Source organism: Methylobacterium sp. NMS14P (assembly GCF_028583545.1).
Taxonomy (GTDB): Bacteria; Pseudomonadota; Alphaproteobacteria; order Rhizobiales; family Beijerinckiaceae; genus Methylobacterium.
The window spans coordinates 4,684,382-4,796,911 of record NZ_CP087106.1 but is presented as its reverse complement, the minus strand read 5'-3'; the positions used below and the strand labels follow the sequence as shown (position 1 = coordinate 4,796,911).

At 71.1% G+C, this 112,530-nt stretch carries 103 protein-coding genes, 1 tRNA gene and 1 pseudogene (2 of these 105 only partly in view); 58 read left to right on the top strand and 47 right to left on the bottom strand.

The features are described from left to right. Both LOK46_RS22800 and LOK46_RS22795 read left to right on the top strand, forming a co-directional pair. Positions 1-47, top strand: the 3' end of a protein-coding gene (locus tag LOK46_RS22800) for a helix-turn-helix domain-containing protein (protein WP_273560672.1). Its footprint begins 1,009 nt before the window's first position; the window shows 47 of its 1,056 coding nt (coding positions 1,010-1,056); its start codon lies off the left edge, out of view; it ends in the stop codon at positions 45-47. A 1-nt stretch (position 48) separates the two neighbouring features. Next, entirely contained in the window at positions 49-1,239 is a 1,191-nt protein-coding gene (locus LOK46_RS22795; RefSeq protein ID WP_273560671.1) for a transporter substrate-binding domain-containing protein, read from the top strand. On the opposite strand, the gene LOK46_RS22790 is transcribed toward LOK46_RS22795, so the two are convergent. From LOK46_RS22790 to LOK46_RS22765, 6 genes are all read right to left on the bottom strand, one after another. Then, entirely contained in the window at positions 1,227-2,600 is a 1,374-nt protein-coding gene (locus tag LOK46_RS22790) for an LLM class flavin-dependent oxidoreductase (protein ID WP_273560670.1), read from the bottom strand. The genes LOK46_RS22795 and LOK46_RS22790 overlap by 13 nt on opposite strands. After that, positions 2,600-3,838, bottom strand: a complete 1,239-nt coding sequence (locus LOK46_RS22785; protein WP_273560669.1) for an SfnB family sulfur acquisition oxidoreductase — start codon at positions 3,836-3,838, stop codon at positions 2,600-2,602. Before LOK46_RS22785 ends, LOK46_RS22790 begins: the two co-directional genes overlap by 1 nt. 10 nt (positions 3,839-3,848) lie before the next feature. Then, entirely contained in the window at positions 3,849-5,093 is a 1,245-nt protein-coding gene (locus LOK46_RS22780) for an SfnB family sulfur acquisition oxidoreductase (protein WP_273560668.1), read from the bottom strand. Between the two features lie 208 nt (positions 5,094-5,301). Continuing rightward, entirely contained in the window at positions 5,302-5,955 is a 654-nt protein-coding gene (locus tag LOK46_RS22775; protein WP_273560667.1) for a methionine ABC transporter permease, read from the bottom strand. A 102-nt stretch (positions 5,956-6,057) separates the two neighbouring features. Next, positions 6,058-7,224, bottom strand: a complete 1,167-nt coding sequence (locus tag LOK46_RS22770) for a methionine ABC transporter ATP-binding protein (RefSeq protein ID WP_273560666.1) — start codon at positions 7,222-7,224, stop codon at positions 6,058-6,060. Further along, positions 7,224-8,024 (bottom strand): MetQ/NlpA family ABC transporter substrate-binding protein, encoded by an 801-nt coding sequence (locus tag LOK46_RS22765; RefSeq protein WP_273560665.1) that lies wholly within the window; start codon positions 8,022-8,024, stop codon positions 7,224-7,226. The genes LOK46_RS22770 and LOK46_RS22765 overlap by 1 nt, the downstream gene beginning before the upstream one ends. Positions 8,025-8,584: 560 nt before the next feature. Between LOK46_RS22765 and LOK46_RS22760 the strand changes: the two genes are divergently transcribed. From LOK46_RS22760 to LOK46_RS22730, 7 genes are all read left to right on the top strand, one after another. Then, positions 8,585-8,791: a hypothetical protein gene (locus LOK46_RS22760; RefSeq protein WP_273560664.1), complete on the top strand. Its 207-nt coding sequence runs from the start codon at positions 8,585-8,587 to the stop codon at positions 8,789-8,791. 280 nt (positions 8,792-9,071) lie between these two features. Continuing rightward, the gene (locus LOK46_RS22755; protein ID WP_273560663.1) at positions 9,072-10,295 is read left to right on the top strand and encodes a metallophosphoesterase family protein; all 1,224 of its coding nucleotides are present in this window, start codon (positions 9,072-9,074) and stop codon (positions 10,293-10,295) included. 67 nt (positions 10,296-10,362) lie between these two features. Next, on the top strand, positions 10,363-11,631 hold the full coding sequence (locus LOK46_RS22750; RefSeq protein ID WP_273560662.1) for an arsenic transporter: 1,269 nt from the start codon (positions 10,363-10,365) through the stop codon (positions 11,629-11,631). A 31-nt stretch (positions 11,632-11,662) separates the two neighbouring features. Beyond that, a complete protein-coding gene (locus LOK46_RS22745) occupies positions 11,663-12,598 on the top strand; it encodes a DMT family transporter (RefSeq protein ID WP_273560661.1) in 936 nt (311 codons plus the stop codon). A 12-nt stretch (positions 12,599-12,610) separates the two neighbouring features. Continuing rightward, positions 12,611-14,008, top strand: a complete 1,398-nt coding sequence (locus tag LOK46_RS22740; RefSeq protein ID WP_273560660.1) for a TAXI family TRAP transporter solute-binding subunit — start codon at positions 12,611-12,613, stop codon at positions 14,006-14,008. Position 14,009: 1 nt separating this feature from the next. Continuing rightward, complete coding sequence (locus tag LOK46_RS22735; RefSeq protein WP_273560659.1) at positions 14,010-15,404, top strand: adenylate/guanylate cyclase domain-containing protein; 1,395 nt, start codon at positions 14,010-14,012, stop codon at positions 15,402-15,404. 112 nt (positions 15,405-15,516) lie between these two features. Beyond that, positions 15,517-15,756: a hypothetical protein gene (locus LOK46_RS22730; RefSeq protein WP_273560658.1), complete on the top strand. Its 240-nt coding sequence runs from the start codon at positions 15,517-15,519 to the stop codon at positions 15,754-15,756. 29 nt (positions 15,757-15,785) lie between these two features. Here the strand turns inward: LOK46_RS22730 and sorB are convergent, their stop codons facing one another. The 6 genes from sorB to LOK46_RS22700 form a co-directional block, all read right to left on the bottom strand. Further along, a complete protein-coding gene (sorB, locus tag LOK46_RS22725) occupies positions 15,786-16,103 on the bottom strand; it encodes a SorB family sulfite dehydrogenase c-type cytochrome subunit (protein ID WP_273560657.1) in 318 nt (105 codons plus the stop codon). Positions 16,104-16,126: 23 nt separating this feature from the next. Beyond that, positions 16,127-17,335: a SorA family sulfite dehydrogenase catalytic subunit gene (sorA, locus tag LOK46_RS22720; RefSeq protein WP_273560656.1), complete on the bottom strand. Its 1,209-nt coding sequence runs from the start codon at positions 17,333-17,335 to the stop codon at positions 16,127-16,129. A 101-nt stretch (positions 17,336-17,436) separates the two neighbouring features. Continuing rightward, positions 17,437-18,378, bottom strand: a complete 942-nt coding sequence (locus tag LOK46_RS22715; protein WP_273560655.1) for an NAD(P)-dependent oxidoreductase — start codon at positions 18,376-18,378, stop codon at positions 17,437-17,439. A gap of 89 nt (positions 18,379-18,467) precedes the next feature. Further along, the gene (locus tag LOK46_RS22710) at positions 18,468-20,957 is read right to left on the bottom strand and encodes a putative bifunctional diguanylate cyclase/phosphodiesterase (RefSeq protein ID WP_273560654.1); all 2,490 of its coding nucleotides are present in this window, start codon (positions 20,955-20,957) and stop codon (positions 18,468-18,470) included. Positions 20,958-20,970: 13 nt separating this feature from the next. After that, positions 20,971-22,392 carry a cytochrome P450 gene (locus LOK46_RS22705; RefSeq protein WP_273560653.1) on the bottom strand — a complete coding sequence of 474 codons (1,422 nt, stop codon included), beginning with the start codon at positions 22,390-22,392 and terminating at the stop codon, positions 20,971-20,973. 166 nt (positions 22,393-22,558) lie between these two features. Next, a complete protein-coding gene (locus tag LOK46_RS22700) occupies positions 22,559-23,359 on the bottom strand; it encodes a S1 family peptidase (RefSeq protein WP_443192907.1) in 801 nt (266 codons plus the stop codon). Positions 23,360-23,781: 422 nt separating this feature from the next. Here LOK46_RS22700 and LOK46_RS22695 point away from each other — a divergent pair, with 422 nt between their 5' ends. The 14 genes from LOK46_RS22695 to LOK46_RS22630 all read left to right on the top strand — a co-directional run bounded on the left by LOK46_RS22695 (position 23,782) and on the right by LOK46_RS22630 (position 36,270). Then, positions 23,782-25,665, top strand: coding sequence for a methanol/ethanol family PQQ-dependent dehydrogenase (locus tag LOK46_RS22695; protein WP_273560651.1), 1,884 nt, complete (start codon positions 23,782-23,784; stop codon positions 25,663-25,665). Positions 25,666-25,869: 204 nt separating this feature from the next. Continuing rightward, a complete protein-coding gene (moxJ, locus tag LOK46_RS22690) occupies positions 25,870-26,778 on the top strand; it encodes a methanol oxidation system protein MoxJ (RefSeq protein ID WP_273560650.1) in 909 nt (302 codons plus the stop codon). Positions 26,779-26,846: 68 nt separating this feature from the next. Continuing rightward, a complete protein-coding gene (gene moxG, locus LOK46_RS22685; RefSeq protein ID WP_273560649.1) occupies positions 26,847-27,434 on the top strand; it encodes a cytochrome c(L), periplasmic in 588 nt (195 codons plus the stop codon). 82 nt (positions 27,435-27,516) lie between these two features. After that, a complete protein-coding gene (locus LOK46_RS22680; RefSeq protein ID WP_273560648.1) occupies positions 27,517-27,807 on the top strand; it encodes a methanol dehydrogenase [cytochrome c] subunit in 291 nt (96 codons plus the stop codon). A gap of 136 nt (positions 27,808-27,943) precedes the next feature. Continuing rightward, positions 27,944-28,975, top strand: coding sequence for an AAA family ATPase (locus tag LOK46_RS22675; protein ID WP_273560647.1), 1,032 nt, complete (start codon positions 27,944-27,946; stop codon positions 28,973-28,975). Further along, a complete protein-coding gene (locus LOK46_RS22670; protein WP_273560646.1) occupies positions 28,972-29,826 on the top strand; it encodes a DUF58 domain-containing protein in 855 nt (284 codons plus the stop codon). The genes LOK46_RS22675 and LOK46_RS22670 overlap by 4 nt, the downstream gene beginning before the upstream one ends. Before the next feature lie 2 nt (positions 29,827-29,828). Beyond that, complete coding sequence (locus tag LOK46_RS22665; RefSeq protein ID WP_273560645.1) at positions 29,829-30,782, top strand: nonribosomal peptide synthetase MxaA; 954 nt, start codon at positions 29,829-29,831, stop codon at positions 30,780-30,782. Positions 30,783-30,786: 4 nt separating this feature from the next. Next, a complete protein-coding gene (locus tag LOK46_RS22660; RefSeq protein WP_273560644.1) occupies positions 30,787-31,839 on the top strand; it encodes a vWA domain-containing protein in 1,053 nt (350 codons plus the stop codon). Then, positions 31,836-32,468 carry an MxaK protein gene (locus LOK46_RS22655; protein ID WP_273560643.1) on the top strand — a complete coding sequence of 211 codons (633 nt, stop codon included), beginning with the start codon at positions 31,836-31,838 and terminating at the stop codon, positions 32,466-32,468. Before LOK46_RS22660 ends, LOK46_RS22655 begins: the two co-directional genes overlap by 4 nt. Next, positions 32,465-33,532, top strand: a complete 1,068-nt coding sequence (locus LOK46_RS22650) for a vWA domain-containing protein (protein WP_273560642.1) — start codon at positions 32,465-32,467, stop codon at positions 33,530-33,532. The genes LOK46_RS22655 and LOK46_RS22650 overlap by 4 nt, the downstream gene beginning before the upstream one ends. A 2-nt stretch (positions 33,533-33,534) precedes the next feature. Further along, positions 33,535-34,101: an SRPBCC family protein gene (locus LOK46_RS22645; protein ID WP_273560641.1), complete on the top strand. Its 567-nt coding sequence runs from the start codon at positions 33,535-33,537 to the stop codon at positions 34,099-34,101. Between the two features lie 8 nt (positions 34,102-34,109). Next, entirely contained in the window at positions 34,110-35,063 is a 954-nt protein-coding gene (locus LOK46_RS22640; RefSeq protein ID WP_273560640.1) for a YncE family protein, read from the top strand. Next, the gene (locus tag LOK46_RS22635) at positions 35,060-35,581 is read left to right on the top strand and encodes an MxaH protein (RefSeq protein ID WP_273560639.1); all 522 of its coding nucleotides are present in this window, start codon (positions 35,060-35,062) and stop codon (positions 35,579-35,581) included. Before LOK46_RS22640 ends, LOK46_RS22635 begins: the two co-directional genes overlap by 4 nt. Beyond that, on the top strand, positions 35,578-36,270 hold the full coding sequence (locus LOK46_RS22630) for a response regulator transcription factor (protein ID WP_273560638.1): 693 nt from the start codon (positions 35,578-35,580) through the stop codon (positions 36,268-36,270). Before LOK46_RS22635 ends, LOK46_RS22630 begins: the two co-directional genes overlap by 4 nt. 26 nt (positions 36,271-36,296) lie before the next feature. Here LOK46_RS22630 and LOK46_RS22625 read toward each other — a convergent pair whose 3' ends face one another. Then, entirely contained in the window at positions 36,297-36,731 is a 435-nt protein-coding gene (locus LOK46_RS22625; protein WP_273560637.1) for a hypothetical protein, read from the bottom strand. Positions 36,732-36,826: 95 nt separating this feature from the next. Between LOK46_RS22625 and LOK46_RS22620 the strand changes: the two genes are divergently transcribed. Beyond that, positions 36,827-37,123, top strand: coding sequence for a hypothetical protein (locus LOK46_RS22620; RefSeq protein WP_273560636.1), 297 nt, complete (start codon positions 36,827-36,829; stop codon positions 37,121-37,123). Positions 37,124-37,150: 27 nt separating this feature from the next. On the opposite strand, the gene LOK46_RS22615 is transcribed toward LOK46_RS22620, so the two are convergent. Continuing rightward, complete coding sequence (locus tag LOK46_RS22615) at positions 37,151-37,507, bottom strand: VOC family protein (protein ID WP_273560635.1); 357 nt, start codon at positions 37,505-37,507, stop codon at positions 37,151-37,153. 247 nt (positions 37,508-37,754) lie between these two features. On the opposite strand from LOK46_RS22615, the gene LOK46_RS22610 reads away from it, so the two are divergent. After that, on the top strand, positions 37,755-39,866 hold the full coding sequence (locus LOK46_RS22610) for a putative bifunctional diguanylate cyclase/phosphodiesterase (RefSeq protein ID WP_273560634.1): 2,112 nt from the start codon (positions 37,755-37,757) through the stop codon (positions 39,864-39,866). 535 nt (positions 39,867-40,401) lie between these two features. Here the strand turns inward: LOK46_RS22610 and LOK46_RS22605 are convergent. Beyond that, a complete protein-coding gene (locus tag LOK46_RS22605) occupies positions 40,402-41,235 on the bottom strand; it encodes an outer membrane protein (protein ID WP_273560633.1) in 834 nt (277 codons plus the stop codon). A 496-nt stretch (positions 41,236-41,731) separates the two neighbouring features. Here LOK46_RS22605 and LOK46_RS22600 point away from each other — a divergent pair, with 496 nt between their 5' ends. Both LOK46_RS22600 and LOK46_RS22595 read left to right on the top strand, forming a co-directional pair. After that, positions 41,732-43,252 (top strand): glucosamine inositolphosphorylceramide transferase family protein, encoded by a 1,521-nt coding sequence (locus LOK46_RS22600; protein ID WP_273560632.1) that lies wholly within the window; start codon positions 41,732-41,734, stop codon positions 43,250-43,252. 84 nt (positions 43,253-43,336) lie between these two features. After that, positions 43,337-43,498: a YqaE/Pmp3 family membrane protein gene (locus tag LOK46_RS22595; RefSeq protein ID WP_007567273.1), complete on the top strand. Its 162-nt coding sequence runs from the start codon at positions 43,337-43,339 to the stop codon at positions 43,496-43,498. A gap of 742 nt (positions 43,499-44,240) precedes the next feature. Here LOK46_RS22595 and LOK46_RS22590 read toward each other — a convergent pair. Beyond that, the gene (locus LOK46_RS22590; protein WP_273560631.1) at positions 44,241-44,849 is read right to left on the bottom strand and encodes a glutathione S-transferase family protein; all 609 of its coding nucleotides are present in this window, start codon (positions 44,847-44,849) and stop codon (positions 44,241-44,243) included. Positions 44,850-44,945: 96 nt separating this feature from the next. On the opposite strand from LOK46_RS22590, the gene LOK46_RS22585 reads away from it, so the two are divergent. Continuing rightward, entirely contained in the window at positions 44,946-45,665 is a 720-nt protein-coding gene (locus tag LOK46_RS22585) for a helix-turn-helix transcriptional regulator (RefSeq protein WP_273560630.1), read from the top strand. A gap of 36 nt (positions 45,666-45,701) precedes the next feature. Here LOK46_RS22585 and LOK46_RS22580 read toward each other — a convergent pair. Further along, positions 45,702-45,778, bottom strand: a tRNA-Arg gene (locus LOK46_RS22580). Positions 45,779-46,030: 252 nt separating this feature from the next. Here LOK46_RS22580 and LOK46_RS22575 point away from each other — a divergent pair. Further along, positions 46,031-50,350 (top strand): hypothetical protein, encoded by a 4,320-nt coding sequence (locus LOK46_RS22575; protein ID WP_273560629.1) that lies wholly within the window; start codon positions 46,031-46,033, stop codon positions 50,348-50,350. 243 nt (positions 50,351-50,593) lie between these two features. On the opposite strand, the gene LOK46_RS22570 is transcribed toward LOK46_RS22575, so the two are convergent. Next, positions 50,594-50,956: a hypothetical protein gene (locus LOK46_RS22570; protein WP_273560628.1), complete on the bottom strand. Its 363-nt coding sequence runs from the start codon at positions 50,954-50,956 to the stop codon at positions 50,594-50,596. An 863-nt stretch (positions 50,957-51,819) separates the two neighbouring features. Here LOK46_RS22570 and LOK46_RS22565 point away from each other — a divergent pair. Genes LOK46_RS22565 through LOK46_RS22555 form a run of 3 tightly spaced genes read left to right on the top strand, consistent with a single transcriptional unit; the run spans position 51,820 to position 53,803 of the window. Beyond that, positions 51,820-52,548, top strand: a complete 729-nt coding sequence (locus tag LOK46_RS22565; RefSeq protein WP_273560627.1) for a hypothetical protein — start codon at positions 51,820-51,822, stop codon at positions 52,546-52,548. Next, the gene (locus tag LOK46_RS22560; protein WP_273560626.1) at positions 52,545-53,033 is read left to right on the top strand and encodes a hypothetical protein; all 489 of its coding nucleotides are present in this window, start codon (positions 52,545-52,547) and stop codon (positions 53,031-53,033) included. The genes LOK46_RS22565 and LOK46_RS22560 overlap by 4 nt, the downstream gene beginning before the upstream one ends. Continuing rightward, positions 53,030-53,803, top strand: coding sequence for a metalloprotease (locus LOK46_RS22555; RefSeq protein ID WP_273560625.1), 774 nt, complete (start codon positions 53,030-53,032; stop codon positions 53,801-53,803). The genes LOK46_RS22560 and LOK46_RS22555 overlap by 4 nt, the downstream gene beginning before the upstream one ends. Before the next feature lie 162 nt (positions 53,804-53,965). On the opposite strand, the gene LOK46_RS22550 is transcribed toward LOK46_RS22555, so the two are convergent. The 8 genes from LOK46_RS22550 to LOK46_RS22520 form a co-directional block, all read right to left on the bottom strand. After that, positions 53,966-55,213, bottom strand: a complete 1,248-nt coding sequence (locus LOK46_RS22550; protein ID WP_273560624.1) for a tyrosine-type recombinase/integrase — start codon at positions 55,211-55,213, stop codon at positions 53,966-53,968. A 506-nt stretch (positions 55,214-55,719) separates the two neighbouring features. Continuing rightward, positions 55,720-57,918 (bottom strand): bifunctional DNA primase/polymerase, encoded by a 2,199-nt coding sequence (locus LOK46_RS22545; protein ID WP_273560623.1) that lies wholly within the window; start codon positions 57,916-57,918, stop codon positions 55,720-55,722. 358 nt (positions 57,919-58,276) lie between these two features. After that, positions 58,277-59,005: a hypothetical protein gene (locus LOK46_RS22540; protein ID WP_273560622.1), complete on the bottom strand. Its 729-nt coding sequence runs from the start codon at positions 59,003-59,005 to the stop codon at positions 58,277-58,279. A gap of 723 nt (positions 59,006-59,728) precedes the next feature. Then, positions 59,729-61,285 carry an IS66 family transposase gene (gene tnpC / locus LOK46_RS22535; protein WP_273560621.1) on the bottom strand — a complete coding sequence of 519 codons (1,557 nt, stop codon included), beginning with the start codon at positions 61,283-61,285 and terminating at the stop codon, positions 59,729-59,731. Positions 61,286-61,444: 159 nt separating this feature from the next. Continuing rightward, on the bottom strand, positions 61,445-61,624 hold the full coding sequence (gene tnpB / locus LOK46_RS32960) for an IS66 family insertion sequence element accessory protein TnpB (protein ID WP_443192836.1): 180 nt from the start codon (positions 61,622-61,624) through the stop codon (positions 61,445-61,447). A 50-nt stretch (positions 61,625-61,674) separates the two neighbouring features. Then, positions 61,675-62,061 (bottom strand): IS66-like element accessory protein TnpA, encoded by a 387-nt coding sequence (tnpA, locus tag LOK46_RS32955; RefSeq protein WP_443192835.1) that lies wholly within the window; start codon positions 62,059-62,061, stop codon positions 61,675-61,677. A gap of 231 nt (positions 62,062-62,292) precedes the next feature. Beyond that, positions 62,293-63,213 carry a hypothetical protein gene (locus LOK46_RS22525; RefSeq protein ID WP_273560620.1) on the bottom strand — a complete coding sequence of 307 codons (921 nt, stop codon included), beginning with the start codon at positions 63,211-63,213 and terminating at the stop codon, positions 62,293-62,295. Between the two features lie 9 nt (positions 63,214-63,222). Continuing rightward, positions 63,223-64,059 (bottom strand): zinc ribbon domain-containing protein, encoded by an 837-nt coding sequence (locus tag LOK46_RS22520; protein ID WP_273560619.1) that lies wholly within the window; start codon positions 64,057-64,059, stop codon positions 63,223-63,225. Positions 64,060-65,204: 1,145 nt separating this feature from the next. Between LOK46_RS22520 and LOK46_RS22515 the strand changes: the two genes are divergently transcribed. Then, a complete protein-coding gene (locus LOK46_RS22515) occupies positions 65,205-67,427 on the top strand; it encodes an FUSC family protein (RefSeq protein WP_443192834.1) in 2,223 nt (740 codons plus the stop codon). Between the two features lie 64 nt (positions 67,428-67,491). Here LOK46_RS22515 and LOK46_RS22510 read toward each other — a convergent pair whose 3' ends face one another. Further along, on the bottom strand, positions 67,492-67,722 hold the full coding sequence (locus LOK46_RS22510) for a hypothetical protein (RefSeq protein ID WP_273560617.1): 231 nt from the start codon (positions 67,720-67,722) through the stop codon (positions 67,492-67,494). 295 nt (positions 67,723-68,017) lie between these two features. Between LOK46_RS22510 and pth the strand changes: the two genes are divergently transcribed. From pth to LOK46_RS22495, 3 genes are all read left to right on the top strand, one after another. Further along, positions 68,018-68,626: an aminoacyl-tRNA hydrolase gene (gene pth / locus LOK46_RS22505; RefSeq protein WP_273560616.1), complete on the top strand. Its 609-nt coding sequence runs from the start codon at positions 68,018-68,020 to the stop codon at positions 68,624-68,626. A 230-nt stretch (positions 68,627-68,856) separates the two neighbouring features. Then, a complete protein-coding gene (gene ychF, locus LOK46_RS22500; RefSeq protein WP_273560615.1) occupies positions 68,857-69,954 on the top strand; it encodes a redox-regulated ATPase YchF in 1,098 nt (365 codons plus the stop codon). Positions 69,955-70,123: 169 nt separating this feature from the next. Then, the gene (locus LOK46_RS22495; RefSeq protein WP_273560614.1) at positions 70,124-71,113 is read left to right on the top strand and encodes a MaoC family dehydratase; all 990 of its coding nucleotides are present in this window, start codon (positions 70,124-70,126) and stop codon (positions 71,111-71,113) included. Between the two features lie 7 nt (positions 71,114-71,120). Here LOK46_RS22495 and LOK46_RS22490 read toward each other — a convergent pair whose 3' ends face one another. Both LOK46_RS22490 and mtnA read right to left on the bottom strand, forming a co-directional pair. After that, positions 71,121-71,816, bottom strand: coding sequence for a class I SAM-dependent methyltransferase (locus tag LOK46_RS22490; protein ID WP_273560613.1), 696 nt, complete (start codon positions 71,814-71,816; stop codon positions 71,121-71,123). 234 nt (positions 71,817-72,050) lie between these two features. Continuing rightward, positions 72,051-73,154: an S-methyl-5-thioribose-1-phosphate isomerase gene (gene mtnA, locus LOK46_RS22485; protein WP_273560612.1), complete on the bottom strand. Its 1,104-nt coding sequence runs from the start codon at positions 73,152-73,154 to the stop codon at positions 72,051-72,053. A gap of 168 nt (positions 73,155-73,322) precedes the next feature. On the opposite strand from mtnA, the gene LOK46_RS22480 reads away from it, so the two are divergent. From LOK46_RS22480 to LOK46_RS22455, 6 genes are all read left to right on the top strand, one after another. Next, the gene (locus tag LOK46_RS22480; RefSeq protein ID WP_273560611.1) at positions 73,323-75,974 is read left to right on the top strand and encodes a DNA translocase FtsK; all 2,652 of its coding nucleotides are present in this window, start codon (positions 73,323-73,325) and stop codon (positions 75,972-75,974) included. Between the two features lie 478 nt (positions 75,975-76,452). Continuing rightward, positions 76,453-76,935 carry an Hsp20 family protein gene (locus tag LOK46_RS22475; RefSeq protein ID WP_273560610.1) on the top strand — a complete coding sequence of 161 codons (483 nt, stop codon included), beginning with the start codon at positions 76,453-76,455 and terminating at the stop codon, positions 76,933-76,935. Between the two features lie 117 nt (positions 76,936-77,052). Further along, entirely contained in the window at positions 77,053-77,565 is a 513-nt protein-coding gene (locus LOK46_RS22470) for an Hsp20/alpha crystallin family protein (RefSeq protein WP_273560609.1), read from the top strand. 134 nt (positions 77,566-77,699) lie between these two features. Next, positions 77,700-78,119: a hypothetical protein gene (locus tag LOK46_RS22465; RefSeq protein ID WP_273560608.1), complete on the top strand. Its 420-nt coding sequence runs from the start codon at positions 77,700-77,702 to the stop codon at positions 78,117-78,119. A gap of 88 nt (positions 78,120-78,207) precedes the next feature. After that, on the top strand, positions 78,208-78,480 hold the full coding sequence (locus tag LOK46_RS22460) for a hypothetical protein (RefSeq protein WP_273560607.1): 273 nt from the start codon (positions 78,208-78,210) through the stop codon (positions 78,478-78,480). A 24-nt stretch (positions 78,481-78,504) separates the two neighbouring features. Beyond that, positions 78,505-79,170 carry an NADH dehydrogenase ubiquinone Fe-S protein 4 gene (locus LOK46_RS22455; protein WP_273560606.1) on the top strand — a complete coding sequence of 222 codons (666 nt, stop codon included), beginning with the start codon at positions 78,505-78,507 and terminating at the stop codon, positions 79,168-79,170. A 119-nt stretch (positions 79,171-79,289) separates the two neighbouring features. Here the strand turns inward: LOK46_RS22455 and LOK46_RS22450 are convergent, their stop codons facing one another. The 3 genes from LOK46_RS22450 to LOK46_RS22440 form a co-directional block, all read right to left on the bottom strand. After that, positions 79,290-80,330 (bottom strand): aldose epimerase family protein, encoded by a 1,041-nt coding sequence (locus tag LOK46_RS22450; protein WP_273560605.1) that lies wholly within the window; start codon positions 80,328-80,330, stop codon positions 79,290-79,292. Positions 80,331-80,334: 4 nt separating this feature from the next. Further along, positions 80,335-81,603 (bottom strand): nuclease, encoded by a 1,269-nt coding sequence (locus tag LOK46_RS22445; RefSeq protein WP_273560604.1) that lies wholly within the window; start codon positions 81,601-81,603, stop codon positions 80,335-80,337. A gap of 209 nt (positions 81,604-81,812) precedes the next feature. Then, a complete protein-coding gene (locus LOK46_RS22440) occupies positions 81,813-82,724 on the bottom strand; it encodes a hypothetical protein (RefSeq protein WP_273560603.1) in 912 nt (303 codons plus the stop codon). Positions 82,725-83,029: 305 nt separating this feature from the next. On the opposite strand from LOK46_RS22440, the gene LOK46_RS22435 reads away from it, so the two are divergent. The 3 genes from LOK46_RS22435 to LOK46_RS22425 are packed head-to-tail and all read left to right on the top strand — an operon-like array spanning position 83,030 to position 85,549. Further along, a complete protein-coding gene (locus LOK46_RS22435) occupies positions 83,030-83,983 on the top strand; it encodes a lipid kinase (protein ID WP_273560602.1) in 954 nt (317 codons plus the stop codon). Continuing rightward, the gene (locus tag LOK46_RS22430; RefSeq protein ID WP_273560601.1) at positions 83,980-84,747 is read left to right on the top strand and encodes a TerC family protein; all 768 of its coding nucleotides are present in this window, start codon (positions 83,980-83,982) and stop codon (positions 84,745-84,747) included. The genes LOK46_RS22435 and LOK46_RS22430 overlap by 4 nt, the downstream gene beginning before the upstream one ends. Before the next feature lie 16 nt (positions 84,748-84,763). Next, complete coding sequence (locus LOK46_RS22425) at positions 84,764-85,549, top strand: ABC transporter substrate-binding protein (RefSeq protein ID WP_273560600.1); 786 nt, start codon at positions 84,764-84,766, stop codon at positions 85,547-85,549. Between the two features lie 232 nt (positions 85,550-85,781). Here the strand turns inward: LOK46_RS22425 and leuS are convergent, their stop codons facing one another. Beyond that, complete coding sequence (gene leuS / locus LOK46_RS22420) at positions 85,782-88,367, bottom strand: leucine--tRNA ligase (protein WP_273560599.1); 2,586 nt, start codon at positions 88,365-88,367, stop codon at positions 85,782-85,784. Positions 88,368-88,590: 223 nt separating this feature from the next. Between leuS and LOK46_RS22415 the strand changes: the two genes are divergently transcribed. Further along, positions 88,591-89,343 carry a YggS family pyridoxal phosphate-dependent enzyme gene (locus LOK46_RS22415; RefSeq protein WP_443192833.1) on the top strand — a complete coding sequence of 251 codons (753 nt, stop codon included), beginning with the start codon at positions 88,591-88,593 and terminating at the stop codon, positions 89,341-89,343. Positions 89,344-89,364: 21 nt separating this feature from the next. Here the strand turns inward: LOK46_RS22415 and LOK46_RS22410 are convergent, their stop codons facing one another. Further along, positions 89,365-89,922: a L,D-transpeptidase family protein gene (locus tag LOK46_RS22410; protein ID WP_273560598.1), complete on the bottom strand. Its 558-nt coding sequence runs from the start codon at positions 89,920-89,922 to the stop codon at positions 89,365-89,367. 377 nt (positions 89,923-90,299) lie between these two features. Here LOK46_RS22410 and LOK46_RS22405 point away from each other — a divergent pair, with 377 nt between their 5' ends. From LOK46_RS22405 to holA, 9 genes and pseudogenes are all read left to right on the top strand, one after another. Continuing rightward, positions 90,300-90,986 carry a response regulator transcription factor gene (locus LOK46_RS22405; protein WP_273560597.1) on the top strand — a complete coding sequence of 229 codons (687 nt, stop codon included), beginning with the start codon at positions 90,300-90,302 and terminating at the stop codon, positions 90,984-90,986. 65 nt (positions 90,987-91,051) lie between these two features. Then, a complete protein-coding gene (locus LOK46_RS22400) occupies positions 91,052-91,543 on the top strand; it encodes a cyclic nucleotide-binding domain-containing protein (RefSeq protein WP_273560596.1) in 492 nt (163 codons plus the stop codon). 51 nt (positions 91,544-91,594) lie between these two features. Then, on the top strand, positions 91,595-92,440 hold the full coding sequence (gene dapD / locus LOK46_RS22395; protein ID WP_273564672.1) for a 2,3,4,5-tetrahydropyridine-2,6-dicarboxylate N-succinyltransferase: 846 nt from the start codon (positions 91,595-91,597) through the stop codon (positions 92,438-92,440). 26 nt (positions 92,441-92,466) lie between these two features. Beyond that, positions 92,467-93,321 (top strand): alpha/beta fold hydrolase, encoded by an 855-nt coding sequence (locus tag LOK46_RS22390; RefSeq protein WP_273560595.1) that lies wholly within the window; start codon positions 92,467-92,469, stop codon positions 93,319-93,321. Between the two features lie 160 nt (positions 93,322-93,481). After that, positions 93,482-94,369: an acid phosphatase gene (locus LOK46_RS22385; RefSeq protein WP_273560594.1), complete on the top strand. Its 888-nt coding sequence runs from the start codon at positions 93,482-93,484 to the stop codon at positions 94,367-94,369. A 130-nt stretch (positions 94,370-94,499) separates the two neighbouring features. Next, positions 94,500-94,964, top strand: a pseudogene (locus tag LOK46_RS22380) (TonB-dependent receptor plug domain-containing protein); the annotation flags it as partial. A gap of 128 nt (positions 94,965-95,092) precedes the next feature. Continuing rightward, positions 95,093-96,052 (top strand): AEC family transporter, encoded by a 960-nt coding sequence (locus LOK46_RS22375; RefSeq protein WP_273560593.1) that lies wholly within the window; start codon positions 95,093-95,095, stop codon positions 96,050-96,052. A gap of 169 nt (positions 96,053-96,221) precedes the next feature. Then, a complete protein-coding gene (lptE, locus tag LOK46_RS22370; RefSeq protein ID WP_273560592.1) occupies positions 96,222-96,767 on the top strand; it encodes an LPS assembly lipoprotein LptE in 546 nt (181 codons plus the stop codon). A gap of 6 nt (positions 96,768-96,773) precedes the next feature. Continuing rightward, the gene (holA, locus tag LOK46_RS22365) at positions 96,774-97,811 is read left to right on the top strand and encodes a DNA polymerase III subunit delta (RefSeq protein WP_273560591.1); all 1,038 of its coding nucleotides are present in this window, start codon (positions 96,774-96,776) and stop codon (positions 97,809-97,811) included. A gap of 286 nt (positions 97,812-98,097) precedes the next feature. Here holA and LOK46_RS22360 read toward each other — a convergent pair whose 3' ends face one another. From LOK46_RS22360 to mnmG, 4 genes are all read right to left on the bottom strand, one after another. After that, positions 98,098-98,991: a ParB/RepB/Spo0J family partition protein gene (locus tag LOK46_RS22360; protein WP_273564671.1), complete on the bottom strand. Its 894-nt coding sequence runs from the start codon at positions 98,989-98,991 to the stop codon at positions 98,098-98,100. 61 nt (positions 98,992-99,052) lie between these two features. Then, entirely contained in the window at positions 99,053-99,910 is an 858-nt protein-coding gene (locus LOK46_RS22355) for a ParA family protein (RefSeq protein WP_012321019.1), read from the bottom strand. Next, the gene (gene rsmG, locus LOK46_RS22350) at positions 99,907-100,542 is read right to left on the bottom strand and encodes a 16S rRNA (guanine(527)-N(7))-methyltransferase RsmG (protein ID WP_273560590.1); all 636 of its coding nucleotides are present in this window, start codon (positions 100,540-100,542) and stop codon (positions 99,907-99,909) included. The genes LOK46_RS22355 and rsmG overlap by 4 nt, the downstream gene beginning before the upstream one ends. After that, the gene (gene mnmG, locus LOK46_RS22345) at positions 100,539-102,440 is read right to left on the bottom strand and encodes a tRNA uridine-5-carboxymethylaminomethyl(34) synthesis enzyme MnmG (protein ID WP_273560589.1); all 1,902 of its coding nucleotides are present in this window, start codon (positions 102,438-102,440) and stop codon (positions 100,539-100,541) included. The genes rsmG and mnmG overlap by 4 nt, the downstream gene beginning before the upstream one ends. Positions 102,441-102,855: 415 nt before the next feature. On the opposite strand from mnmG, the gene LOK46_RS22340 reads away from it, so the two are divergent. Next, on the top strand, positions 102,856-103,005 hold the full coding sequence (locus LOK46_RS22340; protein WP_164706362.1) for a hypothetical protein: 150 nt from the start codon (positions 102,856-102,858) through the stop codon (positions 103,003-103,005). 49 nt (positions 103,006-103,054) lie between these two features. On the opposite strand, the gene LOK46_RS22335 is transcribed toward LOK46_RS22340, so the two are convergent. Continuing rightward, positions 103,055-103,276 carry a heavy-metal-associated domain-containing protein gene (locus LOK46_RS22335; protein ID WP_273560588.1) on the bottom strand — a complete coding sequence of 74 codons (222 nt, stop codon included), beginning with the start codon at positions 103,274-103,276 and terminating at the stop codon, positions 103,055-103,057. A gap of 68 nt (positions 103,277-103,344) precedes the next feature. After that, a complete protein-coding gene (locus tag LOK46_RS22330) occupies positions 103,345-104,217 on the bottom strand; it encodes a MipA/OmpV family protein (RefSeq protein WP_273560587.1) in 873 nt (290 codons plus the stop codon). Positions 104,218-104,457: 240 nt separating this feature from the next. On the opposite strand from LOK46_RS22330, the gene LOK46_RS22325 reads away from it, so the two are divergent. Then, complete coding sequence (locus tag LOK46_RS22325) at positions 104,458-105,984, top strand: EAL domain-containing protein (protein WP_273560586.1); 1,527 nt, start codon at positions 104,458-104,460, stop codon at positions 105,982-105,984. Between the two features lie 40 nt (positions 105,985-106,024). On the opposite strand, the gene LOK46_RS22320 is transcribed toward LOK46_RS22325, so the two are convergent. From LOK46_RS22320 to bla, 5 genes are all read right to left on the bottom strand, one after another. Then, positions 106,025-107,311 (bottom strand): OprO/OprP family phosphate-selective porin, encoded by a 1,287-nt coding sequence (locus tag LOK46_RS22320; protein ID WP_443192906.1) that lies wholly within the window; start codon positions 107,309-107,311, stop codon positions 106,025-106,027. A 141-nt stretch (positions 107,312-107,452) separates the two neighbouring features. Further along, positions 107,453-108,301, bottom strand: coding sequence for a pantoate--beta-alanine ligase (gene panC, locus LOK46_RS22315; protein ID WP_273560584.1), 849 nt, complete (start codon positions 108,299-108,301; stop codon positions 107,453-107,455). A 97-nt stretch (positions 108,302-108,398) separates the two neighbouring features. Further along, positions 108,399-108,755, bottom strand: coding sequence for a hypothetical protein (locus LOK46_RS22310; protein ID WP_273560583.1), 357 nt, complete (start codon positions 108,753-108,755; stop codon positions 108,399-108,401). Positions 108,756-108,822: 67 nt separating this feature from the next. Then, on the bottom strand, positions 108,823-109,308 hold the full coding sequence (locus LOK46_RS22305; RefSeq protein WP_273560582.1) for an aminoacyl-tRNA deacylase: 486 nt from the start codon (positions 109,306-109,308) through the stop codon (positions 108,823-108,825). 26 nt (positions 109,309-109,334) lie between these two features. Continuing rightward, on the bottom strand, positions 109,335-110,210 hold the full coding sequence (bla, locus tag LOK46_RS22300; protein WP_273560581.1) for a class A beta-lactamase: 876 nt from the start codon (positions 110,208-110,210) through the stop codon (positions 109,335-109,337). A 122-nt stretch (positions 110,211-110,332) separates the two neighbouring features. On the opposite strand from bla, the gene mnmE reads away from it, so the two are divergent. Beyond that, on the top strand, positions 110,333-111,658 hold the full coding sequence (gene mnmE, locus LOK46_RS22295; RefSeq protein ID WP_273560580.1) for a tRNA uridine-5-carboxymethylaminomethyl(34) synthesis GTPase MnmE: 1,326 nt from the start codon (positions 110,333-110,335) through the stop codon (positions 111,656-111,658). 49 nt (positions 111,659-111,707) lie between these two features. Here mnmE and LOK46_RS22290 read toward each other — a convergent pair whose 3' ends face one another. Together LOK46_RS22290 and LOK46_RS22285 are read right to left on the bottom strand one after the other, a co-directional pair. After that, positions 111,708-112,187, bottom strand: coding sequence for a hypothetical protein (locus tag LOK46_RS22290; protein ID WP_273560579.1), 480 nt, complete (start codon positions 112,185-112,187; stop codon positions 111,708-111,710). A 197-nt stretch (positions 112,188-112,384) separates the two neighbouring features. Then, positions 112,385-112,530: the 3' portion of an ABC-F family ATP-binding cassette domain-containing protein gene (locus LOK46_RS22285; RefSeq protein ID WP_273560578.1), read on the bottom strand. It continues 1,477 nt past the right edge of the window; 146 of the gene's 1,623 nt are visible here — the last part of the coding sequence; its start codon lies beyond the right edge, outside the window; its stop codon occupies positions 112,385-112,387.

The following is a 112,530-nucleotide window of genomic DNA, read 5'->3' as shown; positions in this document are numbered from 1 at the left end:
AACCCGCGCCCGGCGCCGTCCTGCGCAACTGGATCGAGAGCCTCTGACGTGCCGCGCCGGTCGGCCGGCCGGCGGCGTGCCGGCGCGCCCGCGGGGATCCTGTCCCTCGTCCTGTTCCTCTCCCTGTGTTTCGCGGCCGCCGCGCCGCTCGCCGCGGAGCCTGTCCGGGCCGAGACCCGGGAGGCGGCGCCCGCGCTCCGCACGACCGAGCCCGAGACGTGGCGGGTCGCGACGCACCCGGTGCCGCCCCTGGTCATGGACGAGGACGGCCGGCTGCGCGGGTTCAGCATCGATCTCTGGAACGCCGTCGCGCGGGAGCTCGGCGTCCGGACGGCCTACGTGCGCGTCGACGACCTGCCGGCGCTGTTCGCGGCGGTCTCGGACGGGCGCGCGGACCTCGCCGTCGCGGCGGTGTCGATCACCGCGGAGCGCGAGCGGCGTTTCGACTTCTCCGTCACGATGCTGGAGACCGGCCTGCGCATCGCCGTCCGGGCCGAGCCGGACGCGACCGGCTCCGCCACCGCGCGGGCCCTCCGGGCGCTCCTGAGCGACACCGCCTTCCTGCAGGTCCTCCTGGGACTCGCCGCCCTGATCCTGGCGGTGGCGGCCCTGGTCTGGTGGCTCGAGCGGCGCCACCCCGGCGGCATGGCGGCGCGCTCGGGACCGGCGCGCGGCTTCGCCCACGTCGTTTGGTGGGCCCTGAGCAGCCTCGCCGCCCAGGCGGAGGAGATGCCGCGCAGCCCGCTGGCGCGGGCCGTCACGGTGCTCTGGCTGTTCACCTGCATCGCCCTGGTGGCGTGGTTCACCGCGGGCCTGACCAGCACGGCGACCGTGGAGCGCCTGCGCGGCGCGATCAACGGCCCGCAGGACCTGCCGGGCAAGCGGGTGGGCACGGTCGCCAACACCACCTCGGTCGCCTACCTGGCGGACCATTTCGCCACGCCGGTGGGTTTCGCGACCCTGGAGGAGGCCTGCGCGGCGCTCCAGGCCGGCACGGTCGCGGCGGTGGTCTACGATGCCCCCGCGCTGGGCTACTACGCGACCCGGCCGGGCCACGAGGCCCTGCGGCTGGTCGGGACGGCCTTCAACCGGCAATCCTACGGCATCCTGTTCGCGGCCAACGATCCCCGGCGCAAGCGCGTCAACCAGGCCCTCCTCGGGCTGCGGGAGGACGGCCGCTACGACGAGATCTACGGCCGCTGGTTCGGCTCCGAGAGCGGCGAGGCTCAGGCTCGCTGAGCCGCGCCGCGGTAGGCCCCGGCCGGGTGGCGGGCGGGCAGCCGGTCGCCCGCGCCGAACAGCTTCGCCCGCAGCGCGCCCTCGGCGTAGGCGGTCTTGTAGAGGCCGCGGTCCTGCAGCTCCGGGATCACGATGTCGATGAAATCCGAGAAGCTCTCCGGCACGACGATCCGGCTGAGATTGAAGCCGTCGACCTCGCCCTCCGTGATCCAGGCCTGGAGTTCGTCGGCGATCGTCGCGGCGTCGCCGGTGAGCACCGCGTAGCGGCTGCCGAGCTGCAGCTCGGCCAGGAGGTCGCGCTTCGTCAGGCCGCGCTTGGCCGCCGCCGCGGTGGCCGACTGGATGGCGTTGCCCGGCGCGTAGGGGATCGGCTCGTCGAGGCCGTAGCGGGCGAAGTCGATCCCCGTGGAGGCGGAGAAATGCGCGAGCCCCGCCTCCGGGCTCGCGTAGGACAGGTACTCGTCCCGCTTCGCCTCGGCCTCCGCCCGGGTCCGTCCGGGGATGATCGCGAGGCCGACGAACACCTTCACGTCGTCGGGATGCCGGCCGGCCGCGACCGCCTCGGCCCGGATGGCGCGGACGGATTCGCGGGCGGTCGCCGGGTCGCGGGCGGAGATGAACACGCACTCGGCGTGGCGGCCCGCGAAGGCGCGGCCGCGGCCCGAGGCGCCCGCCTGATAGAGCACCGGCGTGCGCTGGCGCGACGGCTCCGACAGGTGGTAGCCCTCGACCGAGAAGAACTCGCCCCGGTGGGCGACCTTGCGGATGTGGGCGGGATCGCTGAACACCCGGGCCGCCCGGTCGCGGCGCACGGCCGCGTCGTCCCAGCTGCCCTCCCAGAGCCGGTAGAGCACCTCCAGGTACTCGTCGGCGTAGTCGTAGCGCCGGTCATGAGCCGGCAACGTGCCGCCGCTCTGGGCGCGGTGGGCGCTGTCGAGGTAGCCGGTGACGATGTTCCAGCCGATCCGGCCGCCCGTCAGGTGGTCGAGGGTCGAGAGGCGCCGGGCGAAGGTGTAGGGCGCCTCCTGGTGGACGTTGATCGTCACCCCGAAGCCGAGATGCTCGGTCACCGCCGCCATGGCGGAGATCATCACGGTCGGGTCGTTGACCGGGAGCTGCACTGCCTCCCGGGCGGTGACGTCGATGCCGCCGCCGTAGATGTCGTAGACGCCGATGATGTCGGCGATGAACAGGCCGTCGAACAGGCCGCGCTCCAGGAGCTTCGCCTGCTCGGTCCAGTAGGACAGCGTGTTGTACTCGGCCGAGCGGTCGCGCGGGTGGGTCCAGAGCCCGTGGTTGATGTGGCCCACGCAGGTCATGTTGAAGGCGTTCAGCAGGATCTGCTTCTTCCCGAGGGCCATCAGAGCGCTCCGTGCCGGGGCGGCTGCCGGCCGTCGAGGTGGTAGGCGCCGATCCAGTGGTACTTCCAGCGCACCGGATCGTGCAGGGTGTGGGTGCGGACGTCGCGCCAGTAGCGGTCCAGCGCCTCGGCCCGGTCGGTGGCGGAGGTGCCGCCGAGCTCGACGAGCTTGTTGGCCGCGAGCAGGCCGGCCCGGTGGCTCGCCGCCCGGGCCTCCGCCACCGCCACGGAGGCGGCCGCGACGCTGTCGGCGTCGGGGGCTTCCTGCGCGGCGTCCACGAAGCGGCCGGCCCGCGCCAGCAGGGCGTCGGCCGCCGCGAGGCGCACCTGGACGTCGCCCAGCGCGTGGAGGGTCAGGGGATCCTCGCTGGCCCGTGCGACCCCGGCATCGATCCACGGCCGGGCGCGGTCCCGCACGAAGGGCAAAGTCGCCGCGAAGGCGCCCGCGCCGATGCCGAGATCGATCCCGGCGTGCAGGATCTGCGCGAAGGGGCCGATCGCGGTGGGCCGCTCCAGCGAGGCCTGGAACGGCACCACCCAGTCGGGCTCGACGGCGACGCCCTCGAACAGGACCGAGCCCGAGCCGGTGACCCGCTGCCCGAACCCGTCCCAGTCGTCGACCAGGGTCACGCCCGGCGCGTCCCGGGGGATGAAGACGAGGTAGGCCACTTCCCGACCGTCCTCCTCGGCGTTGGCCAGGGTGGGGATGCGGTGCGCGTAGAGCGAGCCGGTGCAGTAGTATTTGCGGCCCTCGACATACCAGCCCGCCGGATCGCGCACGAGCCGCGTGCGGCGGGTGTGGTCCCGCGCGCCGATCTCGGCGAGCGCGTTGCCGAAGCGCTCGCCCGCCAGAACGCGGCCGTAGAGGGCGCGCTTCTGGGCCTCGGTGCCGCCGTTGCGGAGCACCTCCAGGGCGTAGAAATGGTTCTGCGGGATCTGGCCGAGCGACCCGTCCGCCGCGGAGATCCGGGCGATCACCTGGGCGACCGTGGCGCTGTCGAGGCCGGGGCCGCCGTATTCCTCCGGCACCGTGATCGCCCAGAGGCCGGATTCGGTGAAGCGCGCGATCTCGGCGACCGGCAGGCGCCGCGCGCGGTCGCGCTCGACGGCGGCCTCGGCGAAGGCGTCCGCCAGCCGGTCGGCGACGGCCAGCGCGGTGGCGGCGTCGGGCAGGACCGGCACCGGGCGCGGCGGCGCGGGCGCCTGTGTGAAGGCGGTCTCGTGCGGCTGGAGCGGCATCGCCCGATCCTCAGTTCCACTGGTGCCGGGCGGGCAGCACGCCGTTCAGGGCGTGGTTGCCGAGGAGGTGGTACTTCCACCGCACGGGGTCGTGCAGGGTGTGGACCCGGGCGTCGCGCCAGTACCGGCCGAGGTTGTACCCGTCGCGGGTCGCCGAGGCGCCGGCGAGCTCGAGCAGCCGCTCGGAGGCCTCCAGGGCGATCTCGGTGGTGAGGATCTTGGCCTGCGCCACCGCCACCGAGGCCTCGGCCGCGCTCTGGGCGGTGACGGGGGTCGCGGCGATCCGGTCCAGCGCCCGGCCGGCCCGGGCCAGGACCTCCTCGGCGGCGTGCAGGTCGACGGTGAGCCGCCCGACCTCGCCGAGGATGTGGGGATCCTCCGCGACGGTCTCGGCGGTGAAGGGATAGGGCCGGGTCCGGGTGCGCAGGAAGTCGAGGGCGGCGGCGACCGCGCCCCGGGCGAGCCCCGCGTCGATCGCCGCGTGGATCAGCTGCGAGACCGGTCCGAACAGGCCCGGGCGCCCGGCCAGGGGCGCGAGGTCGATCGTCAGCTCCGCCTCGACCGGGGCCTCCGCGAAGATCACGCTGCCGCTCGCCGTGGTGCGCTGGCCGAAGCCCTGCCAGTCGTCCACCACCCGCACGCCGGGGGCGTCCCGGCGCACGAAGACCAGGAGCGGCCCGCCGTCGGGGCCGACCGCGCGCGTCGGGATCCAGTGGGCGAAGAGCGCGCCCGTGGAGTAGAAGCGCGTGCCGCTGAGCCGCGGGCCGCCCGGCCCGACGGCCAGCCGCGTGTCCACGCCGGTGATGGCCTTGCCGTTGCGGGCGGGGCCGGCATTGCCGATCCGGTGGCCGGCGAGCACGTCGCGGTAGATCCGCGCCTGCTGGGCGGGGCTGGCGGCGGCCGCGACCAGCGCCAGGACGCCGAACTGGTTCTGGGGGATCTGCGCCGCCGAGCCGTCGGCGGCGGCGAGGATCGCGAAGACCTCCGCGAGCGTCGCGTGCGAGACCCCGGCGCCGCCGTGGGCGCGCGGCACCGTGATGCCGCCGAGCCCGCTCTCCGTGAAGGCCGCGATCTCCGCCCAGGGCAGGCGCCGGTCCCGGTCGCGCTCGGCCGCGCCCGCCGCGAAGATCCGGGCCACGGCCCGCGCGGCCGCGATCGCCTCGGCGTCCGAGCGGATCCGGTGCGCCGCCGCGGGCGGCGGCGGGAGCCGGTCCTCGGCCGGGTCGGTGACGGGATCGTCCAGGTGCAGGCTCATACGGTGTCCGGTTGACCGCTTCGGTTGGGACGTCCCACCGTCGTCGCGAGCGCTGCGAAGCGACCCGGGGCCCACGCGCGGCTGGAAGACGCGGCGCTGCCTGGATCGCTTCGCTCCGCGCGCGCGGACGGCGCTGTCGAGGTCGTCGACCGGGGACGATCCATGGCTGCAGGCTCCCGGTCGGATCGCCCAGATCGGACGGTTTCGCTCAGCGGGCCCGGAGCCGCCGCACCGCGGTGTCGCCCGCGAACTGGACCGCGCACACGAGGGCGATCAGGATCGCGATCACCACCACCATCACGGTGGTGTCGAAGCGCTGGTAGCCGTACCGGATGGCGACGTCCCCGAGCCCGCCCGCGCCCACCGCGCCGGCCATCGCGGAGGCGCCGATCATCGCCACCACCGTGATGGTGAAGCCGGCCACGATGCCCGGCAGCGCCTCGGGCAGGAGCACGTGGGCGAGGATGTGCCGGCGCCGGCAGCCGATGGACTGGGCGGCCTCGATCAGGCCCGCATCCACCTCCCGCAGCGAGACCTCGGCGATCCGGGCGAAGAACGGGGTCGCGCTCACCGAGAGCGGCACGATCGCCGCCCAGACGCCGATCGTGGTGCCGGCCACCAGCCGGGTGAACGGGATCAGCGCCACCAGCAGCACGATGAAGGGCACGGCCCGGAAGCCGTTGACCACGGTCCCGACCACCCGGTTGGCCGTCGGCGCCGCGAAGATGCCGCCGGGCCCGGAGGTGACGAGGAACAGCGCCAGGGGAATGCCGGCGAGCACGGCGATCCCGGCCGAGACCCCGACCATGAGCGCGGTGTCGAGGAGGGCCTGCCAGAGGCGTTCGATCATCTGCTGTGACATGGCGGGGCTCCAGGTTCGGTGGCTCGGGCGGTCGGAGTGTCGGGCGGAGTATCGGGCGGAGTATCGGGCGGGGTATCGGGCAGAGCGCGGTCCCGCATCGCCTCACCCCGCCGCCGCGTCGGCGGGGACGTAGCCGACCCGCTCCACGTCGCCGCCGAGCGCCCGCAGCCGCGCCTCCGCGCCCGGATCCTCGGCCGGGACGGCCACGAGCATCCGGCCGACCGCGTGGCCCTGGATCCGCTCGATGCCCGCCTGGAGCAGCCGCACCGGCGCCCCGGCACCCGCGAGGCCCGAGAGGTCGGGCGCGGCCCGGCCCGAGCAGGTGATCCGCAGGATCGCCCAGCCGCCCGGCGCGGGCAGCGGCTGCAGCCGGGCCGCCAGATCCGGCGGCAGGCCGCGGGTCAGGGGTTCGAGCAGCGCCCGGGTGGTCGGGTGCTCGGGCGCCCCGAAGACGCGCCAGACCGGCCCGGTCTCGACGACCCGGCCGCCCTCCAGCACCACCACGTCGCTGCAGATCTCGCGGATCACGCTCATCTCGTGGGTGATCAGGATGATGGTGATCCCGAGCCGCCGGTTGATGTCGCGCAGCAGGTCGAGGATCGCCAGCGTCGTCTCCGGGTCGAGGGCGGAGGTCGCCTCGTCGCAGAGCAGGATCTCCGGATCGCTCACGAGCGCCCGGGCGATGCCGACCCGCTGCTTCTGGCCGCCGGAGAGCCGCGACGGGTAGGTGTCGGCCTTGTCCTCCAGGCCGACGAGGCGCAGGGCCTCCGCGACCCGCGGGCCGATCTCGCGCCGGGGGACCCCCGCGACCGTCAGCGGCAGCGCCACGTTCTGCCGGACTGTCTTGGCCGCCAGCAGGTTGAAGTGCTGGAAGATCATGCCGATGCGCCGGCGCAGGGCCACGAGCCCGTCGGTGCCGAGGGCGTCGATCGGCGCGCCGTCGACCAGGACCCGGCCCGAACTCGGCGCCTCCAGCCGGTTGACCGTGCGCAGGAGGCTCGACTTGCCCGCCCCCGAGCGGCCGATGATGCCGAAGATCGCGCCGGCGGGGATCGCGAGGTCCACCCGGTCGAGCGCCTGCACCGACCCGGCGGCCGAGCGGTAGGTCTTCGAGACGGACTCGAACCGCACCGTTCCGGTCTCCCGGCCGGCCTCCCAGCCGGGCGCGGCGGCCGGGGTCCGGGCAGCGGTCGCGGCGCCCGGGCTCGTTCGCCCGGCCGCGGCCGGCGTGCCCGGATCGCGCAGGCTGTCGAAGATCAGGCCGACCATCAGTTCTGCCACGCCAGCAGGTACAGCTTGTCGCTGTTGGCGAAGGATTTGCGGATCTGCTGTTTCACGGCCTCCGAGTTCTGGAAGAGCGTCACGAATTTCCGGATCACGGGGTCCTCCTTGCGGGCGGCCTTGGTGACGAAGCTCACGGCGAAGCGCCGGTCCTCGATACCGGAATAGATCAATCCGCTGGTCGGGTCGAAACTGCCGGCCGCCACGATGAAGTGCGGGTAGCCCAGGGCGAGGTCGACGTCGCCGGTGATCCGCGCGAGCTGCGGCCCCTCGACCTCGGTGAAGCGCAGTTTCTTCGGGTTCTCGACGATGTCGTCGAGGGTGCCGAGGAAGCCGACACCGTCCTTCAGCTTGATCAGCCCGGCCTTCTGGAGGAGCAGCAGGCCGCGGCCCTGATTCACCGGGTCGTTGGCGATCGCCACCGTGCCGCCCGCCGGGATCTGGTCGAAGCTCTTATGCTTCAGGGAGTACAGGCCGATATTGGACAGGATCCCGAGCCCGACGATGTCGAACGCGTAGCCCTTCTGCTTGGCGGCGTTCTCCATGAAGGGGCGGTGCTGGAAGAAGTTCAGGTCGATGTCGCCGGCATCGAGGGCGACGTTGGGCGTCGTCCAGTCGCTGAACTCGACGACCTTCACGTCGAGGCCCTCGGCCTTGGCCTCCCGGGCCGCCACCGTGACGGCATCGCCGTAGGCGCCGGGCACGACGCCGACCCGGAGGGTCTCCGCCCCGGCCGGCAGGGCGCCGAGGCTGAGCGCCGCGACGGCGAGGAGACGCAGGAACTTCATCGGGCGGGACTCTGGCGGGGATGGGCGGGGGCACGTCCGGCGGTCTGGCCGCGATGGTTCGCTCCGCATCCGAGGGCATGCGGACACTATCCATCAGGTCGAGAGGCGCCGTCTCACGCGGAGGATTGTCTCGCGTCAGATTTAGATCAGCCCGGCCCGCCCCGAAATTCCAAAGATCGTCGTTCGGCGACACGATCGATCTCCCGATGCCCCCGAACCGGAGATGCGAATGCTGCGCGCTCCGCGCGGCGCCGGTCCGGCCCCGACCCGCGAGGCGTCCGGTCGCGGGGACGCGGCACCCGGCCGGGTCTCGGTCGGCCAAGCGCACAGCCGGGCGGACGGCCGAATACAGGTCGGTCCGGCGGGCGGGACGCCGGAACAAGCCTTGTCGGATCGGATTGAACCTGCGATTATCGAGTTATCGCAACGGCTTAGTGAAGATCATGCTCTTCCGCGAGCACTCCGCGAACGAAACCTTCTCCGCCGGCGTCGATCCGGGGGATGAGCCTTCCCGGGCCGAGGAAAGGCCCCGTCGCCCGGTCCCCGAGGCCTGGTCCGGCATGGCCGACCCGGCCATCGCGGCGGGCGACGAGGTGGTCTTCGACCGGCTCGACCTCGCCGAGATCCTCGGGATCTGGCGCCATGCCCGCGGCCGGGTCGTGGGGCTCCACCGCCCGTGGGGCGCCGCCGCCACCGTGGACGTGAAGTTCGAGGGGCACGAGACCCTGGAACGCTACCTGCCGGACCTGTTCCGGCGCGTACACTGAGCCGCGGACTTACCGGCTGACAGCGCCGGAAACTGTCGGCTGAGACGACAGCGAGTGTCTGCTTTCACGACACTTCGAATCGGCCGGCCGCGGATCGGGCCGGCGCTCACGAAAATGTAGGGTCCCGCCGGCGCGCGCCCGTCCCCCGGGCCGGAACCCCGCCGTCTCCGAAACGTCGGGCCGGTCGCGACCGCCGCGGCCGATTTCCCGGCCGGGGCGGACGGGCCTGTCCGGGGGGCACGATGGCTCAGGGGAACCACAGACCGCGCGCGGGCGCGCCGTGACGGCGAGCCACGGCGTGTTCGCCTTCGCGCATATCGGCGACCTCCACCTGGAGCGGGCCTCCGACCCCCACGCCGCCGACCTGCGGGCGATGCTCGCCGAGGTGGCGGGGCTGCACGGCCGCGGCCTCGTCGACTTCGTCTACATCCCCGGCGACCTCGCCGAGGACGGGCGGGCGGAGCAGTACGCGGTCCTGCGCGAGGCCCTGGACCGCCACCCGGACCTGCCGGTGCGCCTGATCGCCGGCGACCACGACCGGCAGCACGGCACGATGGCGGATTTCGACGCCCTGTTCGCCGCGGTGGCGGGCAGCCCGCGCGGCGGCGGCCACGCGGCGCGGTGCCACGACCTGCCGCGCCCGCGCGATCCGGCCTCCGTGACGCACTACTACTTCGCCGAGACCTGGGCGGGCGTGCGCTGCCTGTTCCTCGACATGGTCAGCCCCGGCTACGGCCAGAAGGGCTTCGGCCTCGATTTCCGCCTCGGCCCCTGCCAGCTCGCGTGGCTCGGCGAGGAGCTGGCCCGGGCCGGACGGGAGGGCCTGCCCTGCGCGGTCTTCGCCCACACCTACCCGGACGACCTCTGCGTGCCCGACGAGCGGGCGGCGCTCGCCGGCCTGATCCGCCATCACGGCGTGCGCCTCGTCGAGATGGGCCACACCCACTACAACGAGCTCGCCCCGGACGGGCGCACCCTCTACGCCGCGGCCCGCTCGGTCGGCCAGAACGAGGACGGCTCGGTCGGCTACGCGGTCGCGGCGATCGACGGTCCGGTCACGAGCTGGCGGTTCAAGCCCCTCGACCGCGCGCTGCCCTTCGTGATGATCACGAGCCCGGCCGACCGGCGCCTCGCCACGGCGCCCCTCGACGCCGCCGACGGCACGGTCTCGGTGCGCGCCCTGGTCCTCTCGGACCGGCCGCAGGCCGAGTGGTGCTGTCACCTGCGCGTCGATGGCGGCCCGGCCCAGCCGATGGGGCCGGACGGCCCCCGCACCGTCCATGCCCGGATCCCCTGGCGAGAGGACGCGCGCCGGCTCGCCGTCACGGTCACGGACGGCACGGGGCACACCGACACCGAGGTGATCGAGCCCGTGGGCCGGAGCTTCGTGCCGCCGCCCGCGCACGAGCGCCCCGGCAGCGACGCGTGCCGGCTGCCCGCCTGGCCCGAGAAGGGGCTCCGGGGCGACCAGCTCGGGCCGAACCGCAACGGCCGGCACTGGTAGCCGGTCCCGCCCGAATCGCGGCACACCGCACCGCACGATCCACCCCACCAGAGGACCACCGCAACCGATGGGCGCGCTGACGCTGACCCCCAACATCGCGACCTGGACGATCGCCGCCCTCGCGACCCTCGGCGTCATCCTGCGGCCGTTCTCGTGGCCGGAGGCGATCTGGGCCGTGCTCGGCGCCGGCGCCCTGGTGGCCCTCGGCCTGCTCGCCCCCGCCACCGCCTGGGACGGCGTGCTGAAGGGGACCGACGTCTACCTGTTCCTCGTCGGCATGATGCTGATGTCGGAGGTGGCCCGGAAGGAGGGCCTGTTCGACTGGCTGGCGTCGATCGCCGTGCGCGCCGCCAGGGGCTCGGCGACCCGGCTGTTCACCCTCGTGTACCTCGTCGGCACCGTCGTCACGGTGTTCCTGTCGAACGACGCCTGCGCGGTGGTGCTGACGCCCGCCGTCTACGCGGCCACGAAGGCCGCCAAGGTGGAGAACCCCCTCCCCTACCTGTTCATCTGCGCCTTCATCGCCAACGCGGCGAGCTTCGTGCTGCCGATCTCGAACCCGGCCAACCTCGTGGTCTTCGCCGAGCACATGCCGCCGCTGGTGCGCTGGCTCGGCCTGTTCGCCCTGCCCTCGCTGCTGGCCATCGCCACGACCTACGCGGTGCTGCGGCTGACCCAGGCCAGGGCCCTGCGCGGGCAGCAGGTCGCCACCGACGTCGAGGCCGTGTCGCTGTCCCGCACCGGCCTCGTGGCCGGCATCGGCATCGTGGCGACCGGCGGCGTCCTGATCGGCGCCTCGGCGCTCGGCCTCGACCTCGGCCTGCCCACCTTCGTGGCGGGCCTCGCCACCACGATCGTCGTGCTGCTGCTCAAGCGCGGCGGCCTCGTGGAGGTCGCCAAGGACGTGTCGTGGAGCGTGCTGCCGCTGGTGGCCGGGCTGTTCGTCCTGGTCGAGGCCCTGGAGAAGACCGGCGTGCTCGCCATGCTGGCGGACCTCCTCAAGGGCTACGCCCACGCCGCCCCGGAGGCCACCGCCTGGGGGGCGGGCGGCCTGGTCGCGGTGCTGTGCAACCTCGTCAACAACCTGCCGGCCGGGCTGATCGCGGGCGCCGCCGTGCAGACCGCCCACGTTCCCGAGAAGGTGGCGGGCGCGATCCTGATCGGCGTCGATCTCGGGCCGAACCTGTCGGTGACGGGCTCGCTCGCGACGATCCTCTGGCTCACCGCCATCCGCCGCGAGGGCCAGGATGTCGGCGCCTGGACCTTCCTCAAGCTCGGCCTGCTGGTGATGCCGCCGGCCCTCGCGCTGGCGCTCGCCGGCCTGCTCCTCGTCTGACCCTTCCCCGCAAACCCGAAGGTCCGCGCGCGTGACGGCTGCCCTCCTCTATCCCTTCATCCTGGTGGCGGGCGCGCTGCAGGCACTCGGCAACGCCATGAACGCGCAGCTGCGCGGCCGCATGGTCAATCCGTGGCTCGCCGCGACGGTGTCGTTCCTGCCGATCGTCTTCGTGTTCACGACCCTGTTCCTCACGATGCCGACGCCGCTGCCGAGCCTCGATTCCTTGAGCAGGATGCCCTGGTACGCGCCGCTGGGGGGCCTGGCCGGCGCGGTCGCGGTGTTCGGCGGGCTCGCCTTCATCGACAAGGTCGGCGCCGGGCCGTTCAACGGTCTGACGCTCACCGCCAACATCCTCACCTCCCTGGCGATGGACGCCCTCGGCCTGTTCGGCCTGCAGGCCGCGGGCTTCAAGCCGATGCCCTGGCTCGGCGGCCTCCTGATGGCGGTGGGCGTGACCTTCATCGCGCGCTCAGGGGGCAAGAGCGAGGGCGGCGAGGGGCACGGCGAGGGGCACGGGATGTCGGGCAAGCTGCTCTACCCGTTCATCCTCGTGGCCGGCGCCCTGATGGCGATCGGCGTGGTCTGGAACGCGCAGCTCCGCGGGGCCCTGGAGAATCCTTGGCTCGCCGCGACGGTGTCGTTCGTGCCGGTCGTGTTCGTGTTCGCGCTGATGTTCCTGCTGCGGCCGTCGCCGCTGCCGACCCGCGACGACGTCGCGGGCGTTCGCTGGTGGATGCCCCTCGCCGGCCTCACCGGGGCGGTGGCGGTCTTCGCCGGGCTGCTCTTCGTCGACAAGGTCGGGGCCGGCGCGTTCAACGGCCTGCTGATCACCGCCAACCTGCTGACCTCGGTGGCGCTCGACCATTTCGGCTGGTTCGGCATGAAGCGGGTCAAGGCCGGCCCGCCGCGCCTGATCGGCGCCGCCCTGATGGTCGGCGGCATCGTGCTGATCTCGCTGTTCTGAGGACCCGGGGCGATGGCGACCCTGCCTGCCTGGATCCTGCGCCGGGAGACCCTGCTCCTGGCCGGGGCCGCCCTCCTGGGCGCGGGCGGGGTCGCGGCCTGGGTCCTGCTCCAGGCGACGGTGCTGACCATCGCGGTCGCGCCCCGCGACGGGACCGAGCCCGGCCTGATCAAGGCCTACGCGGACGCGCTCGAGGCCGCGCACGAGAATGTCCGGCTGAAGATCCTGTCCTTCGACGACGTGCGCGAGAGCGCCGCCGCCCTGCAGGACGGGCGCGCCGACCTCGCGGTGGTCCGCCCCGACGTGCTGCTGCCGACCAACGGCCTGACCCTGGCGATCCTGCGCGACCAGGCGATGATCATCGCCTCGCCGGAGCAGGCCGGGATCACCAGCTTCCCGAGGCTCGCCGGCAAGCGGCTCGGCATCGCGGCGCACCGGGACGCCGATCTCTGGCTGCTCCGGAATCTCCTGGGCTATTACGGGCTCACCCTGGAGGAGGCCGCCGGCCCGGCCCGGGACTCGACGGTCCTGCTGGTCCCGGTCGACCAGGAGGCGGTGGCCGGCGCCTTCCGCGAGAGGCGGATCGACGCCTTCGTCAGCATCATCGCGCCCTCGGCGCCGAAGGCGCTGGCCCTGGTCTCGGCCGTGCAGGGCGTCGCCCGCGGCGGCAAGGTGGCGTTCGTCGCCGTGGAGGATGACGGCGCCGTGATCGAGCGCTTCCCGCGGCTCCAGGCGGTCACCGTCCCGGGCGGCCTGTTCGGCGGCCGCCCGAAGCTGCCGGCCGACGACGTGAAGACGGTGGGCGCCTCGTACCGGCTGATGGCCCGGGCTTCCCTGAGCCGGGTCGTGGCGGCCGACGTGACCCAGCAGCTGTTCGAGAAGCGCACCGCCGCCGCCCAGGCGACGGACGCCGCCGAGTACGTCCAGGCCCCGGCCTACGACACGACCGTGGCGGCCACGAGCGCGCGGATCCCGATCCATCCCGGCGCGATCGACTATTACGAGCGCGACCAGCACGGCCTCATCGAGCGCTACGGCGACACGCTCTACCTGCTCGGCGCGCTGGTGGGCGGCCTCGTCTCGGTGCTGGCCTGGATCCGGCAGCGCCTCGCCGGCCTGCGCCGCGAGCGCATCGACGAGCTCCTGGACCGGCTCCTGGAGATCGCCGGGCAGGCCCGGGCGCTGCGCGACCCGGCGGCGATCGAGGCGCTCAACACCGAGGTCGACGCGCTGGCCATGGACGTCGTCCGCTACGCCCGGGAGCGGGAGCCGGACACCCGCACCATGTCGGCGGCGTCCGTCGCCATCGACACGGCCCGAGCGACCATCGCGGATTGCCGGGCGCGGGCGGCCGAGGACGGCGGGCGGACCGGGCGGCCCGTCCGGCTGCACGGCGCCGGCGGGGCCTGACGTGTCCGTTCCAGCCAACGCGCCCGCATCGGACCGGAGCGAGGCCGCGGCGGACGTCGCCTCGGTCCGGAACCGCGTCGCGGCGCGGGTGCAGCGGTCCCTGCGCTCGCGCACCGTGGCGTGGATGACGGTGGGGTTCGCCACGATCCTGGTGATGACCGCCATCGCGCTGGGCGCCTTCGCGTACCAGCAGCGCGGCGTCGACGCCGTGCGCCACACCGTGGCGGTGGACGGGCGCCTCGCCCGGGTGCTGTCGGCGGTGCAGGACGCCGAGACGGGGCAGCGCGGCTACCTGCTCACCGGCGACGAGGCCTTCCTGCTGCCCTTCACCGAGGGGCGGCTGAACGTCGACCGCCAGCTCGACTGGCTGCGCGACCTCGTCCAGGACGATCCCGACCAGCAGGTCGACCTCGACGCCCTGGCCGGGCTGATCCGCCAGAAGCTCGACGAGCTCGGCGCCAGCGTCGCCCTCATGCGCGGCGGCGACGGCGCGGCGGCCCGCGCCTCCGTGGCGGGCGGGCGCGGCAAGCAGATGATGGACGCGATCCGCGACCGCGTGCGCCGCATGGAGGCGCACGAGGCCGACCGGATGGAGTGGCGGCAGGCGATCGTGTCCCGGATCGCCCTGGCCATCTGGGTCCTGGTCGGCGCCCTCGCGGTCCTGTTCGTGCTGTTCGCCGCCTCGGCCCTGCGGGAGGCGACCCGGCGCAACCGGCTGTCGCGGTTCCTGCCGCAGGAGCTGGTCCTGCGGCTCGCCGACGACGACGGCAGCCTGAAGGCCGGCCGCCGCCAGCAGGCCGCCATCGTGTTCGTCGACATGCGCGGCTCGACCACCCTGGCCGAGAGCCTGGATCCGCACCGGCTCTCCGAGTTCCTGTCCGCCTTCCGGCGGCGGGTGACGCGCCTCGCCCGCCTGCGGGGCGGGGTGGTCGACAAGTTCATCGGCGACGGCGCCCTGGTGGTGTTCGGCCTGCCCGAGCCCCGGCCCGACGACGCCGCCCGCGCCCTCGCCTTCGCGCAGGACCTCGTCGCGGTGATCGCCCGCTGGACCGACCGGGCCGGGCCGGCCCGGCCCGTGCGCATCGGCGTCGGCGTCCATTACGGCGAGGTGTTCTGCGGGATCATCGGCGAGGAGGCGCGCTACGAGTTCACCGTGCTGGGCGACGCCGTCAACGTCGCCGCCCGCCTGGAACAGGCGACAAAACTCCACGGCGTCCCGATCCTGGTCTCGGAGGCGGCGCGGCGCGCCGCCGGGGCGCCGGCCGCGGCGTGGCGCGAGGTCAGCCGCGAGCCCCTGCGGGGGCGCCGCGAGCGCATGGCCTACCACACACCCGCCGAACCCGGCTCCTATCGGGAAGAAGATATCGTGTTCGCGGCGGTCGAACCGGTCCTCTGAGAAGAACCTGTCTGCCGCTGAGACTGAAAGGAGAACAAGCATCTCCTCGCGTTGCGAAATACGGAAGACGTGTCCATTGCGAACGGGCCTGCCGAGCGCGACATTCCGCTTCATGCGCAGCGCCTCCGAGAACCAGTCGCCGGCCTTCGATCCGTTCGGCGAGCCCGTCGCCGACGGCGTCGCCCGCGCTTGCCCGGCCGCGGCAGTCGGCGACCGCACGGCGCGGCGCGTCGGCGGTGCGGTGTTCTGGACGCTCGCCCTGGCGATTTTGGCCGGACGCGTCTACGCCTACGATCTTCCGGCCGTGCAGGCCGTCGCCTCGCACGCGGCCCAGGCGCTCGCGCTGCGCTGACGCGGCGGGATCAGGCGTCTCTCCGATCCTCAGTAGGTTCCAGCCAAGTAGGCGGCGATCGCGCCGGCATCGGCCTGCTCGATCGGGGCGTGGTAGGCCTTGATCATCTTGGACACCTCGGCGTCCCAGAAGGCTTTCCCGCGTCCGGGCGGCTGCGTGGCGATGTAGTCCACCGAGTGGCAGGTCTGGCAGTTGGCCTGCGCCGCCTCGTAGCCCGCGGTCAGGCCGGCGTCCGCCGGGGGCCGCAGCTGCGCGGTCGGGTCTGGGAGCGTGTAGGTCCGCGGCGCCGCCCAGGCCGCGCCGGCCGTCAGGCCCGCGATCACCGCGCCGAGCGCGAGCGCCCGCATCCCGTCTGTCCTCCGGTTCGCCATCATGCCGCCCGCACCCGGGTGGTCTCGACGCCGTTGCGCATGTAGCCCGACGGGTTCCAGCGCGACATCGTCGGCTGGGTGCTGCCGTCGTTGGCGGTGGCCCGCACCCGGATCGCGTGGGCGCCGGGCGTGAGCGCGGTCGCGAGCGACCAGGTCCGGAACGCGTAGGGGCCGAGATCCTGGCCGAGCGCGGCCTGAGTCCAGGTGGCGCCGTCGTCGGTCGAGACCGCGACCTCTCCGATGCCCGAGCCGCCGTCGAACGCGATGCCGCGCAGGGCGACCGGACCCGCCTTCACCTGCGCGCCGTCGGTCAGGTTCGTCAGGAACGACCGGACGTTGAGGCGCCCGATCGGCACCGTGGCGGCGGCCGCCTGACCGGGCTCGGTGCAGGCGCAGGGATTGTCGGGGATGCGGTAGGCGGTCTTCATGAAGAAGCCCTCGAACGGCTTGTCCAGCACCGTGACCGTGTCGAGGTGCTTGACCCAGTAGGTCCCGTAATAGCCCGGCACCACGAGGCGCAGCGGGTAGCCGTTGAGCCAGGGCAGATCCGCGCCGTTCATGCCCCAGGCGAGCAGCACCTGCCCGTCGCCGGCCTGGTCGAGGGTCAGTGCCTTGGCGAAGTCCGGTGTCTCGGGCAGGACCGGGCGGTCGAGGCCGTTGAACGCGACCTGCACGGCCCCGGCCTTCACGCCGGCCCTGTCGAGCACGCTCTTCAGCGGCACGCCGGTCCAGCGGGCGCAGCCCATGGCGCCGTTGGCGAGCTGGCCGCCGGCCATGCGCGGCTCGAAGAAGCCGCGGGAATTGCCCGAGCACTGGTTGACCGCGACGATCTCGGTCCGGCCCGGCAGCGCCTTCAGCTCCGCGAGCGACAGCGCGACGGGCCGCTCGACGTGGCCGCCGACGCTCAGCCGGAACGCCTCGGGATCGATCTCCAGGGGGATGTCGGCGAGGTGGTAGCGGACGAAGAACGCGTCGTTCGGCGTGATCGCGCCCTCATCGAAGACCGCGAACGGCGTCTCCAGCTGGGGCGGCCGGGCGGTCGTCTGCAGCAGCGGCCGCTTGCCCGGATAGGCGACGAGCGGCCGCTCGCCGTTGCCGAAGGGCAGGTGCGCCGTCTCGTCGGCGCGGGCGGGCCGCAGGCCGCTTCCCGCCGCCAGGGCACCGAGTGCGGCGCTCTTCAGGAAGGCCCGCCGTGCCGGATCGGTCATCCTCTGCTCCCTCCCGGCCCGCACCGGACGTCCCGGTCCCCGCGAGGCCCGGCTCTCCGTTGGATAGCCCGCTCCGGCCGAAACGCCCAGAGCCCCCGCGTTCAGCCCTGCGTGAGATGCCGGCGCACGGCCGCCGCGGTGACGGCGGAGACGCGCGCGTTCGATTCCCGCGTCACGCCGGCGATGTGCGGCGTCAGGATCAGGTTCGGCACCCCCGCGAAGACGGCGCCGGCCGCCGCGTCGAGGGGCTCGCGGTCGAACACGTCCAGCGCCGCGCCGCCGAGATGGTCGGACCGCAGCGACGCGGCCACCGCCGCCTCGTCCACGACCCCGCCCCGGGCCGCGTTGATCAGGATCGCCCCGCGGGGCATCCGCGCCAGCGCGGCCGCGTCGATCAGGCCGCGGGTCTGATCGGTGAGCGGCACGTGCAGCGAGAGCACGTCGCTCTCGGCGATCAGCGCGTCGAGCGCCGTCCGCTCGACCGGCCCGGAGGCCGGGTTCCAGGCCGGGTCGTCCGCGGCGACGAAGGGGTCGTGGGCGGCGACCGCCATGCCGAGCGCCGCCGCCCGCCGGGCGGTCTCCCGGGCGATCGACCCGAAGCCCACGAGGCCGAGGCGCTTGCCGGCGATCTCGCGGCCCATCAGCGCGTTGCGCGGCCACGTGCCGGCGGCGACGTCGGCGCTCGCCGCGTAGGCGCCGCGCAGGAGCAGCAGCGCGGTGGCCACGACGTACTCGGCGACCGCGCCGTCGTTGGCGCCCGTGGCCGGGCAGACGGCGATGCCGCGCGCCCGGCAGGCCGGGACGTCGATGTTGTCGAGGCCGACGCCGAGGCGGCCGACGACCCTGAGGTCGCGGGCGGCATCGAGCAGGGCGCCGCGGACCTGCGTCCGGTTGCGCACGATCAGGGCGTCGGCCCGGGCGACGGCGGCGAGGAGCGCGTCAGGCCGGTCCACGAGGCCCGGATCGTACTGCACGTCGAGGCCGGCGAGCTCGCCCGCGATCGCGGCCTCGTCCATGAACTCGCTGATGACGACCTTGGGCATGGCGCGCCTGTGTCCCGGTTCCGCGTGGTCGTCCCCCCGCTAGAGCCGTTGCCACCCGCGTGGCAACCCGGATCCGGGGCCGTTCGCCCTCAGGCGACCGCGCGGACGGCCCGCTCCGCCGGGAGCGCCGTCCGGGGCAGGCGCTCGATCAGGCCGGGGATCTCCTCGGGCGGGCGGGCGGGGCTGTACAGGAAGCCCTGCGCGCTGTTGCAGCGCCGCAGCCGGAGGAGTTCGGCCTGCTGCTCGGTCTCGACACCCTCCACCGTGACGTCGATGCGCAGGTCGCGGGCGATGACCATGATCGCCTCGATCACCGTCAGGCACTCGGGGCGGCCGCTCAGGTCGCGCACGAAGGCGCGGTCGATCTTGATCTTGTCGACCGGGAACTGCGTCAGGTAGCTCAGCGAGGAGTAGCCCGTCCCGAAATCGTCGAGGGCGATCCGCACCCCGAGCGCCCGCAGGGCGCGGAGATTGTCCAGCACGTGCGGCGTGTTGGCCAGGAAGATCGACTCGGTGATCTCGATCTCGAGGCGGTCCGCCGCGAGGCCGGTCTCGGTCAGCACCGTCGCGACGTCGGCGAAGAAGTCGGGCCTGCGGAAATGGACCGACGAGATGTTGACGGCGACGCGCAGGCGCGCCGGCCAGGTCAGCGCCTCCGCGCAGGCCCGCCGCAGGGCCCAGCGCCCGATCGCGAGGATGAAGCCCGTTCCCTCGGCGATCGGGATCAGCTCGGCGGGCGAGACCGGCCCGAGGCCCGGCCGGGTCCAGCGCAGCAGCGCCTCGCAGCCCACCACCTGGCCGTCCTGCAGGCTGACCAGCGGCTGGTAGTGCAGCGCCATCTCGCCGTCGGCGAGGGCCTGCCGCATCGCCTCGTCGAGGTCGTGGCGGCGCTGGACGCGCACCTCCAGGTCGCGGTCGAAACCCCGCCAGCGCCCCTTGCCGCCCTGCTTGGCGCTGTAGAGCGCGAGGTCCGCCTTCCGGAGCAGGTCCTCGGGCTCGGTCGCGTCCGCGGGGGCGCAGGCGATCCCGACGCTGACGCCGATCTCCGCCCGGACGCCGTCGATGAGGTAGGGCTCGCGCAGGGCCCCGATCGCGGCCTCGGCCAGGGCCTGCGCGGCCGCGCCGTCCCGGCCGCGCTGCAGGATCGCGAACTCGTCGCCCCCGAGGCGGAACGCCTGCGCGTCGGCCGGGAGCAGGGCGCGCAGGCGATCGGCGACCTGCCCCAGCAGGGCGTCGCCCGCCGCGTGGCCGATGCTGTCGTTGACGGTCTTGAAGCCGTCGAGGTCGAGGTAGAGCAGGCTGACCGTCGCGTCCGCGGCCCGGGGCGCGTCCCGCAGAGAGGCCGGGGGCAAAATCTGCGCGGCGGCCGCGCAGGCCTCGGACGCGACGTCGTGGAACATGACCCGGTTCGACAGGCCGGTCATCGGGTCCCGGGTGGCCAGATAGGCGATGTGCGCCTCCGCCCGGCGGGCCTCCGTCACGTCGGAGCCGACCCCCCGGAAGCCCGCGAAGCGCCCCTTCTGGTCGAGGAACGGCTTGCCGCTCAGCCGAAGCCAGCGCCGGCCGGCCGGCGTGTCGACGGCGATCAGGTGCTGGTGGAAGGCACTGCCCCGCCGGAGACGGTCCAGGAGGTCGGCGCTCTGATCGGCCTCGGGGGGCGCCTCGGCCCGGCCGGCGAGCAGCGCCGGGAACGAAGCGTGCTGGAGCGTCCGCACCGGGCAGGCCAGCACGTCCGCCATCCGGGTGGAGACGTGCTGGAACCGCCCGGTCTCGTCCGTCTCCCAGAGCCAGTCGCTGGCATTCGCCTCGAAGGCGTTGAGCAGCAGCCCGATCGTCTCGCTCTGGTCCTCGACCCGCACGCGGTCGAGGATGCGCTGGCGCGACAGGCGGCTCATGCGGCTCACGCTCGTCACCACGAAGATCGCGTAGACGGCGAGCAGGAAGCCGATGCTGAGCGCGACCGGCTCCCCGGACCGGGCCAGCCCGGCGAAGCTGCCGACGATGACCGGGACCGCGAACAGGTACGAGACCGACAGGAGCGGGCCGACCACGTAGGCGTCCGAGATCAGGCCGGCCACGATGGCGACGACGAGCAGGCGCGCGTCGCCGCCGGAGGGCGCGAACAGCACGACCGGCAGGGTCGCCCAGGTGAGGCCCAGGGCGAAGGCGAGGCCGGCGGCGATCCGGCAGCCCCATCGGACGGTGCGCGCCGAGGCGGTGTCGCCGTGGGTGCGCCAGTAGAGCCAGGTCGCGTAGGTCGCCGCCGTGATCAGCACCGCGACCACGGCGAGCAGGCCGAGGAGGTAGGTGTGCGAGGCCGAACTCCAGAAGAAGTACGCGACGGCCAGCGCGATGATCAGGTGCGTCACCGCCGAATAGGTGGCGAGCTTCAGCGTCTCGTCGAGGAGCCCCGCGCGCACCTGCAGGCGGTAGCGGTTCGGCAGCGCGTCGTCGGCGTCGGGACCGAAGAGGCGGCCGAGCAGCGACCCGACCCGTCGGCCCGGCCAGGTCCCCCGCCGCGCGGCCGGCGCGGTCGCGCCGGGCGGGCCGGACGCGCCCGCGGATCGCTCAGGCGACATCTCAGGCGACATCTCAGCCGACATGGCCGGCCCCGGGGCGGGGCGCGACCCTCATCGTCAGGCCCCCCTTGGGCCGCAGCGTCACGCGGAACTGCGCGGCCGGCATCTCCGCCGTCACCGGCCGCAGGCGGAAGGCGGGCAGCAGCGTCGCCAGGACGACGAGGCACTCGGTCAGGGCGAGGCTCATGCCGATGCAGACCCGGGGGCCGGCGCCGAACGGCAGGTAGGCGTAGCGGTCGCGCGCGGCGGCCCGCTCCGGCGCGAAGCGGCCCGGGTCGAACGCCTCCGGCCGGTCCCAGAGCAGCGCGTGCCGGTGCAGGGCGTAGACCGGCACGTGGACCGACTGCCCGGCCGGCACGACCGTGTCCCCGAGCCGGACCGGGGCCCGCGTCCGCCGCACGATCAGCGGTGCCGGCGGATAGAGGCGCATCACCTCGAGGAGCACCTGGCGGGTGTAGGGGAGCCGGTCCGCGGCCTCGGGATCGGCGGCCGGATCGGCGCCGAGGCGCGCCATCTCGGCGACGACGCGCCGCTCCACCTCCGGGTGCTCGGCCAGGACCCGGAAGGTCCAGGCCAGCGCGAGGGCCGTGGTCTCGTGGCCGGCGGACACGAAGGTCAGCAGGTTGTCGACGAGGCTCGCCTCGGGGAGCGGCGCGCCGGTCTCCGGATCCCGCGCCTGCAGCAGGAGGCCGAGGAGGTCGGAGCCGGGCTCGCCGCGCGCCCGGCGGCGCGCGATGGTGCGGGCGACCTCGCCGCGCAGGTAGCGCACCGCCTCCGCCCCGGCCCGGGCTCCCGGATGCGGGACCCAGGCCGGGGCCCGGAGCATCTCCAGGGCGATCTTCCAGCTGGTCTGGCCGAGATAGGCGTCCATCGCGGCCCCGAAGGGCTCGACCTCCAGATGCGGATCGCCCGACACCATCGTGGCGACGATGACGTCGAAGGCGGTGCGCATCATCTCGCGCAGGATGTCCCGCTCGGTCCCGGCCGGATCGGCGTCGCGCCAGCGCGCCCGCGTCGCCGCGGCGGCCCGGGCCATGGCCGGCACGAAGCTCCGGACCCGGTCCGGGCGGAACATCGGGCTCGCGGTCCTGCGCTGCCGCCGCCACTGGGCTCCGTCCGCGGTGAGGACCCCCGCGCCGAGGGCCGGGGCCAGCGCCCGCAGCATGAACGGCTCCCGCTCCAGCGCCTCGGCCTGATCGACCATCAGGCCGCGGATGTGGCCGGGATCGCAGACGTAGGTGGTCCGCTGCCCGAGGAAGCGGGTGGTCACCAGGGGTTGTGTGTAGATCTGCCGGGGCCAGGCCTCGATCAGGCTGCCCAGCATCGTGACGAGCACGGATGGCAGCGCGACCGCCTCGGCCACGCCCTCCACCACGGCCTCCGCGAACGGCGGCCGTCCCGGCGCGCAGACCCTGAACGTTCCGACAGCGGGCATACCGGCTCCCTGGCGGGACCAGATTCGAGGTTCAACGTTAAGTTTTGGCGTGCGGCCGCATCGCCGTCGAGAACTTCCCCGGGCGCCCGGCCGGAAATCGCCGCCTTGCTTACCGGGGGCTTACCGGGATCCCCGCCGAGGCGCGGCGGACGCCCGGCGGCCCGCGCTAGCGGTCCCGGGTCTCGCGGGCCTGCGCCGTGAGGGCCTCGTGGAGCCGGCCCTCGATCAGCAGCGCCGAGCCGTAGTGGAACTCGATGTCGAAGGCGTGGCGCTGGTTCATCGAGAGCGACGCGCTCTGCATCGCGATGAGATGGCCCTCCGCGTCGAACAGGCCCGAGCCCGATCCGCCGTAGCCGTCGTTGCAATCGTGGCGGGCGCGGCGGATCGCGCCCTCGCTCGGCGGATCGATCCGCCGGACGGCGCAGGATTCCCGGCTGCTCTGCCCCCGGTAGTTCTCGTGCCCGGCCGGCGAGACCATCGTCACCGGCAGCGTCAGGTCGCCGGTCGGAAGGGTGGGCGGGTCCGGGATCGGCTGCGGCCGCGCCTCGGCCGGCTCGGCGAGGCGGAGCAGCGCCCAGTCGTCGGTGATGTGCAGGCGCCGTGCCTCGGGCTCGACGCCGAGTTCCAGGATGTCGGGCACGAAGGCGTAGTTCCGGCCGGCGATCTGGAAGTAGCAATCGGCGACGGTTCGGGTGACCTCCAGCTGCCGATTGCGGAAATTGTGCGCGTTCATCAGCACGAGGGACCGGCTCCCGACCAGCCACGCGGCGGCGGCCTTCTGGGGAATCCCGTCCGGGCGCCGGCACCACAGCACGCCCGCGCCGGGAAAGCGGTCCAGGTCGGCCCCCGTCAGTTCGCGCCGCCCGTCCTGCTGATAGAGCGCCGCGAGACGGCGTTCCCCGCCGGTCCCGGCCGCCGCGGCTGGAGGCGCCGGCCAGGATTCCGGCCAGGATTCCGGCCAGGACATCAGGCCGGCAGCCAGCGCCAGAGAGCGGGCCGCGCGGCCCGTGACATGACCCATGGCGTCCTCCCGGAACGGGTCGGCGGACGGCTCCGAGCCCGCGCGCCCGCACATCGTTCCCGCCTGTCTGGGATGGAGGTCGGCTCTCGGTCAAGGCCCGCGTGATCTTACCAGATCTCCGGTGTTCTGTTGCCGGATCATCCCGAAAAGAAATGTTTCGTTTTGCAAAGACACGCATTACAAGCCGTGCGAATAATCAAGTGGCGCACAACGATAATAAGTCTTTCATAAGCTCAGCGAATACTGGAAATAACCGGGATATCGCGACGCCGGAGGCGGATTTGTCGGTGAAAGTCGTGTCGCCACCGAATGAACACCACGATGACTGCGAGGCCAAACGGCGTGGCAGTCCGGCGAGGAGACGCAGGATGATCAGGCTCCGGAATTCCGTCTCGGCATTGGCGATCATGGCGCTCGCGCCGGTCGCCATGGCGGGCGTGGCGCAGGCCAACGACAAGCTCATCGAGAAATCGAAGAGCGACGAGAACTGGGTGATGCCCGGTAAGAACTACGACTCGAACAATTACAGCGACCTGACGCAGATCAACAAGAGCAACGTCAAGCAGCTCAAGCCGGCCTGGACGTTCTCCACCGGCCTGCTCAACGGCCACGAGGGTGCGCCGCTCGTCGTCGACGGCGTCATGTACATCCACACCTCGTTCCCCAACAACACCTTCGCCCTCGGCCTCGACGATCCGGGCAAGATCCTCTGGCAGGACAAGCCCAAGCAGAACCCGGCCGCGCGCTCGGTGGCCTGCTGCGATCTCGTCAACCGCGGCCTCGCCTACTGGCCCGGCGACGGCAAGACCCCGGCGCTGATCCTCAAGACCCAGCTCGACGGCAACGTCGCCGCCCTCTACGCCCAGACCGGCGAGACGGTGTGGAAGGTCGAGAATTCGGACATCAAGGTCGGCTCGACCCTCACGATCGCCCCCTACGTGGTGAAGGACAAGGTGATCATCGGCTCCTCGGGCGCCGAGCTCGGCGTGCGCGGCTACCTGACCGCCTACGACGTCAAGACCGGCGCGCAGGTCTGGCGCGCCTACGCCACCGGCCCGGACGAGGACCTGCTGCTCGCCAAGGACTTCAACATCCACAACGCCCATTACGGCCAGAAGGGCCTCGGCACCTCGACCTGGGAGGGCGACGCCTGGAAGATCGGCGGCGGCACCAACTGGGGCTGGTACGCCTACGATCCGGGCACCAACCTGATCTACTTCGGCACCGGCAACCCGGCGCCGTGGAACGAGACCATGCGTCCCGGCGACAACAAGTGGACGATGACGATCTTCGGCCGCGACGCCGACACCGGCGAGGCGAAGTTCGGCTACCAGAAGACCCCGCACGACGAGTGGGACTATGCCGGCGTCAACGTGATGATGCTGTCCGACCAGAAGGACAAGGACGGGAAGATGAGGAAGCTCCTCACCCACCCGGACCGCAACGGCATCGTCTACACCCTCGACCGGACGGACGGCACGCTGGTCTCGGCCAACAAGATCGACGACACCGTCAACGTGTTCAAGTCGGTGGACCTGAAGACCGGCACGCCGGTGCGCGATCCGGAATACGGCACCCGGATGGACCACCTCGCCAAGGACATCTGCCCCTCGGCGATGGGCTACCACAACCAGGGTCACGATTCCTACGATCCGAAGCGGCAAGCCTTCTACATGGGCATCAACCACATCTGCATGGATTGGGAGCCCTTCATGCTGCCCTACCGGGCGGGTCAGTTCTTCGTCGGTGCGACGCTGAACATGTATCCGGGCCCGAAGGGTGACCGGCAGAACTACGAGGGACTCGGCCAGATCAAGAGCTACAACGCCATCACCGGCAAGTTCAACTGGGAGAAGATGGAGCGCTTCGCGGTCTGGGGCGGCACCACCGCCACCGCGGGCGACCTCGTCCTCTACGGGACGCTGGACGGCTTCATCAAGGCGCGCGACTCCGACAACGGCGACCTCCTCTGGAAGTTCAAGCTGCCGTCGGGCGCCATCGGCTACCCGATCACCTACACCCACAAGGGCACGCAGTACGTCGCCATCTACTACGGCGTCGGCGGCTGGCCGGGCGTGGGCCTGGTGTTCGACCTCGCCGACCCGACCGCCGGTCTCGGCGCGGTGGGCGCCTTCAAGAAGCTCGCCAACTACACCCAGATGGGCGGCGGCGTGATGGTGTTCTCGCTGGACGGCAAGGGCCCGTACGACGACCCGAACGTCGGCGAGTACGCGCAGCACGCCGCCAAGTAACGGTCGCCAAGTAACGGGCGCCAAGTAACGGGCGCCAGGTAACGGCCCCCAGTAACCGCCGCCTGCATCCCGTCGGCCCCTCGGCCGGCGGGGTTCCGGGATCGGATCCCGACGGGCGGGGCCCTCCGGCGCCCCGCCTGTCCCTCCGGACACGCCATCCGGACACGCCATCAAGAAACGCTTCGACAACAGGGATCAACGTCCATGCCGCGCCCGCGCGCCCGCATCCTGGCGGCCCGTTTCGCCGCCGTCCTGACGCTCGCTTCCCTGGCCGCCGGGCCGGTGGCGGCCCAGGAATCCGAGGCCCAGGCCATCCAGTCGGAGCCCGGCAAGGCCCCGGCCGCCCCGCCGGCCGACCCCGCGACCCTGCGGATCTGCGCCTCCGAGAAGCAGCCGCCGCTCTCGATGAGGGACGGCTCCGGGCTCGAGAACCGCGTCGCAATCGCCGTCGCCGAGGCGATGGGGAAGAAGCCCGTCTTCGTCTGGCTCGAGAAGCCCGCGATCTACCTCGTCCGCGACGGCCTGGAGAAGCGGACCTGCGACGTGGTCGTCGGCCTCGACAGCGACGACCCGCGGGTGCTGACCACCCGGCCGTACTACCGGAGCGGTTACGTCTTCATCACGCGCGCCGACAAGGATCTCGACGTGAAGTCCTGGTCCGACCCGCGGCTCAAGACCCTCGACCACATGGTGGTGCCGTTCGGCTCGCCCGGCGAGGCGATGCTCAAGGATATCGGCCGCTACGAGGAGGACATGGCCTACCTCTACTCGCTGGTGAACTTCCGCTCGCCGCGCAACCAGTACACCCAGATCGACCCGGCCCGCATCGTCAGCGAGGTCGCCAACGACAAGGCCGATGTCGGCGTCGCCTTCGGCCCGGACGTGGCCCGCTACGTCAAGGATTCCCCGACGCCCCTGCGCATGACGCTGGTCCCGGCCGACACGGTCGGCAGCGACGGCCGCAAGGTCCCGCAGGTCTTCGACCAGTCGATGGGGGTGCGCAAGGACGACGAGGCCCTGCGCAAGGCCCTCGACGCCGGGATCGAGAAGGCCCGACCGGCGATCGCGGCGATCCTCAAGCAGGACGGGGTGCCGGTCGTCGCCTCGAACTGAGGCCGCCCCACCGAGACCGGCCCGGCGCGCCCGGGCCATCGATCAGGACATCAGGATCCGCTCAACAGATGCTCATCGTACGTTCGGCCCGCGTCGCCCTTCTCACCCTCGCCGTGGCGATGCCCGTCGCGGCCCGCGCCCAGCCCCAGTCCGGCCCGCAGACCGGCATCGTCTTCCGCAACACCATCACCGGCGAGGCGATGGACACGGCCGAGGGCAAGCCGGGCGGGCGGGACTCGCAGGCGGTCAAGACCTTCTTCCAGACCGGCAAGAATCTCTACATCGACGACAAGTCCTGCCTGCGCAACGGCGAGAGCCTGTTCCTGACCTCGTGCTCCGGCTGCCACGGCCATCTCGGCGAGGGCAAGGTCGGGCCCGGCCTCAACGACGATTACTGGACCTACCCGGCGAACACGACCGATGTCGGCCTGTTCTCGACCCTGTGGGGCGGCGCCAACGGCATGATGGGACCGCACAACGAGGATCTCAATCCCGACGAGATGCTGCAGGTCATCGCCTGGATCCGCCATCTCTACACGGGTCCGGTGAAGGATGCCGAGTGGCTCACCGACGAGCAGAAGAAGACTTACAAGCCCTTCAAGGAGGGCGAGACCTTTGCCAAGGACGTGCCCGGCCAGTGCAAGCCGCTGGACTAGCCGTTCTCGGCAAGTCGCGCCCCGCGGGAGACGGGGCGAACCAACGGCCCGACCGGCCAAGGAAGAGACGGAGGAATCAACGATGCGCACAGTGATCACGGTGGCGATGCTGATCGCGGGGGCGGCCTTCGCGGTGCCGGCGCTGGCCTACGACGGGCAGACCTGCAAGGCGCCGGGCAATTGCTGGCAGCCGAAGCCCGGCTTCCCCGAGAAGGTCGCCGGGACCAAGTACGATCCCAAGCACGACCCGAAGGAGGTCAGCAAGCAGGCCGAATCCATCAAGCAGATGGAGGAGCGCAACAGGAAGCGGATCGAGAACGCCAAGAAGACCGGCAAGTTCGAGTACGACGTCGCCAAGATCTCGTCGAACTGATCCCGACCGAGCGGTCCGACCGTCCTGGGGCCGGCCCGCGCCGCGGCGCCGGCCCGCAGCGACGTTCGGCGCCGCGCCGCACCGAGACCCGGCGCCGCCGTTCCGGCGCCCCGCCCGACACCGCAGGCACCGTTTCATGAACACCCTCCGTCCCGGAGACACGATGCTCACCGACTGGCGGGCGGCGGCGGCCCGCTTCGAGGCGGAGGTCGCCAAGGCGGTGGTCGGGCAGGAGCGGGCGATCCGCCTCGTGACGATCGCGATCTTCGCCCGCGGCCACGTGATGCTCGAGGGCGATGTCGGCGTCGGCAAGACCACCCTGCTGCGGGCGGTGGCCCGGGCGCTGGGCGGCGCCTACGAGCGCGTCGAGGGCACGGTCGACATGATGCCGACCGACCTGATCTACCACACCTATCTCGGCCCCGACGGCCGGCCGCGGGTCGATCCCGGCCCGGTCCTGGCCCGGGCCGAGGATCTCTCGGTGTTCTTCTTCAACGAGATCAACCGGGCGCGGCCGCAGGTCCACGCCCTGCTGCTCCGGCTGATGGCCGAGCGCAGCGTCCAGGCCTTCGGCCGCACCTACGCGTTCCCGAACCTGCAGGTCTTCGCCGACCGCAACCGGGTCGAGCGCGAGGAGACCTTCGAGCTCCCGGCCGCGGCCCGCGACCGCTTCCTGATGGAGATCGGGCTGGAGGCGCCCCGGGACGCGGCGGTGCGCCGGAGCCTGGTCTTCGACCCGCGCTTCCACGACACGGACGCCCTCGTCGGCGCGGTCGCGGAGGGCGTGCTCGACCACGCCCGGATCGGCGGCATCGCGGCCGCGATCCAGCACGCGGTCCGCGCGGAGCCGTCGATCGAGGCCTACGTGGTGGCCCTCTGGGACGCGCTGGTCCGCCCCGCGGAGGCCGGGATCCGGCTCCCGGGCCTCGACACCGCCACCCTCGTGCAGGGCGGCGCCTCGCCGCGCGGCGTCGCCTTCCTGGTGCGCGCCGCCCGGGTGCGGGCGTGGCTGGAGGGCCGCGACTGGCTGGTGCCGGAGGACGTGCGGGCGGTCTTCACCGAGGTGATGGCCCACCGCGTCTTCCTCGAGCCCGTCCACGAGCTGCAGCGCGGCGCGATCGTGCCCGCCCTGTGCCGGGCCGCGTTCGAGACGGTGCCGGCGCCGTGAGCGACCCGCGCACGGCCGACATCGTCTACCTGCCGCGCTGGCGGCCGCGCGGCAGCCGGGCCGGCCTCCACCGGGGGCGCGACGCCGGCGGCGCCGGCCCGTTCCGCGATCAGGTGCCGTTCCTGCAGCTGCCGGATGCCCGCCGCATCGACCTGCGCGCGACGCTGCGCGACCCGTTCGAGGGCGTGCATGTCCGCCGCTTCGAGGCGCGGACCGCGGTCGAGACCTGGGTCCTGGTCGATCTCTCGGCCTCGATGGGCTTCCGCGGCACGGCCGACCGGGCTCGGCTCACGGGCGATCTCTGCCGGGCCCTGGCCGTCTCGGCGACCCGGATCAGCGACGGGTTCGGCCTGATCGGCTGCGACGAGACCCTGCGCGACGACCTCACCCTCCCCGCCACCCGCCACCGGGGCGCGGCCGTCGCCGCGGCCGAGCGGGTCGCGGGCGCGCCGCGCGCGGGACGCGGCTGCGCCGGCATGCTCGAGGCCGCGCGGCGGCTCGCCGGGCGACCGAAGCTCGTCTTCCTCGCCTCCGACTTCCGCTGGCCCGAGGCCCTGATCACCCGGGTCTTCGCCGCCCTGGCGCCGCACGACACGGTGCCGATCCTGCTCGCCGACCCCGCCGAGGCGGAGGCGCTGCCGGCCTTCGGCCTCGTCGAGCTCGACGACCTCGAGGGCGGCGGCCGCCGCGTGGTCCTGCTCCGCCCGAGCCTGCGCCGGGCCTGGATCGCCCGGGAGCGGGACCGGGTCGCCGCCCTGGAGCGCGCCGCCGCGCCCTTCGCGCGCCGGGTCTTCCGGCTCGCCGGGCGCTTCGACGCCCAGGCGCTCACCCGCCACCTGATGACGACCTGAGCATGGGCGCGCGCGGTCCCGCCCTCCTGCTGGCCGGTCTCCTCGCCGGCGTCCTGGCCGCGCCCCTCGCCCTGACGGCCGGCCCGGCCGCCGCGCAGGTGCGCTCCGTCGAGGTGCGCAGCCCGCGGCCCTTCGGGATCTTCCTGGGCGACCTAGTCGAGGCACAGGTGGAGATCCTGGCCGATCCCGACTTCCGGCTGCAGCGCGCGACCCTGCCCCGGCCCGGTCCGGTGACCTACTGGCTCGACCTGCGCGCCGTCGCGGTCGACGACGCCCCGGTGGCCGGCGCCCGGCGGGTGCGCCTGCGCCTGACCTATCAGAGCTTCTACGCCGCCCTCGACGCCCGCACCCTGGAGGTGCCGGGCTTCCCCCTGACGCTGGCGAGCGAGGCGGCGACCGGCCTCACCACCGCCGCCGTGCAGGTGCCGGGCTGGAGCCTCGGCGTCTCGCCCCTGCGCGAGGTGCAGCCGCAGCGGCGCGAGGATCCGGCCGAGTACCTGCGCCCGGACGGACGCGGCGGGCGGATCGATCCGGCACCGGACGTCGCGGCGGCGGCGGGCCTCGGCGCCCTCGCCGGCCTCGCGGTGCTGGCGCTGGCGCACGACCGCGCCTGGGGGCCGTTCCGGCAGCGGCGGGGCCGCCCCTTCGCGGCGGCGCTGCGCGGGCTCCGCCGGCAGGCGGGGGCCGAGCCCGATCAGGCCTACCGGGCGGCGCTGCTGGCCCTGCACCGGGGCCTCGACCTGACCGACGGGAGGCGGGTGCTGGCCGACGATCTCGGCGCCTTCCTCGCGCGGCACGGGGCCTTCCGCGGCCAGGGGGCGGAGCTCGCGCGCTTCTTCGAGGCCTCGCGCCTCGCCTTCTTCGGCGGCCGCCTGCCGGCCGCGCGCGCGGCCTGGCCCCGCGCCGAGGCAGAGGCGCTCCTGGCGCGGCTCGCGGCGGCGGAGCGGAGCGCGTGAGGCCGTGACCGATCTCCTCGCCCGCCTCGGCGCGACCGATCCCTGGGTCCTGTGGCTGCTGCCGCTGGCTCTGCTGCCGCTGGCCCGCACGGCCCTGCGCCGGACGTCGGTGCCGGCGGTCGCCGCCGCCCCGGCCGACCCCCTCTCGGCCTGGCTCGGCCGGGCGCTGACGCTCGCCGGCGTCCTGGCCGTCGCCGGCCTGATCGTGGCCCTGGCGGGCCCCTACCGGACGGGCGCGCGGATCGAGCGCCTCGGCATCGGCGCGCAGGTCTCGCTGCTGATCGACCGCTCGGGCAGCATGAACGAGACCTTCGCGGGCCGGCAGCCCTCCGGCGCCGAGGAGTCGAAGGCCGCGGCCTCCCGGCGCCTGCTGGCCGATTTCGTCGGCGCCCGGGCGCACGACCTGTTCGCCGTGACGGCCTTCTCCACCGCGCCGATGCTGGTCATGCCGATGACCGACCGCCACGACGCCGTGCGGGCGGCGATCGCCGCCATCGACCGGCCCGGCCTCGACTACACCAATATCGGCCGGGGCCTCGGCATGGCCCTGTCGCAGTTCGGGATCGATGTCGGCGCCTCGCGGGTGCTCCTGCTGGTCTCCGACGGCGCGGCGGTGATCGACCCGCGCATCCAGGACCAGCTGCGCGCCGCGTTCGCGCGGATCCGGCCGAACCTGTACTGGCTGTTCCTGCGCACCCAGGGATCGCCCGGCATCGCCGACCGGCCGGCCGGCGAGGACACGCCCCAGGCCGCGCCGGAACGCCATCTCGACCTGTTCTTCAAGAGCCTCGGCGTGCCCTACCGCGCCTTCGAGGCAGAGGGCGCCGAGGCGGTGGCCGCCGCCATCCGGCAGATCGAGGCCCTGGAGCGGGACCCGATTCCCTACGTCGAGGAGCGCCCGCGCCGGGACCTGACCGGGCTCGCCGCCGCGCTCGCCGCCCTGGGCCTCGCGCTGCTCGTCCTGGCCAAGCTCGCGGAGGCGGACCTCGCGGGGGCCCCGGCCGGTGCGGAGACCGCGGCGGAGGCCGCGGGCGCGGCGGCGCGGAGGGCGGCATGAGCGCCGGCGCCCTCCTCGACGGCCCGGCCCCGCGCCGCCGCGCCGCCCTTCCCCGCCCCGGCTTGGCCGCGGCGTGGCGCCGGGTCCGGCCGGCCCTGCTGATCGCGCTGCCGCTGGTCCTCGCGGCCGCCGCCCTGTGGTTCGCCGTCTCGGGCTGGAGCGCCGCGCGCGACGACGACCGGATCGCCGCCCTGGAGGCGGGCCGCGACCGGCCGGTCGACCCGGGCGCGCGGCCGGCCCTCCTGGCGGCGCGGATCGGCTTCCTCGCCGCCCGGGACCGTCTCGGCGAGACCGAGCCCCTCCTCGACGCCCTCGACCGCGCCGGCGCGGTGCGGGAGGCGGCCCGGGCGCGGTACGTCATCGGCAACGCGCGGATGCGTCAGGCCTTCGCGCTGATCGGCCGGGGCGACCTCGACAAGGCGGCGCCCCAGGTGACGCTGGCGCGGCAGGATTACCGCCGCGCCCTCCAGGCCCGGCCCGAGTTCTGGGACGCCAAGTACAACCTCGACGTCGCCTCGCGCCTCGTGCGCGACTACCCGGAATTCGACCGCAAGACCGGGGACGAGCTCCGCGCCGAGCCGAAGAAGATCTGGACCGACACCCCCGGCCAGCCGCGGGGTGGCCCGTGAGAGAGCGGCGCGTCCTTCCCCCCTTCCTTCCCGCCGTCCTGCCTCCCCTCGTCGCCCGCAACCTGCGCGACGGGCGGTTCCGCGCCCTGGCGGCCGCCCTCGCGCTGGCGCTGGCGGCCCTGGTCGCCCCGCCGATTCCGGTCACCCGCACCGGCGTGTCGGTGCTGGCGGTGGTCGACATCACCGGCAGCATGGCGGTGCGCGACTATCCCGCCGCCGCCGGGTCCGTGAGCCGGCTCGAGACCGTCAAGGCGGCGCTGCGGGCGACGCTGCCCGACCTCCCCTGCGGCTCGCGGGTGGCGCTCGGCCTGTTCACCGACCGGCGGCCGTTCCTGCTGTTCACGCCGGTCGAGGTCTGCGCCGACTTCGCGCCGCTGGACGGCGCCATCGCGGCCCTCGACCCGCGCATGGCCTGGGAGGGGGACAGCCGCGTCGCGGCCGGCCTGTTCCGGTCGATCGCCATGGCGGGGGAGATCGACGCCGACCTCCTGTTCCTCACCGACGGCCAGGAGACGCCGCCCCTGCCCGTCTCCGGCGGCCCGACCTTCGACGGCAGGCCCGGCGCGGTGCGCGGGCTGATCGTCGGCGCGGGCGGCTACGGCCTGTCGCCGATCCCGCGCTTCGACGATCGCGGGCGCCAGACGGGTTTCCTCGGCGAGGGCGACGTCCAGCAGGAGAACCGCTCCGGGCCGCCCCCGGCCGACGCGGAATCCCGCGAGGGCTACAACCCGCGCAACGCCCCCTTCGGGGCCCAGGCCGCCCACGGCACCGAGCACCTCTCGTCGGTCCGCGAGCCCTACCTGAAGCGCCTCGCCGCCGAGACCGGCCTCGGCTACGTCCATCTCGACGGCCCGGGCGGTCTCGCCGCCCCTCTGCGCGCCGCGGCGACGCCGCGCCCGCTGCCCGGCCGCCTCGACCCGCGGCCCGCCCTCCTGGCGGCGGCCCTGGCTCTGACGCTCCTGGCCCTCCTGGCGGGGCCCCTCGCCCTTGCCCTTCGCGCGCTCCGCGGGCGCGCGGCCCACCCTGCTCCAACCCCTGCTCCAACCGGAGCGATCAGGACCTGACCATGCGGATGCCCCTCGCCCTCTTTCCGGCCCTCGTCCCGGCCCTCGCCGCGGGCCTCGCCGTCGTCGGCCTCGCCGGCGCGGCGCTGGCCCACGGGCCGACGCCGCAGAAGATCGACCAGTCGATCACCATCCAGGCGCCCCCGGAGGCGGTCTGGAAGGTGGTGGGCGATTTCGGCGGCATCGGGCGCTGGCACCCCGACGTGGCCAAGGCCGAGGCCAGCGGCGGCAATGTCGAGGGCACGACCCGCCGGGTGACCCTCAAGGCCGGCGGCACCCTGGTTGAGGGGCTGGACGAGTGGCTGGCCGACGGCCGGACCTACTCGTACCGGATGTCCGACCCGGACCTGAAGGCGCTCCCGGTCTCCTCCTACTCTGCGACGCTCACCGTGACCCCGGACGGGACCGGCTCCAAGGTGTCGTGGATCGGGCGCCTCTACCGGGGCGACACCGGCAACGAGCCGCCGGAGAACCTCAGCGACGAGGCCGGGCGCGCGGCGATGAACCGCTACTTCGCGGACGGGCTCAAGGGCCTGAAGGCGGCCGTCGAGGGCCGGACGACCCATTGAGGCCCCGCATGCGCCACCTGTGGCTGATCGCGGCGCTCGCGGGCGCGGCCGCGGCCGGGACCGGCGCTGGGATCAGTGTCGCGTCCGCGGCCGGCGACCCGGTCTGGGTCGTCAGCCAGCAGGGGGCCGAGCTGGCGCGGATCGAGGCCGGGACCGTGGCCGGGCGGATCCCGCTCGGGCCGGCGCCGGTGGCGGCGGCCACCGACCGGGCCGGCCGCCTCTATCTGACCCACCCGGACGGGCGCGCCGTCACCGTCGTCGCGCCCGGCGAGCCGCCCCGCCGCCTGCCCGTCCCCGGCCAGGCCTTCGGCCTCGCGGCGAGCCCGGACGGGGCGCACCTGTTCGTCGGCGACTGGTCGGGCGACCGCGTCCTGAAGATCTCCGCGGCGACCGGCGCCGTCGAGGGCGCGGCGGCGGTGGGCCGCGACCCGGCCCACCTCGTCCTCGACCGGCGCGGGCGGCTGTACGTCGCCGACCGCGAGAGCCGTCAGGTCAGCGTGATCGACACCGGGACGATGGCCCGCGTGGCCGTCGTCCCGACCGGCGAGGCGCCCTTCGCCCTGGCGCTCGCTCCGGACGAGGCGAGCCTCTACGTCGCCAACGTGCGCAGCGGCGATCTCACGGTGATCGACACGGCGACGCTGCGGGCCCGCGCCACGGTTCCGGCCGGCCGGATGCCCTACGGCGTCGCGGTCACCGGCGACGGCAGCCGCATCCTGGTCACCAACCAGCACGCCGCCGCCGTGACGGTGATCGACGCGGCCCGGCTCGAGATCGTCGCTAACGTGGCGGTGGGGCCCTATCCCGAGGGCATCGCGGTGGCCGGTCCGCTGGCCTACGTGGCGAACTGGTTCTCGGACGACGTCTCGGTGATCGATCTCGCCACGTGGCGCGAGACGGCGCGCATCAAGGTGGCGGAGGGCCCGCGCACGGTCTTGGCCGTCGGGGAGCCCGCGCGATGAGCCGCGCCGGCCGCATCCGGATCGCGTCCGGCCTGGTCCTGCTGGCCCTCGGCGCCTGCGACCGCGGGTCGGACGAGCGCGCGGACGAGGCCGGCGCGGTGGTCGCCACCACCGCCGAGGGCACCCTGCCGGCCTGGCTCGCGCCGACCGACGGGACCGACCCGGCCCGCTGGCTCGCGGGCCGCGAGGCCGGGCAGGCCCTGCCGGCCGACGATCCCCGCGTGCGCGCGATGGCGACGGCGCTGGCCGGGGCCCGCGACGGCTTCATCGAGGACCCGCGCATGATCGCCAACCGCACCGTCCAGCTCGGCCAGATGCTGGCCGAGGCCGGCACCGGCGAGGGGTACGGCGCGATCCTCGACGGTCTCGGCGGCATCGCGGCGGGGCGCGGCCGCCGCAAGAGCCTCTACGGTGAGATGTGCCAGCACTACTACAACGCCCGGATGCAGGGGGCCGACCATGCGGCCGCGCTGGCGCGCCTCGCCGCCCCGCACCCCGTCCGCGAGGGCGCGCCGTGAGCGCCGCCCGGGCCTCGGCCGACCGCCCGGCGGGGCGGGACGGGCCGCGCGGTCTCGACGCGGTGCTGATCGTCGACGACCACCCGGTCGTGCGGCGCGGCTTCCGCCACCTCGCGGAGGATGCCGGCGTCCGGGCGGTCCACGAGGCCGCGGACGTGGTGTCGGGCTACCGCACCTTCCACCGCCACCGGCCCGGGCTGGTGGTGACGGACCTCGGCTTCCGCGACCAGGGCCTGTCGGGCCTGTCGCTGATCCGCCGGGTGCGGGCCCTGGAGCCGGCGACCCGGATCCTCGCCTTCAGCATGCACGACGACCCGGTGATCGTCGCCCGCGCCATCGAGGGCGGGGCGCACGGCTTCGTCCTGAAGGACACGGCGGTGACGCGCTTCCACGAGGCGCTGGCGACCGTCTCGGCCGGCCGCAGCTACCTGCCGCACGAGGTCGCGACCAAGATCGCCATGCTGAATGCCGGGCTCTTGGAATCGCCCCTCGCGCGCCTGACCGCGCGGGAGGTTCAGGTGCTGTCGCTGCTGGGGGCGGGCAAGTCGAACGAGGCGATCGCCGACAGCCTGTCGATGAGCCAACGGAGCGTGTCGGCCGTCGTCTCGGGCATGAAGCAGAAGCTCGGCGCCGGCAGCCTCGCCGACCTCCTGCGCATCGCCCTGTCGCGGGACGGGCGCTCGGTGTGAGGATGGCCGCCGTCAGCGGGCCGGGGCTACCGCGGCACGATCAGGCCGGGAACGATCGATCCCTGCGGCCCGAACGTCGCCTCCGCCTTCCGGCAATTGGCCGCGACGTCCTTCTGGTAGGCCGCGATGTAGCGGGTCGCGGTCAGGTGCAGGTCGCCGGTCTCCAGGCTCGCGGCATCGACGCCCAGGGCCTCGACGGTCTGCTTGAGGCGCGCGGGATCGCTCCGCAGGCCGGGGCATTCGAGGTTCACGAAGCCGGCGAGCCCCGCGAGCTTCGCCGCCTGATTGCGCCGCGGGTCGGCGGCCGCCGGGTCCTGCGCCTGCGCCGGGGGCTGTGCCTCGGGCTGTGCCTGGGGTTGTGCCTGGGGCTGCGCTGCGGTCTGCGCCTGAGCATGTGGCTGGGCCATCAGAAGACCCAGGAGGCCGGCCGAGATCGGGCCGGAAAGACGGACCGCGCGCATCGCTTCTCCCATCCTGTCGCAAGAGCAGCGCGTCCGTCGACCGTCACCGCTGCGCAAAGTCACGCAGTTCTATGCCGCTGGATCGGAGATTTACAATGCAGACCAAGCTTATAATCGTCTTAGTGACTCTGGCCTGCGCGACCCTGCCGGCGAAGGCCGCCCGCCTGACCGTGGACGACAAGGCCTCGCTGTGGCCGCGGGCGAGCGCGACCGACAAGATCGATTTCTCGACCCGGATGGGCCGGGCCTTCCGCACGCTGTCGCCCAAGCTGGACGCGGCGTACTTCATGCGCTGTCTGGAGGAGACCGCCAATATCGGCGACACCAAGGACCTGCGCCTCGAGGAGATGGTGCGGACCTGCATCTCCCTCGTCCGGGACGAGGCCGAGTGAGCGGCCGGCCGGGCCCCACGCGCGGCCTCACGCCAGATGGGCGACGATGTTGACCAGCCGGTCGAACGGGTCGCGGACGTAGAACCGCTCCACGCCCCAGGGCTCCCGGGCCGGGCCGTACAGCACGGGCAGGCCGGCCCGCCTCACGCGGGCGAGGACGTCCGCCAGGTCGTCGACCTCGACCGAGATGTCGGGAACCGGCGTGCCCGAGCCGCCCGCGCTGGCCACGCTGATCTGCGGCGTCGCCGATATGCCGGGGGCCGCGAAGGTCAGGATCCAGCCGTGATCCATGACCACCTCCAGGCCGAGCACGTCCGCGTAGAAGGACCGCGCCGCCTCGACCTCCGTCGCCCGGATGTTGGTGACGATCCGCCTCACGGCCATGGCCCGGTCCCCGCTGCGCGCCGCCTATCAGAGGGTTTCGCGGGCGGCCCGGCAAGGGCCGGAACGGCGCGTCGGGAGCCCGCGTCCCGGCCGCGTCCCGGTCCGCCGACCGGTAGTGCACGCAGCGATTGAACACAGCTCCTGCGGAAAGAATCCGGAAAGCTCCCCGATGATAACGTCCGAGCCGGTGGGAGCTCGCACCGTCCAGCAGAATGTTCGCCCAGGCGGACGATTGGGATCCCCGGGTATGAACAGTGGGACGGTCGCGCTGCGGGAGAAGGCGAAGCTCCTCGACACCGTTCTCGACACGATGGATCAGGGGCTGATGATGATCGACGCCGACGGCGTCGTTCAGGTCTGTAATGCCCGCGCCCTGGCGCTGCTCGACCTTCCGCCGGCCCTGATGCGGTCCCGCCCGACCTTCGAGGCCGTCCGGCAATACCAGATCGCGCAGGGGGAGTTCGGGACGGCGAGCGAGGCCCTGCAGCGCTGGGTCGCCGAGAGCGGCCTGGAGTGCCGCGCCCACACCTACGAGCGCGAGCGCCCCGACGGCACCGTGCTGGAGATCCGCACCGTGCCGCTGCCCGACGGCGGGGCGGTGCGGACCTTCACCGACATCACCGCGCGCAAGCGGGCCGAGGAGACGCTGCAGGTCAGCGAGACGCGCCTCGCCCTGGCGCAGGACGCGGGCAGCGACGGGCTCTGGGACTGCGATCTCACGACCGGGGAGGCGTGGTCCTCCGACCGCTGGTGGGGAGTGCTGGGCTACGAGCCCGGCGAACTGGCGAGCCACGCGCAGACGTGGCGGGCCCTGCTCCACCCGGAGGATGCGGGCGCGGCCGAGCGGGCCCTGATCGAGCACCTGAGCGGGCGGGCGCCGACCTACACGTCCGAGCATCGCATGCGCCGCAAGGACGGCTCCTGGGCCTGGATGATGACGCGCGGCAAGGTGGTGGCGCGCGCCGCCGACGGCCGCGCGCTGCGCTTCATCGGCACCCAGATCGACATCACCGCGCGCAAGGCGGCCGAGGGGCAGGTCGCCCACATGGCCCGCCACGACGGCCTCACCGACCTGCCCAACCGCGCCCTGTTCTACGAGCGGCTGGAGATCCGGCTCGCCGACATGCACCTGAACGGCGGCGCCTGCGCGGTGCTGTGCCTCGACCTCGACCGCTTCAAGACCGTCAACGACAGCCTCGGCCACGCGGCCGGGGACTTCCTGCTCCGAGCGGTGGCCCATCGCATCCGCGCGGTGCTGCGGGCCGACGACATGGTGGCGCGCCTCAGCGGCGACGAGTTCGCCGTGCTGGTGGCCGATGCGGACGACCCCGCCCACGCCGAGACCCTGGCGGCGCGCCTGATCGCGGCCGTCCAGGCACCGATCCCCTTCGGCAAGCGGCGGCTGAAGGTGGGCCTGAGCGTCGGGATCGCCCGGGCGCCCGGCCACGGCTTCGACAGCGAGACCCTGTTCCGCCGCGCCGATCTCGCCCTCTACCGGGCCAAGACCGAAGGCCGGAACACCCACCGGGTGTTCGAGCCCGCGATGGACGAGGCCGAGGCCGCCCGGCGCGACCTGGAGCGCGACCTGCGCCAGGCGATCGAGGGCGACGAGCTCATCCTGCATTATCAACCGCAGGTGAGCACCGGCACCGGCCGGCTGCTCGGGTTCGAGGCGCTCGTGCGCTGGGAGCATCCGACCCGCGGCCTCGTGCCGCCGAATGCCTTCATTCCCCTGGCGGAGGAGAGCGGGCTGATCCTGCCGCTCGGCGAGTGGGTGCTCCGGGCGGCCTGCCGGGAGGCGGCCCGCTGGGCGCACCCGCTGAAGGTCGCGGTGAACCTGTCGCCGCGCCAGTTCCAGCAGGCGGATCTGCCCGAGCGCGTCCTGGCCATCCTCACCGAGACGGGCCTGGCGCCGACGCGGCTCGAGCTCGAGATCACCGAGACCCTGATCATCAACGACATGGCGCGGGCGCTCGGCATCCTGCGCCGGCTGAAGGCCTTCGGCGTGTCCATCGCGATGGACGATTTCGGCACCGGCTACTCGTCGCTCGCGACGCTGCAGGCCTTCCCCTTCGACAAGATCAAGATCGACCGGTCCTTCGTGGGCCATGTCGAGGTCAGCCCACAGGCGGCGGTGATCGTGCGGGCGGTTCTGGGGCTCGGCCGCAGCCTCGGGATGAGCGTCGTCGCGGAGGGCGTCGAGACGGACGCGCAGATGCGCTTCCTGGCCGCGGAGGCGTGCGACGAGGCCCAGGGCTACCTGATCAGCAAGCCGCAGCCGATCGAGCGGTTCGCCGAGCAGATCGACGCGCCCGAAATCTTCGTGCCGCCCGGCCGCCCCGACTCGGCCGTCGCCTGAGGCGCGGCGCTCCGGCGGCGCGACGACAGCCCGGACGATCGTCGCGGTCGCGGTGCGGGCCGCCCGACGGGCCCGCGCCGCGCGCCGGTGCGCGGCGTGCCGCCGGCCTCTGTGGCACGGCCGCGACACCCGCCGACGACGGCCTGTGGATGACGCGACCTGCCCCCGATCCGTCAAGGTTCGGATGCCAGCGTGACCGCGCACCTCCGATCCGGCTCCCTCAGCTCCGCCATCCCATGTTCGCCCAGCCCCACGCCCTCATCCTCCGCCATCGCGAGCGCGTCGCCGTGCTCATCTCCTCCGCGCTGTTCCTGGCGGGCGCCCTGCCGCTCTTCTGGGCGATCGGCTGAGTCCCGGGCCAGGTCCGGCAGGATCGTCCGGCGGCCGCGGGCCGTCGAGCTTCCGCACCGCCGCCGCGCTCGCGAGGACGGGAGGGTGGCCGGGCCGGATTCCGGCAGCCCGAACGGCGCGGGGCCGCCTCCTCTCGGAAGCGGCCCCGCGCCGTTCGGTCAGGTGCGACGGTCGCGATGCGGTCTCAGTAGGAGCCGAACTTGTAGTTCAGGCCGGCGCGGACGACGGCGAACTCGTCGGAGCGGCGACCGACGCCGCTGTAGACGACCGGGAAGTTGTTGGCGGCGTTGATGACGAACGCGCCCTGGTTGCGGGTGCCGCGGTCGAGGTTGACGTACAGGCCTTCGACCTTGAGCGTCACCGCCGAGGAGCGGAAGAAGTTCAGGAACGAGTCGGTCGGCAGGGCGTACTCGATGCCGCCGCCGGCGGCCCAGCCGGTGCGGAAGCTGTCGTTGCCGGCGAAGCCGCCGAAGGAGCGGTCGGCGCTGCCCGAGCCGTAGGCGAAGCCGCCGGTGCCGTACACGAGGGTGCGGTCGAAGGCGTAGCCGAGGCGGCCGCGGACGGTGCCGAAGAAGTCGAGGCTGGAGAGGCCGCGCGGGTCGGTGAGGTAGTAGCCGGGGGCGACGGCGCCGGAGACGAAGGCGTTGTTCCGGTTACGGCCGAAGTCGAGGTACTGGGCGTCGGCCTCGACACCGATCACGAGGCCGGAGCCGGGGGTGATCTGCCAGTTGTAGCCGATCTGGCCACCGCCGGAGAAGCCGTCCTGGCTGCGGTTGCGGAAGGAGGCGACGGTGCCGGGGGCAGCGTACGGGAAGGGGACGGCGAAGGTGTTGCCGGTGTTGCGGTCGCTGGCGTCGAAGGCGTAGCCGGCGTTGATACCGAAGTAGGCGCCGGTCCAGGTGAACACCGGGACGGGGGTGAACACCGGCGGCGGGGCGGCGCGGCGCGGCAGGTCGGCGGCCGAGGCGGCGGCGGTGAGGGCCGTGAAGGCGGCCAGCGAGGCCAGGAGCTTGGTCATGTCGGTTCCCCGAATGTGTGATCTGGCGGTGTGGCTACCGATCATCGGGGAAAATGGCTGTAGTTTTACGGTCACACTGCCTGTCGAAGGCCCGAGATGCCGGAGTAAAGCGTCCTTCAAGACGCGGGGGAGCGGAGAAATACAGCGCGCATTACGCGGGTGAGCGCGACAACAACGCGGCGACGTTTTGGTTGCATCGTTATGTGCGGTCGGCGCCCGCTGTGACGGGCGCGCCACAACCCGGCGCCGCGAGGCCCCCCGGAGGATCCCGCGGCCATCCCGGTCGGTCCCGCCGTCGATCTGCGCGAGCCAGCAAGGTTCCGGCAATCTCCGGCCGCCCCGAGACCGGATCTCCGCGCCCGAAACCGGGCCACGCCTCCGGTTGCCCGCAATCTCCGAGTCGCGATCCGGAGTTATGACTCCCGTTACCACCGGGGAAATAGATGGACTCGACAGTCGTCGTCTTGACCGACCGCTCGATGGGAACCGGGGCGCCATGCATGTGAGAGTTCGCCTCGACGGCGCGAACCCGCGGCGCTGGCACCTCGTGCTGCTGGACCGGTTGTCCGGCGTGCCCGGCATCGCGGCGGTGAGCGTCGACGCCGCGCCCGGTCCGGACGGTTGGCCGGCGCAGGCCGACCTGCTGTTCCGGCTGGAGGCCCTGATCTTCCGTCTGGCGCCGAACGGGTCGCGGCCCGTGCCGCCGGCGGATCTCGCGGCCTGGACTCGGCCCGCGACCCCGGACCTCGTGCTCGACCTGTGCGGCGACGCGGTCGCCGCCTGCCCGGTCTGGCGCGTGGCCTACGACGGCGGCCTCGGCGAGACCGGCCTGCTCGCGAGCCTGCTCGCCGGCCGCGTCCCGCAGCTCGAGCTTGTCGAAGGCGGCACCGTCGTCGCCGCGGGCCGCCTCGGCTCGGATTACCGGGGCTCCATCGCGCTCTCGTTCGAGGACGCCCTGACGCGCACGGCGACGGTGGCGGCCGCCGCGCTGCGGGACCGGTTGGCCGGCCGCGCCGGCGCGGCGACGCCCGCCGCGGCTGCGGCCGTTCCCGTCCGCCCCGCGCGGATCCTGGCGTCGCGCCCGGCGCGGCTCGTCGCCCGGAGCCTCGTCGGCCACCTGTACAGGCTGTGCTACCACGCCCCGCACTGGCGCACCGGGTGGCGGACCCTCCGCGGGCCGGACCTCGTCGCGCTGGGCCGCCATCCCGCGGAGGGCTGGCAGGTCCTGCCCGACGACGGGCGGCGCTTCTACGCCGACCCGTTCCCCCTCGCCGTCGACGGGACGACCCACGTCTTCGTGGAGGAGTTTCCGCATGCGACCGGCAAGGCGATCATCTCGGCGGTCCGCTTCGGACCGGACGGGCCCGAGGGGCCGCCCGTCCCGGTTCTGGAGGAGCCGTACCACCTCTCCTACCCGTTCGTGTTCGCGCGCGCGGGGTCCGTCTGGATGGTGCCGGAGAGTTCCGCGGCCGGCACGGTCGATCTCTACCGGGCGACGCGCTATCCGGGCGGCTGGGTGAAGGAGGCGACGCTCCTCTCCGGCGTGGTCGCGAGCGACGCGACGCTCCTCGAGCACGGCGGCCGATGGTGGATGTTCGCCACCGTTCGCGACGCGCCCGTCGGCGCCCCGCCCGGATCGGGCTGCCACCACGACGCGCTGCATCTCTGGTCCGCGCCCGACTTCCGCGGGCCGTACGCGCCGCATCCGGCCAATCCCGTCCTGGTCGACCCGTCGTTCGCGCGGCCCGCGGGCCGGATCGTCGCGCGCGACGGCGTCCTGATCCGGCCGGTCCAGGATTGCGCCCACGGCTACGGCCGCGCCCTGTCGCTGGCGCGCATCGACCGGCTCGACCCGGAGGGGTTCGCCCAGACCATCCTCAACCGGATCGAACCCGGCCCGGCCTGGCCCGGCAGCTGTCTCCACACGCTCAACGCGGGCGGCGGGATCGAGTGCATCGACGGGTCCGGTCGGGCCTCGCGTCTCAGGGCTTATCTGAACGCGCGGTCCGACGCCTAGGCCGGGCCGCGGCGGAAGCTCGGCCGTCCGGAACCAGCCGCCGCGATCCGGGTTCGCTCACGAACGCGGAGACCCGTCGCCCCCATGATCATGATCCTCATCTGCTTTCTCGCGCCGTGGCTCGCCATGTTCCTGCGCGGAAAGGTGTTTCAGGGCATCCTCTGCATCATCCTCCACCTGACGATCATCGGATGGATCCCGGCGACGATCTGGGCGCTCGTCGTCACCCGCAAGGAAGCGGCCTGACCGAGGGGGCCTGATTGAGGCGGAGCGGCCGGGATCGGCGGCTCCGCCGCGCGGTCCGATCCCCGCATACGGGAACGGCGGGGCTCTCGCCCCGCCGCTCACGCCATCCGTTCGGGCAGTCCGTCGCCCGGGCGGCCCCGAGGGCCACCGCGGCTCAGAAGCCCATCAGCACCCCGGCCGAGCCGGTCACCGTCATCGCGAGGCCGCCCAGGAAGGCGCCGATCATCGCGTAGGAGAAGCCCTTCAGGACCATGTCGTGCACTCCTTTCATCAAGCGGCGGGTCCTCAGCCGGACCCGGTCGGTTCGTCTGCAACGAAGATGCCGGATCGGCCGGCTGCGTGCGGTGCGAAGAGTCACGCTGCACCGCGGAACCGTTCGGCGCGCGTTCAGGCGGCGACGGTGGGCGAGGCGGCCGCCGGGCCCGTCTCGCTCAGGCGAAATGCGCCGGCAGGCTGAGGGCCTGCGCGTAGGTCACGAGGGCGATGGCGCCGGCGATCAGGGTCGCGGCCAGGGTGATGCGGTTCGTCCAGGTCATCGTCGTCTCCATCAGGTTCGCGACTGTGTTCGCGGTGTGGTCCTGATGTAAGCCCAAGCTTTCAGGTTCGGCGTGTCCGGGAACACCTGCGGTGGCCGGAGCCGCTCGGCAGCGTCGCGGCGCGAGCGCCGCCAAGGCCTCGCGCTCGCGGCCTCGTCCGGGCCGCCCCCGACCGCGCGGCTCTCGGGAGCGGCTCTCGGTCCGCGCTAGGCGGATTGCGGCCCCGACGCGCCGTCCTTCGCCGCGGCGCGCAGGGCGGCCGGGCGCGCCCGGCAGCGTTCCAGATAGGCGTCGAGGGCCGCGCTCGCCGGGAAGGCCGCGCGGCCGAAGCCCAGCGCGCTGCCGATCAGGATGTCGGCGCCGGAAAACCGCTCGCCCATCACGTAGGGGCCGCGCGCCAGGGCGTCTTCCAGGCGGCGGACCACCGCCTCGTGGTTCCGGCGCTTCTGCGGCGACCCCGCGAGTTCGCCGGTCAGGCCGGCGAACAGCGCCGGCTCGAACTCGGCGACGTACCATGCCAGCCACGTCAGGTACGCGCCGCGCTCGGGGGCGCCGACCGCCGGGGCCAGACCGGCTTCGGGGAACGTCTCCGACAGGTAGAGCACGATGGCCTGGGACTCGGCGATCAGCGCGCCCGCGTGCTGGACGGCCGGGACGCGCTTGTCGGGATGCGGGTTGGCGTCGTCCGGCACGCCCTCGCCGGTCATCGGCCGGAAGATCGAGACCGGCGCGATGGTGTAGGGAACGCCCAGCTCCTCCAGCAGCCAGACGATGCGCGAGGAGCGCGATTGCGGGGCGTGGTACAGGGTGATCATGGCGCGGTTCCTGTCGACACGGCGCGCGGGATGGCCGTGTCGGGAGGACTTGTAGGGACGCCCTGTTGACAGCATCCTGTCAGCAGGAGTCGAACGATGCGTCGCGCGGACAGGCTGTTTCAGATCATCCAGATCCTGCGGCGCTCGCCGCGCCCGGTGACGGCCGCCGAGATCGCCCGGGAGCTGGAGGTCTCGGTCCGCACGGTCTACCGCGACGTGGCCGACCTCGTCGGCCAGCGCGTGCCGATCGAGGGCGAGGCCGGGTTCGGCTACGTGCTCGGCGCGGCGTTCGACATGCCGCCGCTGATGCTGACGCCCGACGAGATCGAGGCGGCCGTCCTCGGCGCGCAGTGGGTCGCGGGCCGGGGCGAGCCGGTCCTCGCCAAGGCGGCGCGCGACCTCATCGCCAAGATCACCGCCGTGGTGCCCGAGCGCCTGCGCCCGTTCATCGCCGATCCGTCGATCGGCACACCGACGGCCTTCGCGCAGGCCGCGGACGGGATCGACGTCGCCCGCGCGCGGGCCTGGATCCGCGAGGGCCGCAAGATCCGCATCCAGTACCGCGACGTCCGCGGCGATCCGAGCCAGCGCGTGATCTGGCCGGTGATCGTCGGGTTCTTCGATCAGGCCCGGATGGTGGCGGGCTGGTGCGAGCTGCGCGGGGCGTTCCGGCACTTCCGCACGGACCGGATCACCGACGCCGAGTTCCTGGAGGAGCGGCACGGCCTCCGGCCCGCCGTCCTGCGGGCGCGCTGGAAGCGGAGCCTGTCGGACCGGCAGGCGGCGGCGCGCCCCGCTTCGCCGGCCGTGCCGTAGGCGGCGGTCCGGATGACAGGGCCGCGCCGGACGGCCTGGCGACCCCGGTAGGGCTCGAACCTACGACCTGCCGCTTAGAAGGCGGCTGCTCTATCCAGCTGAGCTACGGAGTCTGGAGGCCAGGCGGCCCCAGAAGCCACGGGCTCGCCCGAGGGTCAAGTGCGCGGCTCACCGAGGGAAAACGCTGTAGCGGGATCTCGGTCACCGACGACGGGATGGGTATTCGCGATGCTTAACATGGCTGCGGCCAAGCCTAGTTGGGGGGTGTGGTTACAACGTGGTTACAGCAGCGGTAACTGTGGGAACGGCAGATAGTGCCATCTGCAGAGCTTGGCTAACAGGCCGCAAGCCGACATCCTCATACGATGAAGCCAGATAGCATCCGCCGTGCCTTCTTTGATGTCAGCGAACAGGACATCGACGCTGCTGAGAGAACGGCCCAGTTCCGCCGTGCCGGGTTTGGAAAGACCACCGCCTGGGAAGGTGTCCTTGAATCACGGCTCATTCTGCTCTTGGCGGAGGCCCAGTCTGGGAAGACCTATGAGTGCCAACAGAGACAGAGAGAGATGTGGGCGGCTGGGCAGGCTGCATTCTACGTCGAGCTAGCTTCGGTCGGCAGGCAACCTTGGAGGCAGCTCCTATCGCCTGAGGAAACGGAGCGCCTGGAGCGCTGGCGACGTACGGAAACCGAGGTCGCCACGATCTTTATGGACTCCTATGACGAGCTCATCCTTACGCAGAGCAGCTTTAGATCAGCGCTCCGAAATGTGGCGAACGAACTTCACGGCCACATGGCACGAGTGCGGATCGTTCTCACTTCGCGGCCTCTCCCTGTCGACCGCAAGCTGTTTCTTGAGACCTTCGCGGCTACGGGATGGCGGCCCCGGCCTACCGAAGATGATTTCGCAATGCTGGCGCTCGGTAAAAAGCAAGAGAAGGAGGAAGGGCCACCGGAGATCCGCTACGTCTCGCTTCTGCCGCTCGGGGATAGGGATGTGGTGAAGTTGGCTGCAGGCCGCGGGATCGAAGACACGGAAGCCTTTCTGCAAGGACTTCGCGATGCGGCGATGATCGACTTCATGCGACGCCCACAGGACGTGATTGAGGCGGCTGCAGCGTGGCATGAGTTGGGGGGCAGTTTCGGGACACACGCTGATCAGCTGGCATTCGACGTGCGCGCTCGGTTGAAGCAGAACGCTGATCGGCAGGATCGCGACCTCGCAAACGACCGTGCGTTGGAGGGCGCGAAGCGCCTCGCGCTCGCTGTTGCGCTAACGCAGCGGCTCACGATTCGGCATAACGTGAACCACGATGTCGGTGACGCGGCGACTGTGGTGGATCCAGTAGTGATCCTAACTGACTGGTCAGATGCCGATCGCAAGGCACTTTTAGAGCGCAGCCTGTTCGGCTACGCGAGTTACGGTCGGGTGCGCTTCCACAATACGCTAGCTGTGGCGTTCCTGGCCGCAGAACGACTGTCTGATCTTTTGGACGCAGGCCGGTCGCGGAAGGTGGTCCGACGACTACTTGCGGTGCGGACGCGGCAGGGTTTTGACGTTATCCGGCCGTCGCTTCGTGAGGTCGCAGCGTGGCTCGCATTGCAGCAACGCTGGGTCTTCGAACTAGTCAACGACCTCGATCCAGCGTTGCTCATGAACCTCGGCGATCCAGGCACTCTGTCGACTGGGCAGCGGCGCAGCGTACTGAGCAATTACGTGGAGCGATTTGGCAAGGGTGGGTGGCGGGGGCTATCGGTCCCCGCGGTTCAAATACATCGCTTCGCTGATCAATCACTCGGAAATATCGTAAAGAAGCAGTTCGATACCGTCGAGAATTCGGAAGTACGGCAGGTCCTACTCGATCTGATCGCTGCCGCGCGCTTGGCGGACTGTTCGGAACTCGCAAGGCGCGTGGTCTGGAGTTCGGGCGCCAGATCATACGAGAGATTGAATGCTCTTGACGCTTTACTCGCCCTTAATGACCCCGAGCTCTTCAGAATAGCGGAGTGTCTGCGTGAGGGTGGGGGCCCCTGGGATCAGCGCTTCGTCCGCTTCGCAATCTGCCGACTCTTCCCCGAGCGTATGACGGTCGATCAGTTCGTGACAGCACTAAGCTGGATCAGCGAAACCCGGAGTTTGGGATCGGAGCTTTCTCGGAATTTGCCTCCATTGATAGGCTTGATGAGCACGCCGCAGCTCGAAGAGTTGCGCGCCGCACTGACTCCACTTGTGCAGGAAGGCCTCAGGTTCGAGATCAGCCTCCACGTTGCGCAAAATGATCGCCCGCATCTCGTGCATCTGTTGGCCGCGGTCTGCAGTCGCTTGCTAGCGGAGCACGCTCTGGTGTCTCAGCACGCCTATTCGGCGGCATTGGCCGCTACGCTTGCGCGAGGAGTCCGGTCGAACGAATCGGTTCCCTCCGGTCTTGCCAGCGGCATCGCCTCCGCAGCGCTCGATATTAGAGCGGCCATCTTCGACGAGGCTGTAGGGCTATTAAGAAATCTCCGACCAGAAAAACCCCGAATTGATTTGCTGATCGAAGTTGTATGGCGCGGAATTTTGGAATACCAACTTAGTGATGCTACGTGGGTACGCGAGCGCGTATGCAATCGGAGCGCGCCGTCGGATGTTCGCGCCGCGGCTTTGCTGGTCGACATCCACGAATTCGCTCCCAAGGGCGACGATCGATTGGACTATCTCTCTGTGATTCGTTCTCTGGTCGAGGATGACAAGGTACTCGCCGCTTATACCGAGGAACGACTGAGGCCTCACATTCCGAGTCGGCAGGAGCGGCGATGGCGGCTTTGCGATCAGCGGCGTCGGCGCCAGCAGGAGCGGCGGATGGCCAAGGATCGAGCCAGTTGGGTGTTGTTCTGGCGCGAGTTAAGTGGCGATCCGGACATGGCTTTTGGGCCGGATCAGGTGAAAAGAACGGCCTGGAATTTGTGGCGCGTCATGAAGAAGGGTGGCGCGCGAAGCCGCTCCTCGGGGTGGGACCGCCAGTTGATCGAGGAGCATCTAGGCAAAGATATCACCGATCGGCTTCGAGCCGCGATGTTGCCGCTTTGGCGCGCGGAGGTCGCACCATTGGAGTCGGAACGGCCGGTGGAGGAGCGCAGCACTTACAGCGAGCGTTGGATACTATGTTTGGCGGCAGTGACGGCGGAGGCTGAGGATCCTCGGTGGGTAGAGAAGCTGACACCGGACGAAGTCGAGCGCGCGGTGCGGTACGCCCCGTGGAACTCCTCGGGTTTCCCGGCATGGCTGGACGCGTTGGCCGCACGGCATCCCGACATCGTTGAGCGGTTACTTGGCAAGGAATTGAGTTGGGTGTTGTCGCTGCCACCAGGCGATAGAAGCTACTCGATGCTTTTTCAGAACATCGAGCATGCCTCGCCGAGCGTCGCGAAGCTGTTCCTGCCGCGTCTTCGTTCCTGGCTCACGGCCAGCGAAGATCTTCCACACGACGCCGATAGCGTCGAAGGGATCGCTAATCGGCAGAGGCGAGCAATCGGTGTCTTGCTGAAATTCGGTGATGCCACTGATCGCGCAATGATTCGCGAGCTCGCGGTTGCGGTGCTAACCCAAGGTACTAACGATACGATCGAAAGAGTTTGGCTGCCGACGCTGTTCGCGGTGGACCCGGAGCACGCCGTCGCACGCCTCGAAACTCTGTGCGCGAGTGTCGAGGTTACACGCGAGAGCAAGGCGGTCGTATGGATTGCTAGGCTGTTCGGAGGGTTCGATCACGACCACGAGGTCAGCCTCGCTCATGCTGGCATGACTCCAAGCCTGCTTCTACGACTGTTGCGGCTCGCCTACCATCACGTTGAACGCGGCGATGATGCCGTCCACGAGGGAGGGTATTCCCCGGACGTGCGGGATGAGGCGGAGCGAGGGCGAAACGCGCTGCTCACTGCAGTGATCGATCTGGGGGGGCCGGAAGGCTGGGCGGCGAAACATGAGATCGCGAATGATCCAGGGTTTCGTTACCTCAGTGACCGACTCCGTACATTGGCGATTGAGAAGACCGCACGGGAGGCCGATGATCTTGCTATGCGTCCGGAGCAGGTCGCGAAGCTTGAACATTCGAAAGAACCTGGGCCACGCTCACCGGCAGAGATGTTTGCCTTGATGATGGATCGAATGGACGATCTGTCCGATGAACTTCTCGCAGACGGATCACCTCGAGAGCTGTGGGCGACTATCAAGGACGAGCGTGTGATGCGGCGCGCGATAGCAGATGTTCTTAAGAGTAGCGCTCGCGAAGCCTATTTGATCGAGCAGGAGGGTGTGACGGCGGATGAGAAGGAGACTGACATCAGATTTATATCTTCAGTCAATGGAGTTTCGGGTGTTATCGAACTTAAGGTTGGGGACAAGGATTATTCGGGAGCTAGCCTAAAAAGGACGATTAGCGAGCAACTTGTCCGAAAATATCTAGCACCTCCCAGCAGGCGAGCCGGCGTCTTGCTGATAACGCGCGCTGAGCGAGAAAGCTGGCAACATCCCGAGACTGGTAAGGCACTCGACTTCGACGGTCTCATCGAGATGTTGAAGAAGGCAGCGGGTAACTTCCAGGTGAACTCCGTTGATGAAATCCACATTGATGTCGTCGGACTTGATCTGACACCGCGTCTTGGCACTGAGCGTGAGGCAAGAAACACTCACAGGACCAGCAACTAGGAGTTAGGCCGGCGTCGGCAAGTTGCCATAAAGGACATCAGTTTAGGTGTTTCATTTAGTTTCAGATGTGTATTGGCTGAGATCTTGCCGCCTTACTAGAGAGCGAGCCTATGACGCGCGGCCTTTATGCGCTGCAGTTCCGCTGCGCGTACAGTGGTCGGTAGCAAGATTTTGTAGGTATTCCCCGGAGTTGTTAGCTGGAATCGTAAATTGCGAAGGGCGGCTTTGAGGCAGGAAGTCTTATCACGTCTCCGCGGCTTCCTCCGCCCGCCCTGCTGCGCTCTCTGCCTCGGCTAGCGCTTCTTCGGCTTCTTCGCTGCCCGGCGCGGCGGCCTCTGCCGCATCAGCGTGTCGCTTGGCGGCTGCCGCATGGTGCTTGGCGGCTGCCGCATGGGCGTCGCGAGGATCCTCGCCATCCTCGGCTTGCCGTACCGCCTCGCCGGCCTCGCGCCTCGCGTCACGCACCACTCTTAGGATCATGCCCGTGGCGTCGGTCGCCTCCGCGGCAGTGTCGGTTTGCGTCGCCGCGTCAGAGCTGGCGATCTCCGCGTCCTTCTGTTGGGGAGCGTCGGTGTCACCACTTGATTCGCGAGCTTCGTAATGCATCCCTGCGGCAAGGGCGTGAGCGTCGGCAGCAGCGGCGTGCTGACGAGCGGCCTCGACATGCGCAGCAGCGCAACGGCGGCCCGTCAGCCTAGCACCAGCAATCGTGGTATTAGTCCCAGAATAATGGCGGGTCATCATTGGCGTGGCTCACGGCCTCAGCTTCAGAGCTCGAACATAAAACCACGCTAAGAGAACGGGAGCAATAATTTGAACTTATTTCATCCAATTATCGGATAATTTCATAATCTGCGTCGCAATCATGGCGCCATAATATTGAATGAGGCAGACAAATATATCATTTTCATTTGTGAAGGTGCTCGATCAACCTTTTCATAAGCTGGGAATCTCCGCTTACGGGCTGGTAAATACAACACTTACGAGTGGAGTGGGTGGATTTTTGCCGGTCTGCTTCCGAAAACACGGTGACTAAGGCGAATGTTCATTTAGATCAGGAATATCGGAGACTTCGCGCCAAGTACGACCATTAAATCAAATATGAAAGCTGCTCCGTGGTTTAGTTCTGTGACAGTCGCAGTTCTTGATATCTACGTTAATGCATCAGGGATTGTTGCGGTGCTCGCCGCACAACTCCTCTGCTCAGGCCGGCTCAGGACATAAATCGTAAGGCCGTTGTGCGAGTAATCGCTTGTACAAGGCTGTTGCTCGACGGCGGAACAACGGATACGCTTAGCAACTCGGGCGCGAAAAGGTGGGGGCCTAGCTTGCTCTTGAGACGCCATTTCTGGGTCGGTGCAGCCGCATCGCTCGCTCTGGGCTGGCCGGACGTGCGGGCGCAATCCTCAACGCCGCGCATTGCCTCGTTCGACGCCTTACTCGCCTCGGTTTCCGCGAAAGAGAATGAGTTGGAGGAGGCCCGAGCGTTCAGGGAGCTCGATTACCGCGATGCTGGCCCGACACGCGAGGAGCGGGCTGCTCAACCGGGCCTTGCGCGCCGCTACAGCGACGGAAAAGCTATTTCAGCGCGAGCACACGATCTCCTCGTTCGGTTCGAGGTTTCGAGCAAGGCCCGTTACGAGGCTCGCTATCGCGCGCCGATCTGGCCCAAGGGCGCCTCAGGGGTCACCATCGGAATCGGATACGATGTTGGCTACACCGATCCTGACGTTCTCAAGGATGATTGGCAGGGGCTCATCCCCGCGGCGGCAATAACGAAGCTTAGCGACGCTTGCGGAAAGAAGGGCGACGATGCCGAAGTCCTTGTCCCCTTCCTGAGCGATGTCGACGTGCCCTGGGCTGCCGCCGAGATGCAGTTTCAGCGAATGCAGAAGTTCGTCGCTGGCGAGACGCTTCACAGCTTCCCGGCCGCGCGAGGCCTTTCAGACGACGCATTCGGCGCCCTAGTCTCACTCGTCTACAACCGCGGCGGATCGCTGAGGTCCAGTCCATCGGATAGGCTGGACCGCCGCCGTGAGATGAGGGCTATCCGCCAGTTGCTCCAAGACGGACGCGCGGCGGAGGTGCCAGCGCAGATCCGAGCGATGACGCGTCTGTGGGCCGGAAACGCGGACGCTCGGGGTCTCCTCGACCGGCGCGAGCTTGAGGCTCGGTTGTTCGAGGCAGGGATATCATGAAGATTGCGACGGTCATCGCGGGCATGGCCGTTTGCCTGCTCGGCGTGAGCTGGTCGCCGGCCCAAGCCCAGTTCTCAGATCCGCGGGGCTATCTCGGCACACTAATCCAAGCGTTCCAGAATTGCGGGCCGTCCACAGCATACCAGGGTCTAAGTCCACAAGTTTACCAATACATCGCAATGCAGACTGGCGGATCTGGCTGCTATCAGGCGGTGCAGATGCTCGGTCAGGTGAATAAATTAACTGTCGAAAATCAAATTATGATGCCAGTTGGGCCGCTCTATAGCGTGCGGGCTGAGCACGCCAGCGGTACGCAAAGCATATGGCAGATCGGGTTCAGTAGGATATCCGGTCAGGTCGAATACATCAATTTCCAGCCTGCGCAAACGAGCCAGGGGCCGAAGCAGCCGGATCCGAAGACATTGCCAAAGCCAGGGCGAGAGACCTTAGACGGCTGCGTGATCTACAAGGTGATGTGCGAATGACTATCGTCTTGCGTCGCGAGGTAGTCCTGGGGGGCGCCCTCACGTTAGCTTTCGGCGGCCGGTGCTCGTGCGCACTTGCGCAGGTCGGTCCTTATCCAACCTTTGGCTGCGTCGTGCCGCCCGCACGCGAAAGCTCGTTTCACGGCCGCGCGACAAGGGCGGAGACCTTCAAGACTGGGACTGAGCAGTTAGAGCCGCGTTCGAACAACGCACCACTGGACTATGCCCTCGCTCAAACACTCGCACGGCTGGCACGCACCTTCGACGTTCTCCCGGCCTTTTCATATTTCCAAGAGGAGCGTGACGACGACTTCAACGCCTTAGCGACGAAGAGCCCGATGTTGGAGCGCGCTGACGGCACGGTTCTGTTTGGGCTTGGGATGCTCCGCCATCTCCTTGATGTGTCAGAACGGCCCGATGCCGCGATTATCTCCGTGTGCGCGCACGAGTTCGGGCACATAGCGTCGATGAAGCGCAACGAGATCGACAAGCTCGCACCCGATCCAACACAACCCTATAGAGCCGAGCAACACGCCGACTATGTCAGCGGGTTTTATGCCGGTCTCCGTGCGCGTGAGGTAAAAGACTATCCGGCGTTAATCTTCGCAACAACCGCACGCGCTTTGGGGCGCCCGACCCGGGGCACCCACGGCACTTCCGCTGAGCGAGGGCGAGCCGTTGTTGAGGGCTTCAAGGCGGCCAAGGACAGGAACCTTTCGGTCAGCGAAGGCCTCGATGAGGCGTTCAGATACGCGATGAGTCAAGCCTGATAGGTGTTCAGGAAGTCAGTAGTTCCCCTTCTTGGACGCTCGATGCGGAGTAGATTTAAGTTCGCCGAAGAGGAATGCCCAACGCACCGCTTGCTTCGATATTGACCGTGACGGTGAACAAAGATGCGACATTAAAGGCGCGATGCGCGTGGAAAGCTTCCGCTAAGCGGCAAATGCTCGGTCGATCGCGATCGACGCGGCTTCCCCGCCGCGCACTGCCTGCGTGTAGTGGCTGAGCGTGACCGCTGGGCTCTTATGGCCGGCAATTTTCGCCACGAGACCCACCTCGATGCCCTCGGCCTGAAGGATCGAGATGAACGCGTGGCGTGCCGAGTGGGGAGTGACGTATGGGACGCCCGCCCGCTTCAGCAACGGCGCCCACATCCGCGTCCTGAAGTTTGCATAGAGCAGGACTCCCCCGCCACCGACCCGCGACAGTGGCCACGCCTGCCGCTTTCCGAGACCGGGGAACACCCGGTGTGGTTCGCCGTCGCGCTTGGGGCAGATCTCCTGCCACGAGACCAGCAGCGCGCGCAGCCGCGCCGACATCGGGATATCCCGCCGTCCGGCATCAGTCTTGGTGACTTCGCACTGCCTACCATTCATTTCCTGCATTCGTCTGATGCGGATGACATTCCGCTCGAAATCGACATCCTGCCATAGGAGAGCGAGTTGCTCGCTCGGTCGCACACCGGCGAGAAAGGGAAAAGCCACATAGGCACCCCGTTCCACATCGGCCTCGGCAACGGCGAGAACGGCCCCGATCTGCGCGGGCGTCAGGATCGCCTTGCGTACGCGTGGCGCGGCCTTCAGTCGGGTCGGCATGGTCGGAGGCCGGATGCCGAGATCCTCAGCCGCTAGCGCGAGCGCACTGCCGAGGTACTTCTTCGCTCGCGCTGCGGTAGAGGGCCCGACGTCCCGGGCGAGCAGCTTGTGCCAGCAGCGGATTTCGCTGGTCCCAAGACGGTTCACCTTTATTGCGCCGAGCATAGGAGCGAGTGATGCGCCCTCCGGCACGAGACCAGTCTCGGTAAAAGCGCGACGCTGAGCCGGTGTCGCCGAGACCAAGAGCGGCCCGGTGATGTAGCGGGCACCCTTTTCGTACTCGAGGAGCGTCCGACCCTTCACGTCGCCGCGTCGACCTTCGAGCCATCGCGCAACCGCATCGGCGATAGTGATGGCATCGCGGTCGGGGACGTAGGCCCGGGCTTCGACTGCAGCCTGAATCTCGTTGCGCTTGGCGATGGCGTCCTTCTGACGGACGAAGAATAGTTGAGTGCGCTGACCGGTCTTTGGGTCAGAGTATTTCAGGACCCAGCGCGTGTTGATGACGACTTCACCCGAGCGCAGTTTTCGCTTCCGATCTCGCTTCGTGAGGCTAACGTTGAAAGGCTTGGTTGAAGACTTCATTAAAGCTCCGGGGAACGCTTGCAAAGAAAATCATGCAGTTGCATGAACGACAATTATTCGGTCGCGCGCGTGGTTAACGATCTGCGCGCGACCAGCGCCCGTCGGACATCGCCGCGAGACCTTTTGGCAGGTTCGCTCGTAACCCCGAATGGAACCACGAGCTTGAGACGCACTCATTGAGCGGCCTGAAACACGACCGGTCGTACTCGTCCGATGCTAGGAATACAGCCGGTTGAGGTTCTCGGGCCGCAGCTTAACGCCCGCGAAGCGGTAGGTCCGTCTCGGACCGGTGCGCAGGGTGCAGACGGTGTAGGTCGCAGACGCCCCGCGAGGAGTACCGCTCAGGAGGGGAGGAGACCCCCTCCCTCTCCACCCATTATTTTTGGGAGAAGGGGTGTGAACCTACACCATCGTCACCATGCACACCGCCGGTCAGTAATCCGGCGTGCCAGGGGGCTCCAGTGGCGCAGGCGGGTCGTTCTCCTGGCCATCCATCCATATCCGGATCAGCTGCCCCTTCTTGCTGCGCTTACCTCGTCGAAGTGGATGCCGACCAACTTGAGGCCAGTTTTGAGCCCATCAAGGTGCTTCGACAGCTTGAGCGCCGTATCCGGGAAGTATCTGGATGGCCTCTCCGGCTTTATCCGGAAAAGCAGATCGGAGATGGTCCCCTCAAATGGCTTCTCCTGCACGATATTCCGGAGTTCCACCCCCACTACATCGTTGTTAGTCCGCTCGATGATCCTCTCAGTCTGGCAGCGCATCAATGCATCAATGATCGAGCCCTTCGCGAGGCCTGTCGCCGGCTCCGCTGCCGCGAGCCAGCGTGCCGCGTCTGCCATCCGGATGTTACTTGAGAGCTCCGTCTGATGTTCGTCTTTCACCGCACGGGCAATGGCCATGTACAGCGCGCCAAGGATGCGGGGGCGGAGCGCCTCGATCTCCGCGTTCATCTCCGCCTCTGTTCGGCGCGCATCGTCGTCCATGCGCGTGAGCTCGACCGGGATGACGCGCTCAATCAGGTCGGACTTAGTTGCGACGTCGCTGATACCATTGATGATAAACGGTCGTGTCGCGTTCATCGTGTAGAGCTCACCATCGGTGTAGAGCTTGCGGCTGACGTAGCCGCCGCCTGTCGCCAGCGAACACAAAGCGTCCGAGACATTGGCGCCCATGCCCGACGAGTTGTCGAACACTAGCAGGAACAAAGCATCTGCCATCACCATCAGGTCGCGTTCGTTCTCAGGTAGACGTACCTTCTCGGCCTGGTTGGGGTCGATAAGCCTACGTAGTGCCGAACTGAGGAAGCTCTTGCCGCTGCCCTGCTCTCCTTCGATGAGCATGCAGAGATAGGGGCCTCCGGGCCGGAGCGCGTTGATTAGGAATGCGAGGACGAGCGTGTATGTTTCGTCCGGCAGGGCGAGGAGCTGCTGTAGCTCGCGTAGGCTTCCACCCGAGACTGGCTCGGGTAGCTCCAGCATTCCGGCGGTCCGGATGAACCGCACCGGACTCTTGTGGAGAACTTGGTAGCCAGCTGCTGTGATGTGGACCACGTGACCATCCGTGCGCCCGAGGTCGATCACAACGTCAGGGCCCAGACGCCCGATGCGGGTAAAGACAGGCTCGCATGGACCGTCGAACTTGGCCCGAGCCTCAAGGAGCGCGATCACTTCAGTGCGGGCCGCTTCCTTCAGCGCCCGGCCAGTCTGCGTATAGTAGGCCTGCTGCAACACCGCCGCCGCGGAGGACGAAGATATGGCGTAGGTCAGCACCCCGCCTGTCTCGGTTGGGATTGAGATAAAGCCACGCTTTCTCTCGTCGTGGAACAATTCGACGCCCCACTCAGCGAGACGTCCTACTAGCATTTCCGTGGCAGTAACCGTCTCGCTGCGCCCGCCGCCCGGCTTTCTCGTCGTATCCGCATACCCCTTCTGGCGCGCGCTCTCGACCCAGCCCGGCAGTTCGGCCAACGAGTTGCCATCATAACCGGCGGGCAGGAGCGCTGTGACGAGCGCGACGATCTGCTCGTCATTGCATCCGTGCGCGACGAGCTGCGCCGCAAACGCGACGCCGGCGTCGTGTGTGCCGGCGCCGGTCGTGATCACCTGGGCATGTGGCGATCCGACAACCGCTCTCAATAGCGTCAGTGTCTCGCGATCGATGATCGGCATCGCACCAAGATCGGCGTCGAGCAGAGACGAGCCGACCCAGATGTACGGCCTCCCCGTCTCGGGATGGATCGACGGCGGCAGGACCGAGAACTTCCCGCCGAGCAGGATGTCGATCGCACCACCACCCGACCCATCCATGACCTTGGTGGACTTGAGATCTTCGCTGTAGCGAACGAAGACCGTAAGGCCCTTCTTACCTTTCTTCGCGCAAGAGGCATCACCGAGGATGGCCTGCACGACAGGGACAAAGGCGTCCTGATCGACGTCGATTGCGCCCAGGCGATACCCGTCCGATAGCTCGGTGCCGGTCAGGATGCCAAGGCCGCGATCCGAGTAGCGGTTGATCAACTCAGCGCGCCTATCACCGCTGAGCGGGCTAGAGGCGAAACCGGGCCATCCCTTGAGCTCCTGCGCGGGTCGCTTGGTGCTCGGCTCGAGCGGAAGAACGCGGAACCCGCGTTCCCAGTACATCGGGGCGAGCGCCCGGAAATCAGACTCGGGTGCGATGTTTCGGTTGCGGAGGGGGCGGTTCACAGTGAACCTCCCTCGGGGTGGTTGAAGCCGAACGACCCATGCTTGGGGGAAGCTGAGGTCTGGCCCACCATCGCATCCTGGATGTCCTCAATGCGGACGTAGAGGCGCCCGTCAAGTAGACTATGGCCAGGTATGACGCCGAGCTTGACCGCACGCCGAAGCTTATAACTCGGGATGCCGAGCTCACGCGAGGCTTGTGGAATCGTGTAGAACCGGTTGGATGCTGCGGATCGGTTCGAATTTGAGGCGGATCGCATCTAGTTCTCCTTCGCGAAGAACCATTGCGTCTCATGAAGTGCTGTTCTAGAGCGATGCGCTTTTAATCGCTGGTTAAATCCAGTTGCCGTGGAGCGCCGATTCAGACTCGATTGTCGGACCATGGGTCCTGAAGCGCCGGATCCAGCAGCTTGCGGTTAACTTTGATGCCAAGCGTTTCTAGGTCGTGCAGTATGCGTCGCGCGGCATCAAGCCGAGGTTTGCGTTCGAGAAGAAGCTCGGTGCCGACACTGGAGAGATAGTAATTCTTCTTAATCTTGAACTTGTCTCTCAATCGCTCGAATTTCAGCCTATCGCGGGGATACGATTTTTCTCCGTGAGGTTTTTCCTCAGCGACGACCTGCCGAATGATTGGATCCAGCGGGACATTTCGCGCTACATCATCGAAAGTCGCTTTGTGGTACCGGCTGGCGACCTTTCTCAAACTTGCGTCGTCGATTTCCTCGGGACGACCGCGGCGACGTGTTTTACCTGTATTCAGTCCCAACGATCGGCGGGCTGAATTTAGCCGCGCGGATGCGTCCCCCAGAGGGCCGTCCGCCAATATGATCGCGAGCAGAATGGAGTCAATCAACGGGCGGATTTCGAAGAGAGCTTCATTGTAATCTTTCATTTTCTGCCCTGCCAACGCCGCTTCTTCGGTAGGATCGACGTGCCAGCCGAGATCTTCATACGCGACATTTTCCAGGCTTTTCCCGAGATCGTCTCGTATGAAGTTAGGCATTTCTGGGTGGGTCGCTCTCAGCTTGGGTTGTCTGGGCATGGTATTGCCATCTGTTAACCAAATACTGGCGCAGTTTACGTTGCTCATTCAATTAATTGGTACTCGGACTGGATCAAATGAGAGCAATTATGATCAGCATTGTGGTCCGCCGCTACAAAGTGAACGCTCGGGTCGAATCGTTCTACTCGCACCTATGCCACTCCCCCCGGCATACGGGGTGCGCGCTCCTCCGAATGGCGCCCGTTCGACTAATCAAGTACGGCAGCAGAATGTTATTTGCGTGCTCAAATGCACTCAGATCGGATGCATAAATTTAAGTTTTGACTTGCCTCATCACGACCCATATACGCCACCGCAGACGTCGGTCTCACCTAGATGCTCGAGTTCATATCCTCCGGCTCGGACTTATGCGTGGCCGGATTCATAATTTTGCATTTCTACCAGAAGGATACGTGCTTTACCGCTAGGTCGTGCCGCTCCTTGATGGACAGTCTTCCGTGTGACTTCTTCGCGTCGATTAGGTTCTGACTGATGAAATTGACCCGCTGCTGTTGGTCGAGAGTCTTCCCACCCAAATCCCGTATGGTGATGTAGGAAGCGCGTTCGAAAATAAGCCGCCTTTCGGCTGAAATTGACCTAGGCTTTGGCGTCGCCCCGCTCTTGGATAGAGACGATCGCTTTCTCCACCCTGATGACGACCTCGTCCTTCGTCGCGGGCTCAGCTGCTATGGCCGGTCCGGTTGTAGGCACCGCGGATGAGGCCGATAGCCCGAGCGTTGCTGGTAAGCGCTCGGCGAGCGGCTCGGCTTATCAGGCGGCCTGAGCACCAGCGGTGACTGGCGACCAGTTCCAGGGCAGGAGTTCGGCCAAGCGTTTGGCCGGACGCGCGGCGAGGCGGGTGAGCACGTCGCGCAGGTAGGCCTCCGGATCGAGCCCGTTGAGCTTGACCGTCTCGATCAGCGTGTAGAAGGCAGCCGCCCGCTCGCCGCCGCGCGCCGAGCGGGCGAACAGGTAGTTCTTGCGCCCGATCGCGACGGACCGCAGTGCCCGCTCGGCCGGGTTGTTGTCGAGCGCGATCCGGCCGTCGCCGAGAACGCGGATCAGCGCCGTCCAGCGCACCAGCATGTAGCGGAACGCCTTGGCGAGATCGGAGCCGCCGGAGAGCTGCGGCAGGATCGTCTCCGCCCAGGCCTTCAGGGCCGCTGCGAGCGGTTGGGATCGGGCTTGGCGCTGCCGCAAGCGCTCGTCGGGTGGCTTGCCGCTGACGGAGCGCTCGACCTCATAGATCGCTCCGATCCGTTCCAGCGCCTCGAAGGCGACCGCCGAGCCGGTCCTGGCATGAACATCGAAGAACTTGCGACGGGTGTGCGCCCAGCAGGCGGCCTCGATCAACGCGCCGCCCGGACGACGGCCCTCGTAGAGCCCGTTGAAGCCGGCATAGCCATCCGCCTGCAATATGCCGGAGAACGCCGCCAGATGCGTGAGCGGACGCTCGCCCTTCCGGTCCGGCGAGGCGAAGAACACGGAAGGCGGCGGACGCATCCCGCCAAAGGGGCGCTCGTCGCGCACATACGCCCAGAGCCGGCCAGTTCTCGTCTTCCCCGCCCCGGGCGCCAGGATTGGCACCGTCGTATCATCACCGTGCAGGACGTCCGACCCAGCGATCACCTCCGTGCGCAGGAGATCGGCCAGCGGGGCCAGCGCGGCGGCCGTGGCGCCCATCCAGCCGGACAGGGTCGAGGTCTGCAACGTGACGCCGTCCCGCGCATAGATCTCGTCCTGAAGATACAGGGGCAGGTGATCGTCGAACTTCGCCACGGCGATATGCGCGAGCAGCCCGGGGCCGGCACGGCCGCGGGCGATGGCGTGGTAGGGCGCGGGAGCCTGCACCACGGTCTCGCAGGCTCGGCAGGAGAAGGCCTCGCGCACGTGCCGCACCACCTTGAAGCGGCCCGGCACGTAATCGAGGCTCTCCGTCACGTCCTCGCCGATCCGGCGCAGGCGACCGCCGCAGGCCGGGCAGGCGCAGGGGCCGGGATGAGCAACGGTCTCGCGCGGCAGATGATCGGGCAAGGGGCGGCGCCCCGGCCCTCGGCTTGCCGCCTCGACCGCCTCGGCGACTACCGGAGCTGCCGCGAGGCGCTCGGCCTCGTCGACCTCCAGGGCCTCGATGACGAGTTCGAGCTGCTCGACGCGGGTTTGCAGCTTCTCGGACGAGACGCCGAGCTGCGCCCGCTTCAACCTTGCGAGTTCGCCGCAGAGCTTCTCGATCAGTGTGTTGGCATGAACGGCGTCCCTCGCCATGCCGACGATCATGCGTTTGAGCGCATCCACATCATCCGGCAACGAGGCAGGATCGAGAGCCATGCCAATAGCTCAGCTTGCCCACGATGGCTCCGCCAGCCCCTTCCCTCAGCCCGAAATGCGCGGCCGGTCCGTACGCTCGGGTGCCCGCCAGTCGATCCCCTCCAGCAGCATCGCGACTTGGGCCGGGGAGAGCGCCGCCGCGGCCCCAGCCATCCCCGGCTAGACGAAGCAGCCCTTCTCCAGCCGCTTCGAGAACAGGCACAACCCCTGGCCGTCCCACCACAGGACCTTGATCAGCCGCCCCGCACGGCCGCGGAACACGAAAACCTGACCGGAGAACGGATCGCGGTGCAGGTGGTCCTGCACCAGCGCGGCGAGCCCGTCGAAGCCCTTCCTCATGTCCGGGTGACCGGTAGCCAGCCACACGCGCGAGCCCGTGGGAACGGGGATCATCGATCCAGCAACGCCGCGAGAAGGTCTCGCGCCAGGGCTGGATCAGCCCAGGCCTGGGCACGGAGCCGATGACCGTCGGCCAGTTCCACCTCGATGGCGCAGCCCGGCAGACCCTGGTCACACGCCGGCGATCTCGGCGGCGCCGGCAGTGCGAGCGGAACGAACGCGGGCTGAACCGGCAAGGAGGTTGCGCGCTCTTCGTCCCAGGCCTCGCGCCGCCAGCGGAAGAGGAGCGAGGCCGTCAGGCCATGGCGACGCGCTACGGACGAGACCGAGGCGGTGGTGCTCTCCGCCTCATCGAGGATTGCTCGCTTGTCCTCGCGCGTCCACGAGCGACGCGTGCCGGCTAAGAGGATATGGGGCGAGATCGTAGGTCCAGACATAGGGCGGATACGGGCCTTCGCGACAGCACTGTATCCAGGTCCAGGATCTTATCCCGCAAGGCGCTTGCCAACAAGCGCTTACCGTCGCCGTTTGCCAACGCTCTAAATTTAATAAAACAGATTAATGACTTTGTTTTTCTGGAAGCCGCCGCTGACCACTAGCGTCGACGGTACGCCGTACCGAAGTAGCATTTCGCCACCGAGCATCAATCTGCCGAGATATAACTCTGATCAATTATTTTTTTGATACAAGTGCCCCTGCTGAAGCCGCTTCTTGATTATTGGATCCTCCGCCTTGACGCTTTCGCCATGCATATGCCGTTGTCTAACCATTCTCGAGACTTCTCCAGTAGTATAAGGCTTGACGCTGTCGAGACGTTCTTTGTAAATCGCTCGATTGATCGCCGCTGTTAGCTGCAAAATATATTGAAAACTGGATCGTCTGGATTTTTTACCGTGGAAGCCAAATCGACTAGCCTTCAGATTAACCCTTGCGCTAGGGACACCCAGACGGGGCAATCTGGCTTGCTGGATAATCGGCATCAAGATTTGAAGTGCCCTCCTTTCCTCCCAAGTGTCAGGTCTATCATCAGCACGCCGAGGTAAATATCTATTTTCCACTGCCCGTGTGCGGAGAGGCTTTGTTTTATGTTGTGAAATTTTACTATTTTGTCCTGCCAAACCCTCAGGGGACAAATTACGTACGTCCAACCCTGGGTACAGATGCGTTATAACGAAGTTCAAGTCAGGATATTTCGCAGCGATGTATTTGGCTCTCTCAATGTATTTTGGGCCTAGATTTACGCCAGAGAGCCACTCGCCGATTGCCCCGGCGACCTCATATTGGGTTAATATCGACCTAAACTTGTCTACTATCGAATTTTCGAGTTTTGTGTTCGTGCCACTCATGTCGAAAAGCATGTAGAGCTGATAGATCGCTTTATCTTCTGCCCAGGCTTTGGTCACTATGGAGTCCAATTTCCGGACGTCGTCATCCGGAACAATAATTTCTTTGATGTCTGAGAATCCCTCCAGGGCCCGGAAAATTGCCTCGTCGTTGGCGGGATACGGGTCAGATCCAACAGGCCTGAACTCGGGAGTATCACCGAGAACGACCGCCAAGCCTGCCTGGCCGGATACAAGCGCTTTCATAAGCCCATCCTAGCATTTGATGCTCTTCGTCGCCAGCTTATCGCGAAGGAACTCCCAGGCATCCTCATCATCTGCTGGGATTTCGCTCGGAGCGATCACGGCCTCAATTTCATTCGCATGGATGTGTTTGTGGACATGTACTTCAACGAAGTCGCAGTCTTTAGCGGCTCTATCTGGTCCCATCACCAGGGCAGCTAGGGCAGCATCGCCATCGCCCGGCTTTACATCGCCAGCTAATTTCGCGACCACTATCTTGTTACGCTCCCCCCATGGAGCACGATATCCTACTGGAGGATCTTCGCCTGAAATGATGCTGTGATTTTTGTTAAAAATGAATGGGTTCTCCCAAAAAACACTTGCCCTTGATGCAATCCTGTCCTGGCGTATTAAAATAGTATATTCGCCATAATAGGTCATGCCGCGACCATCGATGGTCAGCGCCCCAACTACAAGTTGGTCAAAAAAATTGGGACTGATTGTATTTTCGGCTGACACCCTTTGCCGATTGTATACGTTATCCTCGTATTCTAGTCCTCTCTCCCTCAGCTTATAAAAATTGACGTAAAGTTCATCATCGCTATTGATCCATTCGGAGAGTGCTCTCAGTTTTCTATTTATCACCATTTTTGAATGTTTCGCGAGATGATCTAATCGCTCGACCTCGGCCGTTGCCTTATTGCTAGATGCGAGTTCTAACGCTCTCGCCCAGCTCAGCGAAAGAGCGGCGGCTTCAATGGCGCGCTCTGCAAATCGCACATTGGGTGGAGCAGGGACAGCACCACATGATATGCAGGTATGAGCATCCCATCGAAGGGTAGCGCCGCATTCTGGACAGTCTTCAGTCATCTTGCCGATGCACTCTTAAGAGTCTCTCGTTGGCATCCTTCTCAGCGCCATCGAACTTCGATCGAATAGAGGAATATGCAGGCGACCGACAGCGCACCATCACGAAACTTGCGTGGCGGGTGGCGTGGCCTATCATTAAGGCGAGTTGCGTTTGGATGAAATTTGACCATTGCCTACAGATGGTTACGACGGCGCATAGCTTTAGTATGCATGATAAAAGGAATATATATAATTCCTCATCATATATTCGAGTGCAGTTTTTAGAGTCAAATCAGCCCAGCCGATTGAAGAGCGCTTCGTAAGGGTTGCTGAACCGGCATCCAACTTTGGTGTCCACGTGATTGTTCTGTGTCGATGGGTCTGGCAAGCCGTCCTACCTTTTATTGCATGTGTTTCGGTTTTTTTGGCACGAACCGGATAAATAGTTGCGCTTGTGAAGCAAAGCGCCAGCTTTCTGGACGTCAATGCAAGCATTGTTTTTCGTTATAAGCGACCTCAAGAGCACTCAAAAGGTCATTATAATAGAGGAACGCTGCCGGGCCTGAGCACCCCCATTATGGGTTGTAAGGGAGCCTACACGCCTGCTCAAAGGCGGAGGGCGTGGGTCGGTTCCCACTTGTTGCGGCCGGAACGGGCTCAAGGACGGACGTCCGCTTGAAAACGTAACTAGCAGCTTCTGGATGAAGGACGAGGTGCGTGTCCATATCTGGTCTGTGGTTCCGGCCGCGGTTACCGTTACATGGCAACGCGGCGATCACTCTGGCTTCTCAGCGTTTTACGGCAGTGAGAGAAGCGCGCGTCGGGCTGGCTATTGCAGACGAGAAGCGAATTTCGCTTACGTTGGAGAAGCCGGGTCGAATTGGGTGAAATGCCGCGATAGTACGAATTAACTGTTAGAAGGCGGCTGCTCTATCCAGCTGAGCTACGGAGTCTGGAGGCCAGGCGGCCCCAGAAGCCACGGGCTCGCCCGAGGGTCAAGCGCGCGGGGCGAGGACCGGCGCGGCATCCCCGATCGGGCCGCGGATGTGGGGAGGATGTGCCGTGGATGTCCGGCGGCGACGCTCGGGACGCGCCCCGCGCGCCCGCGCCGGCCGCGGGCCGGGGTTGCGCGCCGCCGCGGATCCGGTCAGGCCGGAGCGCGGTTCATGCCGGGGCGCCGCGCCCCCGTCGGGAGACCGAGCTTGACCGCGCCGAGTCCCACAGCCTCGCCCCCCGGACGTCTCCGGCGCCGCCTCGCCGCCGGCCGGGGCAGCCTGAGCCGGCCGGGCGGCGACCTGCGGCGCCTGCCCACGGGCCTCGACCTCCGGAACGTGCGGCTCGTGGAGGGCGTGCGCGCCGCCTTCGCGTTCGGCGTCGTCATCCTCCTCAACATCTGGATCCAGTGGTCGCCGCTGCTGACCATGGCGCTCGCCGCCAACCTCGCCTGCTTCTGCGACAACGGCGGCCCGATGCGCGCGCGCCTGCGCGTCCTCACCGCCTTCTCGTTCCTCGGCGGCCTGCTCTGGGCCGGCCTCGGCCTGATCCAGCCCCTCGGCCTGCCGGTGGTCGTCCCGGTCGCCTGCGCGCTGATCTTCGCCTGCTCGTACGCGCGCGTCTGGAGCGTGCAGGCCCAGTCGGCCGGCAACGTGCTCGTGGTGGTGCTGTGCATCGCCCTCGACCGGCCGCTCGACGTCGCGCAGGCGGCCGTCACCGCGGCGATGTTCGCGGCCGGCGGTCTCTGGGCGACCTTCCTCGCCCTGGTCATCTGGCGGCTGCACCCGTACCGGCCGGCCCACCGGGCGGTGGCGGAGGTCTGGCACAATCTCGCCCGGCTCTGCGGCGACCTCGAGCGGCTCGTCGCCCTGCCGGAGCCCGACACGGCCGCCTTCGACGGCCACGCGCGGGGCCACCGCCGCGGCGTGCGGGCGAGCATCGAGACCGCCCGGACCATGATCCTCGACCTCGCCCGCTCCCGCGAGCGGGTCTCGGACCGCACCGCCCAGGCCCTGCTGCGCCTGGAGAGCGCCGAGCAGATCTTCGCCGCGCTGATCGCCGTGGGCGAACTGATCGACAGCCGCCCCGACGCGCGCCGCCGGGCGCTGGCCAAGGTCTTCCTGCGGCGCCTGCGCCCCCTGCTGGTGACCATCGCCCGGGCGATCCGCGACGACGTCAACCTCGACCTCGCCCGCCTGGAGCACTCCATCGCCCGGGTGGCCGAGGGCCTGTCGGAGGACCCGACCCTGGCCCGCCTCGCCGACAGGATCGTCGGGCGCGTGCGGATCGGCGCCAAGCTGTCGACGCCGGAGGGCTACCGGCCGGGCGGCACGATCACGGAGGGCGGCAGCCTCGACCGCTGGACCCGCTACGTCGGGCCGCTGGCGCAGAACTTCACCCTGGCCTCGCCCAACCTGCGGCACGCCCTGCGGGCGAGCGCGGTCGCGGCGCCGGCGCTCGCCGCCACCCTGACCTACGCGGGCGCCTTCACGCACTGGCTGGTGATGACCGTGGTGCTCACCATGCAGCCCTTCTACGCGGCGACGTGGCAGCGGGCGCTGGAGCGGATCGGCGGCACGGTGCTGGGCGGCCTCGTGGGCGCCGTGCTCGCCTACTACGCCACGAGCCCGCTGGCGGAGGCCGGGCTGATCCTGGTGCTCAGCATCGTGGGCTTCGCGGCGCGCCAGATCTCCTACGGCTTCTTCGTCACCTGCCTGACGCCCCTCGTGGTGCTGCTCGTCGAGTTGCTGGAGCCCGGCCACAGCTCCTGGGAGATCGTCGCCATGCGGGGCGGCTTCACGGTGCTGGGCGGCGTGATCGCGGTGGCGAGCTGCCTGGTGCTCTGGCCGATCTGGGAGCCCGATCAGGTCCGGCAGGAACTGCGCCGGGCGCTCAAGGCCCAGGCCGGCCTCGCCGAGGCGGTACTCCGCGCGCCGCCCGGCGAGGGCCGCGAGGCCGCGATCGCGGCGCAGAGCCGCGAGGCCGGCCTCGCCCTCAACGATCTGGAGGCGGCGCTCTCCCGCGCCCTGCAGCAGCCCCGGGCCGGCAGCCACCCGGAGGTGGAATCCGCCCTGGTGGCCGACGCGACCCTGCGCCGGATCAGCGCCCGGCTCATCGTCCTGCGGCACGCCCCGGAGGCGGCCGCCCCCGAGGCGGAACCCTGGCGGGCCTGGATCACCGCGACCCTGGCGGCCCTGGGCGCGGACAGGCCCGTGCCCGAGCGGCCGGCGCTGGATCGCGGGCAGTCGCTCGTGCGCCTCGTCAGTCAGGTCGATCTCCTGGTCGGAACCCTGCGGCCCGGGGAGATCCGGGCCGCGACGGTGGCCGAGGACGTCGCCCCGGCTTCCGGCCACGGGACCGACGCGCGGACCGGCCAGCCCGTCCTGCCGTCCTGAGGGACGGCATCCTGAGCGCCGCCGGCGGCCGGGCCCGCGGCGCTCACCGGGGCCCGGTCTCCAGTCAGTACCGCGGCAGGGCGTTGGCCGGGCCGCCGGCATGCGGGCCGCTGTAGCGGTAGGCGGCCGCCCGCGCGGGACCGGCGGCGTCCCGGTACAGGACGGGGGCGTTGCCGACCCAGCCCGAATAGGCCGAGGCCGGGTAGGGCGAGTGCTTCGAGTCCAGGCCCTGCGCGAGGGCGGGCGTGGCGACCGCGGCGACCAGGGCGGCGGCAGCGAGCATGCGAACGGTCATGGTGATCTCCGAGTGTCTTCGTATGACTTCAACGGGAAGCCATCCGGTCAACCGTGTCGAGTGAGGAAGATCGTCGTCGCGCTGTGCTGGTCGGCGGTCTTGATCGCTCCGGCTTTGCTTGGCCGAATGTGACCTCTCAACGGCGATACTCTGCCCCGGGTTCGCCCGCCGCCGTGCGCTGGCGCACGGGAGGATGCGCCGCGGGGCCGAGAGCCGGGGACCGCCCCGGACGTGGCCGGGGATGCGCCGCGCGCCGAAGCGTGGCACAGACCGCGGCCTGAAAGGGATGCAGACCATGCGGCTGATCGTCGGCCTCGGAAACCCGGGCGCGCGCTACGCGGGCAACCGCCACAATATCGGCTTCCTCGCCGTCGACGCGATCGCCCGCCAGCACCGGGCGAGCCCGTTCCGCCACCGCTTCCAGGGCGAGGCCGCCGAGGTGGTGCTCGGCCCGGAGCGGGCGATCCTCCTGAAGCCCTCGACCTTCATGAACGAGTCCGGCCGCGCGGTCTCGGAGGCGCAGCGCTTCTACAAGATCCCGCTGGCCGACGTGATCGTGCTGCACGACGAGCTCGACCTCGCCCCCGCCAAGCTCCGGGTGAAGCTCGGCGGCGGCAATGCCGGCCATAACGGCCTGCGCTCGATCACCGCGCAGTGCGGCAACGACTACCGCCGGGTGCGGCTCGGCATCGGCCATCCCGGCGACAAGGCGCTGGTCCATGCCTACGTGCTCAACGATTTCGGCAAGGCCGAGCTGCCCTGGGTCGAGGATCTCTGCCGGGCCGTGGCCGACCACGCCGCCCTGCTCGCCGCGGGCGAGGACGCGAGCTTCCAGAACAAGGTCCACCTCGCCATGGCCGGCCGCGGCTGGGACGACGTGAAGACGCTGGGCGCCAGAAATTGACACGCCCACACGGGGACGGGATATCGGGGCGGGCGAGAGGGTCCGATGAAGGCGGTGCGCGTCGCGCCCGGCTGTCGGCGGTTCGATTGCCTCCCGGCGGCCGCGGCCCGGCGCGTCGGTGCCGCGCGCGCTCGACCGAGGACGGGGCGCGCGGCGTTGTGTTCGCGGGCCCGATTCTCTTCAACCCATTCCGCGCGTCGCCCGACGACGCGCTGCGACGGAACTGACCCATGGGCTTCAAATGCGGCATCGTCGGCCTGCCGAACGTCGGCAAGTCGACCCTCTTCAACGCGCTGACGCAGACGGCGGCCGCCCAGGCGGCGAACTACCCGTTCTGCACCATCGAACCGAATGTCGGCGAGGTGGCGGTGCCCGATCCGCGGCTGAATGACCTCGCCCGGATCGCCTCCTCGAAGGAGATCATCCCGACGCGGCTGACCTTCGTGGACATCGCCGGCCTCGTGCGCGGCGCCTCCAAGGGCGAGGGCCTGGGCAACCAGTTCCTGGCCAATATCCGCGAGGTCGACGCGATCGCCCACGTGGTCCGCTGCTTCACGGACGGCGACGTCACCCACGTGGAGGGCAAGGTCGATCCGGCCGCCGACATCGAGACCATCGAGACCGAGCTGATGCTCGCCGACCTCGACAGCCTGGAGCGCCGCGCCCAGGCGCTGGAGAAGAAGGCCAAAGGCGCCGACAAGGAGGCCAAGGAGACCCTCGACCTCGTCAACCGCGCCCTGCCGCTGCTGCGCGAGGGCAAGCCCGCCCGCCTCGTGGAGCGCAAGCCCGACGAGGAGAAGCTGTTCCAGTCGCTCGGCCTGATGACGGCCAAGCCCGTCCTCTACGTCTGCAACGTCGACGAGGGCGACGCCGACAAGGGCAACGCCTACTCGGACGCGGTCTTCGCCCGCGCCAAGGCAGAGGGCGCCGTGGCGGTGGTGGTCTCGGCCAAGATCGAGAGCGAGATCGCCGTGATGCCGGAGGCCGACCAGGCCGAGTTCCTGGAGGCGGTGGGCCTCACCGAGCCGGGCCTCAACCGGGTGATCCGCGCCGGCTACGACCTGCTCGGCCTCGTCACCTACTTCACGGTCGGCCCCAAGGAGGCCCGCGCCTGGACGATCACCAAGGGCACCCGCGCCCCCGGGGCGGCCGGGGTGATCCACTCGGATTTCGAGAAGGGCTTCATCCGCGCGGAGACCATCGCGTTCAAGGACTACACGACGCTCAACGGCGAGGCCGGGGCTCGGGACGCCGGCAAGCTCCGGCTGGAGGGCAAGGACTACGTGGTGCAGGACGGCGACGTGCTGCATTTCCGCTTCGCCACGTAAAGCTCGGGTCGCGCTCAGCCCTGGGCGGCGCTGCGTCCTTGCGAGCGGAGCGAAGCAACCCAGGGCAGCGCGACATCGGTGAGCGCGGCGCCGCCTGGATTGCTTCGCTCCGCTCGCAAAGACGGCGATCCCGATCGCCCACCCCGCCGATCAACGAGACGAGCCCGCCATGCCCGATCCCGCCCTCGAAGACTTCTCCGTCGGCGACGTGATCGTCGGGGCGCCGCTGACGGTGACCCGCGACGACATCGTGGGCTTCGCGAAGGATTTCGACTTCCAGCCCTTCCACCTCGACGAGGCGGCGGCGGAGACGACCTTCGCGGGCCGGCTGATCGGCTCGGGCTGGCACACGGCGGCCCTGGGCATGCGCCTGCTCCAGCAGGGGCCGTTCAAGGGCGGCTCGTCGCTGGGCGCGCCCGGCATCGACGAGCTGCGGTGGCTCGCGCCGGTCCTGCCGGGGGACGCCCTGACGCTGACCTTCCGGGTCGCGGGCCTGCGCGACTCGGCCTCGAAGCCGGGCCTCGGCTTCCTGACCGCCGAGGTCGCCCTCGCCAACCAGCGCGGCGAGACCGTGCTGACCCAGCGCTTCACCTTCATGCTGGCCCGCCGCGGCACCGACCCCCTGCCCCCGCGGCCGGTCGAGATCGGCGTGCCGGGGCCGGTCACCGAGCCGGAGGATGCCGAGATCCTGCCGTTCCTGCGGGACGCCGAGATCGGCGCCGTCCGGGAGCTGGGCGCCTACCCGTTCAGCGCCGAGGCGATCGTGGCCTTCGCGCGGGCCTACGACCCGCAGGCCTTCCACCTCGACCACGACGCGGCCAAGCGCAGCCATTTCGGCGGCCTCTGCGCCTCCGGCTGGCACACGACCGCCGCCTACATGAACCGCATGCTCACGACCCGCGCCCGGGATGCCGCCTACACGGCCGCCCGCGGGCCGGTCCCGGAGGCGGGGCCCTCCCCCGGGTTCAAGAACCTGCGCTGGCTGAAGCCGGTCTACGCGGGCGACACGGTCCGGTTCAGCGCCAAGCTCACCGACAAGCGCGCCTCGGCGTCGCGGCCCGGCTGGGGGCTGGCCTTCGCGCGCAACACCGGCGTGAACCAGCGCGGCGAGGCGGTTTTCGCCTTCGACAGCGCGGTCTTCCACCAGTGGGAGCCGTGAGCGGGCCTCAGGCCGGCGCCTTGCCGAGCACCGCGAGGGACTGGCCCAGATAGACCCCCGAGGGCCACGGCGCCGCCGTCCCGTCGAGGAACGTCACGCTGTCGAAGCCGATATGGTCGGCCCAGGTCTGCCAGACGCTGCGCTCGATGAACGTGTTGAGGTGCGGCACCGTGCTGGTGCGCTGCTCGCCGACGGTCTTGGTGAAGACGCCCCAGTGCGAGGCCATGCTGAACTCGAGGAACGAGGCCACGACGCGGCCCCCGGGCCTGAGGGCGCGGTGCATCTCCTCCAGGTAGATGTAGCACTCCGTGTGCAGGAGATGCGTGAACACGCTGAAGGCCGAGACGAGGTCGACGCTGCCGTCGGCGACCGGCAGCGACAGCGCGGTGTTCCGGGCGAAGCGGTAGTCCCTGGGACAGCGGCGCTTGGCGTAGTCCAGCAGGTCCTGGACGACGTCGAGGCCCAGATACGCGACGGTGCCGGTGCGGGCGAGGTGAACCGCCAGGCGCCCGGAGCCGCACCCGAAATCGACCACGGACTGGCCGTCCCGGAGCCCGAAATGGTGGAGGATCTCGCACTCGATCGCGCCGATGCGGTCGTAGTCGCCGCCCACCGCCACGCTCATCGCCTCGTCCAGGGGCAGGTCGCGCATCAGCTGGCGGACGTACGCCTCGTAATCCTCGACGAAATGAAATTTCGCCATCGCGGCCACCTCGAAGGTGTCGAGATCGGACTGGGATAATCAGTCCGTCCGCCGTCGAGATTTGTTCTTCTCCACGGCGCTCCGGCATCCGTTCTGCCGAACACCGTCGAGCCGCGAAAGCGGCCGCGCGGATACGGGGCGCGAATTGCCCCCGAGGCTGCCTTTTCGGTCACACCGCGTTCGGGAAGACCCGGATACTGCGCCGGGCGGCCGTGACCGCGCGGAGATCCGCCCTCACGCCGCCCGGCGGCGCTCCGGGTAGAGCCCGTACAGGCCCTCGCGGCTCGCCGCGCAGATGCCGCGCTCGGTGATGATCCCGGTCACGAGGCGCGACGGCGTCACGTCGAAGGCGGGGTTGGCCACCGGGCTGCCGGGGGAGACGACCTCGATCGTGGCGAAGCCGCCGTCGGGCAACCGGCCGGTCATGTGGGTGACCTCGCGCCCGTCGCGCTCCTCGATCGGGATCTCCTTCACCCCGTCGTCGAGGGTCCAGTCGATGGTCGAGAACGGCAGGGCGGCGTAGAACGGCACGCCGTTGTCGTGGGCCGCCAGCGCCTTCAGGTAGGTGCCGATCTTGTTGCAGACGTCGCCGCTCGCCGTGGTCCGGTCCGAGCCGACGATGCAGAGATCGACGCCGCCGTGCTGCATGAGGTGGCCGCCGGCATTGTCGGCGATGACCGTGTGCGGCACGCCGTGGCCGTTCAGCTCGAAGGCCGTGAGCGCGGCGCCCTGGCTGCGCGGCCGGGTCTCGTCGACCAGGACGTGGACCGGCACGCCCCGCTCGTGGGCGGCGTAGATCGGCGCGAGCGCCGTGCCCCAGTCCACCGTGGCCAGCCAGCCGGCGTTGCAGTGGGTCAGCACGGTGATCGGCCGGTCGCCGCCCCGGGCCGCGTGGAGGTCGGCGATGATCTGACCGCCGTGGGCGCCGATCGAGCGGCAGCTCGCCACGTCCTCCTCGGCGATGCGGCCGGCCTCCGCGAAGGCGCGGGCGAAGCGCTCGTCCGGCGCGATCTGGCGCAGGTTGGCGGAGACCCGGTCGAGCGCCCAGCGCAGGTTGATCGCGGTCGGGCGCGTCGCCGCGAGGGTCGCCACCGCCCGGTCGATCCCGTCGTGCGAGGCGTCGGCGCGCATGGCGAGCGCCATCCCGTAGGCGGCCGTGACGCCGATCAGGGGCGCGCCCCGCACGATCATCGTGCGGATCGCCACCGCGGCGTCCTCCAGCGTGGCGAGGCGCTTCAGCTCGAACGCGAAGGGCAGGCGGGTCTGGTCGATCACCTGGACGCTGACGCCGTCCGGGTCCGGGAAGATCGTGCGGTAGGGCTGGCCGTCGATATTCATGGCCGCTCCTGTGCCACAGCGGGGCGGCTTTTGCATCCTCCCGGACGACCGCGCGCCGGCCCGGGGATGGCCGACCGGCGGCCGGTCAGCCTTCCTCAACCTTAGCGGGTCGTTAAGGCGCTCGTGCCTAGCCTCGGGGGTAAGTTCCCGTTTCGCGTCCGGTCCCGCATGCGCTCGCTTCGCCGTCCCGCATCGCCCTACGAAACTTTCGTCGACAGCGTGCGCCCCTTCCTGGGCAAGCGCCTGACGGAGCTCGGCGGCTTCGTGCTGTTCACCGGCGCGGTCGCGCTGACCGTGGCGCTGGCCACGTGGTCGATCGACGACCCGAGCCTCAACCACGCCACCGACCACGCCGCCCACAACGTCCTCGGCCAGCCGGGCGCCGTCGTGGCCGACCTCGCCATGCAGATCCTGGGCCTGGGTTCCCTGGCCTTCGTGCTGCCGCCGGTCCTCTGGGGCATCCGGCTGATGCGGGAGCGCAACCTGCCCGAGGGCGGGCTGCGCATCGCCCTCTGGATCATCGGCTTCTGCGCGGCCAGCGCGGTGGCGAGCGCGCTCCCGCCGACGACCCGCTGGCCGCTGCCCACGGGCCTCGGCGGCGTGGCCGGCGACGGCCTGCTGTCGATGGCGCGGGTGATCGTCGGCGCGGTCTCGTCGGCGGCGGCCCACCTGGTCGGCTTCGGCTACGCCGCGGTGGCGATCCTCAGCCTGACCGGCGCCTGCCGATTCGGCGCCGTCGAGGAGGACAGCCTGCACGACGATCCCTACCCGGTCCGGCGCGCGCCGGCGCGCGGGCGGGATTCGGGCCGCGACGAGCGCGAGGATGCCGACGAGCCGAGCCTCGGCCTCGTGGGTGTCGGCGCCCTGGCGCAGGGGCTGATGGGCCTGCGCGGCGCCGCGGCCGACCGGATCGCCGCGTGGCGCGCCGGCCGGGCCGAGCCGATCGACGGCGCGTCGCCCGCCCTCGCGGCCCGCCGCGCTTTCACGGACGCCGATCTCCCCTGGGCCGAGCACCTGCCCGAGGGGCGGCAGGCCGGCGCGAGCCGGCGCGAGCCCGTCTTCGACGCGTCCGAGGACTCCCCCGCAGCGCCGACCCGCCGCGCCGCGCCGCCGCGGGACGACGCGGAGGACGATCCTGAGGCGTTCGAGGCGCCGCAGCGCCCGGTCCCGCCGCGGGCCGAGCCGACCGCGTCCCGGGTGGCGCCGCCGCCCGCCGCGCCCGTGCCGGCCCGCCGCGCGCCCGCGCCGCCCGTCCGGCCCGAGGATTACGCCCTGCCCGCCCTCGACCTGCTGGCGGCCCCCCGCGGCCCGTCCCAGGCGAGCCTGATCTCGGCCGATGCCCTGGAGCAGAACGCCACGCTGCTGGAGGCGACGCTCGGCGATTTCGGGGTGCGCGGCGACATCCTGGCGGTGCGGCCGGGCCCGGTCGTCACCCTGTACGAGCTCGAGCCCGCGCCGGGCACTAAGTCCAGCCGCGTGATCGCGCTGGCCGACGACATCGCCCGGTCGATGTCGGCGGTCTCGGCCCGCGTCGCGGTCGTGCCCGGCCGGAACGCCATCGGCATCGAGCTGCCGAACGCCAAGCGCGAGACGGTGTACCTGCGCGAGCTCCTGGCCTCGACGGATTTCGCCGAGAGCAAGCACAAGCTGGCGCTGTGCTTAGGGAAGAACATCGGCGGCGAGCCGATCATCGCCGACCTCGCGCGCATGCCCCACCTCTTGGTCGCCGGCACCACCGGCTCGGGCAAGTCGGTGGCGATCAACACCATGATCCTCAGCCTGCTCTACCGGCTGAAGCCGGAAGAGTGCCGCCTGATCATGGTCGATCCGAAGATGCTGGAGCTGTCGGTCTACGACGGCATCCCGCACCTGCTCTCCCCGGTCGTCACCGACCCCAAGAAGGCGGTGATCGCCCTCAAGTGGGCCGTGCGCGAGATGGAGGAGCGCTACAAGAAGATGGCCAAGATCGCGGTGCGCAACATCGACGGCTACAACGCCCGGGTCGCCGAGGCGGCGGCGCGCGGCGAGGTGCTGACCCGGACCGTGCAGACCGGCTTCGACCGCCACACCGGCGAGGCTGTGTACGAGGACGAGGCGATGGACCTGGCGCCGCTGCCGTACATCGTGATCGTGGTGGACGAGATGGCCGACCTGATGATGGTGGCCGGCAAGGACATCGAGGGGGCGATCCAGCGGCTGGCGCAGATGGCGCGCGCGGCGGGCATCCACCTGATCATGGCGACGCAGCGGCCGTCGGTTGACGTGATCACCGGCACGATCAAGGCGAACTTCCCGACCCGGATCAGCTTCCAGGTGACGAGCAAGATCGACAGCCGCACGATCCTGGGCGAGATGGGCGCCGAGCAGCTTCTGGGCCAGGGCGACATGCTGTTCATGGCCGGCGGCGGGCGCACGACGCGGGTGCACGGGCCGTTCTGCTCGGACAGCGAGGTCGAGAGCGTGGTCGCCCACCTCAAGCGCCAGGGCCGCCCCAGCTACCTCGACGCCGTCACGGCCGACGACGAGGAGGGCGCGGCCGAGAAGGGCGCGAAGGGCAAGGCCGGTGCCGCGGAGCTCGAGCTCGACGGCGCGGTGTTCGACCAGGGCTCCTTCGGCGAGGCCGGCGGCGACCTCTACGATCAGGCCGTGCAGGTGGTGCTGCGCGACCAGAAGGCGTCGACCAGCTACATCCAGCGCCGCCTGCAGATCGGCTACAACCGCGCCGCCTCGCTCATGGAGCGGATGGAGATCGAGGGCATCGTCGGGCCGGCCAACCACGCCGGCAAGCGCGAGATCCTCGTCGAGGAGGCGGTCGGCTGAGAGCGCGGGCCTGTCGCGTCCGCGGCAGCCCCCTCCCCCGCGGCCTCCACAGGTTCGAGGCGCGGTCTGTGACGGAGCGCGACCTGCCCCCTCTCCCGGGCGGGAGAGGGCTGGGGTGAGGGAGGAGACGGCGCCCGATAGGCCACGCGTCTGATGCGCCGAGCAGGGCGCGCCCTCTTCTGCCCGTTCGCGTCCCTCACCCTGTCCCTCTCCCGCACGGGAGAGGGGACCCGCGCGCTCACCTGACGGGCGAGCCTACCGAGCCGGTGCAGCCCGGAGCTCAGCGAGAGCGGCCGCACGGGGCCGTCGCCGTACGCGACCACGCCCGCCCGACCCGAAAAACTTTCGCCCGGCGCGGAACCGGCCCCTCACCCGCACGTTACGCGCGTGCGAGGCCTGGAAACGGGCTCGCTCTGAGGGCGCCGGGCACGGTGTCCGGCGTCGCTTGTAGTCACGTTGCTCGTCGGAGGATGTGGTTATGAGGACTTACGACGTTTCGCCCCTGTTCCGGTCGTCCATCGGCTTCGACCGCCTGTTCGAGCTGCTCAACCAGGCCGACCGCGTCGAGCCGTCGGCCGCCTGGCCGCCCTACAACATCGAGAAGGTGGCGGAGGACCAGTACCGCATCACCATGGCGGTCGCGGGCTTCACGGCCGACGAGATCGAGCTGACCCAGCAGGACACCACGCTCCTCGTCTCGGGTCAGAAGGCCGCCCAGGAGAGTGAGAAGCACTACCTCCATCGCGGCATCGCGGCCCGCACCTTCCGCCAGACCTTCAATCTGGCCGAGCACGTGAAGGTCGTGGGCGCGTCCCTGGAGAACGGCCTGCTCACCGTCGCGCTGAAGCGCGAGGTGCCGGAGGCGCTGAAGCCGCGCCGCATCGCCATCGGCGGCACGACGGCCGCGTCCGGACAGGACAACGCCCCGGCGCAGATCACCCGCGAGGCCGAGGCCGCCTGATCGGTGACCCGGGCGGCGCGCCCGGGCACCCGCGTCGACACGGATGACATCCCTCACGGGTCCGCGGACCCGCGGGCCCGTTCCCACGACTGCACCGCACTCGATGGAGCGAGGACCATGAGCGTGAGAGATCTGATTCCCTGGAACCGCACCCCGGCCCCGGCGCCGACCGCCCTGTCGCGGGAGCCGGCCAGCCCCTTCCTGACGCTGCACCGGGAGATGAACCGCCTGTTCGACGACGTGTTCGGCGGGTTCGGCGGCGCGCCGAGCCTCGCGGGCCGCGGCTTCGGCTGGCCCCATGTCGAGCTGACGGAGGCGGACGGTGCGCTGCGCGTCTCCGCCGAGCTTCCCGGGCTCGACGAGACGGACGTCGAACTGCTCATCGCGGACGGCGTCCTGACCCTGAAGGGCGAGAAGCGCGCGGAGACCACCGACAGGGATCGCGGCTACTCCGAGCGCAGCTACGGCCGCTTCGAGCGGTCGATCGCCCTGCCGGTGCCGGTTGAGGAGGACAGGGCCGAGGCGACGTTCCGCAACGGCGTCCTCACCGTGACGCTGCCGCGCGCCGCCGAGGCGCCGGAGCGCCGCCGGCGCATCGCCATCAACGGCGCGCCGGCCGCCAAGCACTGAGCCGGCCGTGAGCCGGCCCTGAACCGGCACTCACGGCGGCCGCGTCCGCGAAGCTGAACGCATGACGCGCCGGCCGGCGGGCCAGACCGGGCCCGCCGGCCGCCCCAGCCTTTGCTCACGATGAGGAGGGTCGCATGCAGCCGATCGATACGAACCACGTCCATCCCGAGATCGGGCGCCTCGGTCCGGTGGCGGCCGCCAGCCTGAGGCCGCAGGCAGTCGAGCCGTTCGAGGCCTTCGTGGCGCCGGGCGACGTCTTCCGGCATCCCCGGGAGGTGCTGCGCTATCCCGGCCTGTCGCGAGCCGAGAAGCGGGCGATCCTGGCCTCCTGGGCCTCGGACGCCCGCGCGGTCGATTCCTGCCCGACGCTGCGCTGCCTGCCGGGCTGCCGGGCCGAGCCGGTGCCGCTGAGCGCGATCCTGGAGGCACTCCAGGCGCTCGACGAGGGCTCGGCACCGCCCGCAGCCCCGCCGCCGCGCAGGCCGCCCTTCCCGGCGGCGTTCACCCCCCGCTGGCGGCGCGGTCCGACCGGACCGGACCCCCTGCTGAACTGAGCCGGGGAGGCGCGCGATGGCAACCTTCGACTTGCGGGGTGGGCACAGGATCCCGTCCCGGTCGCGGCGCCGCCGGCGTGGATGGCCCGTGCGGACCACCGACGACACCGTGCTGGGCCGCTGGCTCGTGTCCGCCGTCCTGTGCCTCGCCCTGGCGGCGCCCTGCCCGGCCCCCGCCCTGCCCTGGGTGCTGGCCGCCCTGCTGAGCCTGTCGGGCTTCGCGTGGCTCGGCCCGGCGATCACGCGGGCCGGGCCGCCGGCCAACGCCCCGCACCTGACCGCCTGGGACGCGGCCCTGTTGTCCTTCGCGGCGAGCTTCGGCGTGCAATCGGCGGCGCGCCTCGGCCTCTTCGGCGGCTGAGCGAGCCCTTCCAGGGAGGCGACCATGCAGGATTGGACGATCGGAATCGGACACAACACCCCGCCCGGCCCGGCGGGGCGCGCCCGGGCCGCGACGTGGGTTCTCACCTTCGACCGGGAGACACCGCCGGAGCGCGAGCCGCCGATGGGCTGGACCGGCGGGCGCGACACCCTCGCCGCGGAGGTGGTGCTGACGTTCCCGACGCGGGCGCAGGCGGTGGCCTATGCCGAGCGCCAGGGCCTCGCCTACCGGGTCGAGCCGGACCCGGCCGGCGGCCGCCCGCCGGGGACCCGGCGGGGCTGGCGCGCGCACCGGGTCTCCCGGGCGACACCCGCGCGCCCGCAAGTGCCGGCGGCGCGGGATCGCTCCGCCGGAGGGCCGGTCGCCGCGCGCCTGCCCGACCTGGAGCGCGCCCTGGTCAACCCGGCCGCGGTGTTCGACACCCCCGGCGCGGTGCGCGATCATCCCCGGCTGCTGCCGAGCTGCAAGCGCGAGATCCTGCGGCGCTGGGCCTGGGACGAGTACCTGAAGGAGGTCGCCGCCGCCGAGGGCATGGCCGAGGGCGAGCCGTCGCGGCTCGACGCCGTGAAGGCCGCTCTCCTGGCACTCGGCGAGGCGTGGCGTCCCGATCCCGCCGCGCCGGCCGCCGCGATCCCGGCGCCGGGGGCGGTCGACCGCGCGGCGGCCTGAGCGCGCGGGGGACGACCGGTCCGGCCCGCCGTCAGGCCGGGTCGGCCGGGACCGGGCCGGGCGGGGGTTCCGGGCGCTCCGCGCCCTGACGGGGCCGTGAGGCCCGCGCGGTGCGGCCGTCACACGACCGAGAACCGGAACTCCGTGGCGGCCGCGAAGGTCTCGCCCGGCCGCAGGACCGCGGAGGGGAAGCTCGGCTGGTTCGGCGCGTCGGGAAAGCCCTGCGTCTCGAAGCAGACGCCGTCGCCCGGGCGGTAGATCCGCCCGGACGGGCCGATCAGCCGCCCGTCGAGGTTGTTGCCGCTGTAGAGCTGCAGCGCCGGCTGCGTGGTGCGGACGTCGAGCCGCCGCCCGCTCCCGGGATCGACGCAGCTGGCGGCCGGCCGCAGCGTGCCGGCGGCCCCGCGCAGCGCGAAGGTGTGGTCGTAGCCCTTGGCGTAGGTGAGCTGCGGGTCTCCGGCGCGGATCCGCGCCTCCAGGGCCCGCGGCGTGCGGAAGTCGAACGGCGTCCCGGCGACCGGCAGGAGCGCGCCGGTGGGGATCTGGGTCGCGTCGGTCGGCGCGAAGGCGTCCGCCTCGACCTGCACGACGTGGCCGAGGACGCTGCCCGCCCCCTCGCCGGCGAGGTTGAAGTAGCTGTGGTTCGTGAGGTTCAGGACCGTGGGCCGGTCGGTCACCGCGGCGTAGTCGACGCGCAGCACGCCGTCCTCGGGCAGGCTGTAGGTGACGCGGACGTCGAGAGTGCCGGGAAACCCCTCCTCCCCGTCCGGGGAGCGGCGGCCTAGGACGAGGCGCGTCGCGTCGGAGAGCTCCGCCCGCCACAGGCGCCGGCCGAAATTCTCCGGGCCGCCGTGGAGCGTGTTGGGGGGCTCGTTCACCGGCAGGCGGTAGCCGTGCCCGTCGAGGCTGAACCGGCCGCCCGCGATGCGGTTCGCGTAGCGGCCGACGATCGCCCCGAAGCTCGGGCTCACGGTCTCGTAGCCCGCCAGGGTGTCGAGGCCGAGCACGACGTTGGCCGGACGGCCGGCGCGGTCGGGCACCTCGAGCGCCGTGACGGCCGCGCCGTACTCGATGACGGCGACGCGCAGGCTGCCCCGGCTCAGGGTGTGGCGGTTGACCGGTCGGCCGTCCGCCGTCGTGCCGAACGGTTCGGCCGGCATCCGGCTAGCGCTTCCAGACGCCGAGCCGCTCGCTCCGGGCATGGTCCTCGGCAGCGACCAGCTCGGGACTCGCCTCCGGGGAGGCGCGGCCGCCGCCGTTGAACAGCACCACCTCGGAGAGGTCGCGCCCGTCGACGAGGCAGTTCATGTTCGCGCTGCCGGGGGCCGGCTGGCAGGTCACCGACCGGTTGCCGATGTACCGGGACAGCTCCTCCGCCTGGCCGCCCCGGACCCACTCGACGCCGAACAGGTGCACGAGCTTGCCGCCGACCTTCAGGGTCGCGGTATCGATCACCTGGGCCTGTCCAGTCACGGCGTTCGGCGGCAGCGGCGCGTCGGGCTCGGACTCGCCGCCGGTCTCCGGGGGCGGCGTCACCGTGTCGGGGGCCGAGGCGGGCGGGTTCGCGGGCCGCGTGTTCGGCGCGGCGTTGTTCGGCGCCTCCGTGCGGGAGGCTGTCGGGGCGGGGCGCCCGGTTTCGGGCGCGGAGCGGTCCAGCACGATCCCCGCGGCGAGCACCGCCACCAGGGTGCCGGCGACGGCGCCCAGGAGCAGGCGGCGCTGCCGGCGCGCGCCGTCGTCGACCCCGTCGCCCCCGGGGCCGAGGCGGTCGCGCAGGCGGCCGAGGCCGTCGCGCAGGGTCTCCCCGAACCGTCCCGGGCCGCTGTTCCAGGCCGCGGCCGGATCCGCACCCGGGGCCGGCCCGGCCTCCGCGTCGGCGGGCGCGCCCGCCGGGCGGGCGAAGCGGCCGCGCAGGTTCGTCCGCAGGCTGGCGAACCGGCCGGCGGCGTTCTGCGCCAGCACGCGGCCCTGCTCGGAGGAGCGCTCGGCCAGGGAGCGCGCCCGCTCGGACTGGGTCCCGACGAAGCGGGCGGTGGCGGCCTTCATCTCGTAGGCGCCGCTCAGCAGCGACGAATCCCGGGCCTCATCGGCGGTCCGCGGGGCCGGTTCGGGCTCGCGCTCCGGCGGCAGGAACAGGGCGGGATGGCGCGCGCGCAGCTCCGCGACCAGGTCCGCCAGGGTCATCGGCTCGGACGTGTCGTCCCGCCGCCGCACGGCCCCGTGGCGGTCGAGGACGCGGAGGCCGGTCCCGGCCTCGTCGGGGGCGCAGGCGGCCTCGGCCAGCAATTCGAGGGTCCGGACCGCGACGGGGCGCGGACGCGCGCGCGCGATCTCGGCCCGGATCGTCTCGCGCAGGGCGAGGCGGCCGGGACTGTCGAGGACCGGCCGGGCCGGCTCCGCCTCCTGATTCTCCACCACCGTTGAAGACGTCATTCACCCGATCCCGGCATCACCGACGCGCGGCGCGAAGGAGGCCCGATCGCACCTCCCGACGGAGCCCGCCCGCGGGCGCCTCACGGAACGCCCGACTACCGGGACCGATCCCACGACACGCCCCCGCGTGGGCTTCCCTGCAAGTCCCCTTGCAAGTCCCCTCGCAAGCCCGAGCCCGCCGCGGGGCGGCGGGCCGCGCTGCGGGGCTCTTACGCCTTGCCGGGCGAGGCGGCCAGGGTTCCGGCCTGGATGCTCCGCCGCAGGACGCGACCGGTCTCGCCGAGGATGTAAGGCCGCGTGCCGGCGAAGCCCACCTCCAGGATCAGCTCGGCCTCGCCGCTGGAGACGGCGCCCCGCCCCGGATTGGCGGTGCGGAAATCGACGATCGCGCGGATCGTGCAGGTCTCGGCATCGCAGGCGGCGCGCATCGCCCGCGGCTCGTAGCGCCGCTCGGGCCAGCGCTGGACGAAGCTGCGCTTCTCGGCGACGAGGGCCGCCGTGGTGACCGGCCGCCCGTAGAAGCGCACGCGGGTCGCGTAGAACTGGGTCGCGGCCCCGACCATGGTGTCGCTCGAGCCCGAGACGGTGGCGAGGTAGCTGGTCGTCAGCGCCCGGGCGGCGGCGGCGCGCTCCGCCGACGCGCCCGGCGCCGGGGCGACCGCGGCCGGCGTCTCGGCGAGCCGGTGCGGGTGGCGCGCGGCGTGGTGCAGGGGTTCCCGGACCGGCGGACGCTCCAGGGCGGCCGCCCGCTTCGGCCCCGGCACCCGCGTCGCCGCCGCCTTCGGCAGGGCATCCTCGCCCGGCTCGGGCCTGGCGGCCTGCCGGACCGGCTCGGCGGCGCGCGGGCCCTCGGGCTGGGCCTTCGCCTGGGCGGCGACCGCGTCCTGCGCCTGCGGACCGGCGGCCTTGGCCGGCGCCCTCGCCGCTTCCTTCGTCGCTTCCGTCCCCGCAGCCTGCGCCGGACCCTGCGCCGGACCCTGCGCCGGACCCTGCGCCGGCGCGGCGGCCCGGGGTGGCGGGTCCACCCAGGCGCTCTGGGCGGCGGCACCGCCCGCGAGGGCGAACGGCAGGAGCACGCCGAGGGCGAGAGCCTGGGGACGGACGGGACGTGTGGCGGACATCGGTGCCTTCCTGGCGGCCGGGGCGGGCATCATGGGGAACGCGCCCGCGTGGGTGGGGGGTTCCACGAAGGGCTCGGGCGCGCCCACATCCTGCCGAACTCCGCGACGTCGACCAGCCCGGGATTGCGGGGATGATGGGGTTGCGTTCGTGCGTTTGGGTACCAAGTCGGGGACAGTCTTGGCCTTTGGCCGCTCCTGGGCTCCGATACCGCGTTCCAGACCGCCCGCTCCCCGCCGTGCACCGAGGATCCCTTGGCCCGACCTGAGACCGAGTCGCCCTCCGGCCCGCTTCCCGGGAGCGCGCGATGAGCACGCACCCGCGCCGGGCCCTGCTGCTCTGCAACGCCAAGGCGCGCAACGGCGCCCTGGATCTCGACGAGGTGCGGGGCATCCTGCGGGCGGGCGGCATCGAGCCGGAGGAGCCGCCGCCGGAGGCCGATTGCCGGGACGTGATCCGCGACCGGGCCGGCGCGGTCGACCTCGTGATCCTGGGCGGCGGCGACGGCACCATGAACTACGCCGCGCCCGCCCTGGTGGCGAGCGGCCTGCCCTTCGCGATCCTGCCGCTCGGCACGGCCAACGACCTCGCCCGCTCCCTCAACCTGCCGCTCGACCCGCTGGCGGCGGCCCGCTTCATCCCGACCGCGCAGGCGCGGCCGGTGGATCTCGGCTGGGTCAACGGCCACTACTATTTCAACGTGGCGAGCATCGGCTTCTCGGCGGAACTCGCCGGTGAGCTGACCGCCGAATCGAAGAAGACCTGGGGCGTCCTCGGCTACGCGGTGGCGGCGGTGCGGGTGCTGCGCCGGGTCCGGCCCTTCACGGTGACGATCGAGCACGACGGGGTGGTCGAGAAGGTCACCACCATCCAGGTCTCGGTGGGCAACGGCCGGCACTACGGCGGCGGCATGACCGTGGCGGAGGGTGCCGCTGTCGACGACGGCAAGCTCGATTTCTACAGCCTCGAGATCAATCACTGGTGGCGGCTCCTCGCGCTGCTGCCCGCCCTGCGGCGGGGCACGCAGGGGCGGGCGGCCGACGTGCGGGCGTTCCACACGCAGGAGATCCGGCTCTCGACCCGCAGGCCGCGGCCGGTGAACACCGACGGCGAGCTGACCACGCACACGCCCGCCCACTTCAAGGTCTTCCCGAAGATCCTGCAGGTCCTGGCCCCCGAACCGGTGCGCGGTCCGAGCTCCTTCGACCTCGCCGCCCTGGGCAGCCGGCTGTTCCCGACCAGCGAGGCGCCCCGCCCGTGACCGACCTGATCCAGCTCGCCGGCCAACCCGCCGTCTGGGCCGCGCTCGCCACCCTGGTGGTGATGGAGGTGGTGCTCGGCATCGACAACCTGATCTTCATCTCGATCCTGACCAACCGGCTGCCGGTCGAGCAGCAGACCCGGGCGCGGCGCATCGGGATCGGGCTCGCGCTGATCCTGCGGCTGGGGCTGCTCGGCACCGTGGCGTTCATCGTGCACCTGACCGAGCCGGTCTTCTCGGTGCTGGGCCAGGCCTTCTCCTGGCGCGACCTGATCCTGATCGGCGGCGGCCTGTTCCTGCTCTGGAAGGCGACCAAGGAGATCCACCACACGGTGGATCCGGAGCCCGAGACCGCGGGGGCGACCGGGGGCACGATCGGCTTCGGCGCGGCGATCGGCCAGATCCTGCTCCTCGACCTCGTCTTCTCTATCGACTCGATCATCACGGCGGTCGGCATGACCGAGCACGTGCCGGTGATGATGGTGGCGGTGGTGGTCGCCGTCGTGGTGATGCTGGTCGCCGCCGAGCCGCTCTCGGCCTTCATCGCCCGGAACCCCACCGTGGTGATGCTGGCCCTCGGCTTCCTGATCATGATCGGCATGACCCTGATCGCCGAGGGGTTCGGCGCGCACGTGCCGAAGGGCTACATCTACACCGCCATGGCGTTCTCGGCGGGCGTGGAGGGCCTCAACATGCTGGCCCGCCGGCGCCGCCGTCCCGCCCGGGACGGCGCCTCCGCGTCGACCGGGCCGCGGCGCGCCTGAGGGCGGAGCCACCGTCATGCGCATCCCCGCGGCCCTCATGCTCCTGCTCCTCCCCGCAGCCGCACACGCGGAGACGACACCGATGGCGCCCGACCCGACGGTCCTGCACGACCTCGCCCCCACCGGTACGCTCCGGGCGGCGATCAACCTCGGCAACCCGGTCCTGGCCCAGGGCGACGCCGACGGCCCGGCGGGGGTGTCGGTCGATCTCGCGCGGGCGCTGGCGGCCCGGCTCGGCGTCCCGGTGGCGTTCGTCACCTTTCCGGGGGCCGGCGCGGTCTCGGGCTCGGCGGGCTCCGGGACCTGGGACATCTGCTTCCTGGCGATCGACCCGAAGCGGGCCGAGGGGATCGCCTTCACGGAGCCCTACGTGCTGATCGCCGGCAGCTACCTCGTGCCGGCCGCCTCGCCGATCCGGTCCCCGGAGGCGGTGGACCGCGACGGCGTGCGCGTCTCGGTGGGGCGCGGGAGCGCCTACGACCTGTTCCTGAGCCGGGCCCTGACGCGCGCCACCCTGGTGCGGGCCCCGACCTCGGCCGAGGCGGTCACGGCCTTCGCCCGCGACGGGCTCGACGTCGCGGCCGGGGTGCACCAGCCCCTCTCCGCCTACGCGGCGGCGCACCCGGAGGTGCGGCTGCTGCCGGGGCACTTCATGGAGATCCCGCAGGCGATGGGAATGCCGGTCGGGCATCCGGCGGGTGCCGCGTATCTCGCGGATTTCGTCGCGTGGGCGAAGCGCGACGGGCTGGTGCGGCGCGGCCTGGAGGCCAGCGGGCAGGACCCGGGTCTGGCCGCGCCGTGAGGGGCGATCCGGATCGCCGAGCCTGGCCCCCGGTCGCGGCCCCTTCACCGGAGGCGAAGGTTCGATCCCGATTCCGGGTGGGATCCTCCGGCTGAGATCGCGCGCTCCGTCATCGCGAGCGAAGCGACGTGACCCAGGGCGGCGCGACCTCTCGGTGACGGTGGCGCGACCCTGGATCGCTTCGCTCCGCTCGCGAGGACGGCAGGATCGAAGCAACCGACCGGACGTCGGATCACACCACCAGGTTCACGATCCGCCCGGGCACGACGATCACCTTCCGGGGCGCCCTCCCCTCCAGGATCGTCTGGACCGCTGCCAGCGCCAGGGTCGCGGCCTCCACGGCTTGGGCGTCGGCGTCGCGCGGCACGGTCACGTCCGCGCGCTTCTTGCCGTTGATCTGGACCGGCAGGGTAATCTCGTCCTCGACCAGGAGCGCCGCCTCGGTTTCGGGCCAGGGCGCCTGGGCCACGAGGCCGCCGCCACCGAGGACGGACCAGCACTCCTCGGCGAGGTGCGGCATCATCGGGGCGATGAGCTGCACCAGGATGCCGGCGGCCTCCTTGGCGGCTGTAGGCGAGACCGGGCCGCGCAGGCCGTCCTCCAGGGCGTTGGCCAGGGTGTAGATGTGGGCGACGCAGCGGTTGAAGCGCAGGCGCTCGATATCGTCCTGCACGGAGGCGAGCGCCCGGTGGGCGGCCTTGCGCAGCGGCAGATCCGCGGCGCCGTCGCCGGTCGCCTGCCCGGCCGCGTTGACCAGCCGCCAGACCTTCTGGACGAACCGGGCCGCGCCCTGCACGCCCTCCTCGGTCCAGATCACGTCGCGCTCGGGCGGCGAGTCGGACAGCATGAACCAGCGCGCCGTGTCGGCCCCGTAGCTCGCGATGATGTCGTCGGGGTCGACCACGTTCTTCTTCGACTTCGACATCTTCTCGATCGGGCCGATCGCGATCGGCGCCTGAGTTTTCACGTGAAACGCGCGGCGCTCGCCCTCCTCGGTGGCGAAGCGGATCTCGGCCGGCGGCACCCAGGCGCCGGCCGCGTCCTTGTAGGTCTCGTGGACCACCATGCCCTGCGTGAACAGGCCGGCGAACGGCTCGGCGACGCCGGCCCAGCCGGTCTCGCGCATCGCCCGCATGAAGAACCGCGCGTAGAGCAGGTGCAGGATCGCGTGCTCGATGCCGCCGATATACTGGTCCACCGCCAGCCAGCGGTCGACCACCGCCCGGTCGGTGGGCGCGTCCGCCAGCCAGGGCGCGGTGAAGCGGGCGTAGTACCAGGACGAGTCGACGAACGTGTCCATCGTGTCGGTCTCGCGTCGGGCCGCCGCGCCGCATTGCGGGCAGGGCACGTTGCGCCACGCGGCGTCCCGCTCCAGCGGGTTGCCGGGCTGGTCGAAGGACACCTCCTCGGGCAGCTTCACCGGCAGGTCGGCCACCGGCACCGGGACCGGGCCGCAGCTGTCGCAGTGGATGATCGGGATCGGGCAGCCCCAGTAGCGCTGCCGGGAGACACCCCAGTCGCGCAGGCGGAACTGGACCTTGCGCCGGGCGACCCCCTCCCCTTCGAGGCGCCGGGCCACGGCCTCGAAGGCCTCGTCCGTGCTCATCCCGTCGAGGAAGCGCGAGTTGATCATCCGCCCGTCCTCGACATAGGCGGTGTCGGTGATCACGAAGCTCGCCGGGTCCTGCCCCTCCGGGCAGACCACGGGCGTGTTGCCGAGCCCGTACTTGTTGGCGAAGTCGAGGTCGCGCTGGTCGTGCGCCGGGCAGCCGAACACCGCGCCGGTGCCGTACTCCATGAGCACGAAGTTCGCGACGTAGACCGGCAGCTCCCAGGACGGGTCCAGGGGATGGCGCACGGTCAGGCCGGTGTCGAAGCCGTGCTTCTCGGCGGTGTCGATCGCGGCCTGGGCGGTGCCGGTGCGGCGGCACTCCTCGATGAAGCTCTGCAGCTCCGGCCGTCCCTCGGCCAGCGCGGCCGCCAGGGGGTGGTCGGCCGCGATCGCCAGGAACTTGGCGCCGAACAGCGTGTCGGGCCGGGTCGTGTAGACAGTCACCGAATCGGCGGCCCCGGCCACCGGCCGGGCGAGGCCGAACTGGACCTCCAGGCCCTCCGAGCGGCCGATCCAGTTCTTCTGCATCAGCCGGACCTTCTCGGGCCAGCGGTCCAGCCCGTTCAGGGCGGTCAGCAGGTCCTCGGCGAAGTCGGTGATCTTGAAGAACCACTGGGTCAGCTCGCGCTGCTCCACCAGGGCGCCGGAGCGCCAGCCGCGCCCGTCGATCACCTGCTCGTTGGCCAGCACCGTGTGGTCCACCGGGTCCCAGTTCACCTTGGCGGTGCGCCGGGTGACGAGGCCCTTGCCCAGGAAGTCCAGGAACATGCGCTGCTGGTGCTTGTAGTAGTCGGGATCGCAGGTCGCGATCTCCCGGCTCCAGTCGAGCGACAGGCCCATGGCCTTCAGCTGGTCGCGCATCGACGCGATGTTGGCGTAGGTCCAGTCCCGCGGGTTGACCTTGCGCTCCATGGCGGCGTTCTCGGCCGGCAACCCGAAGGCGTCCCAGCCCATCGGGTGCAGGACGTTGAAGCCGCGGGCGCGCTTGTAGCGGGCGACCACGTCACCCATCGCGTAGTTGCGGACGTGGCCCATGTGGATGCGCCCCGACGGGTAGGGGAACATCTCGAGCACGTAGTATTTCGGGCGGCCGTCGGCATTGTCGGTCTCGAACAGCCGCTTCTCGGCCCAGGCCTCCTGCCAGCGCGGCTCGGCATCCTTGGCGTTGTAGCGCTCGACGGGCTGGGGGGCGGTGCTGGCGGTCATGGATCCGGCTGGGTCAGGGGCTCGTCGGTCATTCCGAAGGATGACCACGGCACGGTTGCGCCGCGATAGCATATCTGCGCCGCAGCCGGTCAACGCGGCGCGCGATTCGGGCTTGCGCGGGGCGCGCGAACGCATAGGTCGGCGGGGATCAGGCGCGACGACGACTCGCGCCGAGGCTCATACCACGCAGACCGGCGCCCGGCAGCGACAGGACAGGCACGCCATGGACGACGCGACGACCGGCACGAATGCCCCTCCGACCGACGGGATGGGACAGAGGACCGACAAGCTCCCCGTCGGTCAGGCCGACGTCGCCGCCGGGCTCGCCGAGGTGCGGGCGGCCATCGCCCGCGCGGCCGAGGATTCGGAGCGCGACCCGGCCGAGGTCCAGCTCGTGGCGGTCTCCAAGACCGTGCCGGCCGACGGCATCCTCCCGGCGCTGAAGGCCGGGCAGCGCGTCTTCGGCGAGAACTACGTCCAGGAATCCACCGCGAAGTGGCCGGCCCTCCGCTCCCGCTTCCCGGACGTGGAGCTGCACCTCGTCGGGCCGCTCCAATCCAACAAGGCCCGGGAGGCGGTGGCCCTGTTCGACGTCATCCACTCCCTCGACCGGCTGTCGCTCGCGGCGGCCGTGGCCAAGGAGATCGAGCGGTCCGGCCGGACCCCGAAGCTGCTCATCCAGGTCAACACCGGCGCGGAGCCGCAGAAGGGCGGCGTGCTCCCGAACCAGCTCGCCACCCTCCTCTCGGAGTGCCAGGAGACCCACGGGCTGGCGATCCAGGGCCTGATGTGCATCCCGCCCGCGGACGACCCGCCCTCGGCCCATTTCGCCCTGCTGGCCCGGCTGGCGAAGGAGCACAACCTGCCGATCCTCTCGATGGGCATGAGCGCGGACTTCCCGGCGGCGATCCAGCTCGGCGCCACTCATGTCCGGGTCGGGACCGCGATCTTCGGGGCCCGGACCCGGAAGGCCTGAACCTGAACCTGGGCCCGGGCCTCAGCCGATCCGCAGGTGCGTGCGCGGCCCGAGGCGCCCGAGCAGGCGCAGGAGGTCGGACCGGGCCAGGGCGACGCAGCCCTCGGTGGGGCGGTAGCCGTCCCGGGCGACGTGCAGGAAGATCGCCGAGCCCCGCCCCTTCCGGATCGGGGCGCGGTTGTAGTCGAGGTCGATCACCACGTCGTAGAGCCCGTCGCCCCGCCACATCGATTCGGCGCTGACCCCCGGGGCCGGCAGGCGGATCGGCCGGTTGTAGCGGCGGTCCCGGCTCTCGTCGCACCAGCCGTCGTCGGGGCGGGTCGCGCGCAGCGGCAGCAGCGTGCGCGGCCGGACCGCGAGGTGGTCGGGCCGGTAGGCGCTGCCGCGCAGGCGGAAGCGCCCGCGCGGCGAGCCGCCGTCGCCCTCGCGCTTGTCGCCGACGATCCCGCCCGCCCCGAGGGCGCAGGGAATCACCGTCGGGCCGACGAGGAGCTGCCCGCGGCGCCGGTCCCCGACGAGGGGACGCACGCGGATCTCCCCCAGGGTCAGGCGGATGGGTCCCCTGCTCGGCCGCCGCATGTCTTCCTCCCGAATCCGTCCGGTCCCGCGTGCCTTATGCCCGGGATCGGTACTCCGAACCGGTGAAAAATTGCGCGCAAGGCAACTTCCGGCCACAAACAATGCCCTATCTCTCGGTCGAACCCGGGCCGCCGAGCCGGGATTCGGGAGCGTGCCAGCCCTCCGCCTCGCCGCGGGGACCGACGACCTGCTCCCGGAGCGGCGTGCCCCGATCCCGCAGCCCGTTCGCCGGCGCGCTTGTCACGGCGGCGAAAGGATGCGGAAACACAAGCCTGGGTAGGGTCGTCGCGCGATCCTGCCGAGATCTGACATCATCGCATGCTGCACCCGGCAGGCGGCCCCTCGCCCCTCCCGCAGCACGCACTGGGGCCCGGACGATGCCGAATGCCTATCGCCTGCTGATCTGCGACGACGACGCGATCCTGCGCGACACCCTGACCGAGCAGCTCGATCTCTGCGACGAGTTCACGGTCTTCACCGAGGCCAACGCCACCGACGCGATCCGGCGGGTCACCGCGGAGCGGATCGACCTCGCCGTGATGGATGTCGGCCTGCCCGACCTCGACGGGCGCGAGGCCGTGCGCCGGATGCGCGCCGGCGGCTTCCGCGGCCCGGTGATCATGCTGACCGCGCAGGATTCCGAGGCGGACCACGTCGAGGGGCTGGAGGCCGGCGCCAACGACTACGTCACCAAGCCGTTCAAGTTCGGCATCCTGCTGGCCCGGATCCGCGCCCACCTGCGCAGCCACGAGGCCTCCGAGGACGCGGTGTTCCAGATCGGACCCTACACGTTCCGCCCGGGCGCGAAGCTCCTCGTGGGCGAGCGCGGCTCCAAGCTGAAGCTCACCGAGAAGGAGACCGCGATCCTGCGCTTCCTCTACCGGGCGGGCCGGGCCGTGGTGAACCGCGACACCCTGCTGGCCGAGGTCTGGGGCTACAACGCCCAGGTGACCACGCACACGCTGGAGACGCATATCTACCGGCTGCGCCAGAAGATCGAGCCGAACCCCGCCACCGCCGCGATCCTCGTGACCGAGGGCGGCGGATACAAGTTGCTGCCCTGACGAATTGAAGCTTTACGTGTAGGCGATCCGGCGGGTTCGCGTATGCGCAGGGTGGTGAGGCGTTCTTGGGGCTCGACGACGATATCGCGATCCTCGCGGCCGCACCGCTGTTCGGCTTCCTCGACCGGGACGCCCTGCGCCTGCTGACCTTCGCGGCCGAGCGGCGCGACCTCGCAGACGGCGACCTGCTCTTCGCCCGCGGCGACCCGGCCGACGGCGGCTTCGTGGTCATGGCGGGCACGGTCCGGCTGGAGCCCCGGCTTCCGGGGGCCGAGCCGGTGCGGGCCGGGCGCTCGGCCCTGATCGGCCAGCTCGCCCTGTTCGTGCGCGGGACGCGCCCGACCGAGGCCCGGGCCGAGGGCAGCGCCGCGGTGATGCGGATCACGCCGACGCTGATGCGGCGCGTCCTGGAGGAGTTCCCCGCCGCCGCGCAGGCCGTCCACGACACCCTGGCGGACGACCTCGCCGGGCTGGTGAACGATCTCGATCAGGTGCGCGAACTGCTGGAGGTCATCGACGGCATCTCCTCAGGTGACAGCTCCGGTGGCCGCTTGTAAGCACGGGCTCCCGCCGCAAGAGTTCTGACCCGTCCCATGTCCCAGGCCGGCCTGCCCCATTCCGATCTCGCCCAGACCATCGAAGCCGCCTGGGAAGACCGCGCCAACGTGTCGACCGCCACCAAGGGCGCGGTGCGCGAGGCGGTCGAGGCGGCCCTGGAGCTGCTCGATTCGGGCAAGGCCCGCGTCGCCGAGAAGTCCGGCAACCACGACTGGGTGGTGAACCAGTGGCTGAAGAAGGCGGTGCTGCTCTCCTTCCGCCTCAACGACATGGCGACGATCGAGGGCGGTCCCGGCGGCGCGCCCTGGTGGGACAAGGTCGCGTCGAAATTCGCCGGCTGGGGCGAGGCCGAGTTCCGCGCCGCGGGCCTGCGCGCCGTGCCGGGCTGCTTCGTCCGCCGGGGCTCCTACATCGCCCCCGGCGCCGTGCTGATGCCGAGCTTCGTCAATCTCGGCGCCCATGTCGGCGAGGGCACGATGGTCGACACCTGGGTGACGATCGGCTCCTGCGCGCAGGTCGGGAAGAACTGCCACATCTCGGGCGGTGCCGGCATCGCGGGCGTCCTGGAGCCGCTCCAGGCCAACCCGGTGATCATCGAGGACGACTGCTTCATCGGCGCCCGCGCCGAGGTGGCGGAGGGCGTCATCGTCGGCCAGGGCAGCGTCCTGTCCATGGGCGTCTATATCGGCGCCTCCACCAAGATCGTCGACCGGACGACCGGCGAGGTCATGTACGGCCGGGTGCCGCCCTACTCGGTGGTCGTCTCGGGCACGATGCCCGGCAAGGCGCTGCCGGACGGCACGCCGGGCCCGGGCCTGTACTGCGCGGTGATCGTCAAGCGCGTCGATGCCGGCACGCGGTCCAAGACCGCCATCAACGAGCTGCTGCGCACCTGATACATCCGGAACCTGGCTGGAGCGCGATGGAGACGTCGGAGCTGACCCTCGCGGTGGCGGGCCGGACGCTGTCGACCCCCTGCGACCGGATCGGGGCGGGGCCGGACGCGCTCCTGCTCCCGGCGCTGTCGACCATCTCGGCGCGGGCCGAGATGCGCGATCTCGCCGGCCTTCTCGGGACGGAGTACCGCTGCCTCGTCCCCGACTGGCCGGGCTTCGGCGCCCGGCCGCGGGCGCGGGTCCCCCTCGCCCCGGCGACCTTCCACGCCTTCCTGGACGCCATGCTGGCCGCCGCGCCCGGCCCCTACGCCCTCGGCGTCGCGGCCGGTCACGCCGCCGGCTACCTCGTGGCGGCGGCGCGGCGCCACCCGCGGGCCTTCGAGCGGCTGGTCCTGGTGGCGCCGACCTGGCGGGGGCCGCTGCCCACCGCGATGCCGGGCCGGGCGCACTGGTTCCCGCGCATCCGCCGGGCCGTGGAGGCCCCGATCCTCGGCGAGGCGCTCTACCGGATCAACATCAGCCCGCCGATCATCGGCCGGATGATGCGCGCCCACGTCTACGCCGAGCCCGCCCGCGTCACCCCGGCGGTGATCCGCGACAAGCACGCCATCACCCGCCAGCGCAACGGCCGCTTCGGCACCGCCGCCTTCGTCACCGGCGGCCTCGACCCGGTGGGCAGCCGCGACGCCTTCCTAGCGCTGTTCGGCGACGGCCTGCCGCCGACCCTGGTGCTGCGCCCCGCGGGCGCCCCCCGGCGCTCGGGCGCCGAGATGGACGCCCTCGTCGCCGGCGGCCGCGTGACCGGCGCCGCGATCCCCGGCGCCCTGAGCCCGCACGAGGAGCATCCGGACGCCGTGGCCGCCGCGATCCGGGCCGCGTGATCGCGGCGATCCGGGCCGGCGCGCGTGACACGCGACCCGGATCGCCGCCGCCGCCCTGGACAGGCGCGCGTGCCTGTGCAGGGACTGAAAGCGCCGGCTGAGCCGTTCCTCCGGCAGCGGGCGCGCCCCGCAGATTCCATCCGATAGAGCCCCGGATCCGATGCTGCGCACGCCGTTCCTGCCCCTCCTCGCCCCGGCCGCCCTCGCCCTCCTCCTGACCGTCGCGGCCCGCGCCGAGGAGTCCCCCCGCCCGGCTTCCCCGGCTTCCCCAGCAGCGCCCGCGGCCCCGTCCCTCGGGGCCGACACGCTGAAGCCCGGCAAGCCGGCCGTGAAGCCCTACCTGGCCGACGCGGCGGTGCCGGACGCCGTCCAGTTCCTGCCCTCCCCGCCGGCCCACGACGCGCCCCTGGACAAGGCCGACCGGGCGGCCTTCAACAGCACCCGCGCCCTCAAGGGGACGCCCCGCTGGGAATTGGCCGCCAACGACGTGTCCGAGGGCGCCGCCGCCGTGCTGGAGAATTTCGCCTGCGTGCTCGGCACCCGGATCGATCAGGCGCGGGTGCCGGCGGTGATCAACCTCCTGGAGCGCGCCCGCCTCGATCTCGCCCGGGCGACGCGGGGGCCCAAGGTGCATTACCGCCGCCTGCGCCCGTTCGTCGGCAACGAGGCGCCGATCTGCGTGCAGCGCAGCCAGGCCCTGGCCGACAGCTTCAGCTACCCCTCGGGTCACGCCACGCAGGGCTGGGCCTACGCGCTGATCCTCGCGTCCCTGGTGCCCGAGAAGGCGACCCCGATCCTGACCCGCGGCCGGGCCTACGGCGAGAGCCGGATCGTCTGCGGCGTGCACTGGCTCAGCGACGTGGCGGCGGGACGCCTGACCGGCACCGCGGTCTTCGCCGCCCTGATGGGCGACGCGACCTTCCGGGCCGATCTCGACAAGGCCCGCGCCGAGCTCCGCGGCGCCCTCGCCGGCCCCGGGACGGCCCCCGATCAGGCCGCCTGCACCCGGGAGGCGACCGCCCTGCGGGAGCCGCCGCTGGAGTTCTAGGCTCGAACCGATCCAGATTTGGACGCGTCTAAGTGTGTGATTTACAACACGTTTCCGGCTTGATCGAGAGGCCGTGATCGATGGTACGTGAGCCCCAGGCGCCGCGTAGAGGCGCGTTCGTGGGTCCCCGATATCGTCTCGTTCCGCTCAGTCCGTCCTGCTCCTCGCCACCACCGCTCTGACCACCGTCGCCCTGGTCCCGGCGGCCGCCGCGCAGGGCGCCGCGGTCCAGCTCGACGAGATCTCCGTGGAGGCCGCGCGGCCCGCCGTCGCGGCCCCGACGGGATCCGGCACCGGCCGCGGCAATGTCAGCGGCGGCGACGGCGGCAGCGCGGCCACCAGCGGCGGCGGCGGGCCCTCCGGCGTCACCGGCTACGTGGCGCGCGTGAGCCCCACGGCGACGAAGACCAACACGCCCCTGCTCGAGACCCCGCAATCGGTCTCGGTGGTCACCCGCGAGCAGCTCAACGACCGCAACGTGCAGGATCTGGCCCAGGCGATCGCCTACACGCCGGGCGTGTCGAGCAGCGTGTTCGGCTTCGATCCCCGCTACGATGCCTCCTACATCCGCGGCGCGCCCGCGACGGTCATCGGCAGCCTGATCTACCGCTGGTGATCTCTGTGAGCGGGGGCCGCGGCATGGCAGGTCCCCGCCCGCGGCACTGGAGCCGGGATCGGAAACCGTCCTAAGGCCGGAGCATCGTCCTCCGACCCGGACCCGCCATGCTCTCGACCCTGCTGGTCGTGCTGCCGATCTTCGCGCTGATCTTCGCCGGCTGGCTGGCCCGGCGGATCGGCGTCCTCGGGGCCGCCGCCACCACCGAGCTCAACCGGTTCGTGGTCTTCCTGGCCCTGCCGGCACTGCTGTTCGACGTGACCGCGCACGCCCACTGGAGCGCCATCTGGAAGCCCGGCTTCATCGGCGCCTTCGGCCTCAGCAGCCTCGCGATCTTCGGCCTCACCGTGATGATCCGGCGCGGGGAGGGGCGGCCGCTGGCCGACGCCGCGGTCGACGGGCTCAACGCCGGCTACGCCAATACCGGCTTCATGGGCTTCCCGCTGGCGCTGGTCGCCTTCGGGCCGGAGGCGCTCGCGCCCACCACGGTGGCGGCGATCCTCACGGTCTGCGGCGTCTTCGCGGTGGCGATCGTGCTGATCGAGACCGGGCTGCGGCGCGAGGCGGCCGCGTCGGGCCGGAGCGGCGCGGCCCGCCGGCCCGTCTGGTGGACGGTCGTCCGGTCCCTCGTGCGCAACCCGCTGCTGGTGGCGCCGGCCCTGGGCGCCCTGGTGCCGAGCGCCGGGCTGACCGTGCCGGAGGCGGTGGCCACGTTCCTGAAGCTCCTCGGCGGCGCGGCGGCGCCCTGCGCCCTGGTGGCGCTCGGCCTGTTCCTGGCCCAGCCCCGCCAGACCGGGGGCGGGCAGGGGCGCACCGCCGCGCTGCTCGTCGGCCTCAAGCTGGTGCTCCACCCGCTGCTGGCCTACGGCCTCGGCCGCTACGTGTTCGACCTGCCCCCGCTCCTGCTGCACACCGCCGTGCTCATGGCCGCCCTCCCCACCGGCACCGGGCCGTTCATGCTGGCGGAGTTCTACCGGCGCGAGGCCGACCTGACCGCCACCGTGGTGCTGGTCTCGACCGTGCTGGCCGTCGTCACGGTCTCGGCCTACCTCGCGGCGATCGCCTAGGCGGCCCGGTCGATCCCGGGCCCGCCGGACGGCCGCGGCCTCACATTCGGAAACCGGGCGACCACGCTCTCGCCGCAGAGGAATCGTAACGTTTGCCCCGTAGCGTCGTGGCGCGGAACGCCGTGTCCGCGCTAGAACGATCCGACAGGCAGGGGCGGAACGACGGCGGATGGTGGGTTCGGGAGTTTCCATCGCGGGGCGGATCGCCCGCCTCGCCTGCGCGACCGGCCTGGCGCTGAGCCTCTCGGCCTGTTTCCGCCCGCTCTACGGGCCGACCGCCTCGGGGGAATCCGTCCAGGCCCTGCTCGCCTCGGTCCAGGTCGACGACGTGGCGATGGCCCAGGGCCAGGAGCGCCTCGGCCACTACCTGCGCAGCGAGCTGGTCTTCGACCTCGACGGGTCCGGCCACCCGGCGACCAAGCGCTACCGGCTGAAGCTCTCGGGCTCCGAGATCGTGCAGACCCCGATCGTCTCCTCCACCACCGGCCGGGCCGAGGCCGGCACCCTGGTGGCCAACATCAAGTTCAGCCTGGAGGACATGGGCGGCACCAAGGTCTACACCGAGGGCGTCGCCACCTCGACCGCCACCTACGACCGCTCGGTCCAGCGATTCGCCAGCCAGCGGGCGGCGCGGGACGCCGAGATCCGGCTGGCGGGCGTGCTGTCCGATCAGATCAAGAGCCGCCTCGCCGCCGTGCTCTCGACGAAGCCGTAACCCGACGTGACGGCAGTCAAGGCCGGCGAGATCGAGGGACTGATCCGGCGCGGCCCCGATCCGCGCATCCCCGTCATCCTGGTGTTCGGGCCGGATACCGGCCTGGTGACCGAGCGGGCCCGGAAGCTCGCGGAGGATTTCGTCGACGACCCGGCCGACCCCTTCGCGCTGGTGCGGATCGACGGCGACGTCCTGGCCGCCGATCCGGGCCGGCTGTGCGACGAGGCCGGGACGATGGGCCTGTTCGGCGGCCGCCGGTCGATCTGGGTCCGGCCCGGCACCCGCAACTACGCGCCCGCCGTCGAGGCGGTGCTGGGCGCGACCGTCGCCGAGGCCCGCATCGTGGTGGAGGCCGGCGACCTCGCCAAGAACAACCCGCTCCGCACCCTCTGCGAGCGCTCGCCGAAGGCGCTCGCGATCCCGTGCTACGCCGACGACGAGCGGACCCTCTCGGACCTGATCGAGCGCACCCTCCAGGAGCGCGGCCTGCGCATCGACCGGGCCGCCCGGGAGGTCCTGGCCCGCAGCCTCGGCGGCGACCGCCGCGCGAGCCTGATGGAGATCGAGAAGCTCGCCCTCTACGCGGGCGGGGAGGGGGACAGGACCGTGACCCTCGAGCACGTGGAGGCCGTCACCAGCGACGTGGCGGCGAGCGTGCTCAACACCCTGATCGACGCCGCCTTCGACGGTCGCCGCGACGCGGTGGAGCGCGACTACCGCCGCTTCCGGCACGAGGGCCTCGACCCGGGCGTGGTGCTGGGCTCGGCGCTGCGGCACGCCCTGACGCTGCTCACCACCCGCCTCGACAATCCCGAGAAGACCCCCGCCATGATGGTCGCGACGTGGCGGGGCCTGCATTTCAAGCGCAGGGCCAGCATCGAGGGCCAGCTCGGCGCGTGGCCGCCCGGCACCCTCCGGCAGGCCGTGGCGGCCCTGCAGGAGGCCGTCCTCGCCTGCCGGCGGGCCGAGCCCGACCTGGCCCACGCGCTGGCCTCGGCGGCCCTCCTGCGGGTCGCGGAGGCGGGGGCGCGGCGGCGGCGCTGAGGCCGCTCCCGATCGCGGCGCGGCTTCCCTCTCCCGCACGGGAGAGGGGGGTACGGCGCGACGGTCTCGATCGGAGAGGCCCGCATGCGAGACGGCTGCGACACGATCGGACGCGGCGACAGACGCGCGATGTCGGCGCTCTATCGCCCGGCCCGGCCCGGACTGCCTGACCTGAGCGAGACACCGCGCCCTCTGCCACCGCGCGCCGCGGCCTGCTGGCCGCCCTCGTGCCGGGCCCGCACCGGGCTCGCTGAGCCCGGGCCCCCGGGCCGGCCGGGACGGTTCCTCAGGCGTCCGAGACCTTGAACCGGTTGAGCAGGGCCTGCAGCTCGTCCTGGGTCTCGTAGCGGATGCGGATCTCGCCCGAATCGGCGTCCTTGGGCTTGTAGGAGACCGGGACGCCGAGGGCCCGGTGGATCCGCAGCTCCAGGTCGCGCACGGTCGCGGGGCGCTCGGCCGAGAGGCGCGGGCGCCCCGGGCGTGGCGTCTCGGCCGGCGCGGCCTCGGCCGAGGCGATGGCCTCCACGTCCCGGACCGACAGGCTCTCGGCCACGACGCGGCGCGCCGTCGCCTCGGGATCGCGCACGGCCAGCAGCGCCCGGGCGTGGCCGGCTGTCAGCTCGCCCGCGGTGACCCGCTCCTGCACGGACAGCGGCAGGTTGAGCAGCCGGAGCGTGTTGGCGAGGTGGCTGCGGCTCTTGCCGAGGATCTCGGCCAGCTCCTTCTGGGTGTAGGAGAAATCCTTCATCAGGCGCTCGTAGCCGGACGCCTCCTCGATCGCGTTGAGGTCGGTGCGCTGGACGTTCTCCAGGATGGCGAATTCCAGGGAGCCGCGGTCGTCGATCTCCACCACGACCACCGGCACCTCGTCGAGGCCGGCGCGCTGGGCGGCCCGCCAGCGCCGCTCGCCGGCCACGATCTCGAAGGTCCCGGGCACGTCGCCGATCGGGCGGACCACGATCGGCTGGATGATCCCCCGCTGGCCGATCGAGGCCGCCAACTCGGACAGCTCCGTCTCGGCGAAGCTCCGGCGCGGGTTGCGCGGGTTGGCGCGCAGGAACTCGATCGGGACCCGGCGCTGCTCCTCGGCCTTCGCCGAGGTGCGGCCGGCCTCGTTGAAGTCACCGATCAGCGCCGCGAGCCCGCGCCCCAGTCGAGGCTTCGCCCCCTCCTCCGCCATGATCGCCACCCGTGTCACGCTCCACACTCGCCCCTCGAACCGGGAGGGGGACTCAAATCCGTCAGGCCGCGGCCGGAACCCGGCCCTCGCGCTGGATCACCTCCGACGCGAGGCGCAGGTAGGCCTGACTGCCGGCGCATTTCAGGTCGTACAGCAGCGCCGGCTTGCCGTGCGAGGGCGCCTCGGAGATCCGGACGTTGCGGGGGATCACGGTCTCGTAGACCTTGTCGCCCATGAAGCCGCGCACGTCCGCCACGACCTGGGCGGAGAGGTTGTTGCGCGGGTCGAACATCGTCAGCACGATGCCCTGGATCGTCAGCTTCGGGTTCAGGGCGCCGCGGACCTGCTCGACGGTGCGCAGCAGCTGGCTGAGACCCTCCAGGGCGAAGAACTCGCACTGCAGCGGCACCAGCACCGCGTCGGCGGCCGCCAGCGCGTTGATGGTCAGCAGGTTGAGCGAGGGCGGGCAGTCGATCAGCACGTAGCTGATCCGGCTCAGGCTCGGCGCCTGGGTCAGGCTCTTCAGGACGCCGCGCAGCCGGTGCGCCCGGTCGGGGAGGGTGGCCAGCTCGAGCTCCAGGCCGAGGAGGTCCATGGTCGAGGGCGCCAGCGACAGCCGCGGCACCGCGGTCGGGACCACGGCCTGCGCCAGCGAGGCCTCGCCGGCCATGACCTCGTAGGTCGAGACCCGGCGCTTGGCGCGGTCGATCCCGAGGCCCGTGGAGGCGTTGCCCTGCGGGTCGAGGTCGATCACCAGCACGTCCTCGCCGATCGCCGCCAGGGCGGTGCCGAGGTTGATCGCCGTCGTGGTCTTGCCGACGCCGCCCTTCTGGTTGGCGAGCGCCAGAACGCGCAGAGGGCGTCGCATGGATGAATCCATGGACCGGTCGGCGGGATCGCCGAGGATCGCTTCGCTCATCGGTGGCTCGGGGCGGCGAGGGCAGTGACGCGCACGATCCGGGCTTCGGAATCGGTCCGGCTCGGCACGAGGTCGTTAACGACTCTCCACTGCGCGCTGGCCTGGGTCAATTCGGCTTGTACGTCCCGGCCCTTCGGAAACAGGCCGGTGGTGCCCGTTTTCAACAGAGGCTCGGTCCAGGCCAGGAGCTGCGTCATCGGGGCGAGGGCGCGGGCGCAGACCACGTCGCTCCCGACGTAATCGCCGATCACCGCCTCGATCCGGGCGTTGCGCACCCGGGCCGGGGCCCCGGTGAGCCGGGCGGTCTCGGTGAGGAACGCGCATTTGCGCGCGTTGCTCTCCACGAGGTCGACCCGGACGCCGCGCTCCCGTCCGGCGATGGCCAGGATCAGGCCCGGGATGCCCGCGCCGGAGCCGAGATCGAGCCACGTGCGGGCCTCCGGCGCGAGGTCGAGGAGCTGCAGCGCGTCGTCGATGTGGCGGCTCCACACCTCCGTCAGCGTCGCGGGGCCGACGAGGTTCTTGATCGGCTGCCAGCGCCGCAGCTGCGCCACGTAGAGGTCGAGCCGCTCGGCTGTTTCACGTGAAACACCGGCCGCCGCGAGAACGCGGGCGCGATCCGGATCGCTCATGCCGAGAGCTGCTCCGCGGGGGGCGCCGCCGAGCGCGCGCCGCGCCGCGCGTGGGCGGCCAGCAGGGTGAGGGCCGCCGGCGTCACGCCCTCGATACGCGCCGCCTGCCCGAGGGTCCCGGGGCGCACGGTCTCGAGCTTGACCTGCATCTCGTTCGAGAGGCCGCTGATCGCCGCGTAGTCCAGCCCCGGCGGCAGGCGCACCGCCTCGTCCCGGCGGAAGGCCGCGATGTCGGCGCTCTGCCGGTCGAGGTAGACCGCGTAGGTCGCGTCGGTCTTCATCCGGTCGGCGATCCGCGGGGCGACCTCCGCGAGGTCCGGCCACACCGCTGCCAGGTCGGACCAGCCGATCTCCGGGTAGGCGAGGAGCTGGAAGCCGGTGCGGCGGATGCCATCGCGGTTCAGCACGATCCCGTGGGCCGCGGCCTGGCTCGGCGTCAGGCTCACCGCGTCGAGGCGGGCGCGCGCCGCGTCGAGCGCCGCCTGTTCGGCCGCGAAATGGGCCGCCCGGGTTCCACCCACGCAGCCGAGCGCGATGCCGCGCGGCGTCAGCCGGGCGTCGGCGTTGTCGACCCGCAGGGACAGCCGGTACTCCGAGCGCGAGGTGAACATCCGGTACGGCTCGCTGACCCCCTGGGTCACGAGGTCGTCGATCATCACGCCGAGATACGACTCGGCCCGGTCGAAGCCCGCGATGCCGTGGCCGCCCGCGTGCCGGGCAGCGTTGAGGCCGGCCACAAGCCCCTGGCCGGCCGCCTCCTCGTAGCCCGTGGTGCCGTTGATCTGGCCGGCGAGGAACAGGCCCGGGAGGCGCTTCACCTGGAGCCCGACATCGAGCTCCCGCGGATCGACGTAGTCGTACTCGATGGCGTAGCCCGGGCGCAGGATCGCGGCCCGCTCCAGCCCGGGGATCAGGCGGACGAGGTCTTGCTGCACCTCTTCGGGCAGCGCCGTGGAGATGCCGTTCGGGTAGGTCGTCGGGTCGTCGAGGCCCTCGGGTTCCAGGAAGATCTGGTGCCCCTCCCGGTCGCCGAAGCGCACGACCTTGTCCTCGATCGACGGGCAGTAGCGCGGGCCCCGGCTGGCGATGCCGCCGGAATACATCGGCGAGCGGTGCAGGTTGGCGCGGATCAGGTCGTGGACGGCCTGGGTGGTCCGGGTGATGCCGCAGCGGATCTGCGGCGTCGTGATCCGCTCGGTCAGCGTCGAGAACGGCACCGGCTCGGCGTCGGCCTCCTGCATCTCCAGGCCGGACCAGTCGATGGTCCGCCCGTCGAGGCGCGGGGGTGTGCCGGTCTTCAGGCGCCCGAGGCGGAGGCCGAGGCGGTCGAGGGTCCGCGCCAGCCCGACCGCCGGCGCCTCGCCGACGCGGCCCGCCGGGATCTGCCGCTCGCCGATATGGATCAGGCCGCGCAGGAAGGTGCCGGTGGTCAGCACCACCGCGCCGCAGGCGAGGGTGCGGCCGTCCGCCAGGACGAGGCCGCGGAGGCGGCCCTCGGCGTCTAAGGCCAGATCCTCGCAGGCGCCCGCGACCACGGTGAGGCCGGCTGTCCCGGCCACGGCCGCCTGCATGGCGGCGGCGTAGAGCTTGCGGTCGGCCTGGGTGCGCGGCCCGCGCACCGCCGGTCCCTTGCGGCGGTTGAGCAGGCGGAACTGGATGCCGGCCGCGTCGGCGACCCGGCCCATGAGACCGTCCAGGGCATCGACCTCGCGGACGAGGTGGCCCTTGCCGAGGCCGCCGATCGCCGGGTTGCAGGACATCGCGCCGATCGTCGCCGGATCGTGGGTGACCAGCGCGGTGCGCGCGCCGCAGCGCGCGGCGGCGGCGGCGGCCTCGACGCCGGCATGGCCGCCGCCGACGACCGCGACGTCGAACCGGGCGGGGGAGGTGGTGAGCATCGGGTACCGAGCAGCCTTTCGCGGACATCCCGCCGCGGGTGCGGGCGGCGCACACACGCCGTGCGCGGCGTGTGTGCGGGGACCGGCAAATCTGCCGGGAGGTCTAAGCGCGCGCGGGCGCGGCGGTCAACGCGTCCCGACGCCCGCCCGGAACGGCGTCCCGCGTTGCGCCCCACCCGGCAGGACCCATCTGAATGCGGTATTCAACGCGCGATCGGCGCGAAGATCTGTTGTTCTCGCGGGCGTTGCTCGCGAAGGCCCGGCGAGGACTTGGTCACCATGCCTTGCCAGTCACTCTGGGCCGTGCAAATCTTGCCTCGTGACGCAATCCTGAACGGACAACGCCGTCCGGCAGGCCCGCGAGAGGGACTGTTTTCGTCGCGCCGCGGAGCGACGCGCGAGGAGGAGACTCGAGATGTCGTCGCTGACAATCGGCCTGGGCGCCGCCTGTTGCGCGGCCGGCGCCGCCGCCCATTTCCTCGACCGCACCCAGCGCAAGGAAGGCCTGTTCGGCCTCGCGGGCTTCGCCCTGCTGCTGACCGGGATGTTCCTGAGCCGCTCCTGAGAGGGGCTCCTCGGGAGCGCGGCCCGCGGGCTCGGGAGGCCGGGCCGGCTCAGCCGGTCATGGCCGTCGCGGTGTAGCCGGCCTTGGTCAGGGCCTCGGCGATGGTCAGCGCCTGCGCGTCGGTGCGGATCGCCACGCGGGCGGCGTCCCGGTCGACCTGCACGTCGGCGGTGGGATCGATCCGCTTCACCGTGCGGGTCACCGCGGCGGCGCAGCCGTCGCAGGTCATGCCCTCGACTCGCATCAGCAGGTCGGCGCGCGTCTCGTTCATCCGGACCTCCGTAACCGTCTCTCCGGGATGTCGGGACCCGGCGGGGCCGGCGCAAGCCGGGGCGCGGCTCAGAACAGGGCCGGCATGCGGAAGGCGTAATCGATGCGCAGGCCGAACTGATACTGGTTGGGATTGCCGAACGGGCGCCGCACCAGCGGGCTGTCGCCGGAGGCGCCCAGGATCCGGGTGTAGCCGGCATAGGCCGTGTACGACCACGTCTCGCTCTGCGTGTAGGTCACGCCGCCGAGCACGCCCGCCGAGTAGAAGCTGCGCGGGTCGTAGGGCGTCACGCGCCCGTTCAGCGCCGCCTCGACCGGCGAGACGCCGAAATACTTCCGCGCGTAGCTGGCGTCGCCGACGTTGAGGCGCGGCCCGATCGAGAACAGGAACTTCTCCGCCGGGATCAGGTAGTCGGCCGCCACCGAGCCGACCGTGCCGTGATGGCCGTAGATGCCCTGGCGCAGCTCGACGCGGGTCCGGATGAACGAGACCGGGTAGAACTCCGCGAACACGCCCGGCTCCACGGCGAAGCGGGCGTCGCGGAAGCCGTACAGGTGGCGCCGGTCATCGCCGTAGTAGCGCCCCGGCACGAAGCGCGCCGTCGGGCCGATCCGGAACGACTCGGTGTCGAACAGCGACAGGCTGAACCCGTCATCCGGCGTCGAGAAGCGGCGCGGCTCGCCCACCCGGCGGATATCGATCGAGGGGTAGCCGACGGCCGTGTAGTCGCTGGCGCCCGGATAGCGCGGCACGGCCTGGATCGAGCCGCTCAGCGTGACGATCCAAGTGTTGGGATCGACCATCGCGAAGGTCGGCGTGGTGCGCGGAAGATCCGCGTTGAGATCGGCGGCCCGCGGCGCCGTCGTGCCGAAGGCCGCGAGGAGCGCGCCGGCGCCGAGAACGGCGCGAGATCGGGGAGTACGCGGGGGGACGGGCGTCATGGCCACGCTTTATGATCCTTTTTCATCCGGTCCGCATTCGCAAGCCGCGCAACCCTCCCCGGATCGCCCCGCAATCGGGCCCGCCGTGACGATTCCGCAACGTTCCAGCGGGCGTTGGCGTCACACCGCCCGGAATTAACAGGTCGTGGCGCACCATCGCGGCCCCTGAGCCTTGCCGGGCGGGGTGCGGGCGGCCAATGATCCTGCGATTCGGTTCGCACCCGGTGGGGATCGCTCGGGATGTCCCCCGGCGACCGGCGCGCGTCCCTGGCAGGTATTCAGACGATGGTCCCGGTCCTCGGCCGGTACGCGGGGCTGCTGACGGTCGGCCTTCTCGGGCTCGTCGTGTTCGGGCCGCTCGCGGTGTTCCTGCCGCTCTGGAGTGCCCTGACGCTCGGCGCCGCGGCCGCCTTGGCGGGCGGTCTCGCCCTGACCCGTATCGCCACCCTCAAGGCGCGCTGCGAGAAGCTGTCCGGCGAGGTCGATCTGCTGTCCCGGCGCCTGCTCAAGGTCGAGACGGCGGCCGCGACCGCGGCGGCCCAGCCGCGACCCGAGACCGCCGAGGCCGCCCTGCGGGCGCAGATCGAGGAGCTGACGGTCGAGTTCGGGCTCCTCAGCGGGATCGTCCGCGATCTCACCACGGTCGTGAGCGCCCAGGATACCGAGATCGCGGCCCTCAAGGCCCGGCCGGAGATCGCGCCCGAGATCAGAACCACCGAGACGCCCCGGCCGCAGCCCGCGGCGCCCGTCGCGGCCCTGGACGCCGCAGCTGCCCCGTTGCTGCCGCAGCCGCGGGCCCAGGCCACCCCGCTCGAGCGGGTCCCGCCCCGGCCGCAGCCGGCTCCGGCGGACCGGCAGCCCGTCCCGGACCCGGTCCCGTCCGTCCCGGCGCGGCCGATCCCCCCGCGGCCGATCCCGCCCCGGCCCGCGGCCGCGCCCGCCGACGAGGCTGCGATCATCGCGGCCTTCGAAGGCGATGGCCTGGAGATCCACCTGCAGCCGGTCGTCACCCTGCCGCAGCGCAAGGTCGTGGCCTACGAGGCGCTGGCCCGGTTGCGGATCGGCGGCCCCGGCGCGCCGCCGGTCGAGCCCGAGGTGTTCCTGCCGGTGCTGGAGCGCTTCGGGCGCACCACCGAACTCGACCGCCGGATGCTGCAGCGGGCCACCGTCGTGGCGCGCCACCTCGCGCGGCGCGGCAGCGAGACCCTGCTGACCTACGGGCTGTCGCCGCTGTCGCTGTTCGAGCCCGGCCTGCTGCGCGAGCTGGCGCGCACGGCCGCCGACGATCCGGCCCTGGCCGGCCTGACCATCGCGCTGCCGCAGGAGAGCTGGCGCCGTCTCGATGCCGGCCAGCGGGGCCTGCTCGCGCCCCTGCAGGGCCGGATCGGGTTCAGCCTCGACCGGCCGGACGACCTCCGCTTCGACGCCGCCGAACTCGCGGCGCTCGGCATCGGGCAGGTCAAGGTGCCGGCGGAGATGCTGCTGCGGCCCGGCGCGGGCCGCGGCAGCCTGTCGGACATCGCCGTCGAGGACACCGCCCCGGCCCTGGCCCGGGCTGGGATCCGCGTCGTCGCCACGGGTGTCGCCGACGAGGCCGACGTCCCGGACCTGATCGACCTCGACGTGCCGTTCGCGCAGGGGACGGCTTTCGCGGCCCCCCGCCCGGTGCGCGCGGAGGTCCTGGCGGCCCCGCCCTCCGAGGAGCCGACGCCCCCGCCGGAGCCCGAGCGGCGCCCGTTCCGGTCGGTCCTGCGCCGGGCCGTGTGAGGGGGCGCGGCCGAGGCTCGGGCCGCCCCGGCCAGGCGCGTCACCAGTAGATCTGCAGGCGCGCGATCACCGTGTCGACCGAGAACGGGCGGGTGCCCAGGGTGTCGGACTGGGCCTCACCCGGCCGCACGCGCCCGTGGACGACGTTCCCGATCAGCCGCAGGTTGGGTTCGGGATACCAGCTCAGGCCGAGGGTCACGTCCCGCTCCATGCCCCCGCGGAACCCGCGGGCGTCCAGGTCGACGGCGCTGTAGCGCGCCGCCAGCTCGAACACGCCGATCCCGCCCCGGGACAGGCGCTGCGCCTCCGGAACCGTCACGCCCCTGAAGACCGCGTAGGTGGTGCCGCTCTGCGGCGTGAGCGCGTAGGCGCGGCCCTCGCCGTTGAGCACCAGGGCCGCCTCGACGTAGCCCCCCTGGAAGTCGAGCCCGGTGCCGGGCTGGCCGGGACCGCGGAACGGCTGCAGCTCGGCCCGGATGTACTCGGCCTGCAGCAGGAACGGACCCCGGCGATAGGCCAGCTCGGCGCCGAGGCGCGACACGCTGGCGGCGTCGGGGAGGTCGCCGGTATCCACCAGGGGGCGCTGGAACAGGAAGGCGCCGGCGGGGCTGGAGAAGCTGAAGGCACCGTCCGACCGGGACCGGCTGCGGAAGACCCCGGCGAGTCCGAGATGCAGGGTCTCGTCCCCTTTCATGATCGGCGCGACGGTGGCGCGGGCCGCCACCGCGACGCCGTCGCCGTCGATGCCGCTGCTGGCCGCGTTGCCGAACACGCCGGCCACCGCGGTCCAGACCGCCCCGTGATGGCCGGCCGCGAAGCCGAACCGGCGCTCCGGCACGAGGGCGTTGGCCACCGAGCGCTCGACGAACAGCGTGTCGTTGTTGCTCTGCAGCCATTCCAGGCTGAAGGGCTCCTTCATGTTGCCGAGGGTCAGGATCGTGTCCGGCAGCCCCTTCCAGGCGACCAGCGCGTCGTTGATCGGCAGCATCGGGTCGGCGAAATCGTACTGGAAGGCGATCACCCAGTCGCGGCCGATCGTGAGCGTCGGCTCGATCCAGGCCCGGCGCACGGCGACGCTGTCGGGGAAGGCCTCGGGCAGGTCCGGCCGGCCGAAGCCCGCCGCACCGCCGTCGATGTGCAGCCGGCCGCCGATCTGGAGCTTCACGTCGGGCTCGGGGAAGGCGAGGGTCAGACCCTTCGCGTCGTAGCGCAGGCGTTCGCCGTAGGGGCCGGCCATCCCCTCGAACGCGTCCTCACCGGCGCCGGCGGGGCCCGCCAGGGCGAGGGACACGGCCAGGACGGCCGGTGCGGTGCGCGTTCCGATCACGCGACCAGCAGAGATCAGGTCGGTCAAGCGGCGCCAATCACCTGGTGCAGTGAATCCCGGAAATCCGGGCGTCGTGGCCCGGCGGCCACGATTGCCGGTGGTCGGACCGGCTTCGGCCCTGCCCGGGCCGGCGCGGCCGGCCTAGACGGCGCGGTTGTCGATCAGCCGGGTCCGCCCCAGGAAGGCCGCGGCGATCACGCGGGCCGGGCCGTCCACCCGCTCCACCGGCACCAGGGTCCGGGCGTCGCAGACCGCGAGATACTGGACGCGGAACCCCGCCGCCTCCAGCGCCGCCCGCCCGGCGGCGATCCGGCCGGCCACGGGGGTGCCGTTGCGGGACGCGGACGCGATCTCGGACAGGACGGCCTGGAGTTTCGGGGCGACGGCGCGCTCCTCGGCCGAGAGGTAGCGGTTGCGCGACGACAGCGCGAGGCCGTCGGGCTCGCGCACGGTCGGCACGCCGCGGATCTCCGCCGCGAGGTCGAGATCCGCCGCCACCTGCTGGAGCACGCGGAGCTGCTGGAAATCCTTCTCGCCGAACAGGGCGACGTCCGGGCGGACCTGGTTGAGGAGCTTGGTCACCACCGTGGCGACGCCGGCGAAATGGCCGGGCCGGAACGGACCGCACAGGCCCTCGGTCAGGCCGGCGACCTCGATCCGGGTGGCGAAGCCCGGCGGGTACATGGTCTCGACGCCGGGCGTCCAGGCGGCGTCCGCGCCGGCCCGCGCCAGCAGGGCCAGATCCGCGTCCAGGTCGCGGGGATAGCGGGCGAAATCCTCGTTCGGGCCGAACTGGGTCGGGTTGACGAAGATGCTGGCGACGGTCCGGCGGCCGATCCGCCGCGCCTCGGCCACGAGGGCGAGGTGCCCGTCGTGCAGGGCCCCCATGGTCGGGATCAGGACGACGCGCTCGCCCGCCGCGCGCCACGCGGCCACGCATCCGCGCAGGGCTGCGAGATCGCGGAAGGACTGGAAGGTCGACTCGGACACGGCACGGGCTCCGGGGGAGGGCAGGGCCGGTCTAGAGCATGATGCGGGGCGGTGGAATCCGGCAGTCCGGTCACGAGCCGCGCCGCCTCGGTCGGCCTCAGGGGCAGTAGGGCAGGAGGGAGCGCCCGAAGGGATCGTCCACGCCGAGCGGCGGCGTGAAGCCGTAGTAGCTCGGATGCCCGAGGCCGTACTCCGACCCGACATAGCTCGGATCGTCCGGGGCGTTGGTGGGCACCGGCACCCGCCGGGGCGTGCAGCCCACCGGCACGGGACGGGACCGGACGGCGTAGACCGGCCGACGGTCGAGGCCGTCGTTGCGCGGGAAGAAGCGGGGGCTGCCGCCCGCGCCCGTCTCGCCGCCGCCGCGATAGTCGAGGTCGGCCGCGCGGCCCGGTCCGGCGAGCAGCAGGACGAATCCGAGCGCCGTCACCGCCCTGCGCGTCGTCGCCCGCATGCCGCCTCCATCTCAGCCGGAAGGCGGCACCGTGCGACGGCAGGGTAAACGGACGCTTACCGCGGGATCACGCGAGCGGCACGACGAGGGCCTTCAGGGCGCCGACGAGATCGCCCTCGGTCAGCCGGATCTGCAGGCCCCGGCCGCCGCCGTTGACGTGGATCTCGGCCGCCGGGTCGGTCAGGGATCCGGCGTCGATCGCGGTCGGGACGGGGCGCTTCTGCCCCAGGGGGCTGATCCCGCCGACGTGGTAGCCGGTCAGCCGCTCGGCGTCGGCGGGCTTGAGCATGGACGCGGCCTTGCCCGAGAAGGCGGCGGCGACCCGTTTCATCGACACCTCCCTGTCGGAGGCCACGAGCAGGCAGACCGTTCGTCCGTCCACCGACGCCATCAGGGTCTTGAGGACGCGTCCCGGGTCCACCCCGAGCGCCTCCGCGGCCTGCAGGCCGATGCGCGGCGCGTCGGGATCGTACGCGTAGACGTGGAGGCTGTGCCGGATACCGGCCTTGTCGAGGGCGAGCGTCGCGCGCGTCGTCTTGGTGGGCGTCTTCATGGTGGGTGTCTGCCTGGCTCGTCCGGTCAGGTCGAATGGGCGCGCGCGGCGATGAGGCGGCCGATCTCCGCGTAGGCCGCCGCGCAGGTCTCGGGGGAGGCCGTCGATTCCGTGACGTAGACCGCCACGAGGATCGGCGCGCGCCCCGGCGGCCGCAGGATCGCCACGTCGTTGACGGTGCCGTTGTCGCCGCTCCCGGTCTTGTCGCCCACGCTCCAGTCGGGCGGCAGGCCGGCCCTCAGGCGGTTGCGACCGGTCTCGCAGGCGACCATCCAGGCCTCCAGCCGGCCGCGCGAGGCCGGCGACAGGACGGTGCCGAGGAGGATCCGGCCCAGGGTCGCCCGCATGGCGTCCGGCGTGGTCGTGTCGCGCGGGTCGCCGGGCAGCGCGGTGTTGAGGGTCGGCTCGGTCCGGTCGAGGCGGGTGACGGGATCGCCGGTGGTCCGCAGCCACGCGGTCAGCGCCGCGGGGCCGCCGAGATCCGCCAGGAGCAGGTTGGCGGCCGCGTTGTCGCTCCAGACCAGCGTGGCCGCGCACAGGTCCGCGACGCTCATCCGTCCGCTCCCGGCGCCGGCCTCCAGCGCCTTCCGGGTCACTGGCGCGTAGCTCAGGAGGTCGCTGGGACCGTAGGCGACGATCCGGTCGAGGGTCTCGCGGCCGGCATCGACCCGCGCCAGCACCGCCGCCACCGCCAGAACCTTGAAGGTGCTGCACATCGGGAAGCGCGCGTCGGCGCGATAGGCGGCGAGGACGCGGTCCCCCGCGGCGGCGATTCCGAGGCGGCCGCCCAGCCGGTGCTCGATGGCGGCCCAGTCCGGCTCCGCCTCCTCGGCGCGCGCGGGGAGGGCGAGGGGCGCGGTGAGCAGGCCGAGGCCGACGGCGCGGCGGGTCCAGACGATCATGGGGCATCCCCGTTCGAGATCGCGGCGGCGCTTCAGGGCGCGGCACCGCGACACCGGGATGGTATAGGGCGGCCGCGCGTGTTTCACGTGAAACTCCGCCCCTCGCGCGGCCCTGGGGGACCATGAAAGACAGCGACACACTCTTCGCGCCGGCCAGCGGCTTCGGCCGGGCCGCCGTCGCGGTGATCCGCATCAGCGGCCCGGCCGCGGGCGACGTGCTCGTCGCCCTCGGCGGGCGCCTGCCGGCCCCGCGCCGGCTGTCGCTGCGGAGCCTCAGGGATCCGCGCGACGGCACCGAGCTCGACCGGGCGCTGGTGGCGTGGTTTCCCGGACCGGACACCTACAGCGGCGAGGATATGGGCGAGCTGCACCTGCACGGTGGCGCGGCCGTGCGGATGCGCGTCCTCGCGACCCTGGCCCGCCTCCCCGGGTGCCGGGCCGCCGAGCCGGGAGCGTTCACGCGGCGGGCCGTGCTCAACGGCCGGATGGATCTCGCCGAGGCGGAGGCCGTCGCCGACCTGATCGACGCCGAGACCGAGGGGCAGCGTCGGCAGGCCCTGCGCCAGCTCGACGGCGCGCTCAGCCGGCAGGTGGCCGCGTGGCGCGCGGAGGCGATCGACTGCCTCGCCGCCGCCGAGGCCGCGCTGGACTTCGCCGACGAGGGGGACGTGGACGATGCCGGGCTCGACGCGGCGCTGTTCGACCGCGCCGCGCGCCTGCGGGACGCGGTCGCCGCGACGCTGCGCGACGGCCACCGCGGCGAGCGCCTGCGCGAAGGGTTCACGGTGGTGCTGGCGGGTGCCCCCAACAGCGGGAAATCGACCCTGCTGAACGCCCTCAGCCAGAGGGACGTGGCCATCGTGTCGGACAGTCCGGGGACGACCCGCGACGCCATCGAGGTCCGGCTCGACCTCGGCGGCCTGCCGGTCCTCCTGGTCGACACGGCCGGGCTCCGCGAGACCGCGGAGCCGATCGAGGCGCAGGGCATCGTGCGGACCCGGGCGCGGATCGACACGGCCGATCTGGTGATCGCCCTCGTACCGCCCGGCGGAGCGGTGCCGGATCTCGGGCCGGCGCGCGACCGGATCCTGACCGTCCGCACGAAGGCCGATCTTTTTGCCGGCTCAGAACCGGAGGGCGACCCGGCTGACGTGACGGTCTCGGCCCATACCGGCGCCGGCATGAGCGCCCTGCTCGACGCGATCCAGGCCGCGGCCGAGGACGGTGTCGGCACCGGCGACGCGCTGATCACCCGCGCCCGGCACAGGGCCGCGCTCGAGGCCTGCGTGGCGCATCTCGACCGGCTTTCCGGGAGCGTCGGCGGCCTCCCGGAGCTCGCCGCCGAGGATCTGCGGCTCGCGGTGCGGGCACTGGGTGCGGTCGCGGGCCACGTCGGCGTCGAGGACGTCCTCGACCGGCTGTTCAGCGGGTTCTGCATCGGGAAATAGATTTATAGCCGGCAACTCATTAGGCCGAAGCCGGGCCTGCGCGGCGGCGCTACCGGGGGATCCGCAGGATCCGCGGCCGCCAGATCCCGAGCGCGACGTTCGCGGTCGCGACCGCCAGCAGGACCCAGAGGGTGCCGCGCTCTCCGGTCAGCGAGACGGCCAGCACCGCGGGATCGACGAGGCCCGCCAGCGCGCGGGCGCTCTGCTCCGCCTCCTGCTTCATCGGGCCCTGGACGTAGACCAGGCCGCCCTCGAACATCAGGACCCCGGTGGCGAGCTTCAGCCACGCCCATCCGGCATTGAGGAAGGCGCGGTTCAGCGCCATCGCCAGCAGGCCCGACATCAGCGTCACCGCCAGGGCGGGCAGGAAGATCCAGGTGGCGACGGCGCCCATCGCGCCGCGCGTCGCCGCGTAGCCCGCCAGGGCGGACGGCGCGGGCGAGAGGCCCAGCATGACGACCAGGGACGCCATGGCCCCCAGCAGCCCCGCGGACCCCATCGTGTGGAGGAATTTCAGCAGGCGTCGCACGGCGTCTCACCCGGGCCGTTTCGGCGCAGCCTAGCGCGGGGCGCCGGGGGGCGATAGCGGTGCGCCGGTCGCAGGGCTCTCGGCCGAAACGCTCCGCCGCCCTCGCGAGCGCGGCGACGCGATCCAGTTGCGCCACGCTTCCCGAGGGCGCGCTGCCCTGGGTCGCTTCGCGGCGCTCGCGAGGACGGAGCGGACCGTCAGCTCCGCAGGCCGGGCGCCTCCTGGCCGGTGCGGGCCACGTACTCGGTGTAGCCGCCGCCGTACTGGTGGATCCCCTCCGGCGTGACCTCGAGGACGCGGTTCGAGAGGGCGGCCAGGAAGTGCCGGTCGTGGGACACGAACA

Coding starts and splice junctions, on each gene's coding strand:
- LOK46_RS22450 (WP_273560605.1), bottom strand. CDS start 80,330: ATGCCGGCCGAACCGTTCGGCACGACGGCGGACGGCCGACCGGTCAAC.
- LOK46_RS22360 (WP_273564671.1), bottom strand. CDS start 98,991: ATGGCGGAGGAGGGGGCGAAGCCTCGACTGGGGCGCGGGCTCGCGGCG.
- LOK46_RS22665 (WP_273560645.1), top strand. CDS start 29,829: ATGGGCGCGCGCGGTCCCGCCCTCCTGCTGGCCGGTCTCCTCGCCGGC.
- LOK46_RS22610 (WP_273560634.1), top strand. CDS start 37,755: ATGAACAGTGGGACGGTCGCGCTGCGGGAGAAGGCGAAGCTCCTCGAC.
- LOK46_RS22415 (WP_443192833.1), top strand. CDS start 88,591: ATGGACGACGCGACGACCGGCACGAATGCCCCTCCGACCGACGGGATG.
- LOK46_RS22655 (WP_273560643.1), top strand. CDS start 31,836: ATGAGCGCCGGCGCCCTCCTCGACGGCCCGGCCCCGCGCCGCCGCGCC.
- moxJ (WP_273560650.1), top strand. CDS start 25,870: ATGCCGCGCCCGCGCGCCCGCATCCTGGCGGCCCGTTTCGCCGCCGTC.
- LOK46_RS22780 (WP_273560668.1), bottom strand. CDS start 5,093: ATGAGCCTGCACCTGGACGATCCCGTCACCGACCCGGCCGAGGACCGG.
- lptE (WP_273560592.1), top strand. CDS start 96,222: ATGGTGGGTTCGGGAGTTTCCATCGCGGGGCGGATCGCCCGCCTCGCC.
- LOK46_RS22645 (WP_273560641.1), top strand. CDS start 33,535: ATGCGGATGCCCCTCGCCCTCTTTCCGGCCCTCGTCCCGGCCCTCGCC.
- LOK46_RS22585 (WP_273560630.1), top strand. CDS start 44,946: ATGCGTCGCGCGGACAGGCTGTTTCAGATCATCCAGATCCTGCGGCGC.
- ychF (WP_273560615.1), top strand. CDS start 68,857: ATGGGCTTCAAATGCGGCATCGTCGGCCTGCCGAACGTCGGCAAGTCG.
- LOK46_RS22465 (WP_273560608.1), top strand. CDS start 77,700: ATGCAGCCGATCGATACGAACCACGTCCATCCCGAGATCGGGCGCCTC.
- LOK46_RS22440 (WP_273560603.1), bottom strand. CDS start 82,724: ATGTCCGCCACACGTCCCGTCCGTCCCCAGGCTCTCGCCCTCGGCGTG.
- LOK46_RS22385 (WP_273560594.1), top strand. CDS start 93,482: ATGCTGCGCACGCCGTTCCTGCCCCTCCTCGCCCCGGCCGCCCTCGCC.
- LOK46_RS22515 (WP_443192834.1), top strand. CDS start 65,205: ATGCCGGGGCGCCGCGCCCCCGTCGGGAGACCGAGCTTGACCGCGCCG.
- LOK46_RS22700 (WP_443192907.1), bottom strand. CDS start 23,359: ATGTCCTGGCCGGAATCCTGGCCGGAATCCTGGCCGGCGCCTCCAGCC.
- LOK46_RS22480 (WP_273560611.1), top strand. CDS start 73,323: ATGCGCTCGCTTCGCCGTCCCGCATCGCCCTACGAAACTTTCGTCGAC.
- sorA (WP_273560656.1), bottom strand. CDS start 17,335: ATGACCGATCCGGCACGGCGGGCCTTCCTGAAGAGCGCCGCACTCGGT.
- LOK46_RS22695 (WP_273560651.1), top strand. CDS start 23,782: ATGATCAGGCTCCGGAATTCCGTCTCGGCATTGGCGATCATGGCGCTC.
- LOK46_RS22410 (WP_273560598.1), bottom strand. CDS start 89,922: ATGCGGCGGCCGAGCAGGGGACCCATCCGCCTGACCCTGGGGGAGATC.
- mnmG (WP_273560589.1), bottom strand. CDS start 102,440: ATGCTCACCACCTCCCCCGCCCGGTTCGACGTCGCGGTCGTCGGCGGC.
- LOK46_RS22560 (WP_273560626.1), top strand. CDS start 52,545: ATGAAGATTGCGACGGTCATCGCGGGCATGGCCGTTTGCCTGCTCGGC.
- LOK46_RS22470 (WP_273560609.1), top strand. CDS start 77,053: ATGAGCGTGAGAGATCTGATTCCCTGGAACCGCACCCCGGCCCCGGCG.
- LOK46_RS22620 (WP_273560636.1), top strand. CDS start 36,827: ATGCAGACCAAGCTTATAATCGTCTTAGTGACTCTGGCCTGCGCGACC.
- LOK46_RS22495 (WP_273560614.1), top strand. CDS start 70,124: ATGCCCGATCCCGCCCTCGAAGACTTCTCCGTCGGCGACGTGATCGTC.
- LOK46_RS22625 (WP_273560637.1), bottom strand. CDS start 36,731: ATGCGCGCGGTCCGTCTTTCCGGCCCGATCTCGGCCGGCCTCCTGGGT.
- LOK46_RS22310 (WP_273560583.1), bottom strand. CDS start 108,755: ATGCGGGCGACGACGCGCAGGGCGGTGACGGCGCTCGGATTCGTCCTG.
- LOK46_RS22750 (WP_273560662.1), top strand. CDS start 10,363: ATGGGCGCGCTGACGCTGACCCCCAACATCGCGACCTGGACGATCGCC.
- LOK46_RS22375 (WP_273560593.1), top strand. CDS start 95,093: ATGCTCTCGACCCTGCTGGTCGTGCTGCCGATCTTCGCGCTGATCTTC.
- bla (WP_273560581.1), bottom strand. CDS start 110,210: ATGATCGTCTGGACCCGCCGCGCCGTCGGCCTCGGCCTGCTCACCGCG.
- LOK46_RS22575 (WP_273560629.1), top strand. CDS start 46,031: ATGAAGCCAGATAGCATCCGCCGTGCCTTCTTTGATGTCAGCGAACAG.
- LOK46_RS22705 (WP_273560653.1), bottom strand. CDS start 22,392: ATGCCCGCTGTCGGAACGTTCAGGGTCTGCGCGCCGGGACGGCCGCCG.
- tnpA (WP_443192835.1), bottom strand. CDS start 62,061: ATGTCTGGACCTACGATCTCGCCCCATATCCTCTTAGCCGGCACGCGT.
- LOK46_RS22760 (WP_273560664.1), top strand. CDS start 8,585: ATGGCCGACCCGGCCATCGCGGCGGGCGACGAGGTGGTCTTCGACCGG.
- LOK46_RS22570 (WP_273560628.1), bottom strand. CDS start 50,956: ATGCATTACGAAGCTCGCGAATCAAGTGGTGACACCGACGCTCCCCAA.
- LOK46_RS22615 (WP_273560635.1), bottom strand. CDS start 37,507: ATGGCCGTGAGGCGGATCGTCACCAACATCCGGGCGACGGAGGTCGAG.
- LOK46_RS22325 (WP_273560586.1), top strand. CDS start 104,458: ATGTCCCCCGGCGACCGGCGCGCGTCCCTGGCAGGTATTCAGACGATG.
- LOK46_RS22340 (WP_164706362.1), top strand. CDS start 102,856: ATGTCGTCGCTGACAATCGGCCTGGGCGCCGCCTGTTGCGCGGCCGGC.
- LOK46_RS22330 (WP_273560587.1), bottom strand. CDS start 104,217: ATGACGCCCGTCCCCCCGCGTACTCCCCGATCTCGCGCCGTTCTCGGC.
- LOK46_RS22640 (WP_273560640.1), top strand. CDS start 34,110: ATGCGCCACCTGTGGCTGATCGCGGCGCTCGCGGGCGCGGCCGCGGCC.
- LOK46_RS22770 (WP_273560666.1), bottom strand. CDS start 7,224: ATGGTCGGCCTGATCTTCGACAGCCTGCGCGATCCGGGCACGCCGGCC.
- sorB (WP_273560657.1), bottom strand. CDS start 16,103: ATGCGGGCGCTCGCGCTCGGCGCGGTGATCGCGGGCCTGACGGCCGGC.
- LOK46_RS22555 (WP_273560625.1), top strand. CDS start 53,030: ATGACTATCGTCTTGCGTCGCGAGGTAGTCCTGGGGGGCGCCCTCACG.
- moxG (WP_273560649.1), top strand. CDS start 26,847: ATGCTCATCGTACGTTCGGCCCGCGTCGCCCTTCTCACCCTCGCCGTG.
- LOK46_RS22405 (WP_273560597.1), top strand. CDS start 90,300: ATGCCGAATGCCTATCGCCTGCTGATCTGCGACGACGACGCGATCCTG.
- mnmE (WP_273560580.1), top strand. CDS start 110,333: ATGAAAGACAGCGACACACTCTTCGCGCCGGCCAGCGGCTTCGGCCGG.
- rsmG (WP_273560590.1), bottom strand. CDS start 100,542: ATGAGCGATCCGGATCGCGCCCGCGTTCTCGCGGCGGCCGGTGTTTCA.
- LOK46_RS22775 (WP_273560667.1), bottom strand. CDS start 5,955: ATGTCACAGCAGATGATCGAACGCCTCTGGCAGGCCCTCCTCGACACC.
- LOK46_RS22590 (WP_273560631.1), bottom strand. CDS start 44,849: ATGATCACCCTGTACCACGCCCCGCAATCGCGCTCCTCGCGCATCGTC.
- LOK46_RS22765 (WP_273560665.1), bottom strand. CDS start 8,024: ATGAAGTTCCTGCGTCTCCTCGCCGTCGCGGCGCTCAGCCTCGGCGCC.
- LOK46_RS22355 (WP_012321019.1), bottom strand. CDS start 99,910: ATGAGCGAAGCGATCCTCGGCGATCCCGCCGACCGGTCCATGGATTCA.
- mtnA (WP_273560612.1), bottom strand. CDS start 73,154: ATGAATATCGACGGCCAGCCCTACCGCACGATCTTCCCGGACCCGGAC.
- LOK46_RS22710 (WP_273560654.1), bottom strand. CDS start 20,957: ATGTCGCCTGAGCGATCCGCGGGCGCGTCCGGCCCGCCCGGCGCGACC.
- LOK46_RS22715 (WP_273560655.1), bottom strand. CDS start 18,378: ATGCCCAAGGTCGTCATCAGCGAGTTCATGGACGAGGCCGCGATCGCG.
- LOK46_RS22435 (WP_273560602.1), top strand. CDS start 83,030: ATGAGCACGCACCCGCGCCGGGCCCTGCTGCTCTGCAACGCCAAGGCG.
- LOK46_RS22635 (WP_273560639.1), top strand. CDS start 35,060: ATGAGCCGCGCCGGCCGCATCCGGATCGCGTCCGGCCTGGTCCTGCTG.
- LOK46_RS22525 (WP_273560620.1), bottom strand. CDS start 63,213: ATGAAAGCGCTTGTATCCGGCCAGGCAGGCTTGGCGGTCGTTCTCGGT.
- tnpB (WP_443192836.1), bottom strand. CDS start 61,624: ATGAGGAAGGGCTTCGACGGGCTCGCCGCGCTGGTGCAGGACCACCTG.
- LOK46_RS22510 (WP_273560617.1), bottom strand. CDS start 67,722: ATGACCGTTCGCATGCTCGCTGCCGCCGCCCTGGTCGCCGCGGTCGCC.
- LOK46_RS22490 (WP_273560613.1), bottom strand. CDS start 71,816: ATGGCGAAATTTCATTTCGTCGAGGATTACGAGGCGTACGTCCGCCAG.
- LOK46_RS22675 (WP_273560647.1), top strand. CDS start 27,944: ATGAACACCCTCCGTCCCGGAGACACGATGCTCACCGACTGGCGGGCG.
- leuS (WP_273560599.1), bottom strand. CDS start 88,367: ATGACCGCCAGCACCGCCCCCCAGCCCGTCGAGCGCTACAACGCCAAG.
- tnpC (WP_273560621.1), bottom strand. CDS start 61,285: ATGGCTCTCGATCCTGCCTCGTTGCCGGATGATGTGGATGCGCTCAAA.
- LOK46_RS22600 (WP_273560632.1), top strand. CDS start 41,732: ATGCATGTGAGAGTTCGCCTCGACGGCGCGAACCCGCGGCGCTGGCAC.
- LOK46_RS22550 (WP_273560624.1), bottom strand. CDS start 55,213: ATGAAGTCTTCAACCAAGCCTTTCAACGTTAGCCTCACGAAGCGAGAT.
- LOK46_RS22425 (WP_273560600.1), top strand. CDS start 84,764: ATGCGCATCCCCGCGGCCCTCATGCTCCTGCTCCTCCCCGCAGCCGCA.
- LOK46_RS22520 (WP_273560619.1), bottom strand. CDS start 64,059: ATGACTGAAGACTGTCCAGAATGCGGCGCTACCCTTCGATGGGATGCT.
- LOK46_RS22390 (WP_273560595.1), top strand. CDS start 92,467: ATGGAGACGTCGGAGCTGACCCTCGCGGTGGCGGGCCGGACGCTGTCG.
- LOK46_RS22475 (WP_273560610.1), top strand. CDS start 76,453: ATGAGGACTTACGACGTTTCGCCCCTGTTCCGGTCGTCCATCGGCTTC.
- LOK46_RS22740 (WP_273560660.1), top strand. CDS start 12,611: ATGGCGACCCTGCCTGCCTGGATCCTGCGCCGGGAGACCCTGCTCCTG.
- LOK46_RS22790 (WP_273560670.1), bottom strand. CDS start 2,600: ATGGCCCTCGGGAAGAAGCAGATCCTGCTGAACGCCTTCAACATGACC.
- LOK46_RS22730 (WP_273560658.1), top strand. CDS start 15,517: ATGCGCAGCGCCTCCGAGAACCAGTCGCCGGCCTTCGATCCGTTCGGC.
- LOK46_RS22605 (WP_273560633.1), bottom strand. CDS start 41,235: ATGACCAAGCTCCTGGCCTCGCTGGCCGCCTTCACGGCCCTCACCGCC.
- LOK46_RS22305 (WP_273560582.1), bottom strand. CDS start 109,308: ATGAAGACGCCCACCAAGACGACGCGCGCGACGCTCGCCCTCGACAAG.
- LOK46_RS22680 (WP_273560648.1), top strand. CDS start 27,517: ATGCGCACAGTGATCACGGTGGCGATGCTGATCGCGGGGGCGGCCTTC.
- LOK46_RS22540 (WP_273560622.1), bottom strand. CDS start 59,005: ATGAGCAACGTAAACTGCGCCAGTATTTGGTTAACAGATGGCAATACC.
- LOK46_RS22785 (WP_273560669.1), bottom strand. CDS start 3,838: ATGCCGCTCCAGCCGCACGAGACCGCCTTCACACAGGCGCCCGCGCCG.
- pth (WP_273560616.1), top strand. CDS start 68,018: ATGCGGCTGATCGTCGGCCTCGGAAACCCGGGCGCGCGCTACGCGGGC.
- LOK46_RS22335 (WP_273560588.1), bottom strand. CDS start 103,276: ATGAACGAGACGCGCGCCGACCTGCTGATGCGAGTCGAGGGCATGACC.
- LOK46_RS22595 (WP_007567273.1), top strand. CDS start 43,337: ATGATCATGATCCTCATCTGCTTTCTCGCGCCGTGGCTCGCCATGTTC.
- LOK46_RS22455 (WP_273560606.1), top strand. CDS start 78,505: ATGCAGGATTGGACGATCGGAATCGGACACAACACCCCGCCCGGCCCG.
- LOK46_RS22445 (WP_273560604.1), bottom strand. CDS start 81,603: ATGACGTCTTCAACGGTGGTGGAGAATCAGGAGGCGGAGCCGGCCCGG.